This window comes from Chitinophaga sp. G7 BAM 1005 (assembly GCF_057126945.1).
Window position 1 is genome coordinate 3,690,166 of the sequence record NZ_CP181478.1, and the last position, 115,343, is coordinate 3,805,508.

The 115,343-nt window shown below is 48.3% G+C and carries 93 protein-coding genes (2 of these 93 only partly in view); 54 read left to right on the forward strand and 39 right to left on the reverse strand.

Annotated elements, in window-relative coordinates:
- The 8 genes from ACMXI2_RS14540 to ACMXI2_RS14575 all read left to right on the forward strand — a co-directional run.
- Positions 1-343, forward strand: the 3' portion of a protein-coding gene (locus ACMXI2_RS14540) for an RNA polymerase sigma factor (RefSeq protein WP_483782286.1). Its footprint begins 242 nt before the window's first position; the window shows 343 of its 585 coding nt (coding positions 243-585); the start codon falls outside the window, past its left edge; the stop codon is at positions 341-343.
- A 66-nt stretch (positions 344-409) separates the two neighbouring features.
- Complete coding sequence (locus ACMXI2_RS14545) at positions 410-1,573, forward strand: FecR family protein (RefSeq protein WP_483782287.1); 1,164 nt, start codon at positions 410-412, stop codon at positions 1,571-1,573.
- Positions 1,574-1,828: 255 nt separating this feature from the next.
- Positions 1,829-5,218 (forward strand): SusC/RagA family TonB-linked outer membrane protein, encoded by a 3,390-nt coding sequence (locus tag ACMXI2_RS14550; protein ID WP_483782288.1) that lies wholly within the window; start codon positions 1,829-1,831, stop codon positions 5,216-5,218.
- A 22-nt stretch (positions 5,219-5,240) separates the two neighbouring features.
- Entirely contained in the window at positions 5,241-7,127 is a 1,887-nt protein-coding gene (locus tag ACMXI2_RS14555; protein ID WP_483782289.1) for a RagB/SusD family nutrient uptake outer membrane protein, read from the forward strand.
- A gap of 28 nt (positions 7,128-7,155) precedes the next feature.
- Complete coding sequence (locus ACMXI2_RS14560; RefSeq protein WP_483782290.1) at positions 7,156-8,316, forward strand: DUF5000 domain-containing lipoprotein; 1,161 nt, start codon at positions 7,156-7,158, stop codon at positions 8,314-8,316.
- Between the two features lie 25 nt (positions 8,317-8,341).
- Positions 8,342-9,535 carry a DUF4998 domain-containing protein gene (locus ACMXI2_RS14565; RefSeq protein WP_483782291.1) on the forward strand — a complete coding sequence of 398 codons (1,194 nt, stop codon included), beginning with the start codon at positions 8,342-8,344 and terminating at the stop codon, positions 9,533-9,535.
- Positions 9,536-9,545: 10 nt separating this feature from the next.
- Entirely contained in the window at positions 9,546-10,895 is a 1,350-nt protein-coding gene (locus ACMXI2_RS14570; protein ID WP_483782292.1) for an alpha-L-fucosidase, read from the forward strand.
- Positions 10,896-11,137: 242 nt separating this feature from the next.
- Positions 11,138-11,842 (forward strand): 3-keto-disaccharide hydrolase, encoded by a 705-nt coding sequence (locus ACMXI2_RS14575; protein ID WP_483782293.1) that lies wholly within the window; start codon positions 11,138-11,140, stop codon positions 11,840-11,842.
- A gap of 35 nt (positions 11,843-11,877) precedes the next feature.
- On the opposite strand, the gene ACMXI2_RS14580 is transcribed toward ACMXI2_RS14575, so the two are convergent.
- The 4 genes from ACMXI2_RS14580 to ACMXI2_RS14595 form a co-directional block, all read right to left on the reverse strand.
- Positions 11,878-12,900, reverse strand: coding sequence for an MlaD family protein (locus tag ACMXI2_RS14580; RefSeq protein WP_483782294.1), 1,023 nt, complete (start codon positions 12,898-12,900; stop codon positions 11,878-11,880).
- A 3-nt stretch (positions 12,901-12,903) separates the two neighbouring features.
- Positions 12,904-13,677: an ABC transporter ATP-binding protein gene (locus tag ACMXI2_RS14585; protein ID WP_483782295.1), complete on the reverse strand. Its 774-nt coding sequence runs from the start codon at positions 13,675-13,677 to the stop codon at positions 12,904-12,906.
- Positions 13,678-13,679: 2 nt separating this feature from the next.
- On the reverse strand, positions 13,680-14,474 hold the full coding sequence (locus ACMXI2_RS14590; RefSeq protein ID WP_483782296.1) for an MlaE family ABC transporter permease: 795 nt from the start codon (positions 14,472-14,474) through the stop codon (positions 13,680-13,682).
- A 244-nt stretch (positions 14,475-14,718) separates the two neighbouring features.
- A complete protein-coding gene (locus ACMXI2_RS14595; RefSeq protein ID WP_483782297.1) occupies positions 14,719-16,779 on the reverse strand; it encodes a TonB-dependent receptor in 2,061 nt (686 codons plus the stop codon).
- 66 nt (positions 16,780-16,845) lie between these two features.
- On the opposite strand from ACMXI2_RS14595, the gene ACMXI2_RS14600 reads away from it, so the two are divergent.
- On the forward strand, positions 16,846-17,001 hold the full coding sequence (locus ACMXI2_RS14600) for a hypothetical protein (protein ID WP_483782298.1): 156 nt from the start codon (positions 16,846-16,848) through the stop codon (positions 16,999-17,001).
- Between the two features lie 377 nt (positions 17,002-17,378).
- Entirely contained in the window at positions 17,379-19,727 is a 2,349-nt protein-coding gene (locus ACMXI2_RS14605) for an ABC transporter permease (RefSeq protein WP_483782299.1), read from the forward strand.
- Positions 19,728-19,733: 6 nt separating this feature from the next.
- Here the strand turns inward: ACMXI2_RS14605 and ACMXI2_RS14610 are convergent, their stop codons facing one another.
- The 4 genes from ACMXI2_RS14610 to ACMXI2_RS14625 form a co-directional block, all read right to left on the reverse strand.
- Positions 19,734-20,249 (reverse strand): response regulator, encoded by a 516-nt coding sequence (locus ACMXI2_RS14610; protein ID WP_483782300.1) that lies wholly within the window; start codon positions 20,247-20,249, stop codon positions 19,734-19,736.
- 194 nt (positions 20,250-20,443) lie between these two features.
- Positions 20,444-22,678 carry an ATP-binding response regulator gene (locus tag ACMXI2_RS14615; protein WP_483782301.1) on the reverse strand — a complete coding sequence of 745 codons (2,235 nt, stop codon included), beginning with the start codon at positions 22,676-22,678 and terminating at the stop codon, positions 20,444-20,446.
- A 111-nt stretch (positions 22,679-22,789) separates the two neighbouring features.
- The gene (locus tag ACMXI2_RS14620; protein ID WP_483782302.1) at positions 22,790-22,984 is read right to left on the reverse strand and encodes a hypothetical protein; all 195 of its coding nucleotides are present in this window, start codon (positions 22,982-22,984) and stop codon (positions 22,790-22,792) included.
- A gap of 16 nt (positions 22,985-23,000) precedes the next feature.
- Entirely contained in the window at positions 23,001-23,480 is a 480-nt protein-coding gene (locus ACMXI2_RS14625) for an inorganic diphosphatase (protein WP_483782303.1), read from the reverse strand.
- 123 nt (positions 23,481-23,603) lie between these two features.
- Between ACMXI2_RS14625 and ACMXI2_RS14630 the strand changes: the two genes are divergently transcribed.
- A complete protein-coding gene (locus ACMXI2_RS14630) occupies positions 23,604-23,828 on the forward strand; it encodes a hypothetical protein (RefSeq protein ID WP_079472339.1) in 225 nt (74 codons plus the stop codon).
- Positions 23,829-23,885: 57 nt separating this feature from the next.
- Here ACMXI2_RS14630 and ACMXI2_RS14635 read toward each other — a convergent pair whose 3' ends face one another.
- Complete coding sequence (locus tag ACMXI2_RS14635; RefSeq protein WP_483782304.1) at positions 23,886-25,016, reverse strand: FG-GAP-like repeat-containing protein; 1,131 nt, start codon at positions 25,014-25,016, stop codon at positions 23,886-23,888.
- Between the two features lie 100 nt (positions 25,017-25,116).
- The gene (locus ACMXI2_RS14640; protein ID WP_483782305.1) at positions 25,117-26,010 is read right to left on the reverse strand and encodes an NAD(P)-dependent oxidoreductase; all 894 of its coding nucleotides are present in this window, start codon (positions 26,008-26,010) and stop codon (positions 25,117-25,119) included.
- A gap of 132 nt (positions 26,011-26,142) precedes the next feature.
- Between ACMXI2_RS14640 and ACMXI2_RS14645 the strand changes: the two genes are divergently transcribed.
- Complete coding sequence (locus ACMXI2_RS14645; RefSeq protein WP_483782306.1) at positions 26,143-26,496, forward strand: winged helix-turn-helix transcriptional regulator; 354 nt, start codon at positions 26,143-26,145, stop codon at positions 26,494-26,496.
- 4 nt (positions 26,497-26,500) lie between these two features.
- Here the strand turns inward: ACMXI2_RS14645 and ACMXI2_RS14650 are convergent, their stop codons facing one another.
- Positions 26,501-27,826, reverse strand: a complete 1,326-nt coding sequence (locus tag ACMXI2_RS14650; protein WP_483782307.1) for a sensor histidine kinase — start codon at positions 27,824-27,826, stop codon at positions 26,501-26,503.
- A 109-nt stretch (positions 27,827-27,935) separates the two neighbouring features.
- On the opposite strand from ACMXI2_RS14650, the gene ACMXI2_RS14655 reads away from it, so the two are divergent.
- Together ACMXI2_RS14655 and ACMXI2_RS14660 are read left to right on the forward strand one after the other, a co-directional pair.
- On the forward strand, positions 27,936-28,484 hold the full coding sequence (locus ACMXI2_RS14655; RefSeq protein ID WP_483782308.1) for an AAA family ATPase: 549 nt from the start codon (positions 27,936-27,938) through the stop codon (positions 28,482-28,484).
- Between the two features lie 152 nt (positions 28,485-28,636).
- Positions 28,637-30,172, forward strand: a complete 1,536-nt coding sequence (locus ACMXI2_RS14660) for a sulfatase family protein (RefSeq protein ID WP_483782309.1) — start codon at positions 28,637-28,639, stop codon at positions 30,170-30,172.
- Between the two features lie 221 nt (positions 30,173-30,393).
- Here the strand turns inward: ACMXI2_RS14660 and ACMXI2_RS14665 are convergent, their stop codons facing one another.
- On the reverse strand, positions 30,394-31,416 hold the full coding sequence (locus tag ACMXI2_RS14665) for a DUF3500 domain-containing protein (RefSeq protein WP_483782310.1): 1,023 nt from the start codon (positions 31,414-31,416) through the stop codon (positions 30,394-30,396).
- A 135-nt stretch (positions 31,417-31,551) separates the two neighbouring features.
- Here ACMXI2_RS14665 and ACMXI2_RS14670 point away from each other — a divergent pair, with 135 nt between their 5' ends.
- The 4 genes from ACMXI2_RS14670 (at position 31,552) to ACMXI2_RS14685 (ending at position 35,788) form a co-directional block, all read left to right on the forward strand.
- The gene (locus ACMXI2_RS14670; protein ID WP_483782311.1) at positions 31,552-33,012 is read left to right on the forward strand and encodes a patatin-like phospholipase family protein; all 1,461 of its coding nucleotides are present in this window, start codon (positions 31,552-31,554) and stop codon (positions 33,010-33,012) included.
- Positions 33,013-33,014: 2 nt separating this feature from the next.
- Entirely contained in the window at positions 33,015-33,692 is a 678-nt protein-coding gene (locus ACMXI2_RS14675; RefSeq protein WP_483782312.1) for a hypothetical protein, read from the forward strand.
- Positions 33,693-33,757: 65 nt separating this feature from the next.
- Positions 33,758-35,317, forward strand: coding sequence for a serine hydrolase domain-containing protein (locus ACMXI2_RS14680; protein ID WP_483782313.1), 1,560 nt, complete (start codon positions 33,758-33,760; stop codon positions 35,315-35,317).
- A gap of 171 nt (positions 35,318-35,488) precedes the next feature.
- Positions 35,489-35,788, forward strand: a complete 300-nt coding sequence (locus ACMXI2_RS14685) for a DUF1905 domain-containing protein (RefSeq protein ID WP_111580326.1) — start codon at positions 35,489-35,491, stop codon at positions 35,786-35,788.
- Positions 35,789-35,979: 191 nt separating this feature from the next.
- On the opposite strand, the gene pafA is transcribed toward ACMXI2_RS14685, so the two are convergent.
- The 10 genes from pafA to ACMXI2_RS14735 form a co-directional block, all read right to left on the reverse strand.
- Positions 35,980-37,593 carry an alkaline phosphatase PafA gene (gene pafA / locus ACMXI2_RS14690; protein WP_483782314.1) on the reverse strand — a complete coding sequence of 538 codons (1,614 nt, stop codon included), beginning with the start codon at positions 37,591-37,593 and terminating at the stop codon, positions 35,980-35,982.
- 9 nt (positions 37,594-37,602) lie between these two features.
- Positions 37,603-39,744: a cupin domain-containing protein gene (locus ACMXI2_RS14695; protein WP_483782315.1), complete on the reverse strand. Its 2,142-nt coding sequence runs from the start codon at positions 39,742-39,744 to the stop codon at positions 37,603-37,605.
- Positions 39,745-39,754: 10 nt separating this feature from the next.
- Positions 39,755-41,980: a glycoside hydrolase family 20 zincin-like fold domain-containing protein gene (locus ACMXI2_RS14700; RefSeq protein ID WP_483782316.1), complete on the reverse strand. Its 2,226-nt coding sequence runs from the start codon at positions 41,978-41,980 to the stop codon at positions 39,755-39,757.
- Positions 41,981-42,022: 42 nt separating this feature from the next.
- Positions 42,023-43,243 (reverse strand): purple acid phosphatase family protein, encoded by a 1,221-nt coding sequence (locus ACMXI2_RS14705; protein ID WP_483782317.1) that lies wholly within the window; start codon positions 43,241-43,243, stop codon positions 42,023-42,025.
- A 5-nt stretch (positions 43,244-43,248) separates the two neighbouring features.
- Positions 43,249-44,727: a SusD/RagB family nutrient-binding outer membrane lipoprotein gene (locus tag ACMXI2_RS14710; RefSeq protein WP_483782318.1), complete on the reverse strand. Its 1,479-nt coding sequence runs from the start codon at positions 44,725-44,727 to the stop codon at positions 43,249-43,251.
- Positions 44,728-44,739: 12 nt separating this feature from the next.
- Positions 44,740-48,207, reverse strand: coding sequence for a SusC/RagA family TonB-linked outer membrane protein (locus ACMXI2_RS14715; protein WP_483782319.1), 3,468 nt, complete (start codon positions 48,205-48,207; stop codon positions 44,740-44,742).
- A gap of 20 nt (positions 48,208-48,227) precedes the next feature.
- Complete coding sequence (locus tag ACMXI2_RS14720) at positions 48,228-49,208, reverse strand: FecR family protein (protein ID WP_483782320.1); 981 nt, start codon at positions 49,206-49,208, stop codon at positions 48,228-48,230.
- A 285-nt stretch (positions 49,209-49,493) separates the two neighbouring features.
- Positions 49,494-50,090, reverse strand: coding sequence for an RNA polymerase sigma factor (locus tag ACMXI2_RS14725; protein WP_483782321.1), 597 nt, complete (start codon positions 50,088-50,090; stop codon positions 49,494-49,496).
- An 87-nt stretch (positions 50,091-50,177) separates the two neighbouring features.
- The gene (locus tag ACMXI2_RS14730) at positions 50,178-51,122 is read right to left on the reverse strand and encodes a dihydrodipicolinate synthase family protein (protein ID WP_483782322.1); all 945 of its coding nucleotides are present in this window, start codon (positions 51,120-51,122) and stop codon (positions 50,178-50,180) included.
- A gap of 20 nt (positions 51,123-51,142) precedes the next feature.
- Positions 51,143-52,672, reverse strand: coding sequence for a sodium:solute symporter family protein (locus ACMXI2_RS14735; protein ID WP_483782323.1), 1,530 nt, complete (start codon positions 52,670-52,672; stop codon positions 51,143-51,145).
- Between the two features lie 139 nt (positions 52,673-52,811).
- Between ACMXI2_RS14735 and ACMXI2_RS14740 the strand changes: the two genes are divergently transcribed.
- The 9 genes from ACMXI2_RS14740 (at position 52,812) to ACMXI2_RS14780 (ending at position 65,435) form a co-directional block, all read left to right on the forward strand.
- Complete coding sequence (locus ACMXI2_RS14740) at positions 52,812-53,669, forward strand: AraC family transcriptional regulator (protein ID WP_483782324.1); 858 nt, start codon at positions 52,812-52,814, stop codon at positions 53,667-53,669.
- A 97-nt stretch (positions 53,670-53,766) separates the two neighbouring features.
- A complete protein-coding gene (locus ACMXI2_RS14745) occupies positions 53,767-54,279 on the forward strand; it encodes a hypothetical protein (protein WP_483782325.1) in 513 nt (170 codons plus the stop codon).
- A gap of 101 nt (positions 54,280-54,380) precedes the next feature.
- Positions 54,381-54,920, forward strand: a complete 540-nt coding sequence (locus ACMXI2_RS14750; RefSeq protein ID WP_483782326.1) for an RNA polymerase sigma factor — start codon at positions 54,381-54,383, stop codon at positions 54,918-54,920.
- A 49-nt stretch (positions 54,921-54,969) separates the two neighbouring features.
- A complete protein-coding gene (locus tag ACMXI2_RS14755) occupies positions 54,970-55,992 on the forward strand; it encodes a FecR family protein (protein ID WP_483782327.1) in 1,023 nt (340 codons plus the stop codon).
- 87 nt (positions 55,993-56,079) lie between these two features.
- Entirely contained in the window at positions 56,080-59,529 is a 3,450-nt protein-coding gene (locus ACMXI2_RS14760; RefSeq protein WP_483782328.1) for a SusC/RagA family TonB-linked outer membrane protein, read from the forward strand.
- Positions 59,530-59,550: 21 nt separating this feature from the next.
- Positions 59,551-61,260, forward strand: coding sequence for a SusD/RagB family nutrient-binding outer membrane lipoprotein (locus ACMXI2_RS14765; RefSeq protein WP_483782329.1), 1,710 nt, complete (start codon positions 59,551-59,553; stop codon positions 61,258-61,260).
- A gap of 41 nt (positions 61,261-61,301) precedes the next feature.
- Positions 61,302-62,654: a PhoPQ-activated pathogenicity-related family protein gene (locus tag ACMXI2_RS14770; RefSeq protein WP_483782330.1), complete on the forward strand. Its 1,353-nt coding sequence runs from the start codon at positions 61,302-61,304 to the stop codon at positions 62,652-62,654.
- Positions 62,654-64,264 (forward strand): glycerophosphodiester phosphodiesterase family protein, encoded by a 1,611-nt coding sequence (locus ACMXI2_RS14775; protein WP_483782331.1) that lies wholly within the window; start codon positions 62,654-62,656, stop codon positions 64,262-64,264. The genes ACMXI2_RS14770 and ACMXI2_RS14775 overlap by 1 nt, the downstream gene beginning before the upstream one ends.
- 97 nt (positions 64,265-64,361) lie before the next feature.
- A complete protein-coding gene (locus tag ACMXI2_RS14780; protein WP_483782332.1) occupies positions 64,362-65,435 on the forward strand; it encodes a hypothetical protein in 1,074 nt (357 codons plus the stop codon).
- A 4-nt stretch (positions 65,436-65,439) separates the two neighbouring features.
- On the opposite strand, the gene ACMXI2_RS14785 is transcribed toward ACMXI2_RS14780, so the two are convergent.
- Positions 65,440-65,838: a winged helix-turn-helix transcriptional regulator gene (locus tag ACMXI2_RS14785; protein WP_483782333.1), complete on the reverse strand. Its 399-nt coding sequence runs from the start codon at positions 65,836-65,838 to the stop codon at positions 65,440-65,442.
- Positions 65,839-65,920: 82 nt separating this feature from the next.
- Here ACMXI2_RS14785 and ACMXI2_RS14790 point away from each other — a divergent pair, with 82 nt between their 5' ends.
- Positions 65,921-66,820 (forward strand): NmrA family NAD(P)-binding protein, encoded by a 900-nt coding sequence (locus ACMXI2_RS14790; protein WP_483782334.1) that lies wholly within the window; start codon positions 65,921-65,923, stop codon positions 66,818-66,820.
- Positions 66,821-66,856: 36 nt separating this feature from the next.
- On the opposite strand, the gene ACMXI2_RS14795 is transcribed toward ACMXI2_RS14790, so the two are convergent.
- Entirely contained in the window at positions 66,857-67,675 is an 819-nt protein-coding gene (locus ACMXI2_RS14795; protein WP_483782335.1) for an HAD-IIA family hydrolase, read from the reverse strand.
- Positions 67,676-67,909: 234 nt separating this feature from the next.
- On the opposite strand from ACMXI2_RS14795, the gene ACMXI2_RS14800 reads away from it, so the two are divergent.
- On the forward strand, positions 67,910-68,500 hold the full coding sequence (locus tag ACMXI2_RS14800; RefSeq protein ID WP_483782336.1) for a TetR/AcrR family transcriptional regulator: 591 nt from the start codon (positions 67,910-67,912) through the stop codon (positions 68,498-68,500).
- Between the two features lie 15 nt (positions 68,501-68,515).
- Here the strand turns inward: ACMXI2_RS14800 and ACMXI2_RS14805 are convergent, their stop codons facing one another.
- Together ACMXI2_RS14805 and ACMXI2_RS14810 are read right to left on the reverse strand one after the other, a co-directional pair.
- A complete protein-coding gene (locus ACMXI2_RS14805; RefSeq protein ID WP_483782337.1) occupies positions 68,516-69,529 on the reverse strand; it encodes an alpha/beta hydrolase family protein in 1,014 nt (337 codons plus the stop codon).
- Between the two features lie 142 nt (positions 69,530-69,671).
- A complete protein-coding gene (locus ACMXI2_RS14810) occupies positions 69,672-71,216 on the reverse strand; it encodes an MFS transporter (RefSeq protein ID WP_483782338.1) in 1,545 nt (514 codons plus the stop codon).
- Between the two features lie 181 nt (positions 71,217-71,397).
- Between ACMXI2_RS14810 and ACMXI2_RS14815 the strand changes: the two genes are divergently transcribed.
- The 13 genes from ACMXI2_RS14815 to ACMXI2_RS14875 all read left to right on the forward strand — a co-directional run bounded on the left by ACMXI2_RS14815 (position 71,398) and on the right by ACMXI2_RS14875 (position 91,640).
- Complete coding sequence (locus ACMXI2_RS14815) at positions 71,398-73,848, forward strand: ABC transporter permease (protein WP_483782339.1); 2,451 nt, start codon at positions 71,398-71,400, stop codon at positions 73,846-73,848.
- 137 nt (positions 73,849-73,985) lie between these two features.
- Positions 73,986-74,984 carry a lipid A-modifier LpxR family protein gene (locus tag ACMXI2_RS14820; RefSeq protein ID WP_483782340.1) on the forward strand — a complete coding sequence of 333 codons (999 nt, stop codon included), beginning with the start codon at positions 73,986-73,988 and terminating at the stop codon, positions 74,982-74,984.
- 78 nt (positions 74,985-75,062) lie between these two features.
- Entirely contained in the window at positions 75,063-75,968 is a 906-nt protein-coding gene (locus ACMXI2_RS14825; RefSeq protein ID WP_483782341.1) for a helix-turn-helix domain-containing protein, read from the forward strand.
- A gap of 223 nt (positions 75,969-76,191) precedes the next feature.
- Positions 76,192-77,220, forward strand: a complete 1,029-nt coding sequence (locus ACMXI2_RS14830) for an efflux RND transporter periplasmic adaptor subunit (protein WP_483782342.1) — start codon at positions 76,192-76,194, stop codon at positions 77,218-77,220.
- 39 nt (positions 77,221-77,259) lie between these two features.
- Positions 77,260-80,379, forward strand: coding sequence for an efflux RND transporter permease subunit (locus ACMXI2_RS14835; protein WP_483782343.1), 3,120 nt, complete (start codon positions 77,260-77,262; stop codon positions 80,377-80,379).
- 35 nt (positions 80,380-80,414) lie between these two features.
- Positions 80,415-81,698: a TolC family protein gene (locus ACMXI2_RS14840; RefSeq protein WP_483782344.1), complete on the forward strand. Its 1,284-nt coding sequence runs from the start codon at positions 80,415-80,417 to the stop codon at positions 81,696-81,698.
- Between the two features lie 31 nt (positions 81,699-81,729).
- On the forward strand, positions 81,730-82,332 hold the full coding sequence (locus ACMXI2_RS14845; RefSeq protein WP_483782345.1) for a TetR/AcrR family transcriptional regulator: 603 nt from the start codon (positions 81,730-81,732) through the stop codon (positions 82,330-82,332).
- A 197-nt stretch (positions 82,333-82,529) separates the two neighbouring features.
- Positions 82,530-82,733 carry a helix-turn-helix transcriptional regulator gene (locus tag ACMXI2_RS14850; RefSeq protein ID WP_483782346.1) on the forward strand — a complete coding sequence of 68 codons (204 nt, stop codon included), beginning with the start codon at positions 82,530-82,532 and terminating at the stop codon, positions 82,731-82,733.
- Positions 82,734-82,785: 52 nt separating this feature from the next.
- Positions 82,786-83,352 (forward strand): RNA polymerase sigma-70 factor, encoded by a 567-nt coding sequence (locus tag ACMXI2_RS14855; protein ID WP_483782347.1) that lies wholly within the window; start codon positions 82,786-82,788, stop codon positions 83,350-83,352.
- A gap of 61 nt (positions 83,353-83,413) precedes the next feature.
- Positions 83,414-84,427 carry a FecR family protein gene (locus ACMXI2_RS14860; protein ID WP_483782348.1) on the forward strand — a complete coding sequence of 338 codons (1,014 nt, stop codon included), beginning with the start codon at positions 83,414-83,416 and terminating at the stop codon, positions 84,425-84,427.
- Positions 84,428-84,528: 101 nt separating this feature from the next.
- Positions 84,529-87,885, forward strand: a complete 3,357-nt coding sequence (locus tag ACMXI2_RS14865) for a TonB-dependent receptor (protein ID WP_483782349.1) — start codon at positions 84,529-84,531, stop codon at positions 87,883-87,885.
- 11 nt (positions 87,886-87,896) lie between these two features.
- Positions 87,897-88,682 (forward strand): hypothetical protein, encoded by a 786-nt coding sequence (locus ACMXI2_RS14870; RefSeq protein WP_483782350.1) that lies wholly within the window; start codon positions 87,897-87,899, stop codon positions 88,680-88,682.
- Positions 88,683-88,823: 141 nt separating this feature from the next.
- Positions 88,824-91,640 carry an outer membrane beta-barrel protein gene (locus tag ACMXI2_RS14875; RefSeq protein ID WP_483782351.1) on the forward strand — a complete coding sequence of 939 codons (2,817 nt, stop codon included), beginning with the start codon at positions 88,824-88,826 and terminating at the stop codon, positions 91,638-91,640.
- Between the two features lie 62 nt (positions 91,641-91,702).
- On the opposite strand, the gene ACMXI2_RS14880 is transcribed toward ACMXI2_RS14875, so the two are convergent.
- Positions 91,703-92,518: a GLPGLI family protein gene (locus tag ACMXI2_RS14880; RefSeq protein ID WP_483782352.1), complete on the reverse strand. Its 816-nt coding sequence runs from the start codon at positions 92,516-92,518 to the stop codon at positions 91,703-91,705.
- 159 nt (positions 92,519-92,677) lie between these two features.
- On the opposite strand from ACMXI2_RS14880, the gene ACMXI2_RS14885 reads away from it, so the two are divergent.
- Positions 92,678-94,177 (forward strand): sensor histidine kinase, encoded by a 1,500-nt coding sequence (locus tag ACMXI2_RS14885; protein WP_483782353.1) that lies wholly within the window; start codon positions 92,678-92,680, stop codon positions 94,175-94,177.
- 1 nt (position 94,178) lies between these two features.
- Positions 94,179-94,862, forward strand: a complete 684-nt coding sequence (locus ACMXI2_RS14890; protein ID WP_483782354.1) for a response regulator transcription factor — start codon at positions 94,179-94,181, stop codon at positions 94,860-94,862.
- Positions 94,863-94,956: 94 nt separating this feature from the next.
- On the opposite strand, the gene ACMXI2_RS14895 is transcribed toward ACMXI2_RS14890, so the two are convergent.
- Both ACMXI2_RS14895 and ACMXI2_RS14900 read right to left on the reverse strand, forming a co-directional pair.
- Positions 94,957-95,835, reverse strand: a complete 879-nt coding sequence (locus tag ACMXI2_RS14895) for a polysaccharide lyase (protein ID WP_483782355.1) — start codon at positions 95,833-95,835, stop codon at positions 94,957-94,959.
- Between the two features lie 37 nt (positions 95,836-95,872).
- Positions 95,873-96,028, reverse strand: a complete 156-nt coding sequence (locus ACMXI2_RS14900) for a hypothetical protein (RefSeq protein ID WP_483782356.1) — start codon at positions 96,026-96,028, stop codon at positions 95,873-95,875.
- 180 nt (positions 96,029-96,208) lie between these two features.
- On the opposite strand from ACMXI2_RS14900, the gene ACMXI2_RS14905 reads away from it, so the two are divergent.
- On the forward strand, positions 96,209-97,351 hold the full coding sequence (locus ACMXI2_RS14905) for a M23 family metallopeptidase (protein WP_483782357.1): 1,143 nt from the start codon (positions 96,209-96,211) through the stop codon (positions 97,349-97,351).
- A 2-nt stretch (positions 97,352-97,353) separates the two neighbouring features.
- On the opposite strand, the gene ACMXI2_RS14910 is transcribed toward ACMXI2_RS14905, so the two are convergent.
- Positions 97,354-98,256 (reverse strand): AraC family transcriptional regulator, encoded by a 903-nt coding sequence (locus ACMXI2_RS14910; RefSeq protein WP_483782358.1) that lies wholly within the window; start codon positions 98,254-98,256, stop codon positions 97,354-97,356.
- A 173-nt stretch (positions 98,257-98,429) separates the two neighbouring features.
- Between ACMXI2_RS14910 and ACMXI2_RS14915 the strand changes: the two genes are divergently transcribed.
- Entirely contained in the window at positions 98,430-98,831 is a 402-nt protein-coding gene (locus tag ACMXI2_RS14915) for a GlcG/HbpS family heme-binding protein (protein ID WP_483782359.1), read from the forward strand.
- An 18-nt stretch (positions 98,832-98,849) separates the two neighbouring features.
- The gene (gene fdhA / locus ACMXI2_RS14920; RefSeq protein ID WP_483782360.1) at positions 98,850-100,040 is read left to right on the forward strand and encodes a formaldehyde dehydrogenase, glutathione-independent; all 1,191 of its coding nucleotides are present in this window, start codon (positions 98,850-98,852) and stop codon (positions 100,038-100,040) included.
- 87 nt (positions 100,041-100,127) lie between these two features.
- Here the strand turns inward: fdhA and ACMXI2_RS14925 are convergent, their stop codons facing one another.
- The 3 genes from ACMXI2_RS14925 to ACMXI2_RS14935 form a co-directional block, all read right to left on the reverse strand.
- Positions 100,128-101,405 carry a TCR/Tet family MFS transporter gene (locus ACMXI2_RS14925; protein WP_483782361.1) on the reverse strand — a complete coding sequence of 426 codons (1,278 nt, stop codon included), beginning with the start codon at positions 101,403-101,405 and terminating at the stop codon, positions 100,128-100,130.
- Between the two features lie 255 nt (positions 101,406-101,660).
- Positions 101,661-103,352: a GH39 family glycosyl hydrolase gene (locus ACMXI2_RS14930; protein WP_483782362.1), complete on the reverse strand. Its 1,692-nt coding sequence runs from the start codon at positions 103,350-103,352 to the stop codon at positions 101,661-101,663.
- A 97-nt stretch (positions 103,353-103,449) separates the two neighbouring features.
- A complete protein-coding gene (locus tag ACMXI2_RS14935; protein ID WP_483782363.1) occupies positions 103,450-104,703 on the reverse strand; it encodes an MFS transporter in 1,254 nt (417 codons plus the stop codon).
- 341 nt (positions 104,704-105,044) lie between these two features.
- Here ACMXI2_RS14935 and ACMXI2_RS14940 point away from each other — a divergent pair, with 341 nt between their 5' ends.
- Positions 105,045-105,836 carry a hypothetical protein gene (locus ACMXI2_RS14940; RefSeq protein WP_483782364.1) on the forward strand — a complete coding sequence of 264 codons (792 nt, stop codon included), beginning with the start codon at positions 105,045-105,047 and terminating at the stop codon, positions 105,834-105,836.
- 5 nt (positions 105,837-105,841) lie between these two features.
- Here the strand turns inward: ACMXI2_RS14940 and ACMXI2_RS14945 are convergent, their stop codons facing one another.
- The gene (locus tag ACMXI2_RS14945; protein ID WP_483782365.1) at positions 105,842-106,738 is read right to left on the reverse strand and encodes a helix-turn-helix domain-containing protein; all 897 of its coding nucleotides are present in this window, start codon (positions 106,736-106,738) and stop codon (positions 105,842-105,844) included.
- A 150-nt stretch (positions 106,739-106,888) separates the two neighbouring features.
- On the opposite strand from ACMXI2_RS14945, the gene ACMXI2_RS14950 reads away from it, so the two are divergent.
- From ACMXI2_RS14950 to ACMXI2_RS14965, 4 genes are read left to right on the forward strand one after another with little or no spacing between them, the layout of a single operon-like run.
- Positions 106,889-107,326 (forward strand): nuclear transport factor 2 family protein, encoded by a 438-nt coding sequence (locus ACMXI2_RS14950; RefSeq protein ID WP_483782366.1) that lies wholly within the window; start codon positions 106,889-106,891, stop codon positions 107,324-107,326.
- Positions 107,327-107,349: 23 nt separating this feature from the next.
- The gene (locus ACMXI2_RS14955; RefSeq protein ID WP_483782367.1) at positions 107,350-108,444 is read left to right on the forward strand and encodes an alpha/beta hydrolase; all 1,095 of its coding nucleotides are present in this window, start codon (positions 107,350-107,352) and stop codon (positions 108,442-108,444) included.
- Positions 108,445-108,453: 9 nt separating this feature from the next.
- A complete protein-coding gene (locus ACMXI2_RS14960; RefSeq protein ID WP_483782368.1) occupies positions 108,454-110,112 on the forward strand; it encodes a carboxymuconolactone decarboxylase family protein in 1,659 nt (552 codons plus the stop codon).
- A 5-nt stretch (positions 110,113-110,117) separates the two neighbouring features.
- Entirely contained in the window at positions 110,118-110,612 is a 495-nt protein-coding gene (locus tag ACMXI2_RS14965) for a cupin domain-containing protein (RefSeq protein ID WP_483782369.1), read from the forward strand.
- Here the strand turns inward: ACMXI2_RS14965 and ACMXI2_RS14970 are convergent.
- On the reverse strand, positions 110,591-110,773 hold the full coding sequence (locus ACMXI2_RS14970; protein ID WP_483782370.1) for a hypothetical protein: 183 nt from the start codon (positions 110,771-110,773) through the stop codon (positions 110,591-110,593). The two genes, ACMXI2_RS14965 and ACMXI2_RS14970, sit on opposite strands and share 22 nt — an antisense overlap.
- Positions 110,766-110,894, reverse strand: a complete 129-nt coding sequence (locus tag ACMXI2_RS14975; protein WP_483782371.1) for a hypothetical protein — start codon at positions 110,892-110,894, stop codon at positions 110,766-110,768. Before ACMXI2_RS14975 ends, ACMXI2_RS14970 begins: the two co-directional genes overlap by 8 nt.
- An 84-nt stretch (positions 110,895-110,978) precedes the next feature.
- On the opposite strand from ACMXI2_RS14975, the gene ACMXI2_RS14980 reads away from it, so the two are divergent.
- Together ACMXI2_RS14980 and ACMXI2_RS14985 are read left to right on the forward strand one after the other, a co-directional pair.
- Complete coding sequence (locus ACMXI2_RS14980; protein WP_483782372.1) at positions 110,979-111,479, forward strand: hypothetical protein; 501 nt, start codon at positions 110,979-110,981, stop codon at positions 111,477-111,479.
- Between the two features lie 235 nt (positions 111,480-111,714).
- Positions 111,715-112,404 (forward strand): DUF3592 domain-containing protein, encoded by a 690-nt coding sequence (locus tag ACMXI2_RS14985; RefSeq protein WP_483782373.1) that lies wholly within the window; start codon positions 111,715-111,717, stop codon positions 112,402-112,404.
- A gap of 18 nt (positions 112,405-112,422) precedes the next feature.
- On the opposite strand, the gene ACMXI2_RS14990 is transcribed toward ACMXI2_RS14985, so the two are convergent.
- The 3 genes from ACMXI2_RS14990 to ACMXI2_RS15000 form a co-directional block, all read right to left on the reverse strand.
- Complete coding sequence (locus ACMXI2_RS14990; protein ID WP_483782374.1) at positions 112,423-113,511, reverse strand: M48 family metalloprotease; 1,089 nt, start codon at positions 113,509-113,511, stop codon at positions 112,423-112,425.
- Positions 113,511-115,052 (reverse strand): hypothetical protein, encoded by a 1,542-nt coding sequence (locus ACMXI2_RS14995; RefSeq protein WP_483782375.1) that lies wholly within the window; start codon positions 115,050-115,052, stop codon positions 113,511-113,513. The genes ACMXI2_RS14990 and ACMXI2_RS14995 overlap by 1 nt, the downstream gene beginning before the upstream one ends.
- A gap of 183 nt (positions 115,053-115,235) precedes the next feature.
- Positions 115,236-115,343: the 3' end of an alpha/beta hydrolase family protein gene (locus tag ACMXI2_RS15000; RefSeq protein WP_483782376.1), read on the reverse strand. It continues 927 nt past the right edge of the window; only the last 108 of its 1,035 coding nucleotides appear in the window; its start codon lies off the right edge, out of view; its stop codon occupies positions 115,236-115,238.

Consider the following 115,343-nt stretch of genomic DNA (forward strand, 5'->3'; position numbering starts at 1 on the left):
CAATCATATTTTCACCTCGCTGAAACTACTGGCCCGTGAACAACTCATGGAATCCGAACTGTCGGCAACTATAGTGCATGGTGTAAGAGACGCCCACATCATCCACAAAGAATATGAACAGATCCTGCGACACGCCATCGCGCAACTTCCACCCCAACAAGAGCTGATCTATAAACTCAGTAAAGAAGAAGGGCTGAAAAGAAATGAAATCGCCGATCGCCTGCAGCTAAGCCCCGAAACCATTAAAGTACACCTGGCCAACGCCATGCGCTCTATCCGCGCTTTTTGCCTCACCCGCATGGACCTCAACACATTCCTCATCCTGTTATGGATGTCCAGTTAAAAAAAAATTTCCCGGGCACTAACCCATGTGCTTCTTTTTATAGTCTCCTTAAACAAATCGCTATTCATGACAGTATCCCGATTCAGATACCTGTTTGATCGTTACTATACCCGGCAGTGCACACCGGAAGAACAACAGGAGTTCATGCTCCTGATGGAACAGTCAACACATGACGAAGAACTAAAACGCCTGCTCGATGAACTGCTGCTGCACGCAGATGACCACACCAGCGCCATGCCGGACAACACCGCAGCCAACATGCTGCAACAGATCATGGAAACAAAAAACAGCGAACCACAGCCCGTGCCCGTCCGCGTTATGCCGGTATGGAAACGCGCAGCCATAGCGGCCTGCGTAATTGGCGTTCTTGCGGTAACAGGCTATAAATTATACGTGAAAAGCAGCGCGGTTAACAGACCCGTGGCCAGCAACCGCGCCCCTGCCCGTAAAGAAGAACACGCCCGCCTGGTACGTGGCGATGGCGCGGTGATCGACCTGGAACAACATAAAGATGCGAAAGTAGATGTGCAAACCGGCGTATCCGTGGCCCGCAAAGGCAACACACTTTCCTATAATAGCAACAGCACCATTACCCCCACCGTCAATACGCTCTATACTAATAAAGGAGGTACCTACCAGCTGGTATTACCCGATGGTACCAAAGCATGGCTCAACGCCGCTTCCTCCATCCGTTTTCCCACCGCATTCACAGACAGCACCCGCGAAGTAACCATCCAGGGAGAAGTATATTTTGAAATAGCGCAACAGGCCAGTCGGCCTTTTATTGTAAAAGCCAACACCATGAAAATAGCGGTACTCGGTACCCACTTTAATGTGATGGCATATGAAGAAGAACAAAATATCTGCACCTCCCTGCTGGAAGGAGCCGTAAACATCATCAGCGGAAACATGGTACGGCAAATGAAACCGGGCCAGCAGGCGCTCATAAACCGCGAACATAATGGCATCAGCATCAGCAACGCCGATGTAGATGCGGCCATCGCCTGGAAGGAAGGCCGCTTTGAATTTAATGGCAACATCAAAAGTATTATGCGCGAACTGGCCCGCTGGTACGATGTACAGTTTGTATATGAAGGCGAGTTCACAAACAAAGCTTTCGCCGGTACCTTTTCCCGGCACGACAACCTGAAAGATATTTTGCAACAACTGGAATTAACAGGTAGTATTCATTTCAACATCAACGATAAAACCATTACAGTAAGTCCGTAAAACCACGCGTATTTTTTTAGTTATGAAAAAAGAAATAAGTCAGCCAAAATCAGCAACAGCTTAACATTCAAAGCTTTTACCGACAGTGAATATGCATCAGCGGCCTGCACGCACTGGCGTAGTTATGCCCTTATGTTCCTGTTCCATCATCACCCTTAATAACATGCTAAATCGCAGTAAAAAATGATGCAAACTTTTCTGAAAGTCCGCCATAACCGGTGGCATGTTTCATCGAACCAAAAACTATTATGCTTTATGAAACTAACCTTTCTACTACTGCTCTCCGCCGTTCTGCAGGCCCACGCCACCGGCTATGCGCAGGCCGTTACGCTCCACGTAAAAGCAGCCCCTCTGACAGAAGTAATTAAATCAATCAGGAAACAAACCGGGTATGTATTTGTGTTTGACCTGCAAATGGTGGAAAACGCCAAACCAGTTAACTGCTCGCTGGAAAACGTTCCCCTGGAACGCTTGCTGGACGACATCTTCCGGGATCAGCCGCTTACCTGGACCATCGTTAAAAAAACAATTATCCTTAAAAAGAAAACACTCATCGCCTCCACCGTTCCCACCGGTGTGGTGCGCATAAAAATAAAAGGACAGGTAACAGAAAACAACGGCGCCCCTATGGCAGGCGTATCCGTTGTTAATAAAACATCCCGCACCAACGCCCTCACCGACGAACTCGGCATCTTCACCATAGAAGCCAATGTGGGCGACAGCCTCCTCTTCACCATGATCGGCATGCTGCCGCAGGCCGTACAGGTGAAAAACGACAAACTTATTAAAATAACGATGCAGCAAAAAGTATCGGATGTAGGGGAAGTAGTGGTAGTAGCCTATGGTACCCAGAAAAAAACCAGCATGGTGAGCGCCGTTACCAGCATCAATCCAAAAGAACTGAAAGGCCCCACCAGCAACCTTACCACCATGCTCGCCGGCCGCCTGTCGGGTGTAATATCCTACCAGCGCAGCGGGGAACCCGGCAGGGATAATGCCAGCTTCTTCATACGCGGTATCACCACTTTCGGAACCGGTAAAGTAGATCCACTCATCCTCATCGATGGTATGGAATCCAGCACCAATGATCTCGCCCGCCTTCAGCCGGATGATATCGCCGGGTTTTCTATTTTGAAAGATGCCACCGCATCATCCCTCTACGGCGCCAGGGGCGCCAACGGCGTGGTATTGGTAACTACCAAATCCGGCGTGGAAGCAAAAACATCTTTTAATGTACGCTTCGAAAACTCCATCTCCAGCAATACCCGCAATTTCAAATTTGCAGACAACATCACCTATATGAAGCTGGCTAATGAAGCCGTACTCACCAGGTTCCCGCTGCAGGATGTACAATACTCCCAGTCAAAGATAGATCATACTGCCGCCGGCGATGATCCGCTGCTGTATCCGAATAATAACTGGATAGAACAGCTGATCAAGGACTACACCGTAAACCAGCGCACCAACTTCAGCCTGAAAGGCGGTGGAAAAATAGCGCAGTTCTATATTGCAGGTACTTATAATGTCGACAACGGCGTGCTGAACGTAGATCAGCGGAATAACTTCAACAGCAACATCAAACTAAAAAATTATTCGCTGCGCTCTAACGTGAATATCAAGCTCACCCCCACTTCGCAGGCAATTGTACGCACCTACGGCCAGTTCGATGATTATAACGGACCCGTAGGCGGCGGCGCCGGGCTCTTTTCACAAACCGTGTGGGCCAATCCAGTGATGTTCCCCGCAGTTTATCCCGCCAGCTATGCACCGGAACTGAAACATCCATTGTTTGGTAACGCTGTAAAACCAGGCTTTAACAGTCTGCCCGGCAACGGAGGCAATCTCTATAACAACCCTTACGCCAACTCCGTTTCCGGCTATCAGCAATACAATACCTCTACACTGCTGGTGCAGCTGGAACTGAAACAGGATTTCAAATTCCTGCTGCCCGGACTCACCGCCCGGCTCATGGGTTACACGGAACGCTACTCCTATTTCGATGTTACGCGCAGGTACACCCCTTACTTTTATACCATGAAGTATGATCAGTTCACCAAAGAACCGATGCTCACTTCGCTCAATACAAACGGTACCGAATACCTGGGCTATGAACCCGGCAATAAAGTACTCAACACCACTGCATATATGGAAGCCGCGGTGAACTACAATCAGCAGTTCAATAAAGTACATAACGTGTCCGGTATGCTCATCGGCCTGGTACGCAACTACCTCACCGCAAACGCCGGCTCGCTGCAAACATCCCTGCCGCACCGCAACCAGGGCGTATCCGGCAGGTTTACGTACGACTACGACAGCCGCTATCTCGCGGAATTTAATTTTGGATACAACGGCTCTGAAAGATTTGCCAGCAACCACCGCTTCGGATTTTTCCCCTCTGCCGGTATCGCCTGGAACCTCCAGAACGAAGCCTTCTTTCAACCATTCGCCAAAACAATTGATAAACTGAAACTCCGCGCTACCTACGGACTGGTAGGCAACGACCAGATCGGAAATGAAAACGACCGCTTCTTCTACCTGTCGGAAGTAAATATGAACGATAATAGCAAAGGCGCCTTCTTCGGCGAAAGAAGAAGCTACTACCGCGACGGCGTATCCGTGAACCGTTACGAAAACCGCGACATCACCTGGGAAAAATCATACAAAACAAATCTCGGTATGGAACTCGGCCTCTTCAACGCCATGAACATCACCCTGGATGTGTACCAGGAACACCGGAAAAATATCCTCATGACACGCAGCACCATCCCCAATACGATGGGGCTGAACGCCTACACGCAGGCCAATGTAGGCGAAGCTTCCGGTAAAGGCGTGGATCTCTCCATCGACTATACGAAAAGTTTCAACAACAATTCCTTCGTGCAGTTCCGCGGCAACTTCACCTACGCTACCAGCAAACTGCTGGTAAATGAAGAACCCATCTACCCCGAAGCATACCGCTCCCGCGTAGGACAACCACTCTCCCAAACCTGGGGTTATATCGCAGAAAGATTATTTGTAGACGAACAGGAAGTAGCCAATTCGGCCTACCAGAACTGGGGACAGGCAGTAATGGGCGGAGATATTAAATACCATGATGTAAACGGCGACGGGCAAATCAATGCCTCCGATGCCGTTCCCATCGGGTTACCCACCACACCGGAAATCACCTACGGCTTCGGATTTTCTTTTGGCTACAAACAACTGGACCTTAGCTTTTTCTTCCAGGGCTCTGCGCGTTCTTCCTTCTTTATCAGCTCCTACGAAATTTCACCGTTCGTACTCAATGAAGGCGGGCAACATGGCCTGTTACAAGCCATTGCAGATGATCACTGGAGCGAAAGTAACCGCAACCTCTATGCTATGTGGCCACGCCTCAGCGATTACTTCGTGAACAACAACAACCAAACGTCCACCTGGTGGATGCGCAGCGGCGATTTCCTCCGGTTAAAATCCCTCGAAATGGGATACACTTTTTCCCAAAGGCTGCTGGATCGTGTACACATGACCAACGCACGCATCTACGCCAATGCCTCCAATCTTTTTGCGATCAGCAAATTTAAAACCTGGGATCCTGAAATGGGAGGCAACGGACTTGGCTACCCGGTACAAAGGGTTATCAATATGGGAATAACCCTGGGACTTTGATTCACCGTTTAACTGTGCAAATATGAAACATACCAATACGCTCAATATACGCCAATACCTGCAATGGTGCGGGCTATGCATACTGCTGTTATCTGCCGCTTCCTGTAAAAAATTCCTCGATGTAGTGCCGGATAATGTGGCCACCATCGATAATGCTTTCACCATGCGCGCAGAAGCAGAAAAATACCTGTTTACCTGTTACTCCTATCTCCCCAACAGCGCGGACCTATCCACCAATCCCGCCCTCGTGGCAGGCGATGAATTCTGGATGGTACGACCCTACAGCACCAGCGAAACACCCTGGCAGGTAGCACAGGGTTTCCAGAGCGCCAACAACGTGTATATGTCTATCTGGAGCAGGTACTACAAGGCGCTGCGCGACTGTAACATCTTCCTGGAAAATATCCATAAAGTGGTAGACATGCGCCAGAGTGAAGTAAACCGCTGGAGTGCAGAAGTGATTTTTCTCAAAGCATATTATCACTGGCTGCTGCTCCGCCAGTACGGCCCTGTTCCCGTGATCCGGTACAACCTCCCCATTTCCAGCACCGCGGAAGAAACCAAAGTGCCACGCGAACATGTGGATACGGTATTCAGCTACATCTCACACCTGCTGGACACTGCCGCCGCAGGATTGCCGGAAATCATCGCGGACCGCTCTACTGAACTGGGACGCATCACCAAACCGATTGCACTCGCCATCAAAGCGCGTGTATTGGTTGCCGCTGCCAGTCCGCTGTACAACGGCAACACCGATTACACTGCTTTCAGAAACACTGACGGGGCTCCGCTCTTCAACACCGCATACGATCCCAACAAATGGAAAACAGCCGCCGACGCCTGTAAGGCAGCCATCGATGCGTGCGAAAGCACCGACATGCTGCTCTACACCTTCAGCCAGCTCGGGGTAACGTTGTCGGATACACTCACCCGGCAGATGTCCATCCGCAACAGTGTCTGTGAACAATGGAACCCCGAAATTATCTGGGCCAATCCCAGTGTAAGCACCTACGAAATACAACGGCAGGCCATGCCCCGCCTCGATCCTGCCCGCATAGGCAACGAATCGGTATTGGGCAGCCTGGCGCCCACTATGAAAATTGCAGAACAATTTTATACCGATAAAGGGGTGCCTATGAGCGAAGATAAAACCTTCGATTACGCCGGCCGCATGAAACTCAGAACAGCGGTGAAAGCAGAAGGAGAACTCATACAGGAAGGATACACCACCGCAGCCATGCACTTCAACCGCGAGCCACGCTTCTACGCCGATCTCGCATTCGACGGCGCCATATGGATGATGCAAAAGAAAATGTTTCATATAGAATCCAAAGCAGGCCAATGGCAAACCCGGAAAAATATCTACGACAATAACGTTACCGGCTACTTCGCAAAAAAACTGGTGAACTGGAAAAGTGAAATCCTCGAAGGACAAGGCCTCTTTGTAGAAACACACCCCTGGCCGGAAATGCGGCTCGCCGACCTGTACCTGCTTTACGCAGAAGCATTGAACGAAGCAGCAGGCCCGCAACCCGCCGCATTTACTTATATCGATAAAGTAAGGGCCCGCGCAGGATTGCCCGGCGTACAAGCCGCATGGACGGCCTACTCCAGGCAACCCGGAAAATACCAGACCAAAGAAGGCTTCCGCCAGATCATTCAGCAGGAAAGATTAATAGAACTTGCAATGGAAGGCGCCCGCTTCTGGGATCTCCGCCGCTGGAAAAAAAGTATGGAAGAACTGAACAAACCTGTTACCGGTTGGGATGTGGATCAGTCGGATCCCGTATTCTATTACCGCGTCAGAACCCTCTACCGGCAAACGTTCCAGACCCGCAACTACCTCTGGCCGCTGGAAAACTGGGACCTGCTCAACAATCCGAAACTGGTGCAGGGCTTTGGATGGTAACCTTTCATTTATTTAAAACGCACTCAACATGAACAGCTATAAATATATCCTGCCGCTTGCCTGCCTGCTGCTGGCAGCCGCATGCAAGAAAGAAACACATCAGCCGGTAAATACCTCCGGCGAAAAACCTGATGTAGTTACAAATCTCAGCGTTACAAACTTGCCGGGCGCCGCAAAAATTACTTACAGTCTCCCCGATAACAAGGATATCCTGTATGTAAAGGCCGTGTATGATATCAGGCCGGGAGAGAAACGGGAAATAAGATCATCTTACTATAATAACTTCCTCGTGGTTGATGGCTTTGGCGATTCCGCCACCCACGAAATTTCGTTGTACGTGGTGAGTCGTAATGAAACGGCCTCCGATGCCGTAAAGACCACCATCAAGCCACTATCGCCGCCCATGCTGATTGTACGCAAATCGCTGGAAATAAAAGCAGACTTTGGCGGTATCAACATCACCTTTAAAAACGATACCAAAGCGGATATTGCCATCGTTACCCTCACCACCGATTCCTTAGGTGCATTCACCTCGTCTGATGTTCATTATACCAAACTGGAAGGCGGTAATTATTCCATCAGGGGCTTTGCCGCAGAAAAAAGAAAATTTGGATTTTTTGTAAGAGACAGATGGGGTAACCAGTCAGATACCCTCATACAGGAACTGTCCCCGATTTTTGAAAAACTGCTGGACAAAGCAAATTTCCAGGAAGTGAAATTACCGGGAGATGTGGACTACGGCTGGGGCATGCCCATCGCCAACCTATGGAACGGAACATTGTGGCACTCGGCAGATAAACTTGATGGCATGCCCATGTCCATCACTTTCGACCTCGGCGTAACCGCGCAACTGAGCCGCATTACCCTGTGGCAACGGCCTAATGAATGGATCTATCTTCAGAACAATGTCCGCAAGTTTGAAATATGGGGCTCCACCAATCCCGCCTCCGATGGCAGCTGGGAAAGCTGGACCCGCCTCGTGGAACATACCGTGATCAAGCCTTCCGGCCTGCCCGTAGGACAAAAAACACAGGACGATATAGATGCCAGCATCGCCGGCGAACAAATGACCGTACCTCTGGACGCTCCACGTGTAAGGTATATCCGCGTAAAAATACTCCGCACCTGGACCGATGGCGGATACGCCGCCAACATCCAGGAAATGAAGTTCTGGGGTAACGATAAATGATGATCATCTACCAAAAACAAAATTTATGCGCATCCTTCATTCTATCATATTATATAGTGTACTGCTGACAACCATCAGCGCCTGCACCAAACAAAGCGATTATAAAAAATACCTGGGCAACGGTGAAATACTTTATACCGGTAAAGCAGATTCACTACAGGTACACGCAGGCCGTAACCGCGTACAGCTATCCTGGCTGCTGATCTCCGACCCAAAGATCAGCCGGGCAAAAATTTACTGGAACAACCACAGGGATTCCGCCACGCTCGATATTAAACGCACCAGCGGCGTAGATACTATCCGCTACTTCATCAGCAACCTCGAAGAACGGGCCTATACCTTTGAAGTGTATAACTACGACCGCGATGGTAACACTTCCGTAAGATCCGAGGCAACCGGTTTTGTATATGGTAGTTTTTATGAAGATGCCCTGCTGACCAGGGCTTTCAGCAACGCAGAAATGAAAGACGGTAACGCCGAAATAACCTGGGCCAACATCGATACCACCGGCGGTATCATTGGTATGCAACTGCAATACACCACCAGCGACAACGTAGCACACGACACCGTTATCGCCGCAGAAGCAGAAGGCCAGGTAACCGTGCTTAATAATTATCTTTCTATGAGCAGCTTCCGCTACCGTACCCTGTACATGCCGGATAAACTTGCGGTAGATACCTTTCACACACCCTACGAAACAAAAGGCGTAAAGGAAGATATCACGCAAACGTATATACGTAACCCGGGCAATCCTTTTGTGCTCGATGATACCAAACCGTTTAGTGGCCGCTTCGGGCAGGTGAAAGACTGGCAATACAACGCCGAAGCATCCAAAAATGGTACTTATGATAATATTGATGGTACCGGCAGGCTCACCATGTGGATCTGGGGCAACGGCCCTATCACCAACGGAAAGATCTACCAGACCTTTACCCTGCCCGCCGGTGAATACCGCTTTGAAGCAGAAGCCGCCAATATTGACAACACCCTGGAAAATACCTGGCTGCTGGTGGCCGAAGGCAATGCCCTACCGGATATAGACCTGGTAAATACCGCACTGGGCGCCGCAAGGTTTGTAAACAATAATAATAAATACGCCTCTGCTGCATTCACACTGGCAACGCCGGCTACCGTCACCGTGGGGTTCACCGGCACCTTTACCAATCCTACAGAACAAACCATCCGAATAAGCAAAGTATTACTGATCAGAGATAAATAGCAATTGCATCATGAACAAACAACTTAGGAAATTAGGGATCATCCTGCTGTTATGCAGCCCGCTCATCAACCTGCAGGCGCAGGAGAAAAAAATGATCGGACAGGAAACGCCGGCCCGGAAAGAAAAACGCATGGCCTGGTGGACACACGACCGCTTCGGCATGTTCATCCACTGGGGCCTGTATGCACTGCCCGCCCGCCACGAATGGGTGAAACATAACGAACGGCTCACCAATGAACAATACCAAACCTATTTCGACTTATTTAACCCCAACCAGTTTGATCCGAAGTCCTGGGCAAAACAGGCAAAGGCCGCGGGAATGAAGTACGCCGTACTCACCACCAAACATCATGAAGGCTTTTGCCTGTTTGACTCCAGGTACACCGATTACAAAGCCACCAACACCAAAGCCCGCCGCGACCTGGTACGGGAATTTGTAAATGCCTTCCGCGCAGAAGGCATCAAAGTAGGGTTCTACTACTCGCTGATCGACTGGCATCATCCTGATTTCACCATCGATGGCATGCACCCGCAACGGGTAGAGAACGGCGCCGACAGCACCTACGCACGGCTCAACAAAGGCAGGAACATGAACAAATACCGGCAGTATCTCCACAACCAGATCTCGGAACTGCTTACCCAATACGGTAAAATTGATATCCTCTGGCTCGACTTCTCCTACCCCGGCAAAAACGGAAAAGGTAAAGACGACTGGGATGCCGTGAACCTCCTGAAAATGATCCGCAAACTGCAGCCCGGCATCATCGTGGACAACCGCCTCAACCTCGAGGAATACGAAGATGGCGCCGACTTCCTCACCCCCGAACAGGTGAAAGTAGAAGAGCTGGCGCAATACCGTGGTAAAACATGGGAAACCTGCCAGACCTTCTCCGGCTCATGGGGCTACTACCGCGATGAAAACTCCTGGAAAAGTACGCACCAGCTGCTGGAACTCCTCATCGGCTCCGTAAGCAAAGGCGGTAACCTCATCCTGAACGTAGGCCCCACCGCCCGCGGCCTGTTCGACTATCGCGCACAAAGTGCCCTCGGCAATATCGGCGGCTGGATGAAAGGCAACAGCGAATCCATTTACGGCTGCACCTATGCACCGGAGAGTTTCGAAGTGCCAAAAAATACCATGCTCACCTACAATCCCATCACCAAAAGATTGTACGTACACCTGCTGGAATACAACAACCGCCTTCAATTGCCGCAGTACAAAGGCAAAATAAAATACGCCCAGCTGCTGCATGATAACTCAGAAGTGAAATTCACCACTGACGGCAACAACATCATATTAAACCTGCCGGACAAACAACCCAATATGGAAATCCCTGTTGTTGAGTTAGTCCTCAACTAGCGTGGTGGAGCGGATGTTGTCTTTCCCAGGATTACACTGATTATACTGATTACCTTGATTTTATCTTTGTGATTTTATAAGGATTTTAAATGATGAAGGAAGATATAAGCGGATATTTTCGCTTATATCTTCCTTCATCATTTAAAATCCTTATAAAATCACAAAGATAAAATCAAGGTAATCAGTATAATCAGTGTAATCCTGGGAAAGACAACATCCGCTGAATTTATTATATTTAGTTTATGAAGAAGTATCTTTTCTCTGCCCTCACTGCCGCCGCTTTGCTGGGCGGCAGTGCCAACGTACACGCACAAACGCGCAGCCTGTTCAACTTTAAGGACCTCAGCGGGTGGCATATCGACGTTCCCGCTATGGACAAAGACGCCAACGTGAAAAGCCCTTTCATTGTAAGAAACGGCGTTTTCGTAAGCCTGGCTAACCCACAGGGCCATATCATTACCGACGCCAGTTACGAGAACTTCCGCCTGGAAGTACAATACCGCTTCCCGGCCAAACCAGGCAACTGCGGCGTACTGGTATTCGCTTCTACCCCGCGGGTATTATATGATATGTTCCCAAAGTCCATTGAAGTACAATTACAGCATAACGATGCGGGTGATTTCTGGTGCATAGGGGAAGATATCACCGTACCGGACATGGAAAAACGCAGGGGCCCTAAAAGTGAATGGGGCGCCGTGGATGGCAAAAAACGCCGCATCATCAACCTCACTGATGACTCAGAGAAGCCGCTGAAAAAATGGAATACCATGATCGTGGAATGTGTAGGCAATGCCATTAAAGTATGGGTAAACGGCGACCTCGTTAACTACGGCACCAACGCCACCACCGGCAAAGGACAAATTGCCCTTCAGGCAGAAGGCTCCGAAGTAGAGTTCCGCAAGGTAGACCTCACGCCTATTACAGCATTCTCTGAAAAAGGACATTAACAGCCGCGGGGAGAAACACTTTGAAAATAAAACGGCTATTTCTGCGCCTGGCGTTCAGCTTTTTCCTTTTCTTTCTGTGCTTTTCTTTCCCGCTTCGCCTGTTTCCGGAAGTAGCCGCGGAACAGGAAATTATTCCGCAACGCCAGCATATTGGTATCCAGCTTCTGGGTACTGCTTTCGAGGTTATAAATCGTTTCTTTAAAAGCATCCGCCAGCAAGGTATCCTTTAAAAGCATGCCCACCGGCGCTTCGGGATCATCCAGGTTGGCGCGCAGCCCCGCACTGGCCTGCCGCAACTCCTGCACGGTTTGGTTGGCGTTGAGCGCAGCGCCGTTCATTTCGGTAACGGCGGTACGAAGTTTCGCAAATATCAGCGTATCGGTTACCAGGTCGTTGGACAACACGCCTTTGGTTTGCAGTTTGGCAGCATACAATGATAAAGCGCCCGTGAGCCGGCGGGTATTCACCACCGCATCATTCAGACCGGCCATCGTGGTATTGAGATCTTTGTAGATAGTATCCTCGGTAAGCAATCTCCCTAAAGTACCTTTCCCGTCTACAATACCTTTGGTGATCACTTTCAGGTTGTCGGTAATCTCCACCAGGCTTTTATTGTTTACCTGGAGGGTACTCATAATTTCTTCGGTGCTTAACCCACTGCCCACATGCAGCTGATCGCCATTTTCTATTACCGGCATACTGGGCGTACCGCCGGACAACATCACAATTTTATTGCCCATTAAACCTTCGGAGCTGATACGGGCTTCTACATCTTTATGGATAAACTCCTGCGAGCTTTCATCAATATTCATCACCACCAGGATCTGGTTGGTTCTTACAAAACTGATCTTCTTCACAGTACCGATTTTTACGCCGGAGTACAGGATATTACGGCCTGCAGACAAGCCGTTTACATCTTTAAAATAAGCCTTCACCTGGATGGACTTACTGAACAGTTTCTGTTGCTTGCCCAGCATCATGATGGCAGTAACAAAAATGACCAGGCCCACGAATACAAAGATGCCTACAATGACTGCGCGTTTTTTTCCTGCTTCCATAACTTACTGTATAAAATTATAGTCGTAAAAACTTTTGATAAGTCCTTCCTTCTCATTAAATACTTCTTCAAAACTACCCTGCCGTATAAATTTTCCTTCATCCATTACTGCTACCCGGTCGCCCACTTCTTTGGCGCAGGTAAGATCATGGGTAATGATAATAGAACTCGTATTGAACCTTTCCTGTACCGCGATGATCAGTTTATTCAGTTCCATACTGGTGATAGGATCCAGACCCGCAGTGGGCTCATCATACAGCATAATTTCCGGCCGCAGGATAAGGGTGCGGCCAATGCCTATTCTTTTCTTCTGGCCACCCGATAGCTCCGATGGCATCTGGTTGATGGTTTCCGGTAACCCGATGGCTTCCAGTACAATATCTATCGTTTTCCGGATCTGGTCTTTGGTCATATCCCGCTGGTTACGTTTCAATGGGAAGGCCAGGTTTTCCCCTACCGTCATACTATCGTACAGGGCGCTGCTTTGAAAAGAGAACCCTACCTTCAGCCGCAATGCGCGCAGGGCGGCCTCTTTGAGCTGATCCACCTCTTCTCCCAATACATTTACGGTACCGGCATCCGGCTTCAGCAACCCGATGATAATTTTTATCAGCACCGATTTACCGGTGCCGGAACGACCCAGCACCACCACATTTTCGCCTTTGTGAAGATCGAGGTCTATTCCCTGTAACACATGCTTCTGTCCAAACGACTTATAAAGGTTCCGGATACTGATCACGGTTTCATTCATATCTATCTGGTGACCGTTTGTTTTCATGACTAGCGGATGGAATTAAACACGTGAACAATAATTACTTCTTCTATAAATATCAGGAACATGGATACGATCACCGATACATTCGCCGCCTTACCCACGCCCGTGGTGCCCTGGCTCGCATTAAAGCCCTGGTAGCAACTCACAATGCCGATGGTAAACCCGTACAGGATAGCTTTAGTAAGCGCCGTGGTATAGTCAAGGAACGTGATCTGCGCAAAGGCATTATCAAAAAATGCCACCAGGCTGGTTTGTTCGTGGGCATGTACATCAAAATAAGAACCCAAACAACCAATAAGGGCATTGTAAAACATGAGCAACGGCAAACAAACCGTCATGGCAATTACACGGGTTACCACCAGGTAACGGAAAGGGTTAATCGCGGATACCTCCATCGCATCAATCTGTTCTGTTACCTTCATGGACCCCAGCTCGGCGCCAATGCTGGAGCCCACCTTACCGGCACAGATCAATGCCGCGATGAGTGGCGCCAGCGCTCTCACCACCGCAATAGCCACCAGCGACGGCAGCCACGCCGTAACCCCAAATTCCGATAAAGTAGGACGGGATTGCTCCGTAAACACCACGCCGGTGATAAACCCTGTTACCGTAACAAGGGCGAGCGACTTATACCCCACCTGGTAACATTGCCGCACAAACTCGTCCCATTCAATAGGAGGCCGGAATGCCTCCCTGAAAAAGCGGGCTATAAAGACGGCGATATCATAAAACTGGAGAAAAAAGCCATCAATTTTTGCGGTTATGACCGGCTTATCCGATTTTCCGTTGGTAGAATTCATCTTCTTGTAAATGCTTACTCACTTATTACAATTCTATGCCGCTTTTGTTAAATACGGAGCTATTAATGTAAGGCCCCGCTGTGATGGCAATTTTTAGCCCCGTGGCGCCGGAAGTCGCTGCATGTGCATGATTCCCCGTGAGGATGTCCCTTCACACTACGGTCATTATCTTCCCCAACTGCACAAAAAAAATGCAGCGGAATGTTGTTCCGCTGCATGATCTGTGGTGGTGAATAGCTGGTTATTATAACTGCATGCTGATGCCGCCGAAATAATTTCTGCCCGGCGCAGGGTTGTAGTAACGGCCGCCAAAGGCGTTAAGATCGTTACCCAGACTGTAATTTACATTCAGCAGGTTATCTGCGCCGGCGCGTACACTGATGCTGCAACGGGAACGCATCGGTAGTTTCCAGCTCACATTGGCCTGCAACAGGTGGTAGCCGCCGGCAAAAGCGCTGTTGGCGTCGTTCAGCGGTATGCTGCTGGTAAACGTATGTTGTGCATATAACGACACCGCCGCCGGGAACTGCCACAGCAAACTGCTCACCAGTACATGCTGCGGCACACCGGTGAGTGCATTCCGCGAATAGTCTTTCCCATCAGCGCTTACATAGTGATTAAACTGGAAGTCGCTCAGCGTATAGCCCTCCTGCCACCGGATGCCGCGCAATACGCCACCGGTGCGTGGTTTCATTAGCCACCACATGCCCTGTACTTCTATCCCTTTCTGCTGAACGCCGCCGGCATTGGTAAAAAACTCCTCGCCGTTGTCGTGCTGCCGGAGCACAATAGCATTCTGCATTTTGTAATAGAACAAGGCTGCGTCGATGGTTGCCGTGTGGTTGCGGGAAGCCGCGCGTACGCCGGCTTCATAGTTCCAGCCGGTTTCCGGCTGCAGCGCCGTATTAATCACGTTGTCGGATGCACGAACTTCTGCCGTAGCTGGTGGGGAATAGCCCCTGCTTACCGTAACCCGGCCCGTTACGTGTGGCGTAAACAGGTACGACAATGAGAAACGCGGCATCAGCTGCGGCGTGAAATTGACTTTCGTGTGCCCGTTGCTGTTGTAGCTGTAGCCATAATAATTTAAACTGGCGGCCGCTTCAAAGGTAAACGCCTGCACGTTGGCCTGGAAGCGGGTAAAGAAAAAGTATTGGCCCGCTTTTAATTTATCGGCAGCTATCACCGTATCGCGCTTTCCCTGCTTATTACCATAATTAATGACGTCGGTGGTGGTTTGCTGCCACTCAGCGCCATTCAGCCATTTCCACCGGAACAGGGAAGTGCGCTGCGGATCGTTGGTCCATTGCAGGTAGGTGCGGAAGCCGGCGGTATTTTCATCGCGGGCTTCATAGTTGGTGATAAAAGGATTTTCGAAATGGGTATTGGCGCCAAACACCGACAGCACATGCTGCAGCCGTGGGGTGAACTGTGCTTCGTGGACCAGTCCGCCCTGGAAGGTACGGTTATAGATGCCTGCCTTTTGTGCCACCGCGCCCGGTGTAGCGGGCGTGCCGGGGCGTGCCGCGCGCGGGTTGGCTTCACTCTGCGCCAGGGTGAGCCCTCCCGGTGTGAGGTACGACAAATCAGAATAAAACGCCAGCAGCTTCAGGGCATAGCCGGGTTTGTATTCCCATCGTTGAGCCGTTTGGGTATAAGACCGTTTCATGGCGGTATTTTCGCGGTAGCCATCTGCCCGCTGGTATCCCTGGAACACCTGCACCTGGTAGTTTTTCCATTGCTGCTGCCAGGCCATGCTGCCATGAAACAGGCCATAGCTGCCTCCCTGCAGGTTTACCTGCAAATGAGGTGTATCCGCCTGCGGCGGAAAAAGATCCAGTCGTACTACCCCGCCGGAGTTGGCGCCAAACAGGCTGCCATCCGGTCCTTTCAGTATTTCCGCGCGACTTACCGCGTCAGCGTCTATAAGATTGAGATAAGTATTGCCTCCCGCATCGGTCAGCGGGATATCATCTGCATAAATTTTAATATTCCGGATACCAAAGGGAGAACGGAGTAAACTACCCCTGATGGATAAACGATAACTGCCCGGCGACCTTTCCTCCATTCGTATACCCGGTACCGTGTTCATGGCTGGTAACAGGGAAACGCCCTGCTGAAGCTGCATATCGGCGGGCGACAGGATACTCACGGCCGTGGGTACACGCTGCAGGGAAGCTTTTGAATAATAGGATTGTACCACTACCTCCGGCAGTTGCTGCAGGGTATCCTGCTGGGCCTTGAGCCCGGAAGAAAAGGATAGTATGGTTAATAAAATGCCCACAGGCAAAACGCTCATTCGCATGTCAGTAGTTCTTTATCCGCCGCAAAGACGGTCATCTTTCGGCTTAAGATATAAATATTTCTGCGAATGCAACCGCTATTTGTGTGGAACAGTTATACGCCTGTTTTGGTGGTAATGCGCACCTGGTGGGTATTGAACACCTGCGAATACGGCGGAACGCTCTTCGTGATAAAAACGCTGCCGCCAATAGACTACTGTGCATTTATTATATTTCCACCGTAAAAGCACCTGTTTATAAATGAAACAACACCCGGATATTTACTTAAAGTAAAACTTTAAGTAAATAACAAAAAAGACCGCACTTAATTAAAAACCACATTAATTATACTTTCCAAACAACATGAAAACCAGCACAATATGAAATATGCGTGGTTTAAGGTTTTAACGCCTTGCCTGGGCGCAATACTCCTCTTTGTGGCCTGGCGTTTGCGTTTTGCAGCCCTGCACCGGAAGGCAAACAGTTGTTGATCGGCATAACGCAAAGCTGTTTTCATCACAGCAAATGCAACTTCTGTCACATTATAAATAAATGTTCCTTGCCCGCAGCTAATTTCAGGTAGTATAGAAGAACCCCCGTTCTTCTCCCAAAACTATCCGCTATGTTCAAAAACTACTGCAGGCACGGCTGGAGAAATCTCCTTAAAAACAAACTCTCCACCCTTATCAATATAGGTGGCCTCTCCATTGGTTTGGCGACGGGCATCATTATCCTGTTATGGATCAACGGGGAGGTTAGTTATGATGCCTTCCATCAGCACAAAGCAAGTATTTACCAGCTGATGAGTAATTCGTACCACGATGGCAGGTGGTTTACCGGGGACGCTACCCCGGCGCCACTGGCAGAGAAAATAAAACTTGGGTTCCCCGAAGTAAAATATACCACACGTCAGGCATATGGCGGGCAACAGCTGCTCAGCACCGGTAAGAAAAGTATTTACCAGCAAAGCATGTACGCCGACCCTGATTACTTTAACATCTTTACCTTCCCGGCTATTTCCGGGAATCCCGTTACCGCCCTTCAGGACCCGGGCGCCATCATACTTACGGAAAGTACCGCCCATAGGTTGTTTGGCGATAAAGACCCAATTGGCAGTATTATCAAACATAATAATCAGCATCACCTCCGGGTGGCAGCGGTGATCCGCGATGCACCGGAAAACAGTTCCATTCAATTTGATGTAGTGCTCCCCTTCCGCCTTTATGAACTGGAGAACGCCGATTGGATCAACCGCTGGGATAATTACCGTGTTGGGAACATCGCCCTGTTGCAGCCGGGAAGCAGCGTGGAGGGCTTTAACAAAAAGCTGAAGGACTCAAGGATAGCAAATGCTACGGATAGTATCAACTACCTGTTTGCCTATCCGTTCACCGCGCTGCACCTCCACAGCGGGTTCAAAAATGGTAAGCCCAGCGGCGGGCGTATAGAGATCATGCTGCTGCTGGGCACCATCGGCCTTTTTATTTTACTGATTGCGTGTATTAATTTCATGAACCTCTCTACTGCACGTGCAGAGCGCCGCGCAAGAGAGGTAGGCGTAAGAAAAGTGCTGGGCGCATCGCGGATCACTATCATCCTTCAATTTCTCATAGAAGCGCTGATCATCACCTTTGGCGCATTGCTCCTGGGAATACTGCTGGCGAAACTGGCACTGCCGGGACTTAACAGGATATCCGGTAAAAGTATCAGCCTTGATTTTATGAACTGGCAGATATGGACCGGGTTATTATTACTGCTCCTGTTCACCGGCCTGGTAGCCGGCAGCTATCCGGCGTTTTTCCTCAGCGGCTTCCGTCCCGTAAAGGTGTTAAAGGGCGTCATATCCACCAATCGTGGTGGCGGACTATTCCGGAAAAGCCTCGTGACGTTCCAGTTTATCATCTCCATTTTTCTTATTATCACCACCATCGTTATATACAAACAGTTACAGTATGGCGAAAACCGGCCTGTGGGTTACAACCAGGACAACCTGCTGGAAATACCCGCCCGCGGCGAAATGGCGAACAAGTACCTCCTGCTTCAGGAAGACCTGCTGCGTATTCCTGAAATAGAAAGCGTGTCAGCCGGCACGGACGACCTGTTACGATTTGGCGGCGCTACCGATGGCATTGCCTGGCCCGGGAAAACCGCGGATCAGAACTTCTCCATTAATATTACCTGGGTGAAATACGACTGGGTAAAAACCGCCGGGCTACAACTCGCCGCAGGCCGCGATTTCAGCCCGGAGTATGGTCGCGATTCCGCCGGATGCCTCGTAAATGAAGCCGCTGTAAAGAAAATGGGATTGAAGGAACCGGTGATCGGTACCATGCTTGGTAGTAATCCAATCATTGGGGTAGTGAAAGATTTTGTGGCCAATAACCCTTACCGGGCATCGCCGCCGCTGGTCATCTATTTTGGCTCGGGCCCCATGAGCCATATTTTTGTGCGGCTTCGTAAAACGGATCACCCGGAAACAGCCCTTGCTAAGATAGAAGCCGCTATCAAAAAAAGTAATCCTGAATTTCCGTTTGAATTCAACTTCACCAAAGAAGCTTACCGGAAAATGTTTACAGGCTTGCGTTCGTCCGGGTTCATGCTTAACTGGACCAGCAGCCTGGCTATCCTGATCTCCTGCCTGGGGTTATTTGGTTTATCTACCTACCTCGCGGAGCGACGTAGCAAAGAAATCGGTATCCGTAAAATTATGGGCGCCAGCGTGGGCAGGATCTGGTATATGCTTGCTAAAGAATTCCTGAAACCGGTATTCATCGCCTTTGTGATTACGGTACCGCTGGCGGTGCTGGCCATGCAGGAAGCCCTGCGCAATATCGATTACCGGGTATCGCTGCAGTGGTGGATGTTTGCAGCAGCAGGCATCCTTACGGCGCTCATTGCATTACTCACCATCAGCTTCCAGGGTACGAAAGCTGCGATGGCCAATCCTGTGAAGGCATTGCAATCGGAATAAAATAAATCAGGAATGGGTAAGCAGGTGTTCCGGCGCCTCCAGTAATGACTGGGTTTGCAGTAACATTTCCTTCATCTTCATCTTAAAGCGGGTGGCAGCAGAAGCTTCGTCCGGTATCACATTTTCCTGCAGTTCGCTCTGGAAGAGTACTTTAAGATTTCCTTTGAGCTTATACAGATCGCTCTGCTTGGCTAAGCCTGCTGCAAATCCTGCTTCGCGGATGGCTTGTTGCTGATCGGGTTCAAAAGAAGCGGCATACCAGATAACCGGTACCTGTTTCAAACGTTTGATCTTTCTTAGCTCGCGCAGAAACTGGGGCGTTTCATCTGAAGGTAACAGGCTGTCTAAAAAAATGTAGTCCGGGACGAGGTCGGGGTGCTTCTTAAAATAGTCCAGCGCTTTACTGGTGTTATCCTGCGAAATGCAGGCTTTGCTCACGTTCAGGAGGTCCAGTGCCAGATAGAACTGGTTACGCCGGTCGCGGTCCGGATCAATTAGTAAGCTGATTAATTTCTCTCTCATTGCAGGGCAGTTTAATGGCAGGATAAATTGGTAACAATTCGTACTATGAAAACAAAGAGGAAAAAGAAAAGTTGTAACTGTTGCAAAAGTACAGCAGGAAATGTTCCCGAAAAAATCACCGGCCTGCAATAATCCGCCTTTCTTCAAAAAACAAACACAATTAACAAAAACACAACAGATTGGGTATACACCCCTTACGCCGGTAGGATCACTCTAAAAACAGCGCCCTTATCCGGTATGCCTGTCGCATAAATTCCTCCTTTATGGTTTAATACGATCTTATTACACAGGGCCAGTCCTATTCCCGTTCCTTCATAAACAGCACGGTCGTTTAACCGTTGAAAGATCTGGAAGATCTTATTGGCATATACCTGGTCAAACCCGATACCATTGTCCGTCACCGTGATGGCGCAGTAGTCCCTGCCCTTTTCCAGGTCCGGGAATACGGCCAGGTCCGCGGCGCTAAGCTGCTCCGCGTAAATACGGATCTGCGGTTTTCTTCCGGGCGACAAAAACTTAATCGCGTTACCGATGAGGTTATAAAACAGCTGGTTCATCTGCAGGGGGCTTACGGTAAGACGGGGTAGTTCTTTTGCGGTAATGGTTACGTCGTGCTGACTGATTATCACCTCAAAATCTGTCAGTACATTTTTCAGGATTTCGTTGAGGTCCGTTTCCACAAACGGATCTTTTACGTGTACCAGCCGGGAATAATCCAGCAGTTCACTGATCAGGAGCGACATCCGCTTGGCGCTTTGCATTATTTTTTCAATGTACATCCGGGATGTTTCGGAAAGGATGTCTTTGTTCACATTAAACAGCATGCCTGCAAATGTGTGGATCTTTCGCAGAGGTTCCTGTAAATCGTGGCTGGTTACATAGGCAAACTGTTCCAGTTCACGGTTTGATTTTTCGAGATAGAAATTCGCCTCCACCAGTTCTTTGGTTCGCTGTTCCACTATTGCCTCCAGTTTGACAGCCAGCTGCATATATTGGGATTCGCTTTCCTGGAGCGCCTGGAATAATTTCTTTTGTTGCGTAATGTCCCGGGCTATTTTGGAAGCGCCTATTACATTTCCGTAGAGATCTTTTACCGGGGAGATAGTCAGGGAGATGTCCAGCAGCTGCCCGTCTTTGGTGACACGCTTTGTTTCAAAATGATCTACCCTGTTGCCGGCCTTGAGCTGCTCAATGATCCGGGGTTCCTCATCCAGCCTGTCGGCCGGGATGATGCGGGTGATAGCTTCTCCTTTCATTTCTTCCGCCGTATACCCGAACAACCTTTCTGCGCCCGGGTTCCAGCTGGTAACTATACCATCCAGCGTTTTACTGATAATGGCATCATCTGAAAATTCCACGATAGCGGCAGGCAGCGCCTCCAGTAGTTGATAATGTACCCCTGCATGTTGCTGCCGGAGTTTTTCCCGGCACATCCGGATAGCTGAAGTTATGTGCGGCAGATAACCATGATAAGCCTTATGTACCGGAACAGCATTGTGAACTACTTCCGCGGCAGGTAAGTGTGCGTGGCCTGCCGGAATGGAGATGGTAAAAATACTTCCTTCTCCGGGGATGCTGCTGATCTGCAGCCCGCCGCCATGCAGGAGGATACCTTCATTTGCAACAGTGAGGCCATCAAGGCTTCGGGGCGGCCCCTGCAATGCAGCATTGATTTCAGACAACAGTCCGGGTGTGATGCCGATACCGGTATCTGCTATTGAAAGTATTACCTGGTTGTTTTCCTGGCTAAGTCTTACCGCCACGCCGCCCTGCAACGTATAGCTAAGCGCATTAGTAAGCAATGATAACAGGATCTGTTCCCAGATGTCCCTGTCTATATAAACATCTTCCGAAACAATCCCCAGGTTAATAACGAGGGTTAGTCCTGCTTCCCGGATCACCGGGTCCAGTTGCTCCAGCAATGTTCTGGTGAAATTACTAAGATCTGTTTTAACAAACGTAGGTGCTTTCCCGTTATACAGGGAAGCTCCGGTGAACAGGATGCCGCTGTCACCGGTATCATCCTTTACAGGCATGCCGTTAAACTGGTAGCAGCTGCCATCCGGCTGCATCAGCCGCAGCTGCGGAGTTATTACAGCCGCTTCAGGGGCAGACCATAAGGCGGGCCATACCGTTGCTGCCGGTTGCCCCATCGACAAAGGATGCTGATGACCAAGTAATTCCCGGCAGGCATCATTATATATAAAGATATTTTCATTGCCCCAGCACAGGAGCATGGGCTGCGCGGATGAAAGTAAAATCTGTATACAGGTCTTTAAACTTTGCGACCACTGGTCTGCTCTCCCTAAGGGAGTAGCGCTCCAGTTAAAAGAACGGATCAGTTCACCTGTTTCACCTCCACCGGGGGGAAACCTACCAGACGCCGTAGCCGGTTCACTTAAAGTTGCCTTTGTCGGGGCATTTATCATTGTACAAAATATATAATCCTAAAATATATGTTGGTTGATCCTTGCTATGGTGATGCCATTAAAATTCCACAATCAACTATAAAACCGTGTAATAAAATGCACAACTATCATTTATTCCGCGCATTCTTTTATCAGGCGGTTGATCGTATTGCCTTTCAAAGAGATCCAGGCCAGGTTCCTGTTAATAGCTACCATTACAGCGGCGGCGGCTACAGTACTTCCAAACGGGGAGGCGCCTGCAATTACCCTGGCCAGCACTGCTCCCGTTATAATTACAATAATCGTGTCGAATCGCCGTGTCTCCACAGGTCAACCGCGACATTTATTTTTCAGGAAATTTTATTTGTTCGTAAGCAGGAGCTGCTTCTATATATCCGAGTGGAGTAAACTGTTTTCCTTCCTGCTCATTATAGGTAATAAAGAAATGTTCTATTTCGCGGATGGTTTGCGCCGACACGGCATCCACTCCCTTATATAATTTTGATAACACCGGCACTGCTATGTACCGGTCGTTCCGGATTACCGTACCATCCCTTTCCTTTTGTTCTGCTTTGATAGCGCCCAGCAAACGGCATTTGATCAGGCAGCCGGGAAAGCCTTTAAATTCGGAGATCACCATCACATCCAGCGGATCTCCATCTGCCCCCTTGGTTCCAAGGATAAAACCAAAATCATAAGGGAACACCATACCGGCGGGTAATAGCTTACTGAGTACAAAAAACCGGGATACAGGGTCGAAATCGTATTTTTCACCACTCCCTCTCGGAGTTTCAATAACAACAGGTAACTCTTTAATGATCATACGCACATTTTGTTGGTCTTGTTAAAAAGGATAAAGAGGACTCAGCTGCGAAGAAACAAAAAAAGGACCAACCGGCCCACATAAGGCATAATGATTGTACCGTAAATGATAAACTTTGTAGCCATGAATACCTTCAGCATACAACTCGACAACCACGAAACAGGGGTTACGCGCCGCGACGAAGATGTGTTCATCGTCCGTCTTCCTGAGAAAACAATTTACCTGGAAAAAAAGCAGGACAACGAAGGAGCCAACCACTGGTTTGAGCAGGGCAAGGATAATGAAACTACTCTCACCGCTAATATAGGAGCCGCCATTGAGAACTGGCTGGCGAAGAATAATTCCTGATCCGCAGGAACATTTTTTTTCACAGTATACTGCCTGCTTATCCTGCAGGCAGTATTTTTATAAAGATCCCTTGTTATAAAAGACAAACAATCCATCTTTGCCGGCTACAATCACATCTTTTCTGCCGGACCCGGTAAGATCATGGGTCACAAAATATAACCCCGCTCCTTTTGATCCATAGCTGATCACCTGTTTGGTGAAAGAAGCGCCGTTCCATTTAAAATAATAGATACCGCAGGGATCATCAGAACCCGGATCATGGTCGTTGTGTGCGCGGTAACGCTTGCCGGTTATCAGCTCCGGCTCATTATCTCCATCTATATCTTCCCACAACATGGTATGGTATTGCGAATTGAAAGGGTCAATAGCATGTTTGATCCATAACCGCCTGTTTGATTTGGTATCTTTCTTTTGCTCGTACCAGTCGAGCCCATAATCATGCCCCTGGCCCACAATGAGGTCGGGCAATCCATCTTTGTTTACATCGGCCACTATTACCGGCACGCTGGCTGTACCGAGATTAAACTCCGGGTGGAAAGTCCAGGCGGCGCTGTAGGGCGATGCCGGCGCTTCTACCCATCCTTCCGGCACTACGAGATCCGTACGGCCGTCGCCGTTAATATCCCCGCTGCCCAGGCCATGCCCCGATTTACGGTCCAGTACTGTATGCGCTGTAAATGCGCCTTTGGTATGATGATATACCACCAGCGGATCGTTGGGCGTGTTGGGAATAATTTCCGGTATGCCGTCGCCATCAAGGTCCCAGGCGCGGGTGGTTTCAATATTGCCGGGAGTGGCGATTACGTGTTCTATCCATTCCTTGTCGTTCCCCGGGTTCTCCTTCCACACCAGTGTTTTTCCAAACCAGCCGCCGGTCAAGTAATCCATGCGGCCGTCGCCGTTTACATCAAACGGAATCGTGGAGAAGTCATCCCAGTACTCGCCAAACTGTTTCACCGGGCCAATGTAATGACGCTTAAAATACGCCGGTCCTTCATACCAGAAAGCGCCGGATACCAGGTCGGGGATCTTATCATTGTTTACATCCATCACTGCCACGGATTCATAACTTTCGGCAGCGATCTGCCGCATTTCAAATTTCAGTGGCGCCGGGCCTTTAGCAGGTTGAGCGGAGGCCACTGCAGTAAGTAAAAATAATCCCGCAACAGGAACAAGGAATTTTTTCATATTGAACAGTTAAACGTGGAGCAGAACAAGATAATGAATACCTGTAATAAACTATCCTGTAGTGTCCTGATGCGTCAGGAAATATCCTACGTTTGGCAGCTCAGGCAGGATCGCGCATCACTTTGATCAGTGCCGCCACCTCTTCATCTTCATAACCCGCAGCCGCCGCTTTCTTAAACAGCGCCGAAGCAAAGGCAGGAAAAGCTGCATTGATACCGGCTTCACGGGCCGTTGCTTCGAGCCGTGCGGTAGCTTCTATGGAAATACGCATGGGACTCTCCGTTACCTGGAAGTTATTGGTATGAATCATATTGCCCTCGTGTTGGAGGAAGTCGCCAAACGTGGGCGTAATGCCAGCTACAATAGCGGCGTACTGATCTACCCCCAGGCCCTCTGACTCGCTGATCCCTGCCCCGTGCAGGAAGCCGATCACCGATCCGTAGATATACGACAGCGTGGCCAGGTCCATTGTAGGGGCAGCGCCAACAGCCGCGCCCAGGTAAGAGATGCCGCCACCAAATACCTGTAGCACGGGCGTGAGCAGCGTGTAGGTGGCTTCCTCTCCTGAAACCAGGAGAGGCGTATCCGGACGGCCCATTTGTGACGGGGCGGCCTGGATGGCGCCATTCATATAGGCGGCGCCGTTATCCTTTGCCCAGGCGGCGGTAAAGCGGGCTTCCGCCGGACTGATAGTAGTGAGCTGTAATAAAGTACGGCCGGAGAGGACGTTTCTTACTGCGGGTGTATCGAGTATTGCCAGTGTGGCGGCCTGGTTGTATACGCAGATAATGGTAACCGGGCTTGCAGCAATGGCCGGTGCGGCATCCGGCGCCAGCACCGCTCCCTTAGCAATAAGCGCCGCTGCTTTTTCCGGGCTGCGGTTCCATACAGTTACTTTATATCCTGCCGCCAGTAAAAGCTGCGCCAGCGTAATACCCATAGCGCCTAAGCCGATAACGGTAACCGCGTTTTCTTTGTTAATCGTTTGTGTCATACATTCAAATTTTATGACACAAACTTCCACAGAACGGCGCAGAGAAAAAATAAGGGAAAAATTATTCCCTGCGGGAATCTTTATTCCCTGTCCGCCAATAATTCTTTAAAATTGTAGAATAATTACCTGTATATGTACGAGAGAAAAATACCTGAAGACCTGGAATGCGGTATTAATGTGAGCATGAAGGTGCTGAGCGGCAAATGGAAAGCCTGTATACTGGACAGTATCAGCAAAGGTGTCCGCAGGCCCAGTGAGCTGCACACCGCCATCAGTAGCGCTGCTCCGAGGGTAATCAATATGCAGCTACGCGAACTGGAGGAATATGGAATGGTATGTAAAAAGATCTTTCCAGGCGCCCCCCTGAAAGTGGAATATTACCTCACGGCCACCGGGGAAAGTATACTGCCGGTGGTGGCCGCCATTGATCAATGGGGACTTACTAACCGTGACCATGTGATACGCATGCAGGAAGCCCTGCAATAATATACTAATTGAAAGCCGCCTCGTCTTCCGGGGAAAAATCGCCTTTTACAAAAAGCAGGGTAAAGCTGGTACCCCTTTCGCGCGCACTCGTTACTTTAATCACGCCGCCATTCTGTTCTGCAAATTCCCGGCAAAGCAATAGCCCGAGTCCCGTGCCCCGCTCACCATCTGTACCATATTCCGGATGCTGGTGGGAAGTGAACAGGGTACTGAGCTGCTGCGGCGACATGCCCATGCCGTGATCCGTAATAGTGATCACCACTTCATCTGTTATCTGCGCTTTTACTTCAATCTGCCCGCCGGTATAACTAAACTTCAGCGCATTACTGAAAAGGTTGCGGAGGATCACCGACACCTGGTCGCGGTCCGCATACAAAGCCGTGGATACAGGTATCTGCAATTCTACCGTAATCTGCTTTTGCTGTATGATCAGTTCAAAGAAATGAAGCACTTCCGTTACCACCGGCGCCAGTAAAAAATGCCGGGGCCGGGTTTGAATGCCTTTCATGCTGCGGGTGCTCCAACGCAATACATTATCGAGCGTAACACCCAGCTGCGCCACTTTTTTGTGCAGCACATCCGCCGCTTCCTCCATATCATCACGGGGATATTGACCTTTCCGGAACATGTCCAGCAGGCTTTCCAGCGTGGCCAGCGGGCTGCGGATATCATGCGCCACTATAGAAAATAGCTTTTCCTTATCCTTGTTCATCGACACTAATGCCTGTCGCTGCTGCTCAATTTCCCGCTGGTAATCCGACTGGATATACTTAAAAAAGCTAAGCGCCACCACTACAAACGATAACGCAATCGCCACGTTCCACCACACCCTTTCCGCCGGCACCGGCGGCGCCAGGTACCACGACCGCGGCATAAATACGATCAGCATAAAAGCTGCGATCACCAACACACTCATGCTGCCCACTATCCACTTGTTGTCGTAAATCAGGATCACGATAAAAAGGATGTTCAGTAAGAAGTATTCCGCCCCGTTATGAAAGTAAACACCGGTGAAAGTATAGATCACAATGCTGATGCAAATAAGCACTATCCTTGCGCTAAGGTACATCCGGTTTTTATGGAGTATCAGTACCAGTACCGAAGTGGTGGTAGTAATGGCATTCAGCGCCGCTAATATGTACCTGCCCTGAATCGTATTTAAAATACAATAGAAAAACATAAAGGGAATACAGGGCAATGAGAGCAAATTCAATAACTTTGTGCGCCTGGATTCTATATAAGGCATAGCAGGATGCACACCAACATTCACAATGTTGTTCCAGTGATATTCGGCTGAACGGTATAGAAATTGCTTGACTCCCTGCAGCATAGATACCGCAAAGATACTTTATAACGTTTGTCAGCAGGATATTTTTTTTAACCGGACGTCCCTTCTTCACACACCTTTTCCCAATTATTTATTTTTTTAATTTATTAAGATGAACAAAAAAGTAAGAGATCACTTTTTTATTGTCACGGGTGGGCCCGGCATGGGCAAAACCGCTATCATAGCGGCGCTGCGCGAACAGGGACATATCACCGTTCCGGAAACGGGCCGGGAAATTATCCGGCAGCAGGTAGCTGCCGGCGAACAGGCGCTGCCCTGGGCCAACCGGCAGGCATTTGCCCGGCTGATGTTTGAGCAGTCGCTGCAGGATTACCTGGAGCAGCCGGCAATCAACCGCCCCGTATTTTTCGACCGGGGTATCGCCGATACCATCGGGTATCTTGAACTATGCGGGCTGCCCGTTCCGGAAGAAATGGAGCGCGCCGCCGCCTTATACCGGTTTAATCCAACTGTGTTCCTCGCCCCGCCGTGGATGGCCATTTATGAACACGATAAAGAACGTAAACAGTCTTTTGAAGAAGCCGTGCAAACTTATGAAAGCATGATAAAAGTCTACAGCCGGCTGGGATACAGGCTGGTAAAGCTGCCTGAAGCCACCGTGGCGGAACGGGTGGCATTTATACTGTCAGTTTCCAGGTGATCTGCGCCGTTGGCGCCAACCCCTTGAAAAATCTGGATGCTGGTTAATACAGCCGGTCAAAAAAGTAAACAAAACAGCCCGGCTTCCCACGGGAAAAAACTATATTTATCCGCCCTCCGCTATCGGGGGCTAAATGGTGAACAATTATCCTGATGACAAAAACGAGTTTCATTCAAAAAATCAGCACCGGATTGTTATGCGGTTTACTCACGCTAACAGTATCTGCGCAGCAAAAACCCAACATCGTTATTATTTATGCAGATGATCTTGGATATGGAGACCTGAGCTGTTACGGCATGAAGAAGATCCGGACACCGCATATCGACCGGCTGGCGCAGCAAGGCGTCCGGTTCAGCAATGCTTATGCAACTTCTGCTACATGTACCCCTTCCCGTTTCGGGATCTTAACGGGCAAATATCCGTGGCGGCAAAGAAATACAGGTATCGCACCCGGCGATGCTTCGCTGATCCTTCCTACGGATCACCGCACCCTTCCGGGCATGCTGAAAGATGCCGGTTACCAGACCGCCGTTATTGGCAAGTGGCACCTGGGTCTTGGCGACGGCGCCAGGATCGATTGGAACAAATCCATCAGCCCAGGTCCGCTGGAAGCAGGATTTACCTATTCCTTTATTATGCCCGCCACCCTCGACCGCGTGCCCTGTGTGTTTGTGGAAGACCACCACGTAGTAAATGCGGATCCTAATGATCCTATCGAAGTAAACTACAAACATAAAACCGGTAACGATCCTACCGGGCTGGAAAACCCGGAAAAGCTGCGCATGCACCCCGATCCCCGCCAGGGACATAACCAAACCATCGTGGACAGCATCAGCAGGATCGGCTGGATGAGCGGCGGCAACAGCGCCCGCTGGAAAGATGAAAACATTGCCGGGATCATTACCCGCAAAGCCATTGACTTTATCGGCAAAAATAAACAGCAGCCGTTCTTTCTCTATTTCGCCAGCGGCGATATCCATGTACCCCGTTACCCCAATAGTTTGTTCCGCGGCAAAAGCGGCATGGGCCTGAGAGGAGACGCAATATTGCAGCTCGACTGGACCGTAGGTGAAATTGTAAAAGCACTGGACAGCCTGGGGCTGACCCAAAATACCCTGATCATTTTTTCCAGCGACAACGGCCCCGTACTAAACGACGGATACCTGGATCAGGCAGCAGAGCTGGCCGGCAACCACCATCCCGCAGGACCTTTGAGAGGCGGCAAATACAGCGCCTTTGAAGCCGGCGCCAGGGTGCCTTTCATCGTTAAATGGCCTGCCGGGATCAAAGCAAAACAAACTTCCAACACACTTATCAGTCAACTGGACCTCTTTGCTTCCTTTGCCCGGTTAACCGGCCAAACCATACAGCCCGATGAAGCGCCTGACAGCTTTGATATGCTGCAACAGCTGCTGGGCAAATCCCGTCAAAACCGCCCCTATTTGGTTACGCATGCCGGCGCCCTCGCCATTATTTCAGGCGACTGGAAATATATATCGCCCTCAAAAGGCGCAAAAATCGACCTGGATGTAAATATTGAGCTGGGCAACGATACAGCGCCACAACTCTACCACCTGGCTAACGATGCCAACGAACAGCACAACGTGGCCACACAATACCCCGACAAAACCCAGGCCCTGGCAGCAGAACTGGACGCGATCCGCCACAAGCCACAAGCCACAAGGTAGATAGGGGCTTACTGCGGATTTTGTCTTTCTCACTGATTACGCTGATTATACTGATTTAGGGATTTGATCACTTTGGATTTAAAATGATTTTGGGAGATATAAGCGGATATTTTCGCTTATATCTCCCAAAATCATTTTAAATCCTTTATAAAATCCCAAAAGTAAAATCAAGCAAATCAGTATAATCAGCGTAATCAGCGGGAAAGACAAAATCCGCTGCATTACTTCGCATGGCTGGCACGATAATGTTCCAACAGGAGGTCCCCGCCAAAATCGTTTTTCATATCCCGCACGATGGTGTGAATGTGGTTGGCGTTATTCTGTGTGTTATCGTATTCAATAATGAGGCCCGGTCCCTGAATACGGTAGTAGCAAGGGTTTCCCAACGCATGTACCGTACTTCCCGCCCATGTAAACCATAAATTATCCAACCCATCTTTCTGAATATCCTTCAGCATTTTATCGGCAAACAATTTGGTAAAACGATGTACATACACATTAATAAGCCCCAGTAACAGCTGCTGATGCGCGGCGCTCAGCTCTTTAAAACGGATACCTTCCGGATGTGCAATCATCGCGTTACGGCTGTTGCCTGTAATGATTTCCGCCGGCGCCTTAGTGGTTACCAGCGCCTTCTGTAACTCCTCCGGGGATAAGGCATGCAGGAGATCAAAGGCCAGCGTTGTTTCTTCTCTCAATACCTCTTTATCTTTTTGCGGTCCTTCCAGCACAATAGCAGGATTAGCGCCCAGGAAAGCCGGGGTGCCCGCTACCAGTTCTTTTTTATCTGCCGAAAAATTAAATGCCACATGATGCCCTTCAAACCGCCAGCCCCAGATAGTATTGGCGGCAGGTACCCCAAAAATGGTCAGGAAGTATTTGCCGGGATCGCGGTAGTGATCGTTTTCTTCCCGGTGCTCCAGTTGTTTCAGCACCAGGTCCAGCTGCATAATATCATTCACCTTCTTCACGGTAGCTTCGCTTAATGCGGTGCTCAACAAAGCCATGAGCGCTTTGCGCTGCGCGGGGTTCAGCTCATTTACAGAGATACCCTTCCGGTCGTCACGGGGCACATAAGCAAAATGATAGCGTTCCCCGGTATCAAAAGGATACAATGTTTGCGCCTGCTGCGCTTTACTCAGCAACCGGATAAACTGATTGGCTTTCTCCGGCATCTCCTGTGCCCGGAGAAGCCCGGTGAATGCGCAACAACTAATAATGAATAACAGGAACGACCGGTGCATAAGCAGCAATTTGAATAACGTGGAAAATAATAACAGATAAATATAATCGATCAGCAACGATTCTGCAACCTTATCCCCGGATGAAAAAATCAAAAAAATGATTAATTTAGAAGGATACCCCTTATACATAACATTATGCCGGCGAAAAACCCTGTTAAATTAACCGTATCCGACTTTATTCACAACCGCGTAGTGATAGAGGAGCTGGAGAGTTTAAAGGAAACCTTTGATCCTGCCGCCAGTGGTGGCAAACCTCTGATCGTATCTGACGTACTCGATGCCGAAGGGCATCAATATGTAAACCTGGTACAGAAAGGTGGTGGCGTATTTGGTATTGCCCTCGTAGGATATACTTATATCCTGGAAGAAATGGGTATCCGGTTCCTCCGGTTGGCCGGTACCAGCGCGGGAGCCATCAATACGGCCCTGATCACGGTGATTAAAAATAAGTCCGATAAAAAATCCGCGGAAGTACTGCAGGCCATCTGCGACCTGGATTTTTTTTCGCTGGTAGATGGACATCCTGCAGCACGCACACTGATCAAAAATTTTATTACCCGGAAAAACTATATTGATAAAGCCAAAAACAAACTGTTAGTGGTACTGGCGGCATTTGCATTGCTGATAGCCGGAGATGTAGTGCTGGTGGGACTAAGCAACAAATACCCCACGCTGTACGTATGCACCGGTATCTGTTTTATCCTCAGCGGATTTTTATCGCTGGTGCTTGGCATCGGTATTTCCTATGTGATCGACCTCTTTAAACGGTTGAAGAATTCAGGATACGGAATAAATCCGGGAGATGTTTTTTATGACTGGATCAAACGGCTGCTGCGGGAAAACCAGGTGACCACGGTGAGCGATCTGAATAGAAAAGCTGCCATCTGCCCGGCGCTGCAATTGCGGGTGCCCAATCAAAGCGGGCTGGAAGAACTGAAAGGAGACGTCACCTTTATTGCCTCCGAACTGGTTACCCAGAATAAGATCCAGTTCCCGGCCATGTGTTCCCTGTTCCGCACCGATGTGGATACCCTCTCTCCCGCAGGATTCATCCGCGCGTCGATGTCCATCCCCCTCTTCTTTGAATCTTATATGATCAATGATATTCCGGCAGACGATATCCGGATCAAAGACGCGTGGAAAAAGTTTTTCGGCATCACACAGCCGCCTTCCACTGCCCGCTTTGTAGATGGCGGTATCCTGTCCAATTTCCCGATCAGTATTTTTTTCAATGCCAATGTAACGGTACCGAGACTACCATCATTTGGGATTGACCTGGACGACAGCAAGCCGGCGGACAAACAGGAGAATGCCTTCAGCTGGTCGCTCACCGGGTATTTCGGACGCATGTTTAATACCATCCGTAACTACTACGATAAAGATTTCCTGCTTAAAAATGAAGTGTATCAGCGCGGGGTGGGGAAAGTGGATATGTCGTCCGACCAGTACAACTGGCTGAACTTCTTCCTGTCCGATAAAGATAAAATAGACATGTTCGTACTCGGCGCCAAAGCTGCCTGTGAATTTCTAAGAAACTTCGACTGGGATACCTATAAAAACGACCGCACAGATCTTCAAATCCAACTCAAAAAATAAATATGGAACCTGTTATTGCAAATGCCTGGTGTTGGTTATGTTTTTCTGCAGCCCTGTTGCTGCTCACCGCTTTTATTATGCTCCGGCAGGCACGGCACTTTTATCTCCTGGATGTAGTGGTGCGCAAATTCAGCATCATCGATCTGCAGTTTCCGGCTTCTTCCAAAGAAATTCCGGAGCTGATCAAAGGCATCTATGCATTGCCGGCGCCGCAGCAATCACGCACGCTTGCTGCACTCCGCGGACAATTGTGGGTCGATTTCCTTTTTATGCCGGCCCTTTATGGAAGTATCTTCCTGCTGTGCACACAGGTAGCCAATAAAATGACGCCTGCCGGCGAAATATTCTTTGAATGCCTGGCATGGCTCCAGCTCATTGCCTGGTTGTTTGATGCAATGGAAAACGGCTATTTGCTGAATAAAATAAAACCGGATGTAACGCCCTCCACGCCTGAAGTACACAAGGCATATCAGCAAATGGTGTTTGCCAAATGGCTTCTTTTACTAACCGGTATCGTATGCGCCTTTTCCGCGTTGTTGTTTTTCTGGGTGTCGGGGAAATATGAAACGCGGTCGCTGCATTACCTGTTGATCCTTGTGGGAGAAGGGATCGTATTTGTTATAGCGGAGGTAATAGCAGGCAGGCGCAAAGCCCCCGAAGATGCAGCTCCCGTAGTATAACGGGTGTTATTAAGATGTAAATTTATTTAACCATTCCACGTTTCACTTTAATTCCCATGAACACGATGCAATCCAGAAGACATTTTATTAAAAACGCAGGTATGGGTCTTGCAGGGATCGGGTTTCTTCCCGTGCTGGGCCCTATCGGTCAACTATGGCGCCCTTCCGTACTGCTGCCCCATGCCCTTCCCGAATCGCAGGGAGTATCATCCGCCGGAATCCTTTCTTTTATCGAGGCCGCCAATGCCTCCGGCATCAGCTGGCATAGCTTTGTTTTATTGCGGCACGGGCATATTGTGGCAGAAGGCTGGTGGAATCCTTATGCGGCGGAATTTACACACTCGCTGTATTCCCTCTCCAAAAGCTTTACCAGCACCGCCATCGGCATGCTGGTAAAAGAAGGCAAACTGGATATCCAAAGCCCCGTCGTTTCATTTTTCCCTAAAGACGTACCGGCTAACCCGTCTCCCAATCTCCGGAAAATGACGGTGAAGCACCTGCTTACCATGAACACCGGCAATGGCGCAGATACCCTGCCACCAATGCTTAAATCAAATAAAACCTGGGTACAAACTTTCCTGGAACAACCCGTAGACTTTGAACCCGGCGCCCATTTCCTGTACAATACCGGCGCCACCTATATGCTGGGGGCGATCCTTCATGCCGTTACGGGGCAAACGCTGGAGCAATACCTCGCTCCCCGGCTGTTTGAGCCGCTGGATATTACCGGGTACGACTGGGAAACCTCTCCACAGGGGTTGAATACCGCCGGATACGGCCTCCGTGTTAAAACAACAGACATCGCAAAACTGGGGCAGCTATATCTGCAAAAAGGAAAATGGAATGGTAAAACACTACTCACCGAAAGCTGGGTAAAAGATGCCACTGGTTACCAGACCTCCTCACAGCAAGGCAACGGCGACTGGGCCCAGGGATATGGCTACCAGTTCTGGCAATGCAGGCATGGCGCCTACCGCGGCGACGGCGCCTTCGGTCAGTATTGCATTGTAATGCCCGATAAAGACGCCGTGCTGGCAGTGACCAGTCAAACCGCCGACATGCAGCAATCCCTTAACATCATATGGGAACACCTGCTGCCCGCACTGCACGAAGGTGTGCTGCCGGATAATCCTTCGGAACAGGCCGCACTGAAAACAGCACTGGCGCGTTTAGCCCTGCCCGTAGTAACAGGCAACACTGCCAACGACATAGCTTCCCGGTACCAGCACAAAATATGGACACTGGATAAAAACGATTTTAATGCCGCCTCCATGCAGTTCGACTTCTCACCGGCCGGTTGTACCTGGACCACCCAAACAACCGAAGGCATTGCCAGTATCCGCTTAGGCTGGGAAAAATGGATACTGAATAAGGAACGGCAGCTTTATAAATTTCCTGAAATAGGATTGAACCATCAGCCCACCAAAGTAGCCGGCACCGCTACCTGGATCAACAACAACACGTTGCAGCTGAACCTCCGCTTCGTGGAAACGCTGCACGGCGACAGGATTCAATGCGTATTTGAAGGAGATAAATTAACCGTTACGTTCCTCGATAGCCTGACTGCCATGTCCGCGGGCAAGGCCGATAGCCGGAAACCATTGAGTGGCGTTATGAAGGGTTGAGCCGGGTATGTTGCTCATGCCTGATAAAAGATTGATCCCGCTTTATGAGCGGATTTTTTTATTGATCCATTCAATCTCACAATTGTCGCAAATCGCCCCTAAGAATGTCGTTTAAACAGACCTTCCCTCTTCAGCAACAGCGCTATCTTTATCTTACAAAATCATATTCATATGGCAACTGTAAAAGAAGCACCCGCAAAAGGCAAGCTGAACAAGCAGTTTAGCGCAACACTACAAAAAAGTCCCAACGCCGGAGGTTGGACCTACGTGATATGGCCTGATTCGGTGGCCTTTTTTGGCACCCGTGGCCTGGTAAAGGTAAAAGGCACTATCGACAACCACCCTTTTCAGAGCTCGTTTATGGCCCTGGGAGATGGCACCCACAAGCTTCCTGTAAAAGTGGAGCTAAGAAAGCTACTTGGGAAAGAAGCCGGGGATGCCGTAACGGTGAAGCTCACCGAACGGCTTTGAGGGGTAGCGACGGCGAGGAATTTTTAACGGACCCAGGCGGCCTTAGTGCATTCATAGTGCATTGATAGTGCATGAGGAGTCCATGAGGAGTCCATGCGAACAGTATTGATAGTGCATGGATAGTCCATGATATACGCAAGTCCGAGGTATTGGCGAAGCATCCGGGAAGTAACAGGAATATTGGGCTTCATCTACTTCAACACCTCCCAGATCACCTCCCCGATATTCCCGCTGGGCACCTGGATATTCAGCAGCGCCGCCACAGTAGGCGCAATATCCGTCATACCGGTGGTACGGTAGGTTTTGCCGGGCTTAATCCCCCAGCCCATCCATACAAGCGGGATATGTGCATCATAAGGATACCACAGGCCATGCGTAGCGCCGCTGCGGCCACCATCTTTCCAGCCGGCCTGTATCAGCAGGATCACATCGCCGCCGCGCTGCTTATTGTAGCCATTTATCAGCATGGTGCGTAACGGCTCATGCAAAGCGGCCGTACCGAGGTCGTGTAAACTAACGGCGTCGGCTATACCGGGAGTAGCTTTCAGCTTCTCTATCACCAGTGTTATTACCTGTTGCAGCGGAATGTTCCGGGCGGCAAAAGCGGGCCGGTTGAGATATAGCTGGTAAGCCGACAAAGCTACTACACCTTTTGCCACACCAAATTGCTCCGCGATAGCGGTGTTAATGTCTTTCAACACAACATCTGCATCCAGCAAACCGGTTGGCAGCCGGTGTGTTTCAAGGAAGCCGGGCGACTGCGACACACCATGATCAGCGGTGATAAAATAGAGATAGTTTCCTTTGCCGAATCGTGTATCGAGATAGGTGAAGAATGCTTCCAGGTCTTTATCAAGTCGCAAATAAAGATCTTCTTCTTCAATAGAATTAGGGCCAAACTGGTGGCCAACGGCATCGGGAGAAGAAAAGCTGACGGCCAGAAAGTCTGTTTCCGTACCGGCGCCAAGCGCGTACCCTTCTATGGCTGCTTTGGCAAAGGCAAAAGTAAGTGTGTTGCCATAAGGAGTGGTACGTATCGAGTTCTTTTCCCTGCCGGTGAAGGTATGCGGAAACACCGGCGCCTTTTCATGACCAAATGATTTCTCATAGTCTTTATTATCCGCATCGCTTTGCGTGTAGCTGGTGATGGGATATAATGTTTCCCAGCCTTTGTCCAGGTATTTCACCGGGAGCTGTTGTTCATTAAAGCGTTGCGCCCATTCGGGTAGCGCCTTCATGTAATAGCTGCTGGAAATAAAGTTGCCCGACTTGCCATCATACCAGAAAGCTGCATTGGCCGTATGTCCCCCAGGAAGAATAGAGGCCCTGTCTTTCAACGCTATGCCTACCACTTTGCTTTTAAAATTGGTGGCCAGCCGCAGCTCATCTGTTACGGTAGAAACAAGGAGATTGCGGGGCGACATATTCCCCGCTTTCCCTTCTGCGCCTACCGTGGTTTCGGTGCTGTCTTCCGTGCAGTACATGGATCGCTGCAACTCCCGGCTGTACCAGTCGTTGTCCACGATGCCATGCACTGCGGGGCTGCTGCCGGTGTATACAGATGTATGTCCGCAGGCAGTTACCGTAGGCGCGTAGTTGATATACGTTTGTTCGCATTTAAAACCTTCGCGCAACAGGCGCTTAAAGCCGCCATTCCCATATCTCGCGGCGTAGCGGTACAGGTAATCCCAACGCATCTGGTCTACCATCATGCCTACCACAATCCGGGGTTTGGGTGCGGGCGACTGCGCCGCTGCAGTCACCGCCAGTATCAACAGGATGCCTGCTGTATAAAGTTGTTTCATACTTTTAAATTATTCTAATACTTTCAGGTAACGCGCCATCCAGTAGGGTAACAAAAATTCATCTCCTGCCAGCTCGGATTCACCGTTGCCGCCACCATCCAGGGTAAAGGCGTTGGCGTTATGACGGTGTACCGGCTGTTCATCCAGCGGCAGCAGCACTTCGGTATATTGATGCCGGAAATTTGGCGGAAGGAGTGTAATATCTTTACGGTTAGAATTGGTAATTTTCCAGGTGATCAGGTCCATCGGGAAAGTTTGCAGCCACCAGGTAGTGGCAGATGCGTCGTAATCTCCTGTGGTGGCCAGCGCAATCAGGTTCCATACGGCGTTCTTTTCCGGTTGCTCCACTTCCCAGTGGTTACGGATAGCGCCTTTATATTGTGCCTTCAGCTCATCGGTGAATGCATATTTATACAACACCCAATAAGTAAGAAAAGCCATTTCATCATCAGAATGATTCCAGCCGCCCATTCCCATATCAATTCCCTGGTGCTGGTATCCTGGTGTTGGTTTGATGGTACGGTAGTCGATCTGTATATTTTTCAGATAGCCGTACCTGTTAAGCAATTTATACGCTTCTGTTTTATATTTCTCTTTGCCTGTTAATTTATACGCCAGCTGTAAACCCGCAATGATGGTAGTGCTGCCCAGTCGCCGGTCGCCGATGGTAGTCGGGTACCAGTTGATGTACTCAGGGTTCCAGCGGGCCCAGAGTGTAGGTTTATTGTCGATATCCACCATCGTATACTTATGATCTACAATGTGCGTCATGATCTTATCAATAAAATCAGTGACCCGCTTCTTTTCTTCCGGTGTTTCTGCCACCATCTCATTCAGTACCGCGGTGATCCAGATATAGGCTACATATTCATCGCTGCTGGTATGTCCTTTCCACTCCCATTCGGGATCAGGTGAATCGCGCCATCTTTCAGGATCAGAATTTTTATAGCCTTTTCTTTCAAATGTGCGGGAAGGAAATCCTGTTAACTGGTTGATCGATAAAATTCTTTCAAATGCTTCAAAAGCTTCCCAGGCATATCTTTTAGCCATTGGCTCATGTGTAACCGCATACCGGAAAGCCTGGCTGCCGAGATAAAAGCTGCTCCATAAACCATCATTATCGGTATCCGCCATTTCAGCTGATCCTACGTCTCCGGGAGGATTCAGGTGGAGGTTGGCGATGAAGCCATAGCGGATGTGCCGCTCGCGGATCTTGCGCTCAAAGAAGGCAGTTTTCTGCGCGAGTGTTTGTTGTATAAAAGCAATTTTATTAAGACCGGTACCGGTTAATACATACACATCACCGTGGCTATCGGCAGCCATACTTTTCACCACATCCTGATCCAGCCAGCGTTTGGATGCGAAGTAACGGTAGGCGCCGGAATCGGTGCGCATGAAAGCGCCCGCACCGGTGCCTGCCCAGATGTGCCCATTAGTTACCAGCAGCTCATTGATAACGGGAACGGGTACACGCGTTTGCAGCGACATACTGGTATCACCGCTATTGCGGTTAATACCATAATAGCCGTTAGCTGTACCAAGCAGGATATCGCTTCCTTTGAAAGCCATAGCTGTAGCATCCTTCACCGTATGTACCGGTACAAAACGATGATCCTTCAGTACATAAACGGCTTTATTGGTTAAGATAAAGAAAGTGCCTCCGTTAGCTTCCATCCGTTGCACGCCTTCAGCAATAAGTGGCAGCTCCTCCAATTTTCCATTGTTGCCAATAGCCAGTGCGTTGCTACCAGACAATAACATACGACCGGCAGCATCTACCGCCACCCGGTTAAATTTCCCCTGCGGGAGATTGATATACGGGATGCCTGCATAACCATTGGTCAGGCATTTGTCTGCATAGAGATAATATAGATGACCGCTCCCTTCCTGCGTAGTAACATCTACGGGGATCTTCTGTGCCAGCGGGCGGAAACGCAGATCGCGCACCAGGTCGTTTCCGCTGAGGCGATAAAAGCCCTGCTTCGTGAGCACCTGTACGTTATCGTTATAATCGGTGATCACTTTGATCAGCTCCAATCCCTGCGGAACGTTGTACTTAACGGAAACCGCCTGCGTAAAAGGCAGGTCGGACGTGGCACGGGCGGAGCACGACAGTAGCAGGGCCGCCGCCAGGTAAGCTATTTTTTTCATTCCAATAATTTTATAATTTAATGAGCCACACTTCTGTAACCCTTGAATGTTGTCGCCAGTTAAGATGTTCTTCATCGATATTATCCCATGTCAGCAGCAGGGTGCCGCTTTTACTGATAGCTGCGGGTACAGGAAATTCCTTTATCTCCCCTATTCCTTTGTTATAAAGAGATGGCTTGAGCAATACGCCATTCGCCCGTAGCAGGCTTTCACCATATCCTGTTATTCTTACAACGTAGTGTGCAGTAGTATCGAGGTGATCATAACGCATGGCAGAAGGCCAGCGCAGGCTCACCATCCACGACAACCGCTTGCGGCTGTAACCACTCTCCCACCAGTCGAAGCCCGGCGTATCACTGCGGCGCATCAGCGGATCGGTATGCAGGTCTTCCCTCCGGACTACATGCGGCGATTTCGATACATTGCCGATATCATCGTAGAAGCTGCCTGGCCCGGGATTTTCCCATCTCCCTAAAGTATCCAGCGCCTTACGCTGCTCCGCCAACGGAAGCGTTTTGATATAACGGAATTGATCTTCCAGCCACCAGCGGTTATTTAACGGCCGGTCCAGGAAATCCAATACCGCCCCTCTTTCCGGCCCGGCGGCTTTATACTTGGCCACGCTGGTTTGCAGGGATACCGATTTATACAGCTCATCGCACAACGCCACAATACGCTCGCGCCATTGCGGCATTACTCTTTTATCTGCCTGTTGCAATATCTTTTCTGCATTGGCCATCTCATTGCCCTTATGTTCCAGCAGGGTGCGGTTTACCTCCGCTTCCAGCGCGGCTTCCCGGATGGCGCGCTCACGGGTATACGCATCGTAATAAGCTCTTAACAAACACATCTGCCAGCGCCAGTTGCCGGACAATTCTGCGTGTAGCCGTTCCTGTTGCTGCCACAGTGTAAGCGTGGCCGTTATACTGCCATTCTCCGCCACGGGGCCTTCCCAGTTCTTTTCCAGCGCGAGGATGCCATCTGCTATCAGCTCCGGTGACGCGGAAGGGAAAAAGTAATTGGCGTACTGGATCATCATCTCCCGCACACCGGCCTGGCTGTTCCAGCCCAGCATACTCCAGAGCATTTTATTGATATCGTCGTGCGCGCCGTCGGAGTAGCTGATGAAGCCATCCATATCAGGCGCAATAAAACGGTAGACGTTGGCATAATATACCGGCTGCGGGTTCACCGGCTCACGGCCAAGGCTAAACGCAAATGCCGGGTCCCACCACACTACGGGATAGTCGCAGCGAACGGTATGGGTGATATCCGGGTAATGACGGATCTTGTATTGCGGCGGCAGAGACGCCCGCGTATCTTCCAGCGAAGGACTGGAAGGCCCCACTACGATGCCTCCCAGCCACAATGGTTTGTGTTGATGGATATAAGAATAAACGAATGCGCATTCCGTGGAATCGTAGCCTTGCAGCGACAACCAGATAGCGGCCTTCGGGTGATACTGCTTTAACGGAACGGCTAAGTCCTCCAGCAACGGCAGCACCAGCTGCGGCGCATTGTTACCGGGATCGCCACCGGGGAAGAACACCGCATCCAGCCGCACCGATTCGCGGAACAGCGTATCAAACTGCATCAGGAAATGGTGTCTCTTAGTAGTATCCTTCAGATCAAAAGTAGCAGGTGTCCATACTGAAAAATCCAGGTCGTATTTTTTACAGTACCCGCTGATCCGGCGGGTCATCTCGTTAGAGGAAACGGTGAAATGCGGCGATGCCGGCATAAACGGAATGGCCTCTATACTGTTAGCCCCGAAGATGGCCAGGTCGCGGATATACTGCTCATATTGTTCCGGCGTCCATCCGTCGTAAGAGTTAGCCAGGTTGCGGTAACCGATCTGGTGACCACGGATCCCCTTTTCAGGTGTGGCATCTGCATTGATCACCGCTGGCAACACTGCCTCCTTTTGCTGGTACTGCATGATACGCAGCAGGTAGCCTGCGCCATATAACAAACCGCGGGGGCCATCTCCTTCTACGAAAATAGTACGACCTGTGGTGCGGATATGATAAGACTCCTTGTTACATTTCTTTGTTTGAAAGATGATCACCCTCCCGTTTTCCGGAGCCCGCGCGGTAATGGGCCATACGAGACCAGTACGGCGTTTCACTTCTTCCTGTAATACCTGTGCGGCGATCTGCTTATCTTTCGATACAATCGTCACCTGTGCTGTACAAAGTTGCGGAATGAAAAATAATATGATAAGGAATCCTCTCATTATTTCATAAACTGATTAGTAGAAAAAGGAATAACAGGACGGTTATTTCATTTTATTCTTCAGGAGATTTTCTCCGTTGGCTTGTTTCTCCAGGTCAAAGGCATCATACAATTCGCCGGTAGTTGTATAGGCGCGGAACGATACCATCTTTGGTTTTACATCTACTACCTGGAATAGCTGGGTATAAGAGCCGGTGCGGGTCATCCACGGCTGTGGATCTATCTCCGACATTTTGGGCCCGCTTACAGACACCACGTATACCGGTCCTTTGTTGCCATCCCGCCCGCGGGCATAGGTGTGGTCATGCCCCTGCAATACGAGGTCCACTTTATACCGGTCGAATAGCGGCTTAAAGTTTTCACGCAGCCGCTCATTGTTCCGGCTCTTCTTGGTAGACAGGACCGGGTGGTGGAACGTGATGGCCGTCCACCGGTTGGGATTGTTTTTCAGCAACTGTTCCAGCCACACCTTCTGACGGGCGAGTAACGTATCGGATATTTCCACCTCCTGCGAGTTGAGTGAAATAAAACGCATGCCCTGTACATCTGTATAGTAGCAGGTTTCCTCCAAACCCGCCGGACCGTTTTCCGGCAAGGTAAACTGTGGTCGCCAGAAGGCAGAAGGTACATCCTTACCTGCAGCGTTTTCGTAATATTCGTGGTTACCCGTGGTCATCATACCAGGAACGGTGCTATGAATAAAGCTGCCTGCTTCAAACCATTGCTGCCATTCGTTGTTATTATTGCCACGGTTCACCAGGTCGCCCGCGTGAATGATGAGGCGTGCATCCGGCGCCACCGACCAGGCTTTGCGGATTGTTCTTGACCACATAGAAAGAATGTTGGCCTGCGCATCTCCCAGGTAAATAAATGAAAAGGGTTCGCCCGGCAATCCTGCTGTACGGAATGAAAACCATTCACTCCAGTCGTTCCCCTGCCCTACGCGGTACACGTAGTTGGTATTGGGTTGGAGGCTGTCGAATGTAAAGTGATGATACCGTACCGGTAAGGAATCTGCGAAAGGCGGTGTTGTAGCCGCGGTATATCGTACAGCCGTTGCCGTGAAACGCGGATCGGCAGTAGCAGGCGCCAGTTCAGCATAACTAATAGCTGCATCCTCACTGGTTCTCCAGGTAACTGCCGCTGAGCGGGAAGGGTTTGCCGTTACATTCATTACAATCCTGTCGGGTCGCAAACGCTGGGCATATGCTTGCTGTAAAAAGCAGGTGGCCAGCAGCCACCCGCTTATCAGTATTTTCTTCATAGCTTTTACTTCAGGTACCACATCAGCGTGGTTTGTTTATCTGCTCCAAATACGGTGAGTGCTTTCTGGTATTGTTCTTCATTGGTATCTCTTTCGCCGGTAGGATAAATATATCGTTTAGGCAGCACCGTAGTAGACGACATGGGACCGAGCACAAACTTAGGCAGGCCCGTACGGCGGTTATCAAACCATGCTTCCGCGCCTTTCAGGAAACCGGCAATCCACTTCTGACCGATGAGCTGTTCCAGGGTACCATTGTATTTTACAGACGCCTGGTTGAAATAACCGGAATCAATGGCAGCCTGATCTACGCCATAAAATTTCATGTTGGCATGGATGCCGTCATAGTAGAGACTTTCCGCTGTTTTACCCGGCACGGTTACTTTACCCGCCTGCACACATTCTGCGAGGATGAAACACACTTCTGCATAAGTGAGCATGCTGGCTTTTAACATATCTCCCTTAGTGCTGCTGAACAAAGAAGAAAGACGGGAAATATGATACTTACCGCCATTATAGTCATAAGGTGCAGGAATCGCATTGGGTACGCCTACATAAGGATTGGGATCTGTTGTCCATTCTTTCAGCGAATCCACCCGTGCTATCCATACCTTCAGGCGGGGATCATTGCGTTGTAACAAAGCATCTACAATTTCTTTGCTGGGCTTGCGTTTATCGAATTCATCAAAGGAACTTCCCTGCGGGCTACCCGGCCAGCTATTGGCCGCTACAGCGCCCTGGTAAATGATTTCCGCGTTATCTGCATTGCTTTCAAAAATGGGATATTTACTTTTGTCATTCAGGATCTCCTGCATCTCTGTGAATGCAGTGGGATAGTTTTTAGAAATGCGTAACAACATCCGCAAACGGAGCGAGTTGGCAAATTTGCGCCAGTTCAGCGGTTCTCCCTTGTACATCACATCTGCCGTAGCATCTACCTTATCGGTGATAGTGGCCAGCTCATTATTTGCTTCTTTCAGCGTTTGCAATAAAGCCGGGTATACGGTTTGTTGCGGATCATACTTAGGATGCGCCAACGTTTGGTTCTTCAGTTGCAACGCCTCGCTGTAAGGGATATCGCCAAACAGATCAGTGACATACGCAAAGTTAAAAGCCTCCAGTACCTTGCCTACAGACACATATTGCGGTACGTTCAGCTTCTTCGCCAGATCCATCATTTCCCGGTTGGACGACAGCTTTGAATAATAGCTATCCCAGCTTTGAGGCCCCCAGTCGAACTTATCATTTCCCTCATTGCGCACCATCGTAATATAACGGCCGGCGGAAGCAGGTTCATCAAAGTAAGCCTCCTTCTGGTAATCATAAGCGGTATTGATCAACACGGAGGATAACAGGAATTCAGGATTGATCACTTCCGATTCATTCGGATTCACATTGAGATCTTGCAGTCCTTTTTCGCAGGAAGCAAAAAGAACACCAAAGATCAGTATCAGGTATTTAAAAGGCATGCGTTGCATAACCATACAATTATTGGTTTAGAAATTAAAACCTACTTTAGCGCCAAAAGAACGGGTGTAAGGCAATCCCCAGCTGGCTACTCCCGGAGAGAAACTACCGTTGGAGATCGTCATTGCTGTTTCCGGATCGTAACCTTGTTCTGCAGCAGTCCAGGTAAACAGGTTGCGTGCAATCAGTGATACGCTCAGATTTCCCAGTGGCAGCTTACCAAGTGTTTTCTTTGAAAAGGTATAGGTAAGAGATGCTTCCCGGAGCTTTACATAGCTGGCATCGAAAGTAGACCGGCCATTGAAACTCCAGTAGTATTCACCATAGTAGTTTTCCGGATCGGTAACCTTATCATTGAGTTTGTATTTACCATTTCCGTCATCTACATAACCGAAAAGGATCATGCCATCTGTACGGTTGTTACCATCATCATCTTTCCAGGCCAGGCCACCACTCTTCGGATCACGACCCGGAACCGTGGTTTGTGTACGGCCATCGCTCAACAGGTTCTTTGCCACATAAGAGAAGAAATTGCCTCCCTGGCGCCAGTCGATCAGCACATTCAGTGTAAATCCTTTGTAGGTAAAGGTGTTGTTGATACCCAACATAAAGTCCGGGTTATAGTTACCTATCTTTACATAATCATTTAACTGCTGGTAACCACCTTCATCACTCAATAAAGGCTGTCCTTTAAATTCCCCATCCGGTACAGTAGCCCAGGTTTGCGCATACATATCTCCCATTTCAGCGCCTTCTTTTACGAGGAAGCGGATCCCTTCAGCACTGCCTAACTGGTAATTGCTCACGCCATCTATCAGCTTCAGCACTTTATTACGGTTACGGGTATAGTTTAATTGCAGATCCCAGCGGAAAGGCCCTGCTAGCGGTGTTGCGTTCAGCCCGATCTCAATACCTCTGTTCCTGATCTTACCGGCATTGGTCACCATGTTGGAATAACCGGTGGCCATTGTTACCGGTATCTTGATGATCTGGTTGCGGTTCACCGTGTTATAGTAGGTAAAGTCAATGCCGAGTCTTCCTTTCAGGAAACGAACATCAGCCCCAAATTCATGCGAGGTGGCAATCAGTGGTTTCAGCCGGTTATTTTTCAGCACATTATTGATGTTTGCCAGTTTCGTTTTATCCCAGTCCTGACCGAAGCTGAAGGTGTTGTACAAATTATAGGGATCGGTATCGCCGCCCACCTGCGCCCAGTTGGCACGGATCTTTGCAAAAGACAACACATCCGATTTAATACCCAGCATATCTGATACAATGAGGCTCAGTGAAGCCGAAGGGTAGAAATAGGAATTGTTGCCGGCGGGCAGGGTGCTGGACCAGTCGTTACGCGCTGTCAGATCCAGGAATGCATAATTGCGGAAGCTCACCTGTCCCATACCATATACGCTGTTGATCCGTTTGGTATACCTGCTGGAAGTATTCGATACCGAACCGGCTTTAGCATTAGCAATATTGTATAACCCTGGTATCACCAGCGCTTCTGCTTTCTGACTGGAACCTTTGCCGGTTTGGTTCATACGGTTGGCGCCTGCGGAAACAGATACAAAGAAATCGGAGTTGATATTCTTTTTATAACTCAACAGGAAGTCGGTATTCTGTTCCCTGAAAAATTCTGTTTCAAAAGCATACGCACCGGTTGGACTCTTTATTGCACTGAAAGGACGTTTACTTTCACGGGTTTCAGAGTAGAGGTCCATACCGGTACGGCCCATCAGCGACAGGTCTTTCGTGATCTGGATATTCAGTTCCACGTTACCTGTCATACGATCACGGTCAAACCCGTTGATGAATTCATATGCCACCAGGTAAGGGTTATCAGTAGATCCGGGCACATGTGAAAACTGCTGCAGTCCTTCTTTACCGGGCAGCCAGTAGTTGCGCAGCTGCCTGATGTCTACGTTCGGCGTAGTGGTATATACGATGTTACTCACGCTTCCCCGGTTAAAAGTAGGCCGGTTGCCGCTGCTGTTTTTCGTATAGCCGATATTGGTGCTCACCTTAATATTGGGATTCAGATTATATCCCGCTGCGAGGTTGAGCGTATTTCTTTTCAGGTCGGTATTTGGAATGATGCCTTCATTTTTCAGGTTGGTAAACGACAGGCGGAAGTTACCATCCTTGTTATTGCCGGTGATGGCAATGTTATTGGTGAAGGTAGATCCGGTACGGAAAAAATCTTTATGCCGGTCGGGGTAAGATACCCAGTCGGTCGGGATGGGTTGTCCGTTCGCATCCTTAGGGCTGTTCCACTGTACATGTTTGGTACCGATGTCCAGTCGCGGTCCCCAGGAAGCATCAGAAATCGTTTCATCAGAACCTTCGCGGTCGCCGGAACCAAATTCATTCTGGAATTTCGGAAACAGCCAGGGCTGGTCAAACATCGCGCTGGAGTTAACGGAAACGCCTAATCCTTTGGTAGTACCTGAGCCGGATTTGGTGGTGATGAGGATCACGCCGTTGATAGCGCGGGAGCCATATAAAGCGGAAGCGCTGGCGCCTTTCAGTACAGAGATGCTGGCGATATCATCCGGGTTGATATCCGAGATGGTGCTGCCATAATCCACTACTACCTGTCCTACGGGTTGTTTCGGGTTACGTACGGCCGGTGCAATGGGAATACCATCCACTACATACAAAGGCTGGTTATAGCCTTCCATGCTGCTTTGGCCACGGATGGTTACCAATGAAGTACCGCCCGGATCAGAGCTGGTGCTCCTTACGTTTACGCCGGTTACTTTACCGGCTAAGGCGTTGGCAATGTTCACTTCTTTTACGGTGCTTACCTGGTCGCCTTTCAGCGTGGCAATAGAGTAGCCGAGTGCTTTCTCCTGGCGCTTAATACCGAGGGCGGTAACTACCACGTCGTCCAAACTACGTACGGTAGCCACTAACTGCACCTGCAGGTTACCGTTGCCGGCCACTGCTTCTTTTGATTGGTAGCCAACGGAGCGGAATACGAGAACTGCATTGCTGCCGGCTACTTTAATGGTAAACTGTCCGTCTACGTTGGTAGCCGTACCATTCGAGGTGCCCTTTTCATGTACGCTTACACCGGGAAGGGCTACACCGCTTTCATCGGTGACGGTGCCTTTTACGGTTACTTCCTGTGCTTTGGTGGTGATGGCTTCTCCGCCGGAAGAGCGGATTGCATAATCATGATCACTTAATTTTACTACCTGCAAACCCAGTGGTGTAAGCATTTTCGTTAGCTGGGCTTCCAGGTTGCTGTCGGTAACACGGAGTTGTTTTCCTGCTACAAATTTATCCGCCATCTGCGTAGGCGAATAATTAAAGCTGATGTTAAACCTTGTTTCGAGGTTGCTCAGCATTTGCCGGAGTGGGATGGTTCCTGCTTCCCCCGGAGTATCTCCGCTTCTAACCATTAATTGCTGTGCGCTGGTTTCGGTGGTCAGCAGCAGCAACAACAACAGCATTGCTCTCCAGGGAGAATAAAGCTTCGTAAAGCTCTTTTGCATAACTGTAAATTTTAAAAACCTTATTCAAAAATGATAACTGAATTGTTTTGTTTCATTTTCAGCTGATGTACGGTGGTCATAGCTTTCAACAACATCGAAGGATCATCAGCAGGGCCTGAACCGGTGAATAACAGCCCTTCCACTTTCTTATTTCTGAACTGAATCTTATAACCGTATATATCTTCCAGTTGCTGTGCAACGCTTATCAACGGCGTATCCCTGAACAGGAGCCGGTGTTGTTTCCAGGCGGTAAGCTGCACGGGGTCTGCCTGTATCCGGTGATGTGCTCCTGGTGTAAAAGACATCATATCGCCGGGTTTCATATCCAGGCTATCGTTCACTACAATCTTTCCTTCTTCCAGTAATACCTTCACCTGGTCATGACGGTGATATACATTAAAGGCAGTTCCTTTTACTTCAATGGTTACCTGCGGCATCAGTACCCGGAATTTGGGATGCAATCCGGCGGGTGATTTGGAAACATTAAAATAGGCTTCGCCGTTCAGCGTTACCGCTCTTACATTTTCCTTTGTCCATTTGCGGGGATAAGAAACAGATGAATTGGCGTTCAGCTGTACAATAGAACCATCTGGCAATTGCAGTGTTTTGGTTTCCCCGAAGCCGGTTTGAACAAAAATGTTTTCAATGGGAGGTTCGCTTTGTTGTGTATACCGTATACCGGCAAACAGTAATACAGCTGCCGCAGCAGCCAGGGCATAGTACCAGCGCCTGCGGGCAGTTTCGTTATTTTTTTTAATAACGGGTTCGTCCAGCAACCGATCTATCTGATCTTTCACGGCGTCCATTTCTGCTATGCTTACTTCGTTGGTACGGAACCGTAGTGCCAGCACCAATGCGCGGGCATCCTGCAGTACCGCCTCCTTTTCGGGGTGAGCCGTTATCCAGCCTTCCCAGAAAGCAGTCGCTGTTTCTTCCAGCACCCACGCACGGAATAAGTCATCCGCAGCAAAATCTGCCGCGTCGAATTCACTATAGTTCATAAAAAAGTACCTTGTACAATAAGAAGAGTCACGAATCGAGAAAATACCCTCACGGAAACGCATATTTTTTTTGCATACGCGGATTTTGTCTTTCCCAGGATTACGCTGATTATACTGATTAGCTTGATTTTTACTTTTTGGATGTTATAAGGATTTTAAAGGATTTTGGGAGATATAGGCGAAAATATCCGCTTGTATCTCCCAAAATCCTTTAAAAATCCAAATGATCCAATCCCTAAATCAGTATAATCAGCGTAATCCTGGGAAAGACAAAATCCGCGTTGTTCAACGGAGCATCAGGGCCGATTCGTCCTGTGCCAGCAGCTCTTTTAATTCGGCTATCGCCCGGTATATCAGGGTCCGGGCATATTTTACTTCTTTCAACACCATAATATCGGCAATCTCCTCGTAGGAAAGCCCTTCATAGAAACGCAGGTATACGGCTTCTTTCTGGCGGAGGGTAAGGGCATCCAGTTTTTGTTGCAGCAACCGGGTGGTGTTTTCAGTACGCTGCCGGTTGATGAGGATACTTTCCGGGGAAAGTTCCAGGGAGAAATTGGAGGCAGCGCCTTCGTCGAGGCTTGCAGGGCCCTGCGCCGACTTCTCAAGATACCTGAACAGCTTTCTCCTGGCAGCTACCATCAGGTAGCTTTTGAGACTGACAGGAAGTGAAAGGCCGGCCCTTTGCACAAACAACTGCGAGAAGAAGTCCTGTAACATATCCTTTACCAATGCGCGGTCTGTTGTAAACCGGATACAGTACCGGAACAGCAACGGAAAGTAGCGCCGGTATATTTCCCCGAAGGCGTCCCGGTCTCCGTTACAGAGCCGGCCCCACAGGAACTGTTCATCTTGCTGAGGATTGTATGGACTGCTTGACATCTGTTGTGTGAATTAGCATAAGGATCTTTCTCTAAACTACACATTGGCCGGTTGCCGTCATAACTTCCTGTCAGAAATAACATCGATTTAATGTGAGGGCAAAGGCGCCGACACCACTTCCCGGATCTGTAAACGCCCGCACCAGCCTTTAAAATCACGGTAAATCTGCTGCAAGGTTTCTTTCTGTTCCGGCGTCAGCTCCAGCGCATGGGCGCGGCTGATGGTACGTACAGGAATACCCCTCAACTGCAGAAAATATTTTGCGCTCAGCGGATAGGCTACATGGATCAGCGGGTCCACTCTTTGTAACTCCGATTGTATCCAGCGCACATCTTCCTGCTTGCTTTCATCATTTACATGATTACACAGCCATACCAGTATTTCAGGATAAAAATTTCCGGAGATAGCCGACATACCGGCTGCTCCCATTTGCATAGATGCTACCGCATTAGGCGTATGCGCATCGTAGAACTCCAGCCGGCTACCCGCTGTTACGGCCAGTTTGGCGCGCACGTTTTCTACTTTGCAGGAAGTATCCTTGTGATAAATCAGGCGGTTGGTAGCCAGTAAGGTTTGCAGAATCTCAGGTGTAATCACCCTCTTATAAGGCGCCGGGCACTCATATAAGCCTAACGGGATATCGCCGGTCAGCGAAAACAATTCCTCAAATCTTTGCAGCAGCACTGCATCCGGTTCATCTATATTGGCAAAATGACCGGTAATCATGATCACGGAATCCACACCGGTGTCATAGATCTTTTGTGTAAACAGCGCCTTGTCTTTGATGGTAAGACCAAATGACCCGGTGGCCACTACCGGCACACGGCCATTCACATAGCGCACTACGTGACGTGTAAGCTCCAGTCGCTCATCCTCGCTGATACTGTACATTTCGGACGACAGGCAGTTGGCGAAAAAACCTTTTACGCCGGCATCCAGATAAAAATCTACCAGGTGCTCCACCATGTCATGGTCAATCTGCGCTTTCAGATTAAAGGGGGTGATCATCACCGGTACAAATTTCTTTTGCATAACAAACGGGTTTAAATAAATCAGGAAGTTTTAAGGCGTTGCAGCCGCGATAGCAGCATGCCCGCCAGGAATATTGATAAAGTTCCCACCACGATAATCATATGCGCATGCAACGGGCTGCGCAAACTTACCCATCCGGCGGGCAGATACTTTGATAACGACATCCACAGGATCACTATAATACCAATGATGGTAGCGGTAACCGCTGTGGCATTTTTTGTTTTGGAGATAATACCCAGCAAAAACAATCCCAGCATGCCTCCCGCGAAAATGCCGGATAGCTCCCACCACATGTCCAGGATACTCTTCACCCCTATCATGGAAATACCAAAGCCAATAGCCAGCAAACCCGACAAGGTAGTAGCGATATACAGTACCCGCATTTCCTTTGCAGGCGTGATTTTCGGGTCAACATACCGTTGATAAATATCTTTCAGAAAAACAGTAGCTGTACTGTTCATGCCACTGCTAACGGTACTCATCGCAGCAGAAAGGATGGCGGCTACGATTAAGCCCATGAGTCCTTTTGGCACTTTGGTTACCATAAACCAGGGTAATACTTTATCGCCGTAATCAGCTGGCTGCAGCGATGCAAGCGGCACCTGTCTTTCCGCAGCCACCTGTTGTTTCAGCGGCAGCAGCAATTCCGGATGCTGTTGCGCATACGCATACAAGGCAGTGCCTATAAAAAAGAACAGCATGCTCACCGGCACATACCAATACACACAAAGCCAGATACTGCGCGACGCTTCCTTTTCTGAACGGGCCGTATGATAGCGCTGTACATAGTTCTGGTCCATCCCGAAATTATTCAGGTTAATAAAAAAGCCATACAGGAATACCACCCAGAAAGTAGACGTACTAAAATCCCGCAGGGAAAAACTGCCCAGGGAAAATTTCCCGTCTGCCATTCCTATTTTCCAGATATCTTTCACCCCATCGTTCATCCCTGTAATCACCAGCCAGAGGATCACTATGGCGCCGGCGGTTTTTACAATCCCCTGCAATACCTCTGTCCATATCACTGCTTCCATACCGCCCAACACCGTATATATGATGATGCATACGCCTGTAACGGCCATGATTGTACGCATCTCCAACCCCGTAAGCGCCTGTAGCGCCAGCGCCACACCAAAAAAGATGGAGCCCATCCGTGCCAGCTGCATCAGGATAAAACAAACCATCGCATATGTTCTGGCCCACGGACCAAACCGGTGTTCCAGGTGCGTATAGGCGCTCACTTCTCCGCTGCGCCGGTAAAACGGCACAAAATATTTTGCGGCAATAAAAGCTGCCAGCGGCATAGATAAACTGAATACAAAAGCATTCCAGTTACTGCCAAATGATTTTCCCGGCACGCCGAGAAAAGTATTACTGCTTAAAAACGTGGCATACAAAGAAAGCCCCAAAGCCCAGCCCGGTATAGTTCCGGACGCCGTAGTAAATTGTGCCGCGTTCCTGTTTTTCCGTGAAAACCATACCCCCACTCCAATCATACATAGCAGGTAAATGGCGATTACAGCCAGATCAATTATTGGCAGTTGGTGCATAACGATTCTCCGATTGGTTGATAAAACCAGTTCAATACGTGGATAAAAAAATATTAAAGTCGTTACACGAAGATTGCTAATTTTTATGGATCAAACAATGTTGAATGTTATGAAAAGAATAGCTTAAATTACTATTGCGATGAACAACCTGGCCGCCAACACACCGACCACCTGGAACTTACCGGACCATCTGAAACGCAAGCTGGAAAAGCATCCGCTTGGCAGAAACCTTTTTATTACTACCATCGGTCTCTATCCTGAAAATGCTGCCCGCGAAATCAGCGAATCAAAGGGCGCACCGGTATACACCTTATTATATGTAACACATGGAAAAGGATGGCTGGAAACCGGGAAAAAGAAAGTGGTCATCAACCCCAATCAATACCTGCTTTTCCCGAAAGGCGCCGCCTTCCGCTCCGGCCCAGCGGCCGAAGAACCGTGGCGCATCTACGCCGTACAGTTTTCCGGCAAGCTGGCAGATAACATCTACAGCTACCTCGGCACCGGCCTGAAACCACATACCATTCCGCCCCTCGTAGGGCGCAATGCACAGTTCGATGATATTCTCCATCACCTCGACCTCATGAATAATATAGAAAACCTGCTGTATGCCAATTTCCGGTTCTATAGCTTCCTGGGCACCTTCCGGCTGACGGTTTTCAATTATATGAAAAAGGGCGCCGACAATATTATTGAGCAATGTATCCAGCTCATGAAACAAAAGCTGGACCAGCACCTCACCCTGGCCGACCTTTCCAGGGAAATCGGTCTCTCTGCGTCGTACCTGTCGGCCCTCTTTAAAGAAAAAACACGCTACTCTCCCATCCAGCTGTTCACCTCCCTGCGGATGCAGAAGGCCAGCCAGCTGCTGAAAGATACCCATCTTACCGTAAAAGAAATTGCACAGGAAATGGGTTACCCCGACCAATACACGTTTTCCAGGTCGTTTAAACTGATCATGGGGGTGTCGCCAAAAAAATTCAGGGACAAAGGCTAGGTTATATTAACCAATTGTTAAGCAGTGAGGGATATGCCGTTTCAAAACGAATATATAGAAGGAACGAAACTCCTTCCATCATTTAATACCAAAACACATGCGCTTTTTTATCCCCCGTTATCTGTTTCTTATTTTGCCTGTATTTTGCCTGTTTACAGGCGCCTGTAAAAAAGATAAGCCTGCAACGCCCCAAAAATCGCCTAAGTATGAACTGGTGACGGGTACCTGGAAACAACAGGACATCGTGCTGGCCGTAGCCGTTAAACTGAATAAGCAGAACATTCCCGCAGGCACCAGCATCATTGCATTGGCTCCCCTGCTCGGACCGGGCGGCGCCCTCTTTACCTGTACCGTTAATAACACCTACCGGTTTAATGCCGACGGCTCCTTTGCCATTGAAGGCTGCACCACGCTGATCCTGCCTGTTGCAGGCAACAGCGGTACGTGGGACCTGGATGTGCATGATTCAGTGTTGAAACTTATTTCCGCCAAAGGAGAAAATGATCCGCACTGGATCGAAAATATCAGCAGCACCAACCTGGATCTGTCCCTCACGGTAACAATCCCCGGTGTAGCTACGGTACCCTTAATATTAAAATTAGAGAAATAAACGAACCGCGGAGATATCGCATGCTATTGTTGAAAATAACAATAATATAATCGGTAATTCCTTGTATCTTGTTTAGGCTGATCAGATATTTGCTGGCAATTATGGAAAGTATTGTACAGGATATTATCAATGGGAATATCGAAAGTTTTAAGATGGTATACCAACAGTACCACACAAAACTTTACTTCTACGTTCTGAAATGTACGCACTCCGTTTACATAGCGGAGGAAACTGTGCAGCTTACTTTCATACTCCTCTGGGAAAAACGTGAAAAGCTCTCAACAAACTTCAATATCTCCACACAGATTTTTCGTATAGGCAAAAGCGTGATGACGGACCTGCTCCGCAAACAACAGGTACGTAACCGCCATACGCAAACATTGGTAAAGGATACCACCACCTGGCACGTGGAAACAGATATATCTGTAAAGGAAGAACTGAAACGGGTGTACAACGGTATAGAACAACTATCTCCCATCCGGAAAAATGTCTTTAAACTCAGCCGCTTTGAAGGGCTTCCGCACAAAGAAATTGCCAGGCAGTTATCCATCTCCCCTAAAACAGTTGAAAACCACATTGTACGGGCTATCCGGCAATTAAAAAATTCCCTGCTGCTACTGCTGCTCCTCCTGATCTATTAACTAAATGTTATGCAGTGAGGGATTTACTGTTTTCAAACGAATACTTACTATGAAGCATTCAGCAACACTTATTGAAAAGTTTCTCCGGGATGAATGCAATGAAGCCGAGAAGCAATGGGTAAAAGAATACATTGCGCAGCATCCGGAGGCTTTACAACCTTACTTAACGGAAGAAAGCTGGCATGCTTTTCAGCCCTGCCAGCTATTACCGGAAGCAATTTCCGGTAAAATGATGACGGTGATCGAAGGTCGTACTTTTCAGAAGAAACAAATAAACAGGCGTTGGTACGCAGCGGCAGCAGCTGTTGTACTGATTATTTCCGGCGGACTGCTATGGACCTTATTACGTCCATCGCCCGTGAATAAAACAATGGCCGTAAAACCTAAGCAAACAAACGTTGCTCCGGCTACAGCGTTGCGTACGGTGATGAACAACACCCGCAATACAATGCCGCTGCAGTTGAGCGATGGCAGCGTTGTAGAACTGTCGCCGCAAAGCGAAGTGAAATACCAGGAACCATTTGCCGGCAACCGCAGGGATGTTTATTTAAAAGGACAGGCCCTGTTCCGCGTAACGGGTAATAAAGAGCAGCCGTTCACCGTATATGCAGGCCAGCTTGGCACCACCGCATTAGGCACCGTATTTAAAATAACGGCGTGGGATAAGAAAACTGTTACACAGGTACAGCTGATCAGCGGCAAGGTAGTGGTAAAGCAGGATCATGCACAGGTAGAGGATGTTTACCTGCTTCCCGGTCAGGCACTGCGCTACGACCGGCAAAAAATGCTCGTAACCGTGAATGCGGTCATCGACAATAAAAAAGAGAAAATACCGGCACGCATAAACGAAATGATTACTTTCAACAATGAACCGCTCACCGGCGTTTTCAGACAGATGTCTGAGAAATACCAAGTGAGCATCCAATATACAGAAAGCAGCCTTACAGGCATGAATTTCACCGGAACATTCGACAGTAGCAAAGAAACATTAAAAGAATTCCTGACGACTATTGGTACGTTAAATAATCTTACTATTAATCAGAAAGATGATGTTATCTACATAGTACAATAATCCCGGAAAATAATTTCCCATACTTACAACGCAGGCAGCCTCCATGAGGCTGCACGGACTTCCTTTTGCCTAAAAAACGAACATATTATGTGTGTAAAAATCAAACAATCACGCCCCACCACCATCATCTGGCTGTTGCTGTTGCTCTGGCAACTGATTGCCGGGAACGCCGTGGCGCAAAATCCGCGCCCTGCGGCCATCGGTATGATAAAAAATGAAAGCAATGAAAGCCTGCCCGGTGTGATGGTGAAAATGGAAGACGCAGATAATAAAGTATTAGCCAGCACTGTCACCAACGAAAAAGGCATTTTTACCTTTGCCAAACTCCCTGCGGGCGGTCCTTATCATTTCGTACTATCACAAATGGGTTACACCACGGATACGCTTCGCGGATATATGATCAACGACTCCAGTAAATTGTCCCTATCGGTTGTACTGAAAAAAAAAGTGGAAGAGTTAAGCCAGGTACTCGTTACAGCACTGGGCATTAAACGGGAAAAGAAAGCGCTGGGCTATTCTGTGGAAGAACTGGGTGGCAAGGAATTTAGCCGGGTAGCACAGGAAAACGTGCTCAACTCCATGTCCGGAAAAGTGGCAGGCGTAACTATTAACTCCACCGGTACCACAGGATCGTCTGTAAGTATGATCATACGCGGCGCTACCTCCCTCAGCAGCGATAACCAGCCACTGTTTGTAGTAGATGGCGTACCCGTAGCCAACACCGTGAATAACATCAGCCAGATCGGTAAAGATAATATGGTGGACTATGGCAATGCCATTTCCGATATCAACCCCGATAATATTGAAAGCGTGACTATCCTGAAAGGCCCCAGCGCCGCAGCATTGTACGGTTCACGCGCTGCCAACGGCGTAGTGCTCATCACCACCAAAACAGGCAAAAAAGTAAATAAGGTAACAGTGGATGCGTATATAAACTCCGTATTCGACATTCCCTACAAATACCTGAACTGGCAAACGAAGTTTGGCTCCGGTCAACTCGCAGGCATTCCTTTTTCACGCAGCGGTAACCTGCTCACCAATCCCTTTGGCACCATTATCCAGGAAAATGTAGACGGCACCTTTGGCGCCGAGCTGGATATGGGTTATGAAGAAGTGCAGTGGAACAGTCCCCTCGATGCAAACGGCAAAAAAATACCTATGCCGCTGGTATCACATAAAAACAATGTGAAGAATTTTGTCAACACCGGCGTCACTACTATTGCCGGCGCTTCGGTAGCCAACAACAACGATAAGATCTCCTATCGCGTTTCTTATGCGAACATGTCGAACAAAGGGATCATCCCGAATACCGATCTCTATAAAAATACGTTGAGCCTGAACTCCGGTTTGCAGGTGAACGCAAAGCTCAGCTTAAGTACCAACATCGACTTCAGCCGCAACAACTCCAACAACCGCGCTGCCGGCGACCGTGGCGCCAACCCGCTGCAGGCCGTATACAGCATCTCCCCGCACATTGATGTACGCGACCTGGCCGACTACTGGATGCCGGGCCAGGAAGGGCTACAACAGCGTACCCAATACAACGGCGTATTCAATAATCCTTACTTCCTCGCGTATGAAGTAAAGAACGGGTTTGTGCGGGACCGGCTGTTTGGTAATATCCGGGCCGACTGGAAAATACTGCCATCCCTTACTTTCATGGCCCGGTATGCACTGGATACCTACGGCGAAAAAAGAGAAACCAAAATATCCAACAGTTACCTGAATAATCCCGGTGGCGCTTATGGTATCATCAACATCGATAACTACGAGCGCAACATGGATGTGCTGCTCACTTATAAAAAAGCCATCCATCATTTCGACGTGTCCGTTTCTGCCGGTGGCAATATGCGCTACCAGACAGGCAGTAACGTTAACACCTCCACTAAAGACGGTACCGGCCTTAATACGCCCGGCGTGTATACCATTCAGAATATTTCTCCCGCAAACCTCAACTACTATAGCAACACCTTTGAAAAAGGCGTGAACAGTATTTATGGTATGTTGAACGTAGGATATAAAGGGATGGCCTATCTTGATGTAACCGGCCGTACTGACTGGTCCAGCACGCTCCCCGATGCAGCCTCCTACTTTTATCCGTCGGCCTCACTGAGTGTACTCCTGAATGAAATGGCGCATATTACCTCTTCCAATATCAACATGATCAAGTTAAGAGGCGGCGCTGCGCAGGTGGGTAACGATGCTTCGCCATACCAGTTGGTAGCTACGTTAGGCAGCGTGGGCGCCTGGGGAAATATACCGAGGCTCACCACTTTCGGCACCTTGCTGAATCCTTTCCTGAAGCCCGAAATCGCCACTTCGTATGAAGGCGGGGTTGATATCAACCTGTTTCAGAACCGCCTGCACTTTTCCGGCACTTACTATATTGTTGAAAACAAAAACCAGATCTTCAGTCCTAAAACACCTCCTTCTTCAGGCTACTCTTCCCGCAGCATCAACGCCGGTTTGCTCAGGAGCAGGGGCATTGAATTAACGCTTGGCGGCACACCTGTGCAAACAAGAAACTGGAGATGGGATGTGAACTTTAACTTCACCCGCAACAGAACCCGTATCATTTCCCTGCCGGATGATATGCCCTACTATACCCTTTGGGAAGAAGGGAAAGGCGGCGCCTGGACCTATGTGGGAGAAGATATCGGCGACATCTACGATGCACAGCTGGTAACGGTTACAGACAAATCGTCCCCCTACTATGGCTACCCGATATTGGATAACACCGGTAAATGGCAAAGTATAGATGCAATCAATACAAAAAATAAAATCGGCAATTTTAACCCTGATTTTGTCATGGGTTTTCAAACATCCGTCTCTTATAAAAACTTTACACTAAACATGACCTTCGACTGGAGGAATGGCGGTGATTTTGTATCGCAAACCTATCGTTATGGAGAAGAACATGGCAACTCACAACTGTTCCTCGACAAGCTCACGGACCCAGGTAATATGAAAGGCCAGGAACTGCGCGACTACCTGGTAAGCCACCAGGATCAGCTGGTGATCCCCTCCGGCAACAACTTCCCGCTGGTGGGTGGTCCTACGCCGGAATACAACAGCTTTCCTTTTACTTATGGTCCGTATGTGCTGCCTTATGGCGGCGTATTTATTCCGGGTGTAAGGGCAAAAGGATACGACAGCAACGGTAACCCTACCGGCTATCTCGAAAATCTTGGTAATGATGGCACCCTCACGCTTCCTTATGCCGGCAGTACCGCCTGGTCATTTACAAGAGCGTTTTTATTCCCTGCATCGTACCTGAAGCTGAGAGAAGTATCGCTTACTTATGAACTGCCGCAGCGAATGATCAGTACCGCAAGGTTACAACGCGCCAGCTTCTCTGTATACAGCAGGAATATTATCCTGTGGACAGCCGCAAAGATCGGCATCGATCCGGAAAATGCCTATCAGCCTTCTACCGCCGTACAGGGCTCTGGTATGCAGTTCAAGCAGGGTATTGAAAGATACAATGTTACCCCCTGGGCTATTCCGGTGGGCGCAAAACTGAATGTCACCTTTTAAGTGTTCCTTTAATTCTGATATATGAAAACAGTGCGTAAATCTATTATACTCAGTATCGGGTTGCTTTGTTTATCCGTTGCGTCCTGTAAAAAGGACCTGATCAACATGAACGAAAATCCCAACGGCGCCAATCCTGCTACCATCAACCCCAACCTGGTATTGTCCACGGTGCTTACCACCACAGGGTTCCAGCTGGTATTCCTGGGCTACCAGGATATGGCAGGGGTGATGCAGCATACACAAAAAGATGGCTGGACCGGCACTCACAACGAATACGACTGGTCCGGTTCCAACAGCTGGACCGACTATTACGATGTACTGAGAAACAACCAGCTGGTATATAAGCGTGGAGTAGAATTGAACAGTGAACTGCACCAGGGCGTAGCGCTGGTGATGAAGTCGCTGCTCTTTGGCCTGATCACGGATCTCTGGGGCGATGCGCCTTACACCTACGCCCTGCAGGGAGAAAATGGCACACCCGAAACCACGCTGCCGGTATTTGATCCGCAGCAAACTATTTACACCGGCATCCTCGCTGATCTTGAAAAAGCAAACACCCTCCTTTCAAAGCCTAAAAGCGCCTATTCCAACCCTATTGACGCCGTGGATGTGTATTACCAGGGCGACCCGGTGAAATGGCGTAAAATGGCCAATTCCCTCGCATTACGGTATTATGTGCGCCTGTCTGAGAAACTACCGGCCATTGCAAAAGCCGGTATTGAAAAAATAGTAGCCGATCCCGCGCAATATCCGCTTATCCTCAACATCGATGGCTCCGAAGATGCCACCATGTCGTTCCCCGGCAATAGCAATGCGGATTCCTGGCCAATGAATGTGGCGTACGATACCGACAGCAGCAACTACCGCCGGTTAAAAATGTGCAGCACGTTTGTAAATGCCCTGCAATCAAAACACGATCCCAGGCTGGGCGTATGGGCCAGTAAAGTGCAGTGTTTTTTATTGGTAGATGATACCAAACCAGCCGGCACCGGCAACGTTTATAAAGCCACCGACACGGTGATAGCAGGAGAACCCCGGAAGGTAAGATACATTTCACCGGACGTGCTGGCCTCCAAAGGACTTACCGTGAATGATATAAACCAGGACGAAAATTATGTGGGACTTCCCCCGGCTATCTCCGGTCCGGCGGTATATAACCTCAGTCCCGATGCCAGCCAGGCATCAAGGAACCCGCATGTTTCCTGGCTCAACGATATCTATAAACAACCCAAAGGACCGTTGTTGAAGTCGAGGATCATTTCCGCATCGGAAGTACATTTTATTCTTGCAGAAGCAGCTGCCGTAAAAGGATGGGCCGCCGGTGATGCAGAAGCGCATTACAACGCGGGCGTTCAGGCATCGCTCAATGTTTGGGGAGTAGCCGGCAGCGCTGCCGCTTATCTCGCGCAGCCTTCCGTAAAATTCAATCATACGCAGGAACAGATCATTATACAGAAATGGATCGCCAGCTGGACTGCCGCCACCGAAGCCTGGGCCGATTATAAAAGGACAGGCTACCCCGTATTGCAGGCCGGCCCGTATGCAAAAGGCCCCGTAGTGCCGGTACGCCTGTACTATATGCTGGAAGAACGCAACCTGAATAAAGCAAACATGGAAGCAGCCGCAGGCCGGCTGGAAGTAACCACCTACTCGTCTTTTGGCGCCAATGGCACCAAAAACAGTCCGTGGTCGAAACCCTGGATCATCCAGGGCACCGGAAAACCCTGGTAATTTCTTATATTTCATCAACCCTTAAAACAATTTATCCGGATATGAAGCAACTTCTTTTAAATGCTGCCACTGCATTTGTACTCCTGCTAAGCCAGGCGAACACCTTTGCGCAGCAAACCGTAACACCCGCCAACGCGCTGAAAAGCTACCTGAACAACGGAGATACTTCGTTGAAATGGGAACTGAAGGATTCTTTCAACGTTACTAACGGCAAAGGCTATAACGTACTCCTTACTTCGCAGAAATGGCGGGAATACACCTGGACGCACCAGCTCACTATTTTTGTGCCCGACGAAATTAAATACGACGGCGCATTGCTGTTTATTACCGGCGGCTCCGTGAAAGAAGGACTGCCTAACTGGAACGGACCTACGGATGAACTGTACCAGCAAATGGGGAAAGTTGCCGCAGTGAATCATGCTATAACGGCCGTATTACGGCAAACCCCCAACCAGCCCCTCTTTGGTAAGCTAACAGAAGATGCGCTGATCTCCTACACCCTTCACCAGTTTAAAAAAGATGGCGACTACAACTGGCCGCTGTTGTTTCCAATGGTAAAAAGTGCCGTAAGAGCAATGGATGTGATCCAGGAATTTGCCGGCCGGCAACTGAACCGTAAAGTGAATGGCTTTGTGGTATCCGGCGCTTCCAAACGCGGCTGGACCACCTGGCTCACCGGCGCCAACGACAACCGTGTGGTAGCCATTGCACCAATGGTCATCGATGTGCTGAATATGCCTGTAAGCCTGGATTACCAGATCAAAACATGGAAGGAATATAGTGTGCAGATAGAAGATTACGTGAAACTGGGCATTCCCCAAACGGCTCATACCACCGAGGGCATGGCTATCAACACCATGATTGATCCTTATTCATACAGGAGCAGCCTGTCTATCCCCAAAATGATTTTCATGGGCACCAACGATGAATACTGGGTAGTAGATAATGTCAAGAATTACATCGACAGCATTCCCGGTAAAAATTTAATCAACTACGTACCTAATGCCGGTCATAACCTCGGTGATAAAGTACAGGCTTTCCAGGGACTCAGCGCTTTCTTCGGGATGACGCTGAGCAAGCAGTCGTACCCCGATTGCAGCTGGACAACCCGCACGCATAGCGGTAAAGTACAACTTACCGCCAAAGCCACCTCCAACCGCTTACTGGATGTAATCCTGTGGTCGGCCAACTCTTCGGACCTGGACTTCCGCAATGATAAATGGGAATCCAAAAGCCTGGGGCTGGCGCATCAGTCGAAAGTAAAAGTAACCACCACCCTGCCTCCTAACGGCTACCGTGCCTTTTACGTTGACCTGAAGTACCAGAACGCCACCGGCGGTACCTACACCGTTAGTACACGTGTATTCGTTACCGATACTAAAGCCATCCTTTGATGAAGTCACCGTTATTACTGGCGGCTACCTGCTGCCTCGCCATTACCGCTTTCGCCCAAACGCTACCGGCTACACGAAATAAATTTGTAGTGGTGGCGCATCGTGGCAACCATGTAAGCGTACCCGAAAATACCGTGGCCGCCATAGAAGAAACCATCCGCTGCGGCGCCGACTACGCCGAGCTGGATCTCCGCACCACCAAAGACGGACAACTCATACTCATGCACAATGCCACCGTAGATAAAATGACGAATGGCACCGGTAATGTAACAGACCTCACGCTGGCGGATATCAAAAAACTACAGGTACACAGTACCGATGGAAAAGTATACCGCGTGCCCACCTTTGCAGAAGCATTGCAGGCATGCAAAGGTAAACTGAACATCTACCTCGATTTCAAAGCCGCCGATGTCCCTGAAACCTGGAAACAACTACAGGCCTCCGGCATGGAAAAACAGGTGGTAGTATATCTCAATGAAAAAGATCAATACAAAGCCTGGAAAAAAACAGCGCCGGAAGCACCGCTGATGGCCAGTCTCCCGGAAGAAATAAAAACGCCGGAGCAACTGGAATTCTTCCTGAAAAATATTCGTATAGCCATACTCGATAATATTACCGACCCGGCAATGCTGGCGGTTACCCGTAAATATAACACCGCAGTATGGCTGGATGTGCAATCGCCAGATGAAGGCCCCTCCAGCTGGCAGACAGCCATGAACAAAGGAATCCAGGGCGTACAAACGGACCACCCCGCAGCGCTGATCAGTTATCTCCAGGCTCATCATCTCCGGGATGGCATCGCGGCCGGCAACGCAATCACAGCAGCGACGCCCACTTACCGCACCTTACGCAACGTGTCCTATGGCGACGCCGGGGATGATAACACACTGGATGCCTACATGCCGGACAACCACAAAGCCGGTACTAAGATCATTGTGTACCTGCATGGCGGCGGCTGGACGGGTGGCGACAAAAAAGAACTGCCAAAAGAACTCATCGACGAACTGGTTGGACGATTGCATTATGGCGTAGTATCCATGAACTACCGCCTCATCCGCGATGGTAAAGACCGCTACCCTGCCCAACTTGAAGATGTACGCAAGGCATTGGAATTTATATCTTCCAAATCCCAAAAACTACAATTCGATGGCAGCCAGTTTGCCCTCATGGGCGGCAGCGCCGGCGGTTACCTGGCTTTGCAATATGCTTATGCAATGGATAGTTTGCGCCAGGTAAAAACCGTGGTAGACCTCTGGGGTCCCACCGATTTCACCGACAAGAAAGTACGGCAGGAAAATAAAGACGCCGATGAAAAGGTAGCCCGCTTACTCGGCGAGCCCGACCCCGCTGCTAAAATTGCTGCTGATGCCAGCCCTTATTACCGGCTTACAAAAGAAAGCGGCGTACCCACTATTTTATTTCATGGCGGTGAAGATCCGCTGGTGCATGTAAGTCAGGCAGTGAAGCTGCACGACAAACTCATTGCACTCGGCATCCCCACGCAGCTGGAATTATACCCACAGGAAAAACATGGTGTTGGCGGCACTGCCGCGATAGACGTATTCTCCAGGCTGGTTACCTGGCTGAAGCAGTACTATCCTGCGGAGTAAAAAAACAATATCTGGTCAGCGGTAGTCTTTTCCCTCAAAAGGCTGCCGCTGATTTTTTTTGAAAGAATGTTACCTTCGCGCTTATTCTACAGAAATTATGGCTGCACCTTTCAGAAGTATATCACTACCCATTCATCAGCAACTATCACTGGAAGAAAACCCGGCAGGCATCACCACTTTAACAAACGGTGGATATCTCCTCAATTTCAGTGCGCGCCCGGAAGTGATCCTGCTGGATGCTTCGCTGCAGGTAGTGTGGCGTAAAGACCTCCAGGCACAAACCACGCATTATGTTACCTGCGAAACGGCTGTCTCCCCGGATGGCAAACTGATAGCGCTTTCGGGCGAAACGGCAGTAAGGATAACGGATAACAGCGGCCAGCTGCTGTGGCAATACGGGCATGCATCCTGGTATCATTTCCTGGGCTCCGGCTGCTTCTTTTCCGCGGATACACAATATATGTGGTTTGTATCTCCCGGCGATCAGGACACTTTGCATATGCTCCGCCTCTCTGATTTTGCGATAATAAATAGCCACCCGCTGAAAGCCAACCAGGAATGCAGTTATATTTTTCATGCTACACCGGATAAAGAAAAGTTTCTCATCGAAACGCCTGCTGGTCAGGATGACATCACATTGTATCTTGTTCAATTCAGCAATGATAAAATGGGAATGGAAGAATTGGTGCAGTGCAACGACAGCGTGGCAGGCAATTTTTCTCCCGATGGAAAAGCATTTGTTACAGGACCACACTACGAGGAAGCCATACAATTGTTCTCCTTTCCCGGCATGGAAAAAACAGCGGAGCTATCGCAGGAAGAACTGTTCAATATCAACGACCGCTACAAGGCCGCCGAGGATCCTGACAATGTAGATTTCACGGTATTGTTTATTAATAACGATACTTTAGTGGCCTTTACCCGCTTTGGAAGATTACTGCTGATCGACCGGCACTCCTTCACCTGCTTTGGAGAGCTGTTACCGGAGGGCTGCGATATCAGGGCCTATGATGCGGACGGAAGCCCCACCACTAACCCCGCAGCTATTGTTGATTACGGCGGGGATATTGTAACCGTACGTTTAAATAAACGGGGCCAACTGGTGGTTACGCATAGTGCTGGCGAGATCAGGGTGTATGAACTGCCGGAGATAAAAAAAGAAGGAATATAAATTATCAAATGCCGGGGAAGTTCTTCAGATTCCTGGCGAATACCTTTGAATTTTCTTTACTGTCTGATACGGCCCATACAGCCATTGCATATAAAACAGGTTTTAAGTTAGCGCCTGTTTTTGTTAAGCTGTAGGTAACATGTGGCGGTACTACGGGTTTGGCTATACGTGCTACCAGGTTATCCGCTTCCAGCTGTTTGAGATGCTGGATCAGCATTTTTTCGGTGATAGCGGGAATCGCCTTTCTCAGGTCGCTGTAGCGTTTACTGCCCGACAGCAACTGGAATAGGATAATGGGTTTCCAGTATCCGCCTATCTTCTCCATTACATAAGTAACAGGGCATTCGTTAAATGCCGCCTGCTTGTTTGCCTGTATTACAGAGGTTTCTTTTACTTTGGTCATGATACATACTATAGGGTAAGTACTTGTACAAAAGTAAGTACAAATTTACTTTTGTGCAAGCATTACATAAACAGGTAAAATTATGAAAATTACACTTACAGGATCTTTAGGAAATATCAGTTTGCCGCTGGCGCAGCAGTTAATCAGTAAAGGGCATAGCGTTACAGTGGTGAGTCACAGCCCGGACCGGGCAAACGCCATAACAGCCATACAAGCCATTCCCGCAATTGGATCTGTAGACGATCCCGGCTTTATGCGCGAAGTCTTTAAAGGCGCCGATGCCGTATACACTATGATACCGCCCGGTTTCCAGGCTACCGATATCAGGCAGTATATGCGGTCGGTGGGTGATGGCTATGCCAGCGCTATCGCTGACAACGGCGTAAAGTATGTGGTAAATCTCAGCAGCGTGGGTGCACATCTGCCCGATGGCCCTGGTCCTGCCGGCGCTAATCACTATGTAGAAACGAGGCTGAACGAACTAACGGATACGCATGTACTCCATCTTCGTCCTGGTATGTTTTATACCAATTTCTTTGGCAGTATCCCCCTGATAAAACAACAACGTATCATCGGCAATAACTTTGATGCTGCCGTAAACATGGTGCTTACGCATCCCCGCGATATTGCCGCTGTTGCTGCGGAAGCGCTGGATACCTTATCATTCACGGGAAAGCATATACGTTATATAGGCCATGAAATAACCGGTGGCGAAGTAGCCGCTGTACTGGGCAAAGCGATTGGCCAGCCGGACCTTGCCTGGACCGGTTTCTCTGACAACGACCTGCTATATGGTATGATGCAGAACGGACTAACGGAGCAAATGGCCAAAGTATATGTAATAGAAATAGGAGTAGCATTAAGAGAAGGCAGCCTGCTCGATAGTTACCGGGAACACAAGGATAGTGCAGCCGGCAGCATTCATTCCTTCCATCATTTTGCGGAGGAGTTTGCGGCTGTTTACCTGCAGGGCGCTGAATAAAAAAACGGGGCGCATCAATGCGCCCCTGTAATTATTTTAGTACTCCGCTTCCGCGAGTACCGGATCTCCTATTACTTTCATAAACAACTCTTCGTTCAGCAAATCCTTCACTGATTTAATAATAAAATCAGGCGAATAGCCAAAATGTGCGAGGTCGCTTTCATGTGTTACACCTGATAAGGTGAGCACCGTGGTAAAGCCCATAGAGCCCGCACCGAGGATATCCGTTCCCATTGTATCGCCTATCATCACGGTTTCGTCAGTTGTGAGTTGCAATGTCTTGCGTGCCATGCGCATCATTACCGGGCTGGGTTTCCCCACACTAAAGGCTTTGATGCCGCTGGCAAATTCCAGCATCGCTACCAGTGCGCCGCAACCTGCCCTGTATTTGCCATCGCCCATCGGGCAGTTAGGATCGAGATTAGTGGCGATCAATTTCGCGCCTTTCATGATCATGTTGATCGCTTTATCAACGGATTCCAGCATGATAGTTCTTCCTTCTCCTATAATCACATAATCCGGCTGATCATCTACAATAGAATAGCCGGCATTGTAAAGCTCTGTCAGCAAACCGCCTTCGCCGATTACATAGGCGGTACCATTTTCTTTTTTGGACGCCAGGTATCTTGCGGTAGCCATTGCACAGGTAAAAATATCCGTATCGTTTACCTTAAAGCCCATCTTGTTCAGCTTATAACATACATCCCTGCTGGTTCTTTGGCTATTGTTGGTAAGGAACAGGAAAGGAAAGCCTTTGTCTCTGAGACCATTAATAAATTCTACAGCACCGGGAATTGGTTCGCTGCCTTTGTAGATTACGCCATCCATGTCGATTAAAAATCCCTTTTTTTTCATAGCAATCAGCTGTTTGTTAATGAACTGGTTTGTGATTCAATAAAATTCATGGAATGAATAAAGGCAGGAAGCGGTATAGTCGCAGTGAAGCATCCGTAGAATTGGATACCTTCCCCTAAAGATAATAAAATAAATTAAAAACTTTTCCCTTTTTATATGCTGTTTCATTATTAATGAGACTTTAGTATCACGGAAGTGATATCTTTATATCTAAAATCAAATTTTAAAAACCGCATGGCCAAATTATCATTGGACGGAGGCAGGATTGCGCAGAAATTAAAAACACGGGAAACGCTGATAGCAGTGGCCAACACCCTCCTGTTACAGGGAAAGGACATCAGCGTGGAACTGGTAGCCAAAGAAGCCGGGATCTCCAAAGCTACGGCCTACCGCTATTTCACAGGAACGGAAGTATTAAGAAGAGAGGCTTCACTCCAGCTCAAAGCCAAAACAAGCGACGACTTATTTGCCAACATCCCCGAAAAGGATCTGAAAACGCGGGTCAATAAACTGATCGATTATCATTTTGAACTCTTTACAAAAAATGAAACGGAATTCAGATTGTTCCTCAGTTCTGTGATATCGGAATCCATTCATCCAAAAAGTGGTTACTCCAGAGCGGGCCGGCGTATTGTACTGATAGAAGAAGCGCTGAAGCCATTGCGAAAAACTACTGATCCCGCAACCTTTAAGCACACGGTAAACGCGTTGAGTATATTTTTCGGGATAGAATCTATTACAGTGTTGAAAGACCTGTGTAAACTGGATAATGAAGCGATATTGGAAACCTGGCGCTGGTCGGTACACCGGATTGTTTTTGGGTAAAAAGGATCAGTACATTCATCTTCCCTTATCCATTTGCATCAGCCATTTACGCCAATCTGCCGCCACTTTGTCCCAATTAAAAATGTCATAGTTTATTGTTCCATCTGCAGTTACCGGGAAATAATTGTGTTCTGTTCCCGGGTAAACGCGGAAACTAAAGTTCTTCTTTTTCTGTCGGATCATTTCTACCCGTAAATACGCATCAAATGGAGCTATAGCATCTTTTGAACCATACGAAACCAACACCGGGATCTTTAATTTTTCAAGATATTCCATAGGTGGCACTGAAAACTGGTACGTTGCTTTATAGGTATCATTGTTGTTGCCATCCATTTGCTCCGGATCATTTACTACCTTCTGCCAATGATCCATATTCTCTGCTGTTAAGTCAGCGGAATCCTTCTCCAGCAACCTATTGCGCTCAATAATGGTCATAATCCGTCCCAGGGGATTCCCGCCGGAATAGATCAGTGCCGTAACGGCGTTGGTTTCTAACGCTACCTTAGCAGCGATAGTGCTTCCTTCGGAGTGCCCCGCTATTACCAGCCTGTCTTTTGAGACCCAGTTTTGCTTTCGCAAAAACCGGATTACTTCTTTATTTCTTTCAACATAATAATCCAGGAGATTCCGTTCTACGTATGACCGCGGAAAATGACCCATACTGTCTTTAAAAGTAAAATCATCAGACAGTCTCTGCTGATCAACCTTCAAAGGAACTCCCGGCTTATTGATAACCACCAGGTGATATTCATCTGTTAACACATCGGGATTGAAAACAAATACATTCCCCAGCTCCTTTTTCCCGCCTCTTTCATAGGTAATCATAAGTGGAATTGGCAAACTTCCCTGGCAGAAAAGAAATACCGGTTTTCTTTTTTCCTCGTCTCCCTCCTTTGATTTTACCAGTATGTCCACGGTGTCGCCCTTATATAAGGTCTGAAGATGTCGATACCCAAATAACTTTTCGCTTCCATTCTGCGCCTGAAGTGCTACCGGGAAAATAATTAAAAGCCAGCATGCTGATTTCATTGTAAAAAGTGTGATGTTAAACATTCCCCTCCTGCCGCTTCTCCGCGGCAATCACCAGCAAAGTTACAATAAGTATAAAACTATCTATAGATCTTCACTACCGCATGCGCGGGGAATATAACGGCTACAGCTATACGTAATATCAGTAAAGATTGGCAGCCGGCCGTTTACGGATAAAAAGAAAACCCATCAGGCCGCCCATAAAACCCAGTCCTGCGGATAACCGCATGATACTTCCATAAGCCGCAATAAACCCATCTTTATATACTTTACGGATGGCATGATGATGTGCGCTGTCAATATCCGCAGGCACGGAGGCATTTCCCAGGTTCACGGTTTGCGCTACTACCGCTTCCTGCTGTGCGCTATTCAACGGCAACTCACGGACTTCCCGCTGCACTGCTCCCGAAAAGAATAATACTGCCAGCGCACCAAAAATAGCATTGGCAAAAACACCGGCAATACGGGTAATGGCATTGTTTACACCGGAGGCAGTGCCGGATAAATGATCGCTCACCGAACCCATTACAGCAGCAGTTAACGGCGCCACGGTGATAGACATGCCCAATCCCAAACCTACCATTCCGGGAAAAAAAGTAGTCCAGTAATCGGCGGCGCCCTGCGTTTGTTTTACAAAGGATAGCAACAGCAAACCGCTGCCGGCAACACACGGACCAGCCACCAGGAATAAACGGGGACCGTATTTATCAGCAAGACTCCCCGCAAAACGCGCAATGATGATCATTAATACCGTAAAGGGTAAAAAGGTAAGCCCGGACTGAAGCTGGGTGTAACCCTGTACCTGCACCATGTCCAGCGAAAGGAACAACATCCCGGCGCCAAGACCTGCATACAAAAAGAAGGTCAGCAGGTTTGTACCGGTGAAAGTTAAATTCTTAAACAGGTGTACCGGCAGCATAGGGTGACGGCTTTTATTTTCTACCACTATAAAAACAATCAACAATATTACGCCGCCTGCAATGGTACCGTATACTTCCGGATCATGGAACCCCAGCGACGGCATCCACAGAAATCCAAAAGTGAGCAGGGCCAGCCCTGCTGCAGTAAGCACCGCACCCGGATAGTCCAGCCGCTGAACCCCTTCCATATCCCTGCTCTCCCTTACTTTCAATGCCAGGAACACCAGGGCGGCCACGCCAATAGGCACGTTGATGAAAAAGATATACCGCCACAGCCCGGCATCCGCAAGCGCACCGCCAAGTATAGGGCCGCCCATTGTCACCAGCGTAGTGATGGCCGACCAGGTGCCTATAGCCTTCCCTCTTTCATTTTCATTGATGGAAGAAGTAATTAAAGAGAGGCTTCCGGGAATCATCAGCGCGCCGCCGATACCCTGTATCATCCGGAAAATGATCAGCAGCGTGGCAGTGCCGGCAAACCCACAGGCGGCAGAACCCAGGATGAATACAAAGATGCCGGCCATAAAAACTTTTTTGCGGCCCAGCCTGTCGCCCAGTGTGCCACCTATCAATATGAGCGAAGCCAGCATGAGCAGGTAGGCGTTTAATACCCAGAACAAGTCTGCCGCAGAAGCGTTCAGGTTATGTTGCAGGGCAGGCAACACCACGTTCAATGCGGTGCCATCTATAAAAGCCATAGCAGAAGCGAGAATGGTGGCTACCATCACCCATCTGCCTTCGGAACTACGGAGTGCTACGGTTGTCATGATAATGATTAACGTTCAACTGCTTAAAATGTTCCCTTCATTACCTGTCCATTTCCGGACACGCCGGTTGCACAAGCGGACATTTAACATGATAATAAGAATCATAACGTTATCAATATCAGTACTTGTTATTGTTGGCATATTTTTCATTCTTTAGCGGTCAATCCCACAACTTCCAGTTATGTACAAAAGTTATATAAAAATAGCCTGGAGAAATCTGCTCCGCAACAAAGTGTATGCCGCCATCAATGTGATTGGCCTGGCGCTTGGCATCAGCGCCTGCCTGGTGATTTTTCTCAGTGTTCATTTTGAACTGAGTTATGATAACTTTCACCCCGGCAAAGAAAGCATTTACCGGGTTGTATCGCAGCTCAATTCTCCGGAACGCGGCATCAGTAAAATGTCCCGTGTGCCGGATTCGGCACCGGAGGCTTTATCCAATAAATTTGCAGGCGTTCAAACGCTGGCGGCTATTCATCCTATTTATCCCAAAGTCTCTGTTTCCGGCAGTAACGGCGTGGTGAAGAAGTTTGAAAGCGGCAATAAACCCGATGTGGTGATCGCTTACCCTGAATACTTCAGCGTGTTTCAATATACCTGGCTGGCCGGTAAGCCTGCCACTGCTTTACAGGAACCTTTCAAAGTAGTATTAACCGCCGGCAAAGCAGCTAAATACTTCGGCGAACTGCCTGCAGAAAAATACCTCGGGAAAATTGTTACCTATAACGACTCTATCCCGTTAACTGTAGCTGGTATTGTGAAAGACCTTCCGCAAAACAGTGATTTCCTCTTCAACGATTTTATCTCCTTTGCCTCGGTAAAGAACAGCCCGTTCGAAAATGAATTCGGGTTCGGCCAGTGGGGCATGTTCGGCGGCACACAGGCATATGTAAAACTAAACCCCGGCGCTGATACGGTACTGCTGAACCGGCAGCTGGCGGCCTTTGCAAACGAACGGGTATTGGGGCAAGCCGGTGTAAGCAAAGCCTTTCATCTGCAACCATTAGCGGACATCCATTTTAACAGCGACTATTCGGATGAATTCGGACATAAAGCACATCTGCCTACCATGTACGGCCTCATGGCCATCGCGTTATTTATACTGATCATTGCAGCCATCAACTTCATAAATCTCTCCACTGCCCAATCAGTGGAGCGCTCTAAAGAAATAGGGATCAGGAAAGTGCTGGGAAGCAACAAACGGAGCCTGGTGATATATTTCCTTACGGAAACATTCCTCCTTACAACATCTGCGGTGTTATTGTCGCTTTTAACGGTAAAGCCTTTACTGGAAATTTTCGGTTCGTTTATGCCTGAAGGTGTGTCGCTGCATTTATTCAGCTGGCCTACCCTCCTTTTCCTGTTGCTCATCACCCTGTTTACCACGTTGCTGTCCGGCTTATACCCGGCCAAAATATTGTCTTCGTTTAAACCGGTACAAAGTCTCAAAGGCAGCACCGGGCTGAAAGGAAACCAACGGGGATATCTTCGTATAGGCCTGGTCGTTTTCCAGTTTACCATCTCCCTGGTATTTATTATTGGCTCCCTGGTGATCAATAACCAGATCAGGTATATGCTGAACAAAGATCTTGGATTTACGAAAGATGCGATTATCACCTTTGATACTAACCGCGCATATGCCAAAACCCTTCCCCGTGTATTAGCGGAGAAGATCCGGTTGCTGCCGCAGGTGGAAATGGTCAGCTTAAGCCAGGGCCCTCCTTCCGACAAAGGCCACTGGGGCACAGATCTTAAATACACAGACAAAACCGAACTGCGCGCAAATTGCCACCTCGAATTCGGCGATGAAAACTATCTGCCCCTGTACCAGTTAAAGCTGGTAGCCGGTAGAAACCTGCACTCTTCAGATACCATCAGCGAAGTACTGATCAATGAAACCTGCGCCAAAGCACTGGGATTTAAAAACCCGGCAGATGCGGTCGGTAAATTTGTAGAGTCGGGTATGAGTGACGGGCCATCCCGGAAAATTATACCCGTTGTTGGCGTATTGGCCGACTTTCATTCCGCTACACTCCGTGATCAGATCAAGCCGGTTTTCATCACTTCTTCCCTGGAGATCTGCCGGTTTGTAAATGTGAAGCTGTCGCTGGCCGGTTATACCGGCGAACAACTGCAGCGTACCATTGCTGGCATCAGGAAAGCATATGCTTCGGTATACCCCGACGAAAAATTCGACTACCATTTTTATGACGATACCATCCGTAAATTTTACGAACGGGAACGACAAATGGAACAGCTGATGAACACCGGCATGACCATCGCCATTGTTATCTCCTGTCTTGGTTTATTTGGCCTCGCCGCCTTTACTGCCCGCCAGCGTACCAAAGAAATCGGTATCCGGAAAGTGCTGGGCGCCAGCGTGGGTAATATTGCGGCCCTGCTGAGCAAGGACTTCCTCCGGTACGTTTTCATTGCCGCCGTGCTGGCTGCGCCCATTGCCTGGTATGCCATGCACAAGTGGCTGCAGGGCTTTGCCTACAGCGCGCCTATCTCCTGGTGGATATTTGTACTGGCAGGCATCATTGCTATGTTCATTGCACTGGTAACAGTAAGCTTCCAATCGGTAAAAGCAGCCCTCGCCAACCCCGTGAAAAGCTTAAAGGCAGAATAGTCATGTTATCTTTACATGATCATTTCAGATAAAAAAGCCGGTTGACAGATAACCGGCTTTTTTACCAATTATTCCGATAGATCGACCATCTTTATTTATCTTCATTGTCCGATCTTTGCAAAGATGTCAGGCACTCGATGAAAAAGACGATCTTATCAGTATTGGTTTACTGCGGCATAATAGGCACACCCTGGAATGATCTGAGAGCACAGGCTTCCACTGAAAATACGCGGTTATTCCGCTTTTACGAAGATAACGACTTCATTAACCTGAATGGTAATGGAACGGACCAGGCATATACCAATGGTACCCGGTTCGATTTGTTTTATACCAGGCAGCATCCTCCGCATGCCCTTCCCGACCGCTGGATGCCAAAAGCCGGCAAAGAAAGCATCAATACCTATGGCTGGGGATTTATGCAGGTGATGTTTACCCCCCAGGACCTCCGGAAAGTGGTGCCCGTACCGGGCGACTTTGCCTATGCCGGCGGATTGTTTATCACGCATACCCTCCACTCTTCCAATCCCGTTCGTAAATACAACCTCCAAACGGAATGGTTTGCCGGTGTAATGGGCCCCTGGGCGCTGGCAAAAGAAACACAAACCATTGCCCACCGCATTCTCGGCTATACAAGACCCCGTGGATGGCGTAACCAGATCGGGAACAAACTGCTCCTGAATCTCAATTTCACCGCAGAAAAACAACTAGCAGCGTATAAAAAGATAGCAGAAGTAACCGCAGGCGGTCAGTTATACACCGGCACCATGCTGAATGGTTTCGCCGTGTATTCCCTGATCAGGATCGGCAAAATGTTTCCTTACTATAACGGGTATATTTCCCAATACGCCACCACAAAGCGCTGGCAGCTCTACGCCACCATCCGGCCCAGTGTGGAACTGATGTTCACCAACGCACTCGTGAAAGGCGTAGCTCCCCCGGAAGATCCCCAACAACCACCCAAACCAGGCAACCACCCAACATTTGCCAGTAATAAACTGTTAACAGGTATAGACTTCGGACTGGTGGCTGTATACGGGAAAGTAGGTTTCTCTCTCACCCAGCGAACCATGTCGCCCGTGATCAACGGATTATCACATCACGAAGTAGGCAATATTTCTTTTTATCTTGCATGGTAAACGGGCAACCGACTTTTTGACCAATATTGCCGACTTATTAACCTTTGAAGGCAACTCAGATCAATGAAACTTTGCACTATGAACCAGGGACGGGGCGAGATATACAAACACGCGGAATTTATGCGTGAAAATGGATTTCCGGAGTTGCCGTACAACTTTGGTATCTCCATCTTTAATGATATGAGCCTGGCTGATTTTAATAATATAAGAACAAACTTCAGGTCAGATTTCACTACCATTCTATTGGTAAAAAAAGGAAAAATCAAAGGCTCCTTAAACCGCGAGGAGCATACAATGGGCCCCAACAGCCTGTTGCTGGCATCACCCAGCAGCAACAAAAAAATGATCTCCATTGATAAAACAGCTGTGGTTTCTGTGGTGAGTTTTACACTGGATTTCCTGGTGGCCATTGGAATGCCTCCTGCAAAAATGGAGCTGTATGATTACTTCACTACCAGGTATTCACCGCACTGGCAGCTTAGTAAAGAAGATGCGCATATCATATCGGAACACCTTAACCAACTGGCCATCCGCTCCGATAACCTGCTGCAGAAAGCGCCTTTTGCAAAAGAATTACTGCATCATACTTTTTTCCTGCTGCTTTATGAACTGGCAGCGCTGAGCAAAAAATACCAACAACACAAAACGTCCAATATTTCAAGAAAGGAAAGCCTGGTAATCAGCTTTACCAACCTGGTACAGCTACAGTTCAGGCACCAGCGCAACCTGCAGCAATATGCAGAACAGTTATTTGTAACGCCTAAATACCTGACAGAAACCGTTAAAGAAATGACAGGTAAAAATGCGGGAGAAGTGATCGACGATTTTGTGATGCTGGAAGCCAAACTCCTGCTCGATGATCCTAAACTCAGCATCTCACAGGTAGCAGAGCTGCTGCATTTCAGCGACCAGTCTTTCTTTGGTAAATTCTTCAAACGACATACGGGCTACTCCCCTAAAGAGTTCCGCTCAATTCATCAATAAAGATTATTGTTACGACTAACAGTGTAACAGTTGTAGGTTTAAGGTACAGGCCGGGATACTCTTACCCGGCCTCTTTTTTTCGTATACCCATTACCGTATGTAGTTAAAAACAAACCGACTTTCAGACCATATTACCCGATTTATGAACCTTTTTCCGCGCTGCCATCTCCCCTAATTTTGTGCACACAATACTTGTATTTCATCATAGTAATAAAATCCGTTTATGTCAACGACGTTTAAACCAGTTTCCTTTTTTATCATGGCGGCAGCACTTACCGCCTGTGGCAGCAATGAAATAAAACAACCGCAGCAATCTCCCGTGAAAGTGAACGTGTTCAAAGTTCAGAAAAGTGATATCGCCCGGGAGCTGGTTTACTCCGGTACCATAGAACCTGATAATACCGCGGAGATAGGATTTGCAGTGCCAGGCGTGGTAAATAATATTACTGTGGAAGAAGGACAGCTGGTGAAACAGGGACAGTTACTGGCATCGCTCGACGCCACCGAATACAGCAATGCACTCGCCATTGCCAACGCATCACTCGACCAGGCAGAAGATCTGTATGGCCGTTTGAATGCACTCTACGAAAAAGGTAGCTTACCTGCGAAAGATTATATCGACATAAAAACAAAACTGGCGCAAGCCAAAGCCAATAAACTGATCAGCGCCAAACATATCGCCGACAGCCGTCTTTATGCGCCCATCACCGGCATCATTACCGCCCGGAAAATTGAAAGAGGCAGCGCAGCCGCTCCCGGCGTTCCGGCTTTTACCATCATTAAAACAGATATGGTGTACGCAAAAGTAACCGTACCTGAAAGTGAAGTAGGCGCATTGAAACAAGGCGCCGGCGCAATGGTATTTATCCCCACGCTGAACGACAGCACCGCCGGGAAGGTCACCATCATCAACCCCCAGGCCGATGCTACCTCCCGTACTTACAGCGTCAAAATAAAACTGAACAATCAACACGGGCAGCTCCTTCCCGGTATGCTGGCCACCATTAAAATGAATACCGGCAGCACCGTGAATGCACTCACCATTCCGGCCACCGCAGTAGTAAGGGATGCGGACGATATCACCTACGTGTTTATCACCAACGCGCAAAACAAAGCCGTACGCAAACGTATCACCGTAGGCGCCCTCACCGGCAAAAATGAAGTAGTGGTAACAACCGGATTAAATGGCGGCGAACTGGTAGTTACCGCAGGACATTCCAACCTGAAAGACGGTACCGCCATCAGCCTGTAGCATTAAACAATTTTTACTTAGTCCGACAATCCTGGAAGAATGAAAAAAAGAAAGATCAGCTTCATTGAAGCTGCCATGCGATATAAACAGGTGACCATCGTGGTAACGGCATTGCTGCTCCTGCTGGGTACCTACTCACTGCTTAATATGCCGCGGTCCGAGAACCCGAAGATAGATATGCCCGTAGCAATGGTATACGCATTTTACCCCGGCGCAGACGAAGTACAAATGGAAAAACAGGTAACCAATAAAATAGAACAATACCTGTTTTCCTTTGAAGAAGTAAATAAAGCGAAAACCAAATCACAAACAAAAGACGGACAGGTTTTCATCACCGTGGAATTACACACCAGTATCAAAGACCGGAAAAAATTCTGGAGCACCCTGCAACACGGCCTCAATACCGTAGCCAGGCAAACGCTTCCCTCCGGTGTAATTGGCCCTGTAGTAAACAGTAATTTTGGAGATGTAACCGCACAAATCATTACGGTATCCTCTGATCAACGCAGTTATGCCGAGATAGAAAAATACCTGGATAAAATAGAAGACGGGCTCAAAATCATTCCGGAAGTGTCCAAAATAAACAGGTCCGGCGGCCAGAAGCAACAACTATATGTTACCATCGATGATCAGAAGATGCAGCAGTATGGTTTTGACCTGTCAACTATTATCCGCACCCTGCAAATGCAGAACGTTACCGGCTATTCAGGAGAAATGACTATCAGCTCCAATACCTTCCCGGTATTTACCAACAGCCAGTATAAAACCGAAGCAGACATCGCATCGCAGATTATTTACACCACGCCGCAGGGCACAGTAGTGCGATTGAAAGACGTAGCGAAAATTGAACGCCGCTTTGAAGAACCCTCTTCGTTTATCCGTATAGGTGACGACCAGGTGATGATGCTCGCTATTGAAATGCAGCCCGGCAACAACATCGTGCAGTTCGGTCATATTGTACAGGATAAACTGAAAGGAATCCAGCAGGATTTTCCGGAAGATGTAAAAATAACCACCATCGTAAACCAGCCGGAAGTAGTGGATGAAAGCATCCGTCACTTTATGAAGGAGTTTGGTTTGGCCATTGCCTCCGTTATCATAGTAGTGATGCTGCTGTTGCCCGTACGCGTGGCAGCTGTATCCTCTCTTGCAGCGCCTATCTCCATCCTGATTACGTTTGGCCTGATCAATATCATGGGCATAGAACTGCACCAGGTAACCCTCGCTGCGCTGATCATTGTATTGGGAATGGTGGTAGATAATGCGATTGTAGTGGTAGACAATTATATTGAGAAGCTGGATGAAGACATCACGCCGTGGACCGCTGCCTGGCAGGCAGCCAAACAGTTGTCGCTCCCCATTTTCACCGCAACACTGGCTATCATCTTCGCCTTCGCGCCCCTGGCGTTGTTCATGAACGGCATCTCCAAAGATTTCATCGCCGCCCTGCCGGTAACCATTGCAGTAGCATTGATCACCTCAATGGCGGTAGCCTTACTGTTAACGCCATACACCTGTTATGTATTTATCAAGAAAGGGCTGAAGCATAAAGTAAGTACCACCAAAGAAAGAAAAAGCCTGCTGGATCGTTTACAGAATACCTTTAACAAAGGCATTGAACTGGCCTTCCGCTTCCCGAAAACAACCGTGGGCATTGCCGCAGGCGCCATCGTACTGTCACTGGTACTGGCAGGAAAAGTGAAACAGGAGTTCTTTCCGCTGAGTGAAAGCAAACAATTCAACGCCGAAATATGGATGGCCAACGGCACCTCCCTGGAAGAAACAGAACGGGTGGTAAAGCTCGTGGAACAGGAACTGCAAAAAGACAAGCGCGTAACCAGCATCGCCAGCTTTGTAGGCACCAGCTCTCCCCGGTTCAACGTTACCTATGCACCGGAGATGCCCCGCAGGAACTTCGCCCAGGTATTTATCACCACTTCCGGCAATGATGCTACCAACGACCTCGTAAAGGAATACCTGCCAAAGTTTGAAGGATTTGTACCTAACGGCTATATCCGCCTGAGGCAACTGAGCATGCAGGAAGGATCTCCGCTGGCCGTGCGCATCATCGGCGAAGATCTGCATGATCAGAAACGCGTTGCCGCACAGGTAACAGAAATCCTCCGGCATACGCACGGCGCCAACTGGGTACGCTCCGACTATGAAGACGATTACCTCGGCGTAAGCCTCAAAATAAAAGAAGATGCCGCCGCCAGGCTGGGCGTTTCCAACCAGCTGATCACACAAACCATCGGCGCCGGCCTGAAAGGCTTTGCCGTGTCCCAGATCTGGGAGGGAGATAAACCCGTAGACATCTTCCTCCGGCTGGATGCCAATAACAGGAAAGAATTCAGTGACCTCAGCAATCTTCATCTCATCAGCATGTATGGCAGCAAGGTGCCGTTGAAAGAAGTAGCGGAACTCACGCCTTCGTGGCATACGGGCGTAATAGCCCACAGGAATGGCATCCGTACCCTCACGGTGCTGTCTGAAGCGCAAATGGGCGTAATGGCCTCCGAAATACTGAAGAAAGCGCAACCTGAAATTGAGAAGTTGCAGCTGCCGCCGGGCATCAGTATACAATATGGCGGCGATGCGGAATCGTCCGGCGAAAATGCCCCGGGCATGGGCTTGGCATTGGGCACCAGCCTGATCCTGATCCTGCTTACATTGCTGTTCCAGTTTAAAACCTTCGGAAAAACGCTCATCATCCTGGCCACTTTCCCGCTCAGTTTACTGGGCGCCTTCCTCGGCCTGTATATAACCGGTAATCCAATGGGCATGACCGCCTTCATGGGTATCATCAGCCTGATAGGTATCGTGGTGCGTAATGGTATTATCCTGGTCGACTATGCCGATGAACTGATACGGGACCACGGCTATACGATAAAAGCCGCGGCACTCGGCGCAGCCAAACGGCGTATGCGTCCCATCTTCCTCACATCGGCGGCAGCAGCCATTGGCGTGTTACCCATGATCATCGGGAAATCGCCGCTGTGGGCGCCGCTGGGCAGCGTACTGGCGTCGGGGTTAATTGTATCGATGGTACTTACCCTGTTTGTGATTCCCGTGCTTTACTACCTTTTTGTAAGACCCGCACCGGAAACGGCGGAAGCGCCTGATGCTGCCGTGGAAATCATGTATAAACCGACGCATTAATTTATCCATACTGCCATATTTATAAAACAAGAGTAATGAAATTAAGATCCATATTTACTATAATGGCTATGCTGACGGGCAATGTGATACTGGCACAAACACCGGTATTATCCATCGCCGATTGCCAGCGGCTGGCACTGGAACAGAATAAAAAAATAAAGGCGGCACAATTTGAAATCAACGCGGCCCAGGCTGCCCTCAAATCAGCGGAAGCCAATGCCTACCCTTCTATCGACGGGTCGGTACTGGGTGCATATCTCGGCAAACCCATTGGCGGCGCATTAAACGGCGCCATCCCGGAGTACTTTGCCACTGCTTCCGTTACGGCCACACAACCCATTTATGCAGGCGGAAAGATCCGCACAGGCAAAGCCGCCGCAGCAAAAGGTATCAGTATCCGGGAAAATCAGAAAGCCCTTACTTCCGCAGAAGTACTGCTGAATGTAAATAAAGCATACTGGCAGATTGTTCAGGCCAACGAAAAAATAATTCTCGCCCGCAGGTACCAGGAGATGCTGACATCTTTGCAAAAAGAATTAAAAAATTCCTTCGACGCAGGACTCATCTACAAAAATGACCTGCTCCGCGTGGAAGTAAATCTGAATGAAGCCGCAGTGAATCTTTCACAGGCGGAAGATGGCTTTGTGCTCGCAAAACTTTACCTGGCGCAGATCACAGGCATGCCGGGCAATACCGCTTTTGCAGTAGCGGATTCGGTTACGGGCAACTTTAACGAACTTACCCTCAGAGAATGGCAAACCGCCGCAGATAACCGCCCGGAAATAAAGCTCCTGAAAAATTCGCTGGAAGCAGAAGAACTACAGAAAAAAATACTGAAAGGCGACCGGCTCCCCACCATTGGTGTAAGCGCCGCGGGCCTCGCTACCGCCGGAAAAGGCGTGAATATCAGCAACGGCAACGATTTCATGGGATCCTATTACGGTCTTGCCAGTATCAGCATCCCCATCTTCGACTGGGGCAAAAAAGCCAGTAAAATAAAAGAACAATCTTTTAAAATCTCTGCACAACAGCAACAGCTGGAAGAAACAAAGGAACTGATCAGCATTGAAGTACAACAGGCATATCTTGCCCTTAATCAATCTGTCAGAAAAATAAATAAATCACTCCTGTCGCTGGCACAGGCCGAGGAAAACCTCAAACTGGCCAACGACCGGCTCAAAGCCGGCACCATCACCGGTAAAGACGTACAGGAAGCGCAGGCCATCTGGCAACAGGCATACAGCAGCATTATCGACAGTAAAGTAGAATATAAGATCAACGAAGCGGCTTATAAAAAAGCAACCGGCACCCTGCAATAATCAATTCCCGTAACAGCTAAAACTGCATTGTATGAAAAAAGAAAGGGAGAAGATAGTAGCCACCGCATCGGCATTGTTCTGCCACAGCGGTATCAGAAGCATTACAGTGGAAGACATCATGAAAAACTGCGGCATGTCTAAAAGAACCTTCTATGAATACTTCAACAGTAAAGATCACCTGGTGGATTTTATCATGGAACAATGGACTGCGAAATCCGTCCGGTACCTGTCGCTGAACCGGTATGTGTCGGTGAATGCCATCTCAGAAATGAGTAACTTTTTTCGCATCACCGAAAGTATCCTCCGGCGCATTAAGCCCATCTTTTTTCATGAACTCAGAAAGTACTATGCAGGCAGCTGGAAGAAACTGGATCAGTTCAGGAATGATGCCCTTATTCCTTTCCTCGTGGAAAATATCGACCGCGGACATAAGGAAGAAATTTACCGCAGCAACATCGACCGGGCTCTCATCGGGGAAATACACTTTACCTGTTTGCAGATCATCCTGGAAGACATCCGGATGCTGGGCGTTGGCCCGGAAAGGGTTTATCGTGAAATGAACAGGATATTTCTACACGGACTGGTAAATATAAAAGGCATGAAATTAATGGATGAAAGACGGGATGATGATTAAACAGCCTCCGGTACTGAACAGGCGGGTGCGTCTGTTCAGTACCGGATATTTACTTCCCGCTGAAAAGCATCGCCGCGGGAAGGAAAAAAGCAGCTGAACTTTGGCGCCCATAAATACTTTCATTGATAAGGTATCCTATAAAAATAAGGGGTTTCGGCCGGTGATGATTCACCGGCAGCTACAATAAGTAAGGCAATATGAAAAACACGATTAAAGTAGCACGGGCCAAACAAAATATCACGCAGGCGGAACTCGCGGAGAAAGCAAATGTATCGAGGCAAACCATTAACGCCATAGAACTGGGTAAGTTTATTCCTTCTACCTTACTGGCGTTAAAAATAGCGCGCATCTTTGGAACTACGGTGGAACAGCTGTTTACACTGGAACCCCATGATGAATAAAGCAACTTAACCTTCCGGTAACAATGAGTAGCTATTTTGTGCATTATTTATTTTGCCTTCCACTACTTTATATATCGCGTATCCCAATGCGGATCATGATCAGCAATTGTTTACGGACCTGTTCCGTAAGCATGGGGCGAAGATTTTCTTCTATTTTAAAAAATATGTAAAACGGGATGAGATAGCAGAAGATCTTTTGCAGGAAGTATTCGCCAACCTGTGGAGTAAAAGGGATCGCCTGCAACAGGAAAAAAATATCACCGCCTATTTATTTGTAAGCGCCCGGAACCAGCTGTACAATCACCTCAAACAAGCAGTAGCCACTGCTACTACTACCCTTCCGGAAGATACGCTGCCTTTGTCATATGAACATGTGGAAGAAGCGATCCGCTACAAAGAAACAAAAGCTACCTATTACGAAGCGCTTTCCACGCTGCCCCCTCAACGCCGCAAAGCCTTTATCCTCAGCCGCGAAAAGGGATTGTCATACCAGGAAATTGCCACAGAAATGGGTATTTCTTCCCGCACCGTTGAAAAACATATTTCGGCTACACTCCACTTACTAAGAGGTAAAATGAGCGATCCATATGTCCTCTGCCTTTTGTTCATAATTTGGTAACACTGCGGCATACGGGTAGCCGAACAAAATTTTGTACCTGTTGGTATAAAGTATTGTCAACGTGAATTTACAACAAGCAAAACGCCTCGCACATAAAGTCCTGGCCAACGAGGCCAACCCGGAAGAGAAGGCCGCTTTACAGCAATATATCAAAAACAACGCCCACCTCCCTGGTTTGGAAGAGCAGCTGTTCCCGTTACAGGAACTCACGTCCATGCCGGATAGTACATTGCCTGCCGGTATGGAAGAAAGGATCCTTGCCCTCTTAACCGGCGCAACTGCTCCTGCAATTCCCGTACGCCGGTCTTTACTCCGCCAACTCCTGCGCATCAGCGCAGCAGCTGCTGTGCTGCTAACGGTATGCCTGGCTTCTTATCGCGTTTTCAATACTTATCGCGCACCGGTGGCAACGCTCCAAACGCTGGCTACTCCCAATGGCAGCCAGGGTAATATTACACTGGCAGATGGTACCCGGATCCGGCTCAATGGAGGAACCACATTGCGTTATCCATCTTCCTTTACCGGTAAAACCCGGGAAATATACCTCGATGGCGAAGCCTTCTTTGAAGTAAGCAAAGATTCCAGTCACCCCTTCATCATCCACGCGCCTGCTTTTACAACTACCGTACTGGGCACCTCTTTTAATATCAAATCGGCTGCCGGTCAGCAAGTATCCGAAGTAGCCGTAGCTACCGGTAAAGTTCGTGTAGCCGCCACCGTTGCAGGAACGGCAGATTCGGTCGCTTACCTCACACCGGGCGAAGTTGTTTATTACCGCCTCAAAGATCCGGCAGGCATACATAAAAGCAGCGTAGCGCTTAATACTATCGGAGCCTGGAAAAACCGGCGATTCCATTACGACCAAACACCGCTGTACAGCATCCTTCACGACATGGAAAGTGCATACGGCCTGCGTTTCCGGGTAGTAAACCCCGCGGTACTGTCCTGTACCTTCAGCGCCACTTTTAATAACATGACGGCAACAGAAATCCTCCAGACACTGGCACTCATGAGCCAGGTGAAATTCCAGGCAAAAGACAGCCTGACCGAAGTGTCTGGTCAGGCCTGCAATTAATAAAAAAAACCGCCCTGTTTGCGGCAGGGCGGCGAAGTCCATCATAAATTATCATGAACATCAAAATCAATTTCAAAAGTATGTATTTTATCAGAGAGTTTTTGTTACTTCTAAAAAACAGGATACTACTGCAAAAAGCAGGTGCAGTATTGTTGCTATACTTTATCTGTCTTTCCGGTTACAGTCAGCAACCTGTTAAAACACCCGTTACCATTATTGCCAGCAACAAAACATTAAAAGAGATCTTTAAAGAATTAGAACAAAAAACAGGCTATACCATTAACTTCCAGGACAATGTAATCAATGCCCTGCAAAAAGTAACGATCGAAGCCCGTCAGCAACCACTGGATATAGTTTTACAACAACTATTACACGGCTCCGGAGCAACCTTCAGGCAACAGGGCAATATGATCCTCCTGTTTAAACAACCGGCGGAAAACACGCCGGCAAAAAAAGGACCCGGCAAATTAACCGGCAAAATCATCGATGAAGAAAACGGTCAGCCTGTTGTGGGTGCTACTATCCGGATTGGCAACACGGGAACCACCAGTAACGCCGACGGTGCTTTTAGTCTTTCCCTGCCCGCTGGTAATTATGTAGCCACGGTAAGTTTCATCGGGTATGGAACAAAAGAAATCAATAAAATTGAACTGAAAGATAATCAGCCCTTTCCTTTACATCTCACCTTAAAAAGAGCAAAAGGTCAGCTGGCGGGCATTGTAGTAAAATCCAGCGCCGGCAAGGAAAGCACGGCCTCCTTTTATACCAGGCAAAAAAATGCCGCCACCGTAACCGACGGGATCTCTTTTGAACAACTCAACAAACTCCCGGATAATAATGTGGGTGCAGCCCTGAAAAGAATCAGCGGCGTATCGGTGGTGGACAATAAATATGTAGTGGTACGCGGCATGACCGAACGGTACAACCAGGCCATGCTGGACGGTATGATACTCCCCAGCACTGATGCCAATAAAAGAAACTTTGCCTTCGACCTTATCCCCAATGAAATGGTAGGCGAAATACTGGTTAACAAAACCGCTACCCCCGATGCCAGCGCCGAATTTGTAGGTGGTCAGGTGATGGTAAAAACACTGGACATACCTTCCCGGAATTTCACCGTTATCAGCATTGGCGAAAGTATCAATACCCAAACAACCGGCAAAGATTTTTATAGCCTGGGCAAAAGGCAAACAGGCGACTATTTCGCAGTGGAAGGCGGTCAACGTACCATCCCCGGCAATACCGTTTCCTGGGCGCTCTACAACCAACAGGAAGATCCAACAAAAATAGTTACCGACGCCAACGGGTATAAATATGGATTTGAAGGCGCCATAGACCAAAGTAAACGGTTTAACCCCGATGGCTTCCGGCTTTATCAAACCACCGCCTATCCGAATCTCAATTTCAAATATATTATGGGCAGGGTGTATCAACTGGATACCGCCAACAACAGGAAAGTCGGGTTCACCGGCGGTATCACTTACCGCAACCGGAATCAAACGGATGAATTCAGCACTACCCGCGGACTTGATCTTTCGCGGGACTACTTCGTTACAGATACCGCAGGAAAAGGGAAAATATATAGTTTCAGTACTATCGCCACAGCCTTGCTGAACATTGGCTATAGCACCCGGAAAAATAAAGTCACATTGCGGAACCTCTACAGCCGGAGTTTTGCGGAAGACTACTACCGCTCGCTGGAATTCACAGATGATATGAGTCATGGCCGGCAGCAGACTTCCCTGGTAATGCCGGTGTCTACCTCCATACAACAACATAAACTGGAAGGTGAACACCGTATCACCCCTGGTGGACTCACCCTCAACTGGATGGCTGGCTATGCCGCCATGAACCAGGCCTATAATGATGTGCGTAGCTTTCAGTATGGTCCCACCAATAATACCTTTGGAGATATTTACCAGGCCAGTAATCCCTCCAGCAATGCGGCCACACAGGCAAGCTGGTCGTGGCCATACCGGCTGTGGTCCAATGTGGAACAAAAAGATTATACCTGGGGCATGGATGTTAGTCAGCCTTTCCATTTCCTCCGTGGTAACAGCATCGTGAAAGCCGGGTACAATGGCTGGGACAAAAAACGCCGCCAGTCGATGGATATCTTTAAAATCTATACCGCTTACCGCGGCATAGATGTTGAATTCCTGCCTTATCATATCCAGATGGACGCAGATCATGTAGGCGTGGGAAAAGGACAAACCTATTATTGGGGTGATCTGGAAAATGGCGACCAGGCAGCGTCAGGCTCCCGGTACCACGCGATATACGCTATGCTGGATCAGCGCATGTTTCAAAAACTGCGGTTGGTGTATGGTCTGAGAGCAGAGCACTTCGGACTGGCAAATCAGCAACTTGCTGAACTCAGAAGGATAGAACAATTTAAAAAAGAGCATCCCGATCTTGCCTATAACGGTACACTCCCGGTGCTCACCGGCGAAAAGAACTGGAACTTCCTTCCCGCTGCCAATCTCACTTACAGTATTACCAGTAAGATAAACATGAGAGCGGCTTACAGCAAAACAATGATACGCCCCACCTTCCGCGAAACATCCGTTACGTCTTTCCCGGATCCGGCCATGAGCGCACTTATCAGCGGTGGTAATATCAGCAGCACCAAAATAGATAATAAAGATCTGCGCTTTGAATGGTACCCGAAACCCGGCGATATGTTGTCTGTTTCCGCTTTCCATAAAAAACTCGATAAACCCGTGGAACTGGTGGTGAATTCACTCAACAGCACCCCTATCGGCATGGCTTATCAAAACCAGCACTCCGCCACCAGCAAAGGACTGGAAATGGAATTCAGAAAGAACCTGGCCTTTATTTCAGGGCTGTTGAAAAATATGACCATCTATGGTAACGGCGCCTGGTTCGCCTCGAAAGTAAATACAATCAACCGGGTAGATGATCCGGCCAACCCAGGAAAAAAAATAGAACTACTGAAGGAACTCGACCGGCCCCTGATGGGCCAATCCCCCTATCTTGTAAATCTCGGATTACTGTATGAAGAAGACGGCTTTAGCGGTAACATCGTGTTTAACCGCACCGGCTACCGTCCCAACTTCGCGGTAGATGGTCAGCCAGGCGCTTCGGAATTCCGCGCCGCGTATAGTCAGCTGGATCTGCAATTCTCCAAAAAATTATTCCGCAACAAAGCTGAATTCAAACTGAACATTACCAACCTGCTTAACCAGGAAGAATTTTACTACCGTAATATCAAAGGCTATGAAACAGGCTTCATCAATGGTAAATACCAGATCATTAAACTGAAGTACTATGTTCCTGCCGACAGCTATTTCCCGCCAGCCAACGGAAACCCTGACTACCGCTATGGTGATTTTGTAAAGTTAACAGACAACTACAGCGCAAAACAAGGCGATCAGAAAACTTACAGCATCAAAAGAGGGATCAACATGAACCTGTCTTTCTCTTATAATTTTTAATACCATCTGCCATGAAACAATTCTTTCATTTTTCTATATTGATGATCATTTTATTAACCAGCGCCACTTCCTGCAAAAAAGAAACACCGGCAGATGATTTTACCGTATTCGGACAGCTGAAGATAAATAACGCTACCTCCTATAGCGCACTCCGATTCGGAGTGGAAGGCTATTCCAAACAAATGCAAACGACCGACTTCATGAAGCTGGAACCAGGCGCCAATCATCTGCAGATATGGGGACTTACAGAAAACCCGGCGGATAAACCTGTTTTTCTTTTCGACAGTCTTTTGCAGGTAGAAGCGGCACAAACCTACGGGTTCACCCTGTTTCAACCGGATGCAACTACCCCTCCCATTGCCTTAGTCAATAACCAGGCAGCTGAATCCAAACCGCCTGCAGGTTTTATGAAAATAAAGGCAGCCAATTTTGCTACTCATTGCTTTCCCGGTAAAGTGGACCTGCAACTGTTAATGATGGACTTCAGCCTGGGCGACATCACAAATGTAGCCACCATCCCGCAGTTAAAAACCGCCTTCGACTCCTATGGGTTATATCCAACACCGGATGCTACTAATACTGATGGGTATACGATCTTTTATATCCTGGACCCGGTTACACATGAACGGCTACATACCGATTTCATTTTCGGCATTGATCTCATGAATTACACCACCGGCAAACTTTATGAAGTAGTTACCCTATTTATCTATGAAAATCCGAACAGCGCAGGGTTGTTCACCGGCACAGACGGCAATAAATATGACGTAGCTGTAAAGGCCCTGTACCTCGACTAACCACTGTTGCTGCGAAGCCCTGCCTCTACCGGGCAGGGCTTTTATATAATTTTATTAACCTTCCTTAACATTAATGCAAGGCTTGTTAACCTGCTTTTCCTGCCCCCGGACCTACTTTCGGTAACAAAGTAAATGTCTGCTATGCAAAAATATTACCTGTGGCTTCTTATCTCCTGTTTATCCCTTGCCGCCAACGCACAAAAGAATGGCGTGATCAAAGGCGCCGTGTCCGATACCAGCGCCGGGCGACCAGTGGCATCGGCCACTATCACCCTGCTACAGAAAAAAGACTCCTCACTGGTATCCTTTACCATGACCAACGAAAAAGGATCTTTTGAAATCACCGGTATTCCTGCCGGCGAGTACCGCCTGCTCATTACCCACGTAAAATATCATTCCCTCCAGCGCGCTGTAACTATCAGCGCTGCCACGCCGGTAGTAAACTTCCCCTCCCTGATCCTTCATGATCTGAGCATCCACCTCAATGAAGTGGAGATAACTGGCGAGGCGCCACCGGTAACGCTCATTGGCGATACCATACAGTATAACGCAGGCTCTTTTAAAACACCGCCCAACTCCAGCGTGGAACAGCTGCTGAAAAAACTCCCGGGTGTTCAGGTGGCCAAAGACGGCTCCGTAAAGGCACAGGGCCAGAAAGTGAACCGCGTACTGGTAGACGGCAAAGAGTTTTTTGGCAACGATCCTAAAATGGCTACCAAAAATCTTCCTGCCGACGTGGTAGACAAAGTGCAGGTATACGACCGTCTCAGCGACGCCGCACAACTCACCGGCTTTGATGATGGTAACAGCGAAAAAACCATCAACCTGAAACTAAAACAGGATAAAAAGAAAGGCATGTTTGGAAAAGCAATGGCTGGCGCAGGTACCAGCGACCGCTATGAAGGGCGATTCAACATCAACTCTTTTAAAGGCGCCCGGCAGTTTTCCGCTATCGGCATGGCCAACAACACCAATGCGGAAGGCTTTTCCTTTATGGATATGATGAGCTTCAGCGGAGAACTGAACCGCATGCGGCAAAGCGGCAGCGGTAATGCCAGCTTCACCATGAGCGCCGACGATCCGGGCGCTGCGCTCATGGGCGGCGGCAGCGGCAATGGCATTAACACCGTATGGGGTGGCGGGATCAATTATAATAACATCATCGGAAAAAAAACAGCATTTACCAGCAGCTACTTCTATAACCGCTATAATCCTTACCAGGAAAGTGAAATACAGCGCCAGTATTTTCTGCCCGACTCTTCTTATTTTTATAACCAGCGTGCTACCAGCGACAACCTGAATAATACCCACCGCCTCAATCTCGGCGCCGATATCCAGATCGATTCTTTACACTCGGTTAAAATATCCTCGTCTTTCGGCTACCAGGAAAACCGCAGCAAAAGCTACAGCAAATATGAAACGCTTTCGGAAGATCAGCAGCTGGCTAATGAAGGCTTCAGCAACAATTACTCCACCGGTCACGGTTCCAATTTCCGCAATGATGTATTGTTCCGTAAAAAATTCCAGCGCAAAGGCAGAACATTTTCACTCAGCCTGCAAAACAGTTCCAATAACAGCGAAAGCAATGGCAGCCTGCTTTCCGTCAATCATTTCTATAACCGCCCTGCCTCGCAACCCAATTACGATTCCATTCATCAGCGCAATACCATATCCGGCGATATGAACAGCTACAACGCGCGCGCCGTATATACGGAACCGCTATTCAAACACTCGCTCCTGGAGTTTAGTATCGGTAACAGCTATACGAAAACTACTTCCGATAAAATCACGTATGACTACAACGGTGATAATGGAAAGTTCGACCAGCCAAATCCTGCGTTGACAAACAACTATGAAAATGCCTACAGCTATACCAATGCAGGCATCCGTCTGCGTACAAAACAAAAAAAATTCAGTCTCGCTGCGGGCCTCAACTGGCAGGATGCTTCCCTGAAAGGCACTATTATCGCCGGCACTAAAGACTCCGTTATCCGCCAAACGTTTTATAACCTGTTGCCAGCGCTGCGTTTTCAATACGACTTTACCCGTTACCGCAACCTCAGCATCAACTATGCGGCCATCACCAACCAGCCTGATATGTCGCAACTGCAGCCGGTTCCGGATATCAGCGATCCGCTCAACATCCGCGAAGGAAACCCCGACCTGAAGCCGGAGTTAACACATGCGGTACAGCTGAACTTCATCTCCGTAAATCCTTTCAGAAATAAAAACCTGTTTGCTTTTTTCAACATCCAGGAAACGCAGAACAAGATCGTGGACGCTGATGTAGTGGATAGTCTTGGTATCAAATACAGCCGGCCGGTGAATGTAAACGGCGTATTTAACATGACCGGCAGCATCAACCTGGGCCTGCCCCTGCGCGCATTGAAAGGCACGGTTAACTTCAGCAGCAACGTGGGTTACAGCAAAACCAAACAGTTTATCAATAACGTATCCAACGGTATCAGTACGGTTACGCTGGGGCCTTCCGTACGCTTTGACCTGAACCCTGCGGACAAGCTGGACCTGTCGTTCAGCGCGGGTTTCAATTACTACAAAACGGCTTACTCCCTGCAGCCAGCCCTTAACACCGGCTATTTTCTGCAACAATATGAAGGGGAAGTAAACTGGCAGCTGCCAGCAAATTTTTATGTCAGCACCAGTTTTAACTATGCCATTAACAGCCGCCGTACCGATGGATTTAATGCGAAGGTACCGTTGTGGAATGCGTCTGTCAGCCGCCAGTTCCTCCGTTTTAACCGCGGAGAACTGAAGCTGAGTGCATTTGATATCCTGAATGAAAATGTGGGCATCAACCGCAGTACGAACCAGAATTATATTGAAGACAGCCGCACCAAAAACCTGCAACGCTTTTTCCTGCTGAGTTTTACTTACAGCCTTAGTAAGAACGGCCTTTCCAGCGCCGCTGCACCGGGTATCAGGATGATCCGGCGATAAAGAGTGAGGTATATAAAAAAGGGGCCGGAATATCATCCAGGCCCCTTTTCTTATTATTTTGTTTACTGTCCTATCCTGATGGTGCGTGTAGCTCCGCCGCCATTGCGCTGCATGTCGTTCATCAGCTTTTCGCGTGTTTTACTAAACTCTTCTTCCGTTACTTTTTTTCCTTTGGAGGGTTCACGGATGGCTGCGAGATCTGTTTGTGGTGATATTTCCAGCGCCTGGTACACTGTTGCGCCGTTGTTGATATCAACAGCCAGGATAAGACCCGGGAGCTGTCCCTGGTAATCCGGCCCGGCTGGTACGGGGATAGCCAGTGTAAACCAGGCCGTGATATTGGCGGTATCGGCTACCTCGCTGGTTTTCATCTGCCCGTTTACCATTGAGGTGATGGCGCGCTTACCAATACGCTGTGTTACGGCTTGCTGGCAGGGATAATTGAGGATGGTGCGGGTTTCGCCGGTGATCTTCCAGTTGAGTTTATGAATGCTGTCTGTGATAAGGTAGTTTTTTGCGGCAAACTCACGTTGTTCTACCACGCGGTTGTTTGAAAAACTGGTGTAGGTAACGTCGTTGTCGCCCGCTACCATCATGCGGATGTGCATGCCGCCTTCGGCGGCAAATTCTTCGGGTGCATCCTCTTCCACGGCACGGCGGAGCGAGTGCCCGTTACCAAACAATACTTCGAGCTTATCTTTCCTGGAATGCGGCAGCACGTTATCGGGTTCGGCGCCTTCATCCGCGCCGGCGGCCATTCCCATCATACGCATCTTCATCTGTATAGTGCGTTCATAAAGTACGCGCCCTTGCTGCTGCTGGCCACTGGCGGTGAACAGGCACCCACTGATGGCCAGCGTAAAAATTATCTTCTTCATGTTAAATACATTTAAGAAAATAAAGCTATTTCCTTCCCACCGGAACAGAGGTTAATGTCACTTGATTTAATGTTAATTTAGGTTAATGTTTCCGCGTTGGGAAGCAGGAAATGATACATTTGCGGTAGTATTGTTATTTCTTACCATTCAATCAATATAGTGCGATATAAACTTTCCACACCGGCTACTGTTTTCCTGATTGCGCTGACCATCCTGCTGATCACCGCTTTCCAGGCATACTGGCTGAGTAATAACTACCGGGAAGAAAAAAGACTGTTTACCGTCCGCACCAATATTCTTTTCCGGGAAACGATCTTTCGCCTGCAGGCCGTAAAGCTCAACCTCGATTCCAATATCAGCCTGCGGGTGCACGACCGCGCAGGAATGACGGGGATCACCAATGTGCTGCAGGAAAGAATGAGAGATTCTGCCATGACAGCCCCCGCTATGCCCGGCATGAAACGGACGATGTTCGTGTCAGTAAACGCCGCATCGATGGCTGAAGACGACTCCGTGAATGTGCGATATGGCGTCACCAAGGCAGCTCCCGCTACAACGGTATTCCAGTTCCTGGCCGGTGTAGATTCCCTGCGGGATTCCATAACTGTAAAAGAAGTTACGGATCGCTACCAACGCGCACTGGATCGGGAAAACATCAACGTTTCCTTTATGATCAATACCATCCCGGTAGATACCACCAACCATATGTTCAATGCCTTCCCGGACGATCTGGAAGGCAATACGGTTACCATCGGTTTTACCAAACCCATGAGCTACCAGGTTTTATTTGAAAATAATACCTGGTACCTGCTGAAACGTATCAGTCAGCCGATACTGGTATCCTTCTTCCTCCTGGCTGTCACCATCTTCTCTTTCCTGTTACTTTACCGGAACCTGAAACAGCAGCAACGGCTGGCGCAACTGAAAAATGATTTTATCAGCAACATGACGCATGAGCTGAAAACGCCTATCGCCACCGTTAGCGTAGCAATTGAAGCATTGAGGAATTTTGATGCTTTGGAAGATCTGCAAACAACACTCGAATACCTCGATATATCGGCCAATGAGATGAACCGGCTCGCACTACTGGTAGATAAAGTACTGAAACTTTCGATGTTTGAAAACAGGGAAATTCCTTTAAACAAAGAACCCTTTGATCTTACGGACCTTACCCGGAGCGTAATGATTTCGATGAAACTGCAGTTTGAAAAACAGCGGGCTATTACTACGCTGAAAAGAACCGGTCATAACTTTATCATCACCGCCGATAAACTACATATGACCAGCGTACTATACAACCTGCTGGATAATGCGCTAAAGTACAGTACCCAGGACCCTGATATCCTCATTCATATCATTGATCACAAACAATACCTGGAACTACGTGTAACCGACAACGGTATAGGCATTGCGCGCGAATACAAAAACAGGATCTTTGAGAAATTTTTCCGCGTACCCAGCGGCAACCGGCATAATATCAAAGGATACGGCCTGGGCCTGAGTTATGTATCTCACATTGTACAGTCGCATATGGGCTTTATTGAAGTGGAAAGTGAATTGCATAAAGGCAGTACCTTTTCCATCAAGCTACCTTTTGCGGAAGCACCGGTAATTAAATACGACAAAGGCCGCCGGGTTATAAAGCTTAAAATAGGATGAAATGAGTATTAAAATTTTATATGTCGAAGATGAACTGTCGCTGGGCAAAATAGTGAAAGAAAGTTTACAGCGGCGGGGATACGAAGTAATACTGGAAAACGATGGCGCTCATGTAATGCAATTGTTTAACCAGGTAAATCCTGCCGTATGTGTGCTGGATGTTATGCTCCCTAACAAAGACGGGTTTGAGATTGCTGCCGAAATACGTGCTATCAACCAGGAAGTACCCATCCTGTTTCTCACCGCCAAAACACAAACCAACGACCTCGTAAAAGGCTTTACGCTGGGAGGCAACGACTATATCCGCAAGCCTTTCAGTATGGAAGAATTGATTGTACGCATAGAAAACGTATTGCGTAAATCGGATAAAACACCCACTCCATCTATCAACCACATCAAAATCGGCAAGTTCCGGTTTTATACCAACCGCCAGGTACTGGCCAACGACATAGAAGAAAAAAAACTGTCGTACAAAGAAAGCGAACTACTCAAACTACTATACGAAAACCGCGATGGCATCATCGACCGGAAAAATATCCTCGACCTGCTCTGGGGACATGATTCTTTTTTCAACAGCCGCAACCTCGACGTGTATATCACCCGGCTGCGGGTACACCTGAAAGAGGATGACAACCTGCAGATCCTTACCATAAAGGGCATAGGGTACCGGTTTGTGCTGGGTTAATTTTTTAATTGCAGATAATACACCCGCTCTTCTCTGAAAAATACCCGCATAAAAAGCCTGCCGGCATGATGCCGGCAGACCTCAAAGCCAGTAATTAATTGATCTTATGAATGCTCAGGTTATCATAATAAATATAACCTACGGTAGATGATTCCCAGTAAGACTGGCTGCCACCGCGGAACGTGTGGAAGGTAACGCCCCTGATCAGCCGTTTGCTGTCGTTGGTCGTCCACCGGATATCCCGGTCGAGCAGCACGGCGCCGTTGATCACGATCTGCACGTGGCCATTGGTATTACTGCCGGTGTTGCTTTTAATGTACAGGTGTACGTGATAGGTGGTTCCTTTCTGGATGCTGCCGCTGGCGGGATAAGTGAGCCCGAAGTCGTCGCCATACTGGCCCGGCTGGTCCCTGTAGTACAGGTAAGGCTGGAAGTACACCCTGTTGGCATCGTTGCGGTACCACATGAGCCGGAGGGTACCGCCATTACCATCCCAGGCAGGGTCGCCTCCCGTGTTTCCATCACCAATGGAGAAGCCGAAACCTACTTTACCGCCACGGCTCCAGTCGAACTGGCTGTGGAAACGGATATCATAATCCATTTCATATGCGGCGCCATCAGATACATCGATGTTAGCCACTACCCCGCCGGCAGCAGAGAGCGCGTTCGGATCCAGCTGGATACGGAGGTTGCCATTGGAGATATACCCGCGGTTGTTATTCCAACCGGTTACATTCCCAAAATCATTGGCCGCATTAGTGGAAGTGTAGGTGGCGCCATTGGCGTAATTGTCCCAGTTAACAGACCAGGTGCTGTTAATGGCATTAATTCCTATGGCTGCATCAGCAGCAGCCAGGGATGGGTTGTCCGGCAGATTGGATTTGGCCAGTTCCTTTTTACAGGAAATAAAACTGATGCCTAATAACAGCAGTCCCGCTGCTGCAACAGTACGTGAGAAAACAGTGGAATTCATGAATGTGTAATTGTGGGTGAGAAAATAGGTTTTATCATCAGGAAGGGTCACTGGAGCCGGCTATGCTGCCGGTATTTACAGTGAAGGTTTGGGTCCAGGAAGACATATATCCAATAACGCGGAAAGGGGTTTGGGCAATAGTGTTAAACGCACAAACAAGGAGGATAGCTAACAGCTTTAGAAATGGTTTCATACGGGTAGTTTTTGGTTGAAAAGAAATGCGGATTAATCCTTTCAAATATAGGAGTTAGCATACAAGAACCTGCATCCGGCACTACGGCATTACTACGTCACGTGGAATATTTTTTTGTATTTCGCTGGTAATCAGCAAACGGAAGAAGAAGTTCCTTATCTTTTCATCTAAATAACACCCGTGATAAAAGATCAAAAGAAAGCGCTGCTGCTTCCCCTGTTCATCCTGCTCACCGTCATCAGCCAGGCACAGGACAACCATATCCCTGCGCTGCCTCCCGCGCTTGAAATAAAAGTTCTTCAGGATCCCAAACCGGTAGCAACCGGTGGGCTTCCTGCACTCTTCTACGAAATTCATCTTACTAACTTCTCTCCCGGACCATTGCTCATCACAAAGGTGGAAGCACAGGATGCAGCGAATACCAATACCCTGACAGTGATAAAAGAGAACAACCTGTTACAACGGCTCTCTGCTCCCGGCCAGCAATCGGCCACTGCCACCATACCACCGGGTAATGTGGCGGTGCTGTTTATGGAATATTCATCTGCCGCCGGCCAATTCCCTGCTGAAATTATTCACCGGGTATCTTTCAAAAATACCCTTCGTGATACCACAACGGAATACACTATCACCGGCGCCGGAACAATACCGGTAACCGGACCCGCTATTGTACTTGGCCCACCGCTTGAAGGAGGGCCGTGGACGGCTATCTACAATCCTGCCTGGGCACGGGGACATCGCCGGGTGATCTTTGTAAAAGATGGCGTAGCACGCATCCCCGGAAGATTTGCCATTGATTTCATAAAACTCGACACTACCGGCAAATTCGCTGCCGGCGATGATGACAGGATCCCTAACTGGTACGGCTATGGCGCCGGTATACTGGCCGTAGCAGATGGCGTTGTCAGTTCCACAAGAACCGATTTCCCGGAAAGCGCCACATTATCCGGTCACCCGGACTATGCCGCCCATCTCGCCACAGGCAATTATATCTCTTTAAAAATAGCGGAAAACACCTACGTTTTTTATGAGCACCTGCAACCGGCGGGCATCGTTGTAAAAGCAGGCCAGCGGGTAAAGAAAGGAGATGTGATCGCCCGGCTGGGATTTACGGGGCAGTCGACCGGCCCGCACCTTCACCTGCACGTGGCCAACGCCGATGCGCCACTGGGTGCAGAAGGACTTCCCTTTGTATTTGAAAAATTTACTTTATCAGGCACAATTCCCGACTTTAACAAATTCGGCAACATTCCCTATATCAAACTCACACAGCCCGTACATCATGAACTTCCTGCGTCCAATAGTGTTATCACTTTTCCCTGAGGCTATTTACGGTATTCCCTGGGCGTAATGCCTTCTGCTCTTTTAAACAATTTAATAAAGTAATTCAGGTTATTAAAACCCGATTGGTAGCACACATCCGTGATACTCAATGCCGGATCGGCCATGATCTGTTTTGCCTGCCGGATCCGCTCCCGCAGGATATATTCCAGCGGTGAAATACCATACTGTTCTTTAAACGCCTGAAAAAAAACAGAACGGCTCATGCAGGATACTTTTGCCAACGCATCGATTGTAATCTTTTGGGTAAGATGTTCCTTGATATATTGCAACACAGGTGTAAACCGGTGATCACTCACGCCTGCATCATTAATGGCTACCAGGTTTTGTGTTTGTATAATACGTAGTAATAAAAATTTCAGGGAAAGATCTGCCAGCGCGTCTTTTGCAGGATCACTCTCCATGCTGATCCCGATCAGTTTATTCATACTGGCCGCCAGCTCTTTGTTATTTAAAAAGTGATACCGGCTGAAATTAAGCTGCCACTCAAATGGCGCTTCCCTGTTGGGATACTGCTCGTTCAGAAAAGCCAGGTTCTTATTCACCATATCCCAGTCCAGCGCCAGGGTGGCGCACTGCACCGGATGGCGCTCATCCGCTTCCGGGAAATCCACATTCATAGATACCCCTTCCGGAAGGATCACACTTTCTCCCGGCAAAAAAAAGAACTCTTCCGATCCGGATAACGACATGATCTTTTTACCCCGCATCATACTGGACACTACCAGCCCGTTGTAAGACAAAGCCACATTACTGCAGCGGTGAAAGGTTTCAAAGATGTTCAGCTCGCAGTGCTGCAAATTAAACACCCGGCGATGCTCTACCATCGTATCCAGCGAGGTGGTATCACTCAGGTTAATGGGAGAAAGATGGCATATCTGGTTCATGGTGGAATTTTTTATCATCATGCACGTTTCCGTCTTATAAATTTATCGATAAATTCCCGTTGGATAATCAATAAAATAAAAAATAGCATCGTTCTATCAATCAGGATAATCGTTCAATTCCCCCACCACCAATATGCTTAATATTGGTAATTCCTTCACCCAAAAATCCTGTTATGAATATTACGCTAAAACAGGCGGAAGCTGTTATTGCTGCCGCTAAAGCAAAAGCCACGGAAATTAAAACACTGATGAACATTGCGGTAGTGGATGCAGGTACCAACCTCATCGCCTTTGCTCATATGGATGATGCCTGGCTGGGATCAATAGACATCGCACAGAAAAAAGCCCGTACTGCGCGTTACTTCAATATGCCTAGCGGCGAAATCGGTAAGCTGTCACAACCAGGCGGCTCCCTGTATAATATAGAACACTCCAACGGAGGACTCATCACCTTTCCCGGCGGCGTACTAATCCGTAATGCAAAGAACGAAATCATTGGCGCAATAGGCGTATCCGGCGATTCGGTGGAAAATGATCATTTAGTAGCGCAGGCTGGCGCAGATGCAATTAAATAATCTCTAAAAAGATACAGTATGTGTAAAAATCATGGCGTTGCTTATATAGAACCCGGCGTGGTGGAAGTACGGGAAATTGAATACCCCAAACTGGCTTTGGGTGACCGCAAATGCGAACATGGCGTGATCCTGAAAATAGTATCCACCAATATCTGCGGAAGCGATCAGCACATGGTGCGGGGACGCACCACCGCTCCCGCCGGACTGGTACTCGGACATGAAATTACCGGCCTCGTCATTGAAGCCGGCAGGGACGTGGAATTCATCAAGGTAGGCGACCTGGTTTCAGTGCCCTTCAATATCGCCTGCGGACGATGCCGCAACTGCAAAGCAGGGCAAACAGGCATCTGCCTCAATGTAAACCCTGCCCGCCCCGGCGCAGCCTATGGCTACGTGGACATGGGCGGATGGGTGGGCGGCCAGGCGGAATACGTAATGGTACCGTACGCCGATTTTAACCTGCTTAAATTCCCCGACAGCGACCAGGCAATGGAAAAGATCAGAGACCTCACACTGCTCACAGATATTTTCCCGACCGGCTTTCATGGCGCCGTTACCGCAGGCGTAGGCCCCGGCAGTATTGTGTACATCGCCGGCGCCGGTCCGGTAGGACTGGCATGCGCCGCCTCCTGTCACCTGCTGGGAGCGGCCGTAGTGATTGTGGGAGATATGATAGATGAACGGCTGGCGCAGGCCAGGAGCTTCGGCTGCGAAACCATCGATCTGAAAAAAGAAGCCTCCCTCCCCGACCAGATTGCCGCTATCACCGGCACACCCGAAGTGGATTCCGCCGTGGATTGCGTAGGCTTTGAAGCCAAAGGACATGGACACAACAGCAATGTGGAACAACCAGCCACCGTACTGAATTCAATTATGGAAATTACCCGCGCAGGCGGACAACTGGGCATACCCGGACTATACGTTACCGGCGATCCCGGCGCAGTAGATGAAGCCGCCAAAAAAGGAAGCCTGAGCATCCGCATCGGGCTGGGCTGGGCAAAATCCCACTCCATTCATACCGGTCAGTGCCCCGTGATGAAATACCATCGCCAGCTGATGAACGCCATCCTGTACGATAAGGTAAAAATAGCGGCGGCGGTAAATGTGGAAGTGATCACCCTCAACGACTCCGTAAGAGGATACCACGATTTTGATAAAGGCGCAGCGAAAAAGTTTGTGATTGATCCGCACGGCATGATAAGGGCGTAATAAACGGGAACATGTGACAATGGCCGCCTGTAAGAGGCGGCCATTGCTGTTTTATAAAGATATTTTAAAATAGTATATCCCTTCCCGTTAGTGCATAGGCGTACTGCTCAGATCCTGGCTGCTGATTACCTCCGCTAACTCCGGATGCTCCTTCTTTTCGCGGCTCAGCACCTTATGGATAATAACGATACTGAGTAAAATACATACGGCGCCTATCAGGAAATGTATGCCAGGCAAATGGAACGGCGCCTGGGCCGATGTAAAATAGGCAAAGGTGCTATTCATGATCAGTGGACCGATAATAGTGGTAAGACTCATCAAACTGGTAAGCGCACCTTGCAGCTCTCCCTGCTGGTTAGCCGGCACATGACCCGATATTACCGACTGTAAAGAAGGTCCGCAAATTCCACCCAAACAATAAGGAATCAGGAAAACAAACATCATCCAACCCTGCGTGGCAAAGCCAAACAACACCAAGCCCACCGCATAAAGCGCCAGCCCGAGATAAATACTTTTTTCATTACCGATCCTCGGGTTAACCACTCTTGTTAATCCCGCCTGTACGGCTCCTACCAATACACCCACTACTGCCAGGGAAATACCCACCATTTTCTCGCTCCAGTTAAAATTATAAATGGTAAAGAAATTCCAGTTACTCTGCACTGCCTGGGCGCCGAGGTAAATAAGAAAGAAGCCGAATGCCAGCCCGCTTATTTCCGGATGCCTGGTTAAAAATTTCAGCGAACCAAACGGATTGGCCCTTTTCCATTCAAATGGCCGGCGGTTTTCTTTACTTAAAGATTCAGGCAGGAAAAAGTATCCCCATATACAGTTCACCAAACATAATACAGCGGCGGCATAAAAAGGCGCCCGGATCCCCCAGTTGGCCAGCAATCCTCCCAGCGCCGGCCCCAGCACAAATCCCAATCCGAAAGCGGCGCCTATCAGCCCAAAATTCTTTGCCCTGGAAGTTTCATCCGTACTTACATCTGCTATGTAAGCAGCAGCGGTAGTAAAGCTGGCGCCTGTAATACCTGCAATAACACGTCCTGCAAATAACCATCCATACGCAGGGGCTAATGCAAGGATAATATAATCGATCCCAAAACCTAACAGGGAAAGTAACAATACTGGCCGGCGGCCATATTTATCACTCAGGTTACCGATCACCGGGGAAAATAAAAATTGCGTGATCGCAAAAACGGATAACAACAACGCGCCATAAGTACTAGCCTCGTTAACCGGGATGTGTTTTAACTGTGCAATGAGGTCGGCCATCACGGGAATAATTAATCCCCATCCCATTACATCAATTAATAGCGTAACAAAAATAAAGCTGATAGCGGCCTTTCTGGATGTGTGCATATTGGTGATTTTGTATAATAACCGATAGATCTCTGGCGGATGTTTTTCTTTCTCACAACGTGGTATCGTCATCCTGGTTCAAATATAGACACCCCTGTTTTTTAATAGAAAACCTTTCCGGTCAGGATCATCATTCTACCGGTAAAACACTTGATTTTACCGGTAGAAATGTATAGGCACAAAGGTATTTAGTTCAGTCTCAAATGAAAGGGCAAAATAAGACAATAAAAGGGGAGTTTGCGACAGATATAAATGTTACCACGTTAGTTGGAGCAACGATACTCCTTGTCCGGGTAAATCATTTGGCAACACTATTTCACCATTTTCCGGTTGCAGCCATGCGGGTGAAGACAGTAACTGCAGCTGTCCTGCGCTTTCCAGCTGCGCGATCTGTGAAGCATCCGGGTGCTGAGGCGATCCCATTTTCTTCCAGGCTTCGTATGCATTGCTATGTGCAGCATCAATCCGGTAATGCTTTAATAATACGCGGGTGGCGGGTAGTCCTTTTATTTTTATTTTTACGGGAGATGATTGTGCCGGAATAATGTTGTCGTCATGATAGTTCCACACCATTACGCTAACGCTATGCTCATCACCGGCCGCCAACGCATTAATATCACGCTTTGCGCCCCGCACGCTGCTATCGAGGATCTGCCGGTAGTTATAATTGGTTGCCCCGCTTACCTCCAGCCTGTTGCCCTGCATCAGGCCAAACATCCGGAATACATTTAAAACGGGTTTATCCACGCCGTTGGTAGCCAGGTCGCGGAAACCCGCAAACCAGGGCTGGTCTTCAAATTCAAAGGCCCACGTAACGGCGCCTGCCAGGTTTACGCCACGGGCAGCCGCCAGGTCATACTTCCGCGCAAAAGAGGCGGCGGTATAACCTGAATACATCGTACCATTACGGTATGCATTGGCAGGATGAAATGCTTCTGAACACGCGGCACACCCTTCCGGATCTGATTCACCGATAATAACAGGCAGCTTCTTCAGCGATGGATAAGACGCCACTATTTCAAACCCTTTATCGATATCACGCAGTTGTGCAGCCATGTTCATCTGCACCGCTCCATTCACCACTTTGGGCGAACCTTTCGCATGAAAGGTGATCACATCCAGCGGCGCGCCGGTTTTGCCGGTAGCGTAATTCTTGCCGCTCACCACATGATCCAGGAACGTTTTAAAAAACTTTGCAGATACATCCCAGTTGGGACCTGTTACCTCCGGACCGCCAATCCTGGCAGTGGGCAATGCCCGCTTCACCGCATCTGCAGTATAATCATACAGCTTAATATATTCTTCTGTAGTGCCTTTCCAGTAACCGATATTAGGCTCATTCCATAACTCCCAGTACCAGCTTTCCACTTCCGCTTTTCCATAACGCGCTACGGAATGCTTTACCCACTCATATACCAGGGCCGCAAATTTCTGATAGTCTTTCGGAGGATATGCCCAGCCGGTAAATATATCGCCATACTTATTATCCGGCTGCCAGTGGTGCCGGTAAGGCGACGGCTTCACGGATAACGCCTCCGGCATAAACCCGATTTGCGCAATAGGCTTCATGCCACGTTCTACAAACGTGTCAAAGATCTTATCAATGATCGTCCAGCTGTACACGGGGTTCCCGCTGGCATCTTCGGTATACGCATTGGTGGAGCCCCATTTCAGCGCAGCCGTACCATCGCCGGTTACCAGCAGGCTATGTACCCGCACGTATACAGGTACTTTGCTCAATGCAGCAATTTCCGTCAGTAATTTCCTACCACCTTTCATATAGGTATAGTTGGGCTCATCGTAGCCAAACCAGGCCCATATGGGTTTCAGAGGTCCTTTGCTTTTCCGGGCATCTACTCCTATCAACAACGTGTCCTGCTGCGCATTACCCGGCAATGCCGGTAAAAGCAGCAAGAGCATAAACAGGTGTAACAGGCATCTTTGCATGATCAGTTATTTTCTTGTTATATAACAACTGTGGTAAATGAGAACCGCGGTATTAATACTGGCCTTCACCCCATACTGCCACGCGCCAATGGTTACCTTAACAGGAAACCTGCTGCGGAGCGGTATCATCTCCTATCGCTTTCCGCTTCCGGTACAACAGGAACACGCGGTACATCACCAATGCACTCGCAAGGATCAGGAATACATAGCTAAACGACAGGTGTCTGCCATCTTCGGCAGGCAACACATATATCAATCCATAACTCAGCATGGAAACAATTACATAGCACAATCCACCCGTGAGCCCGCCGGCTATCCCTGCATTTTTGGGAAATATCTGCAAACAAAAAGTAAAGTAATTATTGTAGGTAAACCCTGCACCCACATGCACCAGGAAAGCAAACACCAGTATCGTCCACAACCCGCCATACAGGGAAAACATCGCCAGCAACAGCAAAGCCGCTGCCAACTGCAACACCACGTTGATGCTCATCTTCTTCACAAATGGCTTGTTGATCATCCCCTTCCCTAAAAATCCACCCACCATCCAGGCAAAACCCAGGAACAGCGAACAATAACCGGTGATCACGGGCGACAGGTTAAAATAATGCTCAATAATAAAAGGACCGGACATGTTATATACCATCACCATCGAATAGGCCAGTCCCAGCATCACTATACCCAGTGTAAAACTGCCGGTACGTATCATCCCGTAATAAATAGACAGGATCTTTGCGGGGTGAAACGGCGTGGTATGCTGGATGGTTTCCCCGCTGAAGATCAACTCCATCAATAATAACACTGCGGCAAAACCACCCAGGAAATAGAAGTTGGATTCCCAGCCAAAGTTTACCTCAAGATATCCCCCGATAAAAGGCGCTACAATAGGGCCGGTAGACCAGATAATCGTAAAAAGACTCAGGTAATGTTTCAACTGTTCCCCCTTGTAGAGGTCTACAATAAAAGCACGCTTACTCACTACCATCGCTGCTATGGTAATACCATGCAACACCCTCATGGCGTAAATCACATAAATATTGTGCGTGTTGGCAATGGTTACACACGATGCACAAAATATCAGCATCGCCACCAATGAAATCCGGTACCGGCCAAAACTATCCAGCAGGCCACCTATAAAAAGCTGCGATAAACCGTAGCTGATCAGGAAAAGACTCAGCGTAAGCTGGGCCTGGCTGTTGGAAATACCGAGGGCATGCGTCATGCCCGGCAGCGACGGGATATATATATCCGTGGCAAACCCCGACATGGGAATCATGGCAAAAGCCAACAGGGTGGCTATTCCTAAGTTCTTATCTTTTATCCTTTTCTGCTTAACAGTGCTGGTGATCATATTACAGTTGCTGGTGATTCGTTCACCGCAAATTACTGCATCTGGTCAACTTTACCACCCGGCGATTTATTGTTTACCCGTTTTGAACTTAACCAGATACCTGCCAGCACCAGCAAGCCGCCGGCCATTTGCCAGGAAGTAAAGGTATCTTAAAGGAAAATCATAAATTCAGGCTGCCTCCAAAACAGGATAAGCCATAGATAACCCATAGATAACCCATATTTGAGTCATAGATAACCCGTACCTATAAGATACCTGTTATATATGGGTAAACATTATTTTATTTCCGGGTGTAATATGACTATACCCGGAAAGTACCTATAAAAACAGATATATCAGTTATGGCTTATTTTACTAATGGCATTACCTTTCTGGGCGCAATGGGCAATTTGACGGCCTATAAAGTGAGGGGATCTGACAAGGTTATTGTCCGCTCCAAAGGAGGCGCTTCCAAAGAGCAGATCAAACATTCCCCGGAGTTTGAACGTACCCGGGAAAACAATATGGAATTTGGCGGTTGCAGCTATGCATCCAAAACTATCAGGCAGGTATTGTTTCCGGTAAAGCACCTGGCAGATTACAATTTCACGCCTAGCCTGAATAAACTGGCGAAAAGTATCCAGCTACAGGACAAAACCGGCGACAGGGGACAAAGGAGTATCCTGCTATCCCAACATGGATATTTGCTGGAAGGGTTTCAACTGAATAAAAAGAACACATTCGATAGTGTGGTTCGACATCCTGCCGGCTGTATTATTGACAGAGAAACAGGAAGCATGGAGATACAACTTCCGCAACTCAGGTCCGGATTCAATTTAGTGGTACCCTGGCAATATCCTTTTTTCCGGTTTACCATTACGTTCGGGATGGTAGCAGATGTTGTATGCAAAGAAAACAATTACCAAAGCCGGGAAAAGCTACCTTTCCCAGCAACTGCACATACCGAATGGCAACCGGTAAAACAGGATTTTGAGGCGCAAAAGATGGTACTGCAACTCACAGACCTCGTAGAACCGGACAACACCAAAATGTTGCTGGCGGGCATTGGCATTGAAATAGGAACGCCTGTTACCAACGAGGTGATTGACGTGGTTAAATATGCAGGTTGTGCAAAGATCCTGGCAACGGGGTGATGTGTCTAATTTTGCATCCTGAATTCATTGGGCGTATAGCCAACGCGTTTCTTAAAAAGACGCGTGAAGTGCTGCGGGTACCTGAATCCCAGCTCGTAGGCAATTTCACTCACCGTTTTGTCGCTGCCAAAAATCTTATTTTTTGCAACGTCAATGATCTTGCTTTGAATATATTCCTGGGCAGGTTTCCCTGTTTCTTTCTTGATCAGGTCACCAAAATACTTTGCTGAAAAATGCAGTTCCCCGGCGCAATAAGCCACACTCGGCAACCCGATAGTATATGGTTTCGCGGAAGAAAAGTAGCCATTCAATAATTCTTCGAACTTCTCCAGTACGCCTTTATTTGCCGCGTCCCTGGTAATAAACTGACGGTCGTAGAAGCGGTCGCAGTAGTTCAGGAGTAATTCGATGCCGGATGCAATCACCTTCTTACTGTGCTTATCAACGGGTTGTTGCAGTTCGGCTTCAATTTTTGCGAAAAGATCAAGCACCATCTGACGTTCTTTCCCGGAGAGGTGCAGGGCTTCATTGGTGTGATAGCTGAAAAAATTGCGTTCCTCGATACTCTTTGCGAGTGAAGTTCCCAGCAACATATCGGGATGAAATACCAGGCCATGCCCCAGCGGCTGGTAGTAGTCCACCTTATTCTCCACATCAATCGCCTGTCCAGGTGAAATAAAAACCAGTGTGCCTTCCTGGTAATCATAATACTGCCGGCCATATTTTAAATCGCCACACTTTACGTCTTTTAAAAAAATACAGTATAGCTCAAAGTTCATTTTAGATCCTGTTCTTTGCTTTGCCCTCGAAAAATCGATCACGCTTACCAGGGGATGCATGGTTTCATGGTTATTGAATACATTGTATTCGTTAATAGTTTTAAAGTTATATGCCTTGTCCATATCAATAGCGTTTGCTCCGTCAAATTTAAGGATAATAGCAGCGCGTAGGCTCCCCTCTCCGGTTAGTCAGTAATATTGGTAGGAAAAACAGGAATCCATCTACCAAGTGCTCCTTTTTCAGTTCTACTTTTGTAAAAAAGAACTACCAAAATGAAAACAACTATTATCGGGCTGTTGCTGTTTGTTATAGGTGTGCAGTTATCCAGCGCACAATCCACCGGACCGGAGCAAACGCTCATCGACCTTTCCAAAGCGAAATGGCGCTGGATGGCCGACCGGAAAACAGATTCACTGGACGCGCTTTTTAATGAAAAGGCAGTTTTTGTTCATATGGGAGGCACCATGAATAAAGCGCAGGAAATGGCCACCATTAAAAGCGGGGGCATTCAATACAAGCACGCGGAGATTTTTGAAACTTCGGTGCGCTTCATTGATAACACGGCTATCCTGCTCAACAGAATCCGGCTTACAGCAATTGTAGGCGGTAATGAGGTGGTTAATCCTTTCCAGGTGACTGAAGTATATGTGCAGCAGGGTAGTAAATGGACGCTGGGATCGCTCTCTTTCACCCGTTTGCTTGGCCAGTAGTGCCTTCTTCTAAAAGTATAGATATGTATAATAAGATAAACATTATTGCCGGGATACTGATGACTGCGTTGGCCGCAGGCAACAGCTGCGCAGCCCAGGAGAGCGGCCCGCTGATGATTCAGCAACAGGGCAGCTTTGCGGTGGGCGGCACGGTGATCACTCGACCCGGTACTTTTGATCCAATAAAACATGGCGCATACCAGCCCGTAAATCCGCCTACCGACGGACAGACCCTGCATGGCGACCATGCGTATGTTTTCTACCAGGTTCCGGTGAAACCGCGTAAGCTGCCTTTGGTGTTCTGGCATGGTCACGGGCAGTTTACAAAGACCTGGGAAACTACACCCGACGGCCGTGAAGGATTCCAGACGATCTTTCTGCGACGCCGGTTTCCGGTTTACATGATCGACCAGCCGCGGCGCGGGCACGGAGGCCGGAGTACGGAGCCTGCGAACCTGGTTCCTACACCGGACGACCAGCTTTGGTTTGGCATTTTCCGGCTGGGGGTATGGCCTGATTTTTATCCCGACGTGCAGTTTTCAAAAGATCCCGAAGCCCTGAACCAGTTCTTTCGCCAGGGGGCGCCCAACACGGGACCGTATAATGTAGAGGTGAACACCAATGCGGTATCGGCCCTTTTTGACAAGATCGGTTCAGGAATTTTGGTCACTCACTCACAGAGCGGAGGTTTGGGCTGGCGTACTGCACTAAAGAATGCCAATATCAGGGCTATCGTATCCTACGAGCCGGGCGGGGATTATGTGTTTCCTGAAGGAGAAGCACCTGATTCTATTGTGCTTGGCGGGCGCACCATAAAGCCGCCCACCATTCCCTTAGCGGAATTTCAAAAGCTCACCAAAATACCGATAGTCATCTACTACGGCGATAATATACCTGGCAGTCCAAGCACGAATCCGGGTCAGGAACAATGGCGGGTATTCCTGGAAGTAGCAAAAAAATGGAAGGATGTGGTGAACAAGCATGGTGGTGATGTTACGTTGGTACACCTTCCAGAAATTGGCATTCATGGTAATACACACTTTCCGTTTGCCGATCTGAACAATGTAGAAATTGCGGACCTGCTGTCGACGTTTTTAAAAGACAAAGGGCTTGATTAAAATGATGATATGATGATGAGAATATTCAGTAAAATGATGATGATGATGAGCATGTTAATGGTGACTACCGGGAGTATATCCGGGCAGGGACAAGCCAATCTTTCTGTTAAACAGCAAAGCATGGTACCCATTGCGGCATTTACCGCCAATGGAGAACAGGCTTATTTAAAAACTGCATTGGAACAGGGACTGGACGCGGGGTTGAGCCTCGCAGAAATAAAAGAGATATTGGTTCAGCTATATGCTTATGCGGGGTTTCCCCGGAGCCTGAATGCCATTAGTACACTTCAAACGGTTAGTAAAGAGCGTAAACAAAAAGGTATCAGTGATGAGGAAGGCAATAAGCCATCCCAGGTGAGTTTTAAGCCGTCAAAGTTTGCCTATGGTAAAAACGTACAAACCAGATTAACCGGCAGCACCGCCACTGGTGCAGCGCAGCAATTTGTACCGGTAATTGATATTTTTTTAAAAGAACATTTGTTTGCAGATGTGTTCAGTAGGGATGTGTTGAATGATCAAAGCCGCGAGATTGCGACCATTACAGCCCTGGCAAGTATGAGCGGCGTAGAAGCCCAGTTAAAAGCGCATCTGAATGTAGGCAGGAATGTGGGACTTACTGAACCACAGTTGAGGGACATTGCTTTTATTATCTCCACAAAAATTGGCTGGCAGCAGGGTAATGTGGTATCAAAATACCTCGACGATATGTTTAAATCACAGGAACGCCGGGCAATAGTAACCGCAAACGGAGTGAGTGTAGAGAAGGTTACCTTTCCGAATGACCATATTGCTGTTGTTGGAAATCTTTACTTTCCCCGAGGTTTTGATAAGAACAGGAAATACCCCGCTATCCTGGTTGGTCACCCCGCCGGTGGTGTGAAGGAACAGACTGCCGGTATTTATGCGCAGCAACTGGCAGAGCAGGGATTTATCACGCTGGCGTTTGATGCCTCTTACCAGGGCGAAAGCGGCGGCGAGCCGAGGTTCCTGGAAGATCCGGCGGTACGGGTGGAAGACTTCCGCGCAGCAACTGATTATTTAAGTATTCATCCTTCCATTGATCAGCAACGGATAGGTGTGCTGGGCATTTGTGCAGGTGGCGGCTTTGCTATCAAAGCCGCAGAAACGGAACACCGGCTTAAGGCAGTAGCAACGGTAAGCATGGTTGACCTGGGGCTACTCCGCCGTGAGGGTTTAGAGGGTGTTTTAAAATCCCAAATGCAGCAGCGGTTGGATGAAGCAGGCAAACAACGTACACGCGAAGCCAATGGCGAGCCGGTAAAGTATGTCAACTATGTATTCAATACCCGTGATGAGATTCCGGCCGGTGCAACAGGCATGTACAAGGAAGGTTATGAATATTACAGAACGCCTCGCGGTCAGCATCCAAATTCACAGAACAAGTATACGTTCACCAGTTTAATTAAACTCATGAACTTTACAGCACTCGATCATGTGGAAATGATTGCTCCGCGCCCATTGCTGCTGATTGTAGGTAAAGTGGCGGATTCACGCTATTTCAGTGATGATGCTTTTGCAAGGGCGGGCTCGCCTAAAGAACTGTTTGAAGTGCCGGGCGCTTCGCATATTGACATGTACGATAAACCGGAATATGTACCACAGGCAGTAAAAAAGCTAGGCGCTTTTTTTAATGAACATCTTAAATAAACGTTATGATCCGGTTGATTGGAATAGCAGGTTTTATAATGACGATAGCTTTCAGCAGCTGCAACGGACAGGTAAAAAAATCCGGTAACGGAAATGCTGATAGTACCAAGCAGCTGTTTCCTAAAGGCAACAGGGTTATCAGCAGGAATTTTACCGGTACCGTTTACCTGCAGATGCTGGTGGATGCCGATACCACTTACCATACAAATATCGGGAATGTATCTTTTTCGCCGGGAGCAAGAACCAATTGGCATTCGCATCCCGGCGGCCAGATTTTACTGGTAACAAATGGTAAAGGATACTACCAGGAAAAGGGGCAACCCAAACGGATCATCCGTGCAGGTGATGTGGTAAAGTGCCCGCCCAATGTTTTGCACTGGCACGGCGCAACGCCTGCTGATCCGATGGTGCATATTGCCATTGGTCCTAACCTGGATCATGGCCCCGTGGCCTGGCTAGAGCCGGTGGGCGACAGTGTTCATACTTCAGGCGTAAAGTAGTTGCATTTGTTACCCCGCCACGCTATCCTGATCCGGATCATCTTTGGGTTCCCAAAGTATTTGCCATAATCATAGTCCGCAATCATATCTACGATCGTCAGGTTCTCCTTTTTTAATTCGGCTACCAGTGCAACAATATTTTCCACCCGGTAATTAATCATAAATGGCCTGGCTGACGTATTCGCCGGCAGCCAATCCGAGATTTTTAGCGTACCATTCGTTTATCGCCTGCGGGTTATCGCACTTAAAAAATACACCTCCAAAACCGGTTACTTTTTTCATGATTAGCGTTTTCGTTGTGCCAACAAATGTAATTTTAGGTACAAAAATTTTAATATATTTTTGGACATACCAGATTTGTTTTTCATGATTAAGTTATTTTCCGCCGGTTTCATTATTTTTCTGCTGCTTACCAACCACATGATCGCCTGCGGCCAAACATCAGCAGCAACAAATAACAGCGCAAATGCGGCGTTAATAAAAGTTTTGAACCGGTACGCCCATTTCCCAATGGAATTGTGTGAGAAAAAACAGGCAGCTGTATTTTCTTTAAGAATCAGATTTAATTCCCAGGGAAAGATTTCAAAAATTGAACCTTCAAAGTATGTTCCCGCTAAGATGATTCCTGAGTTAACGGCAAAGGAAAATTATAACAGTGTGGATTGGAAAGAGTTGGTGAAAAAGGATCTGGAAGAAGGAGACGCGGTCATTATTCCTTTTGTGGCATATAACCCGGCGGAAAACAATTCAGTATTTTATGAATATACAATGGAGGATATCTTTAAATTTCCTCCGGAAGAAGGGGCATTTATCAATTGCACGATCATGCAAACTTATGCCATTCATTACGGCAGCGCGATGAAATGAACATTGTTCAGTGAACCCATAAACAGAATAATATAACCTAATCCTTTTATTGGTTGCCGTCAGGAGAATACTGCACTTTACTAAAATTACAGCTATTTATGCAGCCGGGCGTATTCAATTTATTCATTCCTGAAAAAGTGAACAGGGGGCTTTACTACTTAATGCCGGGAAGGCGCCCTGTTTCCTTATCTGTACAATTTGGTATCTTGCGCCCTTACCCAATTTGTTCGCCTGCATGAAACGTAATGTTGTGTCGCTTACTTTTAATATCTTCCTGGGGATTGGTTTACTAATGGTCACCGGCGCCTCGGTGATATACTACAATATTCAGCGATTCAATGCATCCGCGGTAAAAACCAGCGGAACGGTAGTGGACCTCATACCGAAGGGTAAGCGGTCTTACGCCCCGGTTGTTACCTATTACGATGAAGCGGGTGTGAAGCATCGATATATTTCCAGCGTTTCTTCCAATCCTGCCGGTTACGAAATCGGGGAACGTGTGGGCATGTATTATGACCCCAAAAATCCCGACAATGCAGAAATAGCTGGCTGGCGGGAGTATTTTGGCGTTATCATCGTTGGTGGCCTCGGGTTAGTATTCAGCCTGATTGGACTGGGTTATTATATTGTGAGAAAGGTGAGCCACTCGCGCAGGGACCAGCTCAAACAATCGGGGCAGCTGATCCAGGCCGACTTTGATTCGGTAGACATTAACAGGTTTGTTCACGTTAACCATCGTCATCCTTTTTTTATCCGGTGCAACTGGAAAGATCCGCTCACCGGGGAAAGCCGCCATTTCAAGAGTGGCTTTATATGGTCTGACCCTACCCCGATGATTGGTCTTAATAAAAAAATAGACGTATACATAGATAGAAATAATCCACGCAGGTACTACGTGGATATTTCTTCTTTTGAGCCGCAGTAGAGGCTACGCCGGGCGGTATCATTGCACTTTCTGCTGTTGCTTCAGCAGGTTAGCCCTGTTCAGGTCTTTTTGTGCTTCCTTTATATTGATTTCGTTAGCCAGCTGCGTTTTCAGCCGGCCCCTGTTCTCAAAGAATTCGGCGTGTTTATTATTAATCATTATTGCCTTATTGAAATCTTCCAAGGCAGAAATCTGCTGGTTCAGCTTCAGTTTTATCATTCCCCTGTTATTAAACATCATGGGGAGCTGGTTGCTGCTGACCCTATCAAATAACTTGTCGATCTGATCCAGCGCCTGCTGAAATTTCTGCTGCTGATACAACTGGTTAGTGCGGTTAAGCAACTGTTCTATACCTTCGGCCTTCACCAGGCTATCGATATTTAAAAAACTGCTCAGGGAAGCCCCCGGCTGATTTACGAAATTATAGCCCCCGGTTATTGCCAGCAGCCGTTTGGCTTTGGTAGGGTGAGTGCATCCGGCTTCGAGTTCCGGGGTAGGATGTTTATCAACCGCCATAATCCCCGACTGCGCGTTCTTCAATGTTCCATTCAGTTTCTTGATAATATACCCGGAGAAAAAATCCGACGCTAATTCTCTTTGCCTGGAAAGGGAGTAAGTTAATGCCTGGTTCCGGATGGAGTGACCCAGAAAATGGTGTCCTACCTCATGAGCGAAGATGGCAAAGGCCACCCAATCTGTATTCTTGGCTACCAGTTTGTCGAGGTACTGGCGATTGTATAAAATATACCGGGTACTGTCGCCGCGAAGCATTACCGCTTTAAACACAGGTCCCCGGAAACGGCATTCATAGAGTATAAAATTTGCAGCCACCTGATTTTCATTTTCCATTCCTAATAATCCCTGGATCTTAATAACTACCATTGCAGGCGTAAAGCCATCCGGGCTTAATGATGGTTGCATACGCGGAACACATTTATCTTCCAGCTTATTGCTAACAAAACTGCATGAAAAAAGAAAATCCTCATCCTCCGGAATAGTATCATTAAGCGGCTGTATAGCAGGAATAGCCTGGCTATATCCCTTATATTGTACCAGCAACAGCATGACAGCTGTACCTAAAAGCAGGTACTTTATATACTTTGCCATTATCGTGTGAGGTTATAGGTGATGGCCAGAAAATTCCCCCATTTGTAAAACGACTCCGTTTCCACCGTTGTTCCAATAGTAGCTTTTGGTACGATCTGTCCTTCCTGGTACTTTGATGAAAGCAATGTTGCCTGGGTGAGGACCCATCCAAAAGTGGCAATAAACCGTTGTTCACGGCCTATGGCGGCGGAAATTCCCACATGGTAATTGAACTTTGTGGAAGATCCGGTAGACAAGCTTACCCCTACGGCCAATGCAGGCTGAAAGTCCCACCCTGTTCTGTAATAGGCGTGCATCAATGCACCGAGGGCGGGTACTACTTTATTGCGGTTATCATTTTTTCCTATTTTCACATTATCCGGATCGCCGGGGATGCTGTCCAGCCGGTAAGACTGATCAAAAAAATTGTTATTCCCGAAGTTCAGAAAGAAGCCGGTACTGAAATCGAGTTTAAACCCGCCATACGTTCTGACAATAATGGGGGTTTGTATACCAGGATCGGCGCAGATGGTGTTGTCTTTGGGTTCTATTTTAATGTCAAATTTCAGTTCATCTTTATCGGCAACGGCAGCCTGTCTTATCGTATAATTTACCGGGTTAATCACTTTATAACTATTCACTATTAAATTCTTCTGATCAAGCAGCTTATAATTTTCAATAAACGCTATAGCTTTTCTAACAGCTTCCTCATTGGATTGCATTGAATCCACTCTTTGATTTGTCTCTCTGATTGCCAAATCAAGAGTAGGGTTATCATTTTCAAAATCAGTTGCCTTACCGGCCTTCTTTAAGGTCAACAATTTGGCCATCAGCTTATCTGCATCCTCTTTAAATGACTTCGCCACTTCATTAATTTCCTTCTCCAGCAGCTCGAGATTCGCCTTTTCAGTGGTGGCTACCTCCGTGTAATGGTCCAGGATATTGGTAACCTGGGCAAGCAATAGATCCTTTGATGTAGCAGCGACTTCCGCTCCGATTTTATTTTTGTTGACAAAAATAGTGGTTGCTGCTAACAGATCTTTCTCCGCCTTTGGATAAGTTCCATCACAGGCCTCCCTTATTGTTACCAGTTCATTTTTATAATACAGACTATTTTGCAGTACTTCAACTGCTTTCTTGAACTTATTCAGACTCTCCCAGTACTTGTCTAGTTTCTCATTTAGCTTTTTATGACTAGCTTTAAAAGGGATTAACTCAGCATCCCACAATCCTTTTTGTTTCAAACCACCATCACCTAAAAATGACGACTCCAGCCCTTCTTTAGGATCCTCTGCTGTACTGAGATCAACGGCTGACCCATCCAGTTTCTTGAGGATATCAGGTTGTTGCAGGAAGAAATTGGTGCTGGTATTATTTACCTGGATATTGTAGCGGCTTTTGTTAATGTTGATGATCTCCAATACAACCAGGTTACCATGACTCACGCGGCGTTTTATTTTTGATTTGGGTAAGTCCTGGTAATTAATCAGGATGGTATCAGGCGTTTGAGCGTACAAATCCGCCATAGGCAACAGGAATAATAATGAAAGGAGTCTTTTCATGTGTGTAAGTATTAGGGATGAGGAATCACAATCAGGGGCTACGTGCTACTTCAAAAAATTAATGCCCTACAATATAGGAATTATTAATATACCTACAAAACGTCCTTTTAAAGCTGACAGTGCTGCATCAAAAAAAGCCACCCCCTTACAGGGATGGCCATCATCACTCTTTGATTTTTGATTTTATAAAAACGATTGCATCCAGTTTTTTATAGCAGTCCAGGCTTCCGGGGCAAAATCACCTTTCAGCCGGGGCAGCTCCTCATTGGTGCAGCTTACGCAGTGCAGGAA

Coding starts and splice junctions, on each gene's coding strand:
- ACMXI2_RS14545 (WP_483782287.1), top strand. CDS start 410: ATGACAGTATCCCGATTCAGATACCTGTTTGATCGTTACTATACCCGG.
- ACMXI2_RS14550 (WP_483782288.1), top strand. CDS start 1,829: ATGAAACTAACCTTTCTACTACTGCTCTCCGCCGTTCTGCAGGCCCAC.
- ACMXI2_RS14555 (WP_483782289.1), top strand. CDS start 5,241: ATGAAACATACCAATACGCTCAATATACGCCAATACCTGCAATGGTGC.
- ACMXI2_RS14560 (WP_483782290.1), top strand. CDS start 7,156: ATGAACAGCTATAAATATATCCTGCCGCTTGCCTGCCTGCTGCTGGCA.
- ACMXI2_RS14565 (WP_483782291.1), top strand. CDS start 8,342: ATGCGCATCCTTCATTCTATCATATTATATAGTGTACTGCTGACAACC.
- ACMXI2_RS14570 (WP_483782292.1), top strand. CDS start 9,546: ATGAACAAACAACTTAGGAAATTAGGGATCATCCTGCTGTTATGCAGC.
- ACMXI2_RS14575 (WP_483782293.1), top strand. CDS start 11,138: ATGAAGAAGTATCTTTTCTCTGCCCTCACTGCCGCCGCTTTGCTGGGC.
- ACMXI2_RS14580 (WP_483782294.1), bottom strand. CDS start 12,900: ATGGAAGCAGGAAAAAAACGCGCAGTCATTGTAGGCATCTTTGTATTC.
- ACMXI2_RS14585 (WP_483782295.1), bottom strand. CDS start 13,677: ATGAAAACAAACGGTCACCAGATAGATATGAATGAAACCGTGATCAGT.
- ACMXI2_RS14590 (WP_483782296.1), bottom strand. CDS start 14,474: ATGAATTCTACCAACGGAAAATCGGATAAGCCGGTCATAACCGCAAAA.
- ACMXI2_RS14595 (WP_483782297.1), bottom strand. CDS start 16,779: ATGCGAATGAGCGTTTTGCCTGTGGGCATTTTATTAACCATACTATCC.
- ACMXI2_RS14600 (WP_483782298.1), top strand. CDS start 16,846: ATGCAACCGCTATTTGTGTGGAACAGTTATACGCCTGTTTTGGTGGTA.
- ACMXI2_RS14605 (WP_483782299.1), top strand. CDS start 17,379: ATGTTCAAAAACTACTGCAGGCACGGCTGGAGAAATCTCCTTAAAAAC.
- ACMXI2_RS14610 (WP_483782300.1), bottom strand. CDS start 20,249: ATGAGAGAGAAATTAATCAGCTTACTAATTGATCCGGACCGCGACCGG.
- ACMXI2_RS14615 (WP_483782301.1), bottom strand. CDS start 22,678: ATGATAAATGCCCCGACAAAGGCAACTTTAAGTGAACCGGCTACGGCG.
- ACMXI2_RS14625 (WP_483782303.1), bottom strand. CDS start 23,480: ATGATCATTAAAGAGTTACCTGTTGTTATTGAAACTCCGAGAGGGAGT.
- ACMXI2_RS14630 (WP_079472339.1), top strand. CDS start 23,604: ATGAATACCTTCAGCATACAACTCGACAACCACGAAACAGGGGTTACG.
- ACMXI2_RS14635 (WP_483782304.1), bottom strand. CDS start 25,016: ATGAAAAAATTCCTTGTTCCTGTTGCGGGATTATTTTTACTTACTGCA.
- ACMXI2_RS14640 (WP_483782305.1), bottom strand. CDS start 26,010: ATGACACAAACGATTAACAAAGAAAACGCGGTTACCGTTATCGGCTTA.
- ACMXI2_RS14645 (WP_483782306.1), top strand. CDS start 26,143: ATGTACGAGAGAAAAATACCTGAAGACCTGGAATGCGGTATTAATGTG.
- ACMXI2_RS14650 (WP_483782307.1), bottom strand. CDS start 27,826: ATGCTGCAGGGAGTCAAGCAATTTCTATACCGTTCAGCCGAATATCAC.
- ACMXI2_RS14655 (WP_483782308.1), top strand. CDS start 27,936: ATGAACAAAAAAGTAAGAGATCACTTTTTTATTGTCACGGGTGGGCCC.
- ACMXI2_RS14660 (WP_483782309.1), top strand. CDS start 28,637: ATGACAAAAACGAGTTTCATTCAAAAAATCAGCACCGGATTGTTATGC.
- ACMXI2_RS14665 (WP_483782310.1), bottom strand. CDS start 31,416: ATGCACCGGTCGTTCCTGTTATTCATTATTAGTTGTTGCGCATTCACC.
- ACMXI2_RS14670 (WP_483782311.1), top strand. CDS start 31,552: ATGCCGGCGAAAAACCCTGTTAAATTAACCGTATCCGACTTTATTCAC.
- ACMXI2_RS14675 (WP_483782312.1), top strand. CDS start 33,015: ATGGAACCTGTTATTGCAAATGCCTGGTGTTGGTTATGTTTTTCTGCA.
- ACMXI2_RS14680 (WP_483782313.1), top strand. CDS start 33,758: ATGCAATCCAGAAGACATTTTATTAAAAACGCAGGTATGGGTCTTGCA.
- ACMXI2_RS14685 (WP_111580326.1), top strand. CDS start 35,489: ATGGCAACTGTAAAAGAAGCACCCGCAAAAGGCAAGCTGAACAAGCAG.
- pafA (WP_483782314.1), bottom strand. CDS start 37,593: ATGAAACAACTTTATACAGCAGGCATCCTGTTGATACTGGCGGTGACT.
- ACMXI2_RS14695 (WP_483782315.1), bottom strand. CDS start 39,744: ATGAAAAAAATAGCTTACCTGGCGGCGGCCCTGCTACTGTCGTGCTCC.
- ACMXI2_RS14700 (WP_483782316.1), bottom strand. CDS start 41,980: ATGAGAGGATTCCTTATCATATTATTTTTCATTCCGCAACTTTGTACA.
- ACMXI2_RS14705 (WP_483782317.1), bottom strand. CDS start 43,243: ATGAAGAAAATACTGATAAGCGGGTGGCTGCTGGCCACCTGCTTTTTA.
- ACMXI2_RS14710 (WP_483782318.1), bottom strand. CDS start 44,727: ATGGTTATGCAACGCATGCCTTTTAAATACCTGATACTGATCTTTGGT.
- ACMXI2_RS14715 (WP_483782319.1), bottom strand. CDS start 48,207: ATGCAAAAGAGCTTTACGAAGCTTTATTCTCCCTGGAGAGCAATGCTG.
- ACMXI2_RS14720 (WP_483782320.1), bottom strand. CDS start 49,208: ATGAACTATAGTGAATTCGACGCGGCAGATTTTGCTGCGGATGACTTA.
- ACMXI2_RS14725 (WP_483782321.1), bottom strand. CDS start 50,090: ATGTCAAGCAGTCCATACAATCCTCAGCAAGATGAACAGTTCCTGTGG.
- ACMXI2_RS14730 (WP_483782322.1), bottom strand. CDS start 51,122: ATGCAAAAGAAATTTGTACCGGTGATGATCACCCCCTTTAATCTGAAA.
- ACMXI2_RS14735 (WP_483782323.1), bottom strand. CDS start 52,672: ATGCACCAACTGCCAATAATTGATCTGGCTGTAATCGCCATTTACCTG.
- ACMXI2_RS14740 (WP_483782324.1), top strand. CDS start 52,812: ATGAACAACCTGGCCGCCAACACACCGACCACCTGGAACTTACCGGAC.
- ACMXI2_RS14745 (WP_483782325.1), top strand. CDS start 53,767: ATGCGCTTTTTTATCCCCCGTTATCTGTTTCTTATTTTGCCTGTATTT.
- ACMXI2_RS14750 (WP_483782326.1), top strand. CDS start 54,381: ATGGAAAGTATTGTACAGGATATTATCAATGGGAATATCGAAAGTTTT.
- ACMXI2_RS14755 (WP_483782327.1), top strand. CDS start 54,970: ATGAAGCATTCAGCAACACTTATTGAAAAGTTTCTCCGGGATGAATGC.
- ACMXI2_RS14760 (WP_483782328.1), top strand. CDS start 56,080: ATGTGTGTAAAAATCAAACAATCACGCCCCACCACCATCATCTGGCTG.
- ACMXI2_RS14765 (WP_483782329.1), top strand. CDS start 59,551: ATGAAAACAGTGCGTAAATCTATTATACTCAGTATCGGGTTGCTTTGT.
- ACMXI2_RS14770 (WP_483782330.1), top strand. CDS start 61,302: ATGAAGCAACTTCTTTTAAATGCTGCCACTGCATTTGTACTCCTGCTA.
- ACMXI2_RS14775 (WP_483782331.1), top strand. CDS start 62,654: ATGAAGTCACCGTTATTACTGGCGGCTACCTGCTGCCTCGCCATTACC.
- ACMXI2_RS14780 (WP_483782332.1), top strand. CDS start 64,362: ATGGCTGCACCTTTCAGAAGTATATCACTACCCATTCATCAGCAACTA.
- ACMXI2_RS14785 (WP_483782333.1), bottom strand. CDS start 65,838: ATGACCAAAGTAAAAGAAACCTCTGTAATACAGGCAAACAAGCAGGCG.
- ACMXI2_RS14790 (WP_483782334.1), top strand. CDS start 65,921: ATGAAAATTACACTTACAGGATCTTTAGGAAATATCAGTTTGCCGCTG.
- ACMXI2_RS14795 (WP_483782335.1), bottom strand. CDS start 67,675: ATGAAAAAAAAGGGATTTTTAATCGACATGGATGGCGTAATCTACAAA.
- ACMXI2_RS14800 (WP_483782336.1), top strand. CDS start 67,910: ATGGCCAAATTATCATTGGACGGAGGCAGGATTGCGCAGAAATTAAAA.
- ACMXI2_RS14805 (WP_483782337.1), bottom strand. CDS start 69,529: ATGAAATCAGCATGCTGGCTTTTAATTATTTTCCCGGTAGCACTTCAG.
- ACMXI2_RS14810 (WP_483782338.1), bottom strand. CDS start 71,216: ATGACAACCGTAGCACTCCGTAGTTCCGAAGGCAGATGGGTGATGGTA.
- ACMXI2_RS14815 (WP_483782339.1), top strand. CDS start 71,398: ATGTACAAAAGTTATATAAAAATAGCCTGGAGAAATCTGCTCCGCAAC.
- ACMXI2_RS14820 (WP_483782340.1), top strand. CDS start 73,986: ATGAAAAAGACGATCTTATCAGTATTGGTTTACTGCGGCATAATAGGC.
- ACMXI2_RS14825 (WP_483782341.1), top strand. CDS start 75,063: ATGAACCAGGGACGGGGCGAGATATACAAACACGCGGAATTTATGCGT.
- ACMXI2_RS14830 (WP_483782342.1), top strand. CDS start 76,192: ATGTCAACGACGTTTAAACCAGTTTCCTTTTTTATCATGGCGGCAGCA.
- ACMXI2_RS14835 (WP_483782343.1), top strand. CDS start 77,260: ATGAAAAAAAGAAAGATCAGCTTCATTGAAGCTGCCATGCGATATAAA.
- ACMXI2_RS14840 (WP_483782344.1), top strand. CDS start 80,415: ATGAAATTAAGATCCATATTTACTATAATGGCTATGCTGACGGGCAAT.
- ACMXI2_RS14845 (WP_483782345.1), top strand. CDS start 81,730: ATGAAAAAAGAAAGGGAGAAGATAGTAGCCACCGCATCGGCATTGTTC.
- ACMXI2_RS14850 (WP_483782346.1), top strand. CDS start 82,530: ATGAAAAACACGATTAAAGTAGCACGGGCCAAACAAAATATCACGCAG.
- ACMXI2_RS14870 (WP_483782350.1), top strand. CDS start 87,897: ATGAAACAATTCTTTCATTTTTCTATATTGATGATCATTTTATTAACC.
- ACMXI2_RS14875 (WP_483782351.1), top strand. CDS start 88,824: ATGCAAAAATATTACCTGTGGCTTCTTATCTCCTGTTTATCCCTTGCC.
- ACMXI2_RS14880 (WP_483782352.1), bottom strand. CDS start 92,518: ATGAAGAAGATAATTTTTACGCTGGCCATCAGTGGGTGCCTGTTCACC.
- ACMXI2_RS14890 (WP_483782354.1), top strand. CDS start 94,179: ATGAGTATTAAAATTTTATATGTCGAAGATGAACTGTCGCTGGGCAAA.
- ACMXI2_RS14895 (WP_483782355.1), bottom strand. CDS start 95,835: ATGAATTCCACTGTTTTCTCACGTACTGTTGCAGCAGCGGGACTGCTG.
- ACMXI2_RS14900 (WP_483782356.1), bottom strand. CDS start 96,028: ATGAAACCATTTCTAAAGCTGTTAGCTATCCTCCTTGTTTGTGCGTTT.
- ACMXI2_RS14910 (WP_483782358.1), bottom strand. CDS start 98,256: ATGAACCAGATATGCCATCTTTCTCCCATTAACCTGAGTGATACCACC.
- ACMXI2_RS14915 (WP_483782359.1), top strand. CDS start 98,430: ATGAATATTACGCTAAAACAGGCGGAAGCTGTTATTGCTGCCGCTAAA.
- fdhA (WP_483782360.1), top strand. CDS start 98,850: ATGTGTAAAAATCATGGCGTTGCTTATATAGAACCCGGCGTGGTGGAA.
- ACMXI2_RS14925 (WP_483782361.1), bottom strand. CDS start 101,405: ATGCACACATCCAGAAAGGCCGCTATCAGCTTTATTTTTGTTACGCTA.
- ACMXI2_RS14930 (WP_483782362.1), bottom strand. CDS start 103,352: ATGCAAAGATGCCTGTTACACCTGTTTATGCTCTTGCTGCTTTTACCG.
- ACMXI2_RS14935 (WP_483782363.1), bottom strand. CDS start 104,703: ATGATCACCAGCACTGTTAAGCAGAAAAGGATAAAAGATAAGAACTTA.
- ACMXI2_RS14940 (WP_483782364.1), top strand. CDS start 105,045: ATGGCTTATTTTACTAATGGCATTACCTTTCTGGGCGCAATGGGCAAT.
- ACMXI2_RS14945 (WP_483782365.1), bottom strand. CDS start 106,738: ATGGACAAGGCATATAACTTTAAAACTATTAACGAATACAATGTATTC.
- ACMXI2_RS14950 (WP_483782366.1), top strand. CDS start 106,889: ATGAAAACAACTATTATCGGGCTGTTGCTGTTTGTTATAGGTGTGCAG.
- ACMXI2_RS14955 (WP_483782367.1), top strand. CDS start 107,350: ATGTATAATAAGATAAACATTATTGCCGGGATACTGATGACTGCGTTG.
- ACMXI2_RS14960 (WP_483782368.1), top strand. CDS start 108,454: ATGATGATGAGAATATTCAGTAAAATGATGATGATGATGAGCATGTTA.
- ACMXI2_RS14965 (WP_483782369.1), top strand. CDS start 110,118: ATGATCCGGTTGATTGGAATAGCAGGTTTTATAATGACGATAGCTTTC.
- ACMXI2_RS14970 (WP_483782370.1), bottom strand. CDS start 110,773: ATGATTAATTACCGGGTGGAAAATATTGTTGCACTGGTAGCCGAATTA.
- ACMXI2_RS14975 (WP_483782371.1), bottom strand. CDS start 110,894: ATGAAAAAAGTAACCGGTTTTGGAGGTGTATTTTTTAAGTGCGATAAC.
- ACMXI2_RS14980 (WP_483782372.1), top strand. CDS start 110,979: ATGATTAAGTTATTTTCCGCCGGTTTCATTATTTTTCTGCTGCTTACC.
- ACMXI2_RS14985 (WP_483782373.1), top strand. CDS start 111,715: ATGAAACGTAATGTTGTGTCGCTTACTTTTAATATCTTCCTGGGGATT.
- ACMXI2_RS14990 (WP_483782374.1), bottom strand. CDS start 113,511: ATGGCAAAGTATATAAAGTACCTGCTTTTAGGTACAGCTGTCATGCTG.
- ACMXI2_RS14995 (WP_483782375.1), bottom strand. CDS start 115,052: ATGAAAAGACTCCTTTCATTATTATTCCTGTTGCCTATGGCGGATTTG.